This window comes from Amycolatopsis keratiniphila subsp. keratiniphila (assembly GCF_001620365.2).
In the GTDB taxonomy this organism is placed as follows: domain Bacteria; phylum Actinomycetota; class Actinomycetes; order Mycobacteriales; family Pseudonocardiaceae; genus Amycolatopsis; species Amycolatopsis keratiniphila.
The window spans coordinates 203,190-290,020 of record NZ_LQMT02000013.1 but is presented as its reverse complement, the minus strand read 5'-3'; the positions used below and the strand labels follow the sequence as shown (position 1 = coordinate 290,020).

Below are 86,831 nucleotides of genomic sequence, written 5' to 3'. Positions count from 1 at the left end.
CTGCCGGGTTGGGGCAGTTTCTGGCGGAGATCGAGAATCGGGGCGCCAAGGACTTGTATGGGCATGGCAGTACGGCGAGTTGGTTCGCGGAGATGGCCGGGTTGTCGCGCGGTGAAGCGGGCGCGGTGGTGAAACGGGCTCTCGCTCTGAACCCCACCCTCGCTCTGGATGGCACGGAGGTTCCGCCTGTTGCTCCCCGCACTGCTGCGGTTGCCGCTCAGGGGTTGGTCGGGGATGAGCGGATCGATCAGATCCTGGACATTTTGAAACGGCTCCCGGCCGACACCACCGCTGAGGATCGGGCGGTCGCGGAGAAGATCCTGGGTGAGCTTGCCCCGAACGCCGGTCCCCGCCAGCTCGTCGAGGCTGAGGCGAAACTGCTGGGCTGGCTCGACCCCGACGGCAACGAACCCAAAGACCCCGAACCCAAGGAACCACGCCGCGAGATCACGCTGGATCGCCGGAAAGACGGGTTCTGGAAGCTGACCGGCCTCCTCGACGATGAGACCGGGGCCCGGACCGCGGCCGCGTTGGAGGCGCATGCCCAGCCTCGCCCGGTGGACGAGTTCGGGCAGGCGGATCTGCGGATGAAGTGCGAACGCATGGGAGACGCCTGGGCCGAACTCCTCGACCTGGCGATCGCCTGCCCCGATCAGCCCGGCACCAGCGGCTACCGCACCTTGGTACACGTCACCATCGGACTCGAGGAGTTGAAGTCCGGTCTCGGGACCGCGTGCCTGGACTTCGTCGGGACGATGACCGCCCGCGAAGCCCGGCTCGCCGCCTGCGACTGCCTGATGGTGCCGGTCGTGATGGGCACCTCGGGTGAGCCGTTGGATATGGGGCGCCTGAGACGGTTCGTCACCCCGGGCCAAAGACGGGCGTTGAACATCCGCGACGGTGGTTGTGCGTTCCCGGGCTGTCATCGGAAACCGAAGAATTGCCACGCTCATCATATCGAGCACTGGGCAGACGGCGGTCCCACTGATCTCCGGAATCTCGTGCTGCTGTGCGGTTTTCATCACCGGCTGATCCACCACGGTGACTGGGAAGTACAGATGGCGGCCGATGGGTTACCGGAGTTCATCCCACCGCAGTACCGGGACCCGCTCCGAAAACCCCGGCGCAACACCCTGCACCACCGCTGAACCCGAGGAGCCCGCCAGCCACCCAGGCGACGGGCCCCTCGTCATGCCCAAAACTGTTCGGTACCGGCGAAAACTCGAAGATCGACTGCGCCATTCGGGCGTATTCACACGGAAGATCTCGTCCCTTCAGCGAGCCCAGAGCAAGATCGACCGCTCCGGACTTGGGAGGGGACGGAGCCATATGGGCCAGTTGCCACCGCGCGATGAAAAAGGTCGCTTTACCACCCGTGGCGACCTCGCGGCGGCGGCCACCGCGGGTGTCGTGGCGGTCGGCGGCGTAAGCGTCAGTGCAGGTGGAGGCGCCACCGCCTCCCTTGATTCCGCCGCGAGCCAAGCCCTCAAAGGCAAAAACTCCAGCAAGAAATCCGCGCAAAAGGGCCGCGATTCCGAAGCCTGGCAACGCCTGGGCTGGCGCCAAATCAAGAAGCAGGCCAAGCGGGAACTCGAATGCGGACCGCATTCCTTCGGCGAGGTCCAGCGTTTCTTCGTCCGCCACCCTTGCGTCGATCTCGACCGCATGCTCGTCACCGTCGACGACGGCACAGGGAACACCATCGACGTCTCCGTCGCGTGGGTGAAGATGCCAAAGGCGCGCGAAGCGAGCGATCTGAAACGGCTCATCGACAAGGACGGCACCGGTAACGTCCTCCTCATCGGCGAGACCCCGCCCGGTAGCCGCTTCACCGGCGAGAACTACGACTCGCGTCTGGCCAAGAAGGTCCTCGTAGTCGCCGAGTCCGCTCCCGCGGGCGGACGACCGAGCGAGACGGCGCTGGAGACCGCCGTCGAAGTCGCCGTCGAGTTCCCCGCGCCTTGAACCGCCACCGACGAACGGAACGCATGTGAACAGGAGCGCACACGCCAGAAGGCGACTCGAAACCCAGGCCCGGCAGCTGATCGAGAGAACCTTCCCCAGCCTGGACTCGCTACAACGCAATGTGCTCACCGCCTTGCTCAGCCGGACCGATGCCGGCTGGCGAATCCTGGCCAAAACGGCGCTTCCCGCGGAGGACAGCCGAAGCGCGGACGCGTTCCTGATCGGATACACCGGCGTTTTCGCTCTCCTGATCACAGACGACGGACCGGACAACGAGACCGCGAACCAGATCCTCCGTCATGCGAAAGAACGCTTCGCCGGTATTCCCGGACCGCAGGGCCGCTCCTTGGCCGAGAGCGCCATCCATCTCGCGGTGATCGGACGAGGCGCGGGGAGTGCTCGCCGGGACGGGGTCCACTGGTCGCTGACCGAGTCGAGCCTCGACCGGATCTTCCGGCGGGACGCTCTCCATCTCGACAAACGCTTGGTCGCCATCATCGCGGAGCAGGCGGAACGACGGCTACGCGGCTACCGTTCCCTGGCCCTCCAGCAGCCGGACCGCAGTCCGGGCACGGAGGGGCTGCTGGACGTCACCGAGCTGATCGAAGACCAGCTCGGCGCGGCTCAGCAACGGCCGTTCGATTCGTGGCTCACCTTTCTGCATCCCCAGCAGAACGCGATCGTCAAACGCGATTACTCCGGCCCCGCACGGATCAGCGGCCCGGCGGGGACCGGTAAAACCGTCGTCGCCCTCCACCGGCTCAGGCATCTGGCCCGGCTCAACACGGGGCCGCTGCTGTTCACGACGTACGTCCACTCGCTGCCCTCCGTGATCAAGACCGCCTTCGACCGGCTCGCCCCGGAGTTGAACGGCCGTGTCGAGTTCACGAATCTGCATGCCTGGGTCCGTCGTTTTCTCGCCGAGCGTGACGTGCCGGTGCGCGTGGACAGGAGCAAGATCGACACGGCATTCAGCTTCGCGTGGATGGCCACGCGAGAGAAGTTGCAAGTCATCGAACCCACCTTCGACTACTGGCGCACCGAAGTGGACCGGGTGATCAAGGGCAGGGGGATCACGACACTCGGCGACTATGTCGCGGTACCGCGGCGTGGCAGGCTTCTGCGGCTCGATGCGAACCAAAAGGCACTCGTCTGGGACCTCTACTCGCGCTATCAGCGAGAGCTGGCCGAAAGAGAGGTGCACGACTACAACGACCTGATCGAGCTCGGCCGCGCCGAACTCGCCGAACGGCCGCTCCAAACGCCGTACGCGGGTGTCGTCGTCGACGAGGTGCAGGACATCCCTCTGTGCGGCCTTCGCCTGCTGAAAGACTTGGCCGGTGACGGACCGAACAGACTGCTGTTGGTCGGGGACGGTCAGCAGCAGGTCTATCCCGGCGGCTGGCGATTGTCCGACGCCGGTATCCCGGTCCAGGGCCGCGGCGAAATCCTGAGGGTCAACTATCGCAACCGTGCGGGGGTCCTCGGCTTCGCACGCCGTTTCGACGCGACCAACCGGGTCGACGACCTCGACGGCGCCGACGGCGTCGCCCTTCGCGCGGCGGAGTCCGCCAGCGAAGGCGGCGCGACCGAGACTTGGCGCGGCACTTCCGGCGAGCTGTCCGATGCATTGGTGGAAGCGGTCCGGAAGCTACCGGTGCGCCGCGACCATTCGGCACTGATCGTCTTCCATCACAAGGATCTCCGCCGGTGCGCCGACATCTTGCGCCAGGCCGGGATCCCGACGCTGGCGCTGGAGCACTACGCCGGTGCGGCCGACGGCAAGCTCAAGATCGGCACAGTGCAACGGGCGAAGGGCCTCGACTTCGAAGCCGTCCTGGTGCTGGAGAACGCGCACGAGAGCGTGACCGGCGGCCAGGCCGAAGAGGAGCGCCGCGAGTTGCGCGGCAGGCAACATCTGGTCGCGGCGACCCGGGCCCGGGATTTCCTCTGGTGGGGCGTTCTCGACGACAGCACGCCCAAGCAGGCCGAGAAGCCCACGGAAGCCGAGGGCGACTGCATTCACGACATGCCCATTTCTTGGTGCTCGCTATGCCGTCGACCACCGCCGGGCGTTCTCTCCCACGGCTACCGGACCTCCGGAGGGAACGCGTACCACAACGACCCGGACTGCACCTGGCTACGAAAGGGTCAAGGACGCGCGCACCGGCAAGGTAAGAACGTCCACGACGTCACACGTCTCGCTTGGGGTTCCGTCACTCCGGGCGAGCTCGAGCCGTGCGAGTTCTGCTGCAGTCCAGAATGGATGAAACGCCACGGCCACTGACCGAAGAGGACCCATGGACGAACAGACCGACCTGCCGTCCGGCATCGGCAAACCGGCGACGCGCGCCTTCACGAACGCCGGCTACACCCGGCTGGAGCACTTCACCCGCGCCACCGATGCCGAGCTCGCGAGCCTGCACGGCGTCGGCCCCAAAGCGCTCCGCATCATCCGCGAAGCCCTGGAAACGCGAGGTCAGACGTTCAAACCCACCGACTAATTTTTTTGTCTTGACAACTTCACCCTTCGGACGGTTTGCTGAGCGCAGCACATCGACCGAAGGGATCCAAGTCATGGCCAAGTTCGCGAACGTCGACGACTACATCGCCGCGCTGCCCGAGAACCTGCGTGAAGTCGCCGTCGCGCTGCGCCCGATCGTCAACGCCGCCCTGCCCGGCTCCATCGAGGCGATGTACCACGCCTCCCCCACCTGGAGCGCCGGCGAAGCCGTCGGCAAGAACCTCGTCTGCCTGATGAAGGCGTACTCGTCGTACGTCACGTTCGCCCTCTGGAAGGGGCAGCACGTCGACGACGAGTCCGGCAGGCTGGAGCCGAGCGCGCGGGAGATGGCACACGTCAAGCTGCGCTCGGTCGAAGACATCGACGCCGGCCTGTTCACCGGGTGGCTCGAGCAGGCCCGAGACCTCGAAACCACCGCGACAGCGCGATGACACAATCGGCGGCGTGCCTGTGATCACCGACGATTCCCGTTGCCCCTGCGGTCTCGGCGAGCCCTACGGCGTCTGCTGCGGCCGCTTCCACCGGGGCGCCGCGACCGCGCCGACCGCCGAACTCCTGATGCGGTCGCGGTTCAGCGCGTTCGCCGTCGGCGACACCGCCTACCTCACGAAGACCTGGCATCCGGAGACGCGGCCGGCCGATCTCGAACTCGACCCGGGGCAGCGCTGGACGTTCCTGGAGATCCTCGGCAAGACCGGCGGCGGCCTGCTGGAGAACGAGGGCACCGTGGAGTTCCGGGCCCACTACCGCCAGGATCGCCGGGCGGACAGCATGTACGAGAACAGCCACTTCGTCCGCGTCGACGGGCAGTGGATCTACGTGGCACCCGTCGGCTGAGTCCGGCGCAAGGGTCTGTTCTCCGCGCCACGAGGCGGCTACTATCTCCCCCAACATTGTTAGGGAACTTTCTTAACGATTTCCGCCCAGGTCCGCCGCCGTGTGCCCGAGGAGGCGCGCTCGTGAGTTTTCGGCAGAAGAGAACCCGGATCCCGTTACTGGCCTTGACCGTCACCGCACTGGCCGCCGCGGTCTGCGGGGTGACCACCGCCCCCGCCGCCACCGGCGCGGAAGTGGCCGTCCCGCTTTCCACCGGCGCCACCCCGATCCCCGGCTTCGTGATCCAGTCTTCGGCACAGGTCAGCGATGATTCGGCGGTGTCGAAGCCGGGCTTCCCCACCGCGGGCTGGTACCCGGTGTCGGCGCGTTCGACGGTCTACGCCGGATTGCTGCAGAACGGCAAGTACGCCGACCCGTTCTATTCGACGAACATGAAGAACGTCCCGACCGCGCAGTTCTCGGTGCCGTGGTGGTACCGCACGGACCTGAACGTCGAGGACACCTCGAAGCGGACGTACCTCGACTTCAGCGGCGTGCTCTCCAAGGCCGACGTCTGGGTCAACGGCGTCCGGATCGCGACGAAGGACCAGGTCAACGGCGCCTACACCCGCCATGACCTGGACATCACCGAACACGTGCGCCAGGGCGTCAACAGCGTCGCGTTCAAGGTCTACCCCAACGACCCCAACAACGACCTCTCGATGGGCTGGATCGACTGGGCGCAGACCCCGCCGGACCAGAACATGGGCATCGTGCGTGACGTCCTCGTCCGGCGCGGCGGCCCGGTCGCGCTGCGCAGCGCCCACGTCGTCCAGAAGCTGAACTCCGCGCTCGACCACGCCGACCTCACGGTGAAGGCCGACGTCCGCAACGACTCGGCCGCCGCGGTGCAGGCCACCGTCGCCGGCACGGTCGCGGGCAAGCCGGTCAGCCAGACCGTCTCGCTGGCCGCGAAGGAGCGCAAGACGGTCACCTTCGGAGTCGTCGGCCTTGACAAGCCCAACCTGTGGTGGCCCGCCGGAATGGGCGGCCAGCACCGGTACGAACTCGACCTGACCGCGAGTGTCGGCGGCACGCCGTCGGACAGCTCGAAGTCGAAGTTCGGTGTCCGCGACGTCAAGGCGCCGCTGAACTCCAGCGGCGGGCGGCAGTACAGCGTCAACGGCAAGCCGCTGCTGATCCGCGGCGGCGGCTACACGCCGGACCTGTTCCTGCGCTGGAACGAGACCGCGGCGGCCGACAAGCTCAAGTACGTGCTGAACCTCGGGCTCAACACGGTCCGGCTGGAAGGCCACATCGAGCCGGACGAGTTCTTCGACCTCGCCGACGACCTCGGCGTGCTGACCATGCCCGGCTGGGAATGCTGTGACAAATGGGAAGGCCACGTCAACGGCGAGGAGAAGGGCGAGCCGTGGGTCGAGTCGGACTACCCGATCGCCAAGGCGTCGATGTTCTCCGAGGCCGAACGCCTGCGTGACCACCCGAGTGTCATCTCCTTCCACATCGGCAGCGACTTCGCGCCGGACCGGCGGATCGAGCAGGGCTACCTCGACGCGATGAAGGCCGCCGACTTCACCCTCCCGGTGATCCCGTCGGCGTCGAAGCGCCCGTCGCCGATCACGGGCGCGTCCGGGATGAAGATGAACGGCCCGTACGACTACGTCCCGCCCGTCTACTGGTACGACAAGTCGCAAAAGGACCGTGGCGGCGCGTGGAGCTTCAACTCCGAGACCAGCGCGGGTGTCGACATCCCGACGATGGACACGTTGAAGCGGATGATGTCGGCCAGTGAGCTGGAAACGATGTGGAAGGACCCGTCGGCGCCCCAGTACCACCGCTCTTCGTCGACGACGTTCGCGAACCTGAAGCTGTTCGCCAACGCGCTGACCAAGCGCTACGGCGCGCCCGCCGACCTGAATGACTTCGTGCGGAAGGCACAGCTCGCGCAGTACGAGAACGTCCGCGCCGAGTTCGAGTCGCACTCGCGCAACTACACCGACTCGACCAACCCGTCGACCGGGTTGATCTACTGGATGCTCAACAGCCCGTGGACCTCGCTGCACTGGCAGCTGTTCGACGCCTACATGGACCAGAACGGCGCCTACTACGGGGCGAAGAAGGCCAACGAGCCGCTGCACATCCAGTACTCGCACGACAACCGGTCGGTCGTGGTGATCAACCAGACGTCGAACGCGGTGAGCGGGCTGACGGCGACCACGAAGCTGTACAACCTCGACGGCACCGAGAAGTACAGCAACACCAAGACCGGGCTGTCGGTCGGCGCGCTGGGCGCCAAGGCCACCGCGGTCACCGTCCCGGCGGTGAGCGGGCTGTCGAGCACCTACCTGGCGAAGCTCGTGCTCACCGACTCGTCCGGCAAGGAGGTCAGCCGGAACGTGTACTGGCTCTCCACCAAGGCCGACACGCTGAACTGGGGCGGCAGCGACTGGTACTACACGCCGCAGTCGGGCTACGCCGATCTGACCGGGCTGAAGAACCTCGGCCAGTCCGCTGTCAGCGCGACGGCGAAGTCGGTGGCCGGCGCCGACGGCACCACCACGACCACCGTGACGCTGAAGAACACCTCGGGCGGCAAGCTCCCGGCGTTCTACGTCGATTCGAAGGTCGTGGACGCCGCGGGCAAGCCGGTGCTGCCGGTGGAGTGGAACGACAACGCGGTGAGCCTCTGGCCGGGTGAAACGACCACGCTGACCGCGAAGTACCGCACGGCCGATCTCAAGGGCTCCAAGCCTTCGGTACGGGTCTCGGGCTGGAACACCGGGACGCAGACCGTTCCGGCCGACGGCTCCGGCCCGAGCGACCCGGTCGACTACCAGGCGGAGGACGCCACGATCGACCAGGGCGCGGTGGAGTCCAACCACGCCGGGTTCACCGGCACCGGGTTCGTCAACTACGACAACGTGGCGGGCAGCTCGGTCGAGTGGACGGTGAACGTGCCAGCCGCGGGCACCTACGACGTCGTCGTCCGGTACGCCAACGGCACGACGTCGAACCGGCCGCTCGACTTCTCCGTCAACGGTTCGATCAGCGCGTCCGGCGTCGGCTTCGGCGGCACCGGCGCCTGGCCGAACTGGACGACGAGAACCGTCAGGGTGACGTTGGCGGCGGGGGTGAACAAGATCAAGGCCGTCGCCACCACGGCGAACGGCGGTCCCAACGTCGACAAGATCACGCTCTAGCCCGGGAGTCGCCTGAGAGGGCCCCCTTCGCCGCCCGGCGAAGGGGGCCTTTCGGCGTCCGGCGTGGGTTACGCTTTCCGGGTGACCGGCAAACCCGACCCGCGCCTGCGGGACCTCGCGATGCTGCGTCGCGTCCGCGACCGGATCGATCGCGACTACGCGCAGCCCCTGGACGTCGAAGCGCTGGCTCGCGGCGTGCACGTCTCCGCCGGGCATCTGAGCCGCGAGTTCCGGGCCGCGTACGGCGAGTCGCCCTACAGCTACCTGATGACCCGCCGGATCGAGCGGGCCATGATGCTGCTGCGGCGCGGGGACATGTCGGTCACCGAAGTCTGCTTCGACGTCGGTTTCTCGTCGCTGGGCACGTTCAGCACGCGGTTCTCCGAACTGGTCGGCGTCTCGCCGAGCGTGTACCGCAAGCAGGCCGCGGAAGACGGCCGGGGCATGCCCGGCTGCGTCGTCAAACAGGTCATGCGACCGATCAGGAATCGAGAAGCGACGCCGCCGCGCGCCGACCTACCTTGAGTCGTATGACCCTTTCGATTCAGGCGTCCTACCTTCCCGCGGACGATCTCGACGCCGCACTTTCCTTCTACCGCGACATCCTGGGCTTCGAAGTGCGTGACGAGGGCCCGCTCCACGCCACGGTCGGCCCGCCGGGGCAGCCCGGGACGTCGCTCCTGCTCCGCCCGCCCGCCGCCGATCCGGAGCTCACCGACGAGGAACGCACGACGATCGCCGAACTGATGGCCAAGGGTGTCCACGGGATCATCGTGCTGTCCACCCCGGACCTGATCGGCACCTTCGACCGGATCCAGGCGAAGGGCGCGGACGTCGTCCAAGAACCGATGAAGCAGTCCTGGGGCGCTTTCGACTGCTCTTTCCGCGATCCGGCGGGCAATCTGGTGCGTTTCGAAGAGCGGTAGCCGGGCCTCGGTGCGCGCGCCGTGACGCTCCCGGGTGATGATGAGCGGCGTGGAGATCGCGGTGGAACTCGTGGCACTGGTGGTGGCCGTCCTCCTGGTCACCGCCGCGGCGCGGAAACTCGACTGGTCGGCGCCGCTGTGCCTGATCGCGGTCGGGGTCGTCGCCTCGTACATCCCGGGTGTCCCGGAGTACGAACTGGACCCGGAGGTCGTACTGCTGGGGCTGTTGCCCCCGCTGCTGTACGCCACCGCGATCCGCACGTCGCTCATCGACTTCCGCCGTAATCGCGGGCCGATCCTGCTGTTGTCGGTGGGGCTCGTCATCTTCACCACGGCCGCGGTCGGAGTCGTGGCGTGGCTGGTGATCCCCGGTCTGCCGCTGGCCGCCGGGCTCGCGATCGGCGCGGTGGTCGCGCCGCCGGACGCGGTCGCGGCCACCGCCGTCGCCCGCAAGGTCGGGATGCCGCGCAAGCTGACCCGGCTGCTGGAGGGCGAAAGCCTGTTCAACGACGCGGCCGCGCTGGTCGCGTTGCGGACCGCCATCGCGGCCATCGCGGGTTCGGTGAGCCTGCTGCAGGTCGGCGGCGATTTCCTGCTGGCGGCCGGCGGCGGGCTGCTGATCGGGTTCGCCGTCGGCGCGCTCGCCGCGCTGATCCGCACCCGGCTGGAGGATCCGGTCACCGACACCGCGCTCTCGCTGGTGGTGCCGTTCGTCGCCTACCTCGCCGCCGAGGCGATCCACGGTTCCGGCGTGATCTCCGTGGTCGTGGCGGGGCTGATCCTCGGGCACAAGGCACCGAGCATGCTTTCGGGGCGCTCGCGGCTGGCCAGCAGGCTGAACTGGCAGACCATCCAGTTCCTGCTGGAGAATATCGTCTTCCTGCTGATCGGGCTGCAGGTCCGCCGGATCATGACCGAGGTCGGCGACAGCGGGCTCACCGCGATGGAACTGATCCTGATCTGCGCCGCCACGCTGGCCGCGACCATCGTCACCCGGATCGTCTGGATGGCGGGAATCGGCTTGGCGCGCCGCGTGTTCCGCCGTCACGCCTGGCCTTGGCGGTACTCGGCCGTGATCGCCTGGGCGGGGATGCGCGGCGTCGTCACGCTCGCGGCGGCGTTCGTGCTGCCCGCGGACACCCCGCAGCGGGCCGTGCTGGTGCTGGTCGCCTTCGTCGTGGTGGCGGGAACACTGCTGCTGCACGGGACGACCCTGCCGGTGCTGGTCCGCCGCCTGAAGCTGCCGCCGCCCGACCCGGCCGAGGACGCGCTGCAGGAGGCGGCGGTACTGCACGACATGACCAGGGCCGCGCTCGAAGAACTGGAGAAGATCCGGACCCCCGAAGACCCGGAAGACATCGTCGAGCGGCTGCGCAGCAGGCTCCAGCACCGGTCGGACTCGGCGTGGGAGGAACTCGGCAGGCAGAGCACGCTGACCGAAACCCCGAGCGACGCGTACCGGCGCCTTCGGTTGAGGCTGCTCGAAGTCGAACGGGAGAAGTTCCTGGAGGCGCGCGACTCCGGGATGGCCGATGATGATGTCCTGCGCCGGATCCTCGAACGCCTCGACATCGAGGAATCCATGCTGGACAGGGAGGAAGAGACCGTGCCGGATTCCGACCGGGAACTGCGCACCCCCGCCGCGACGGCGGGATCGTGCAAGCATCTGACCAAGAACTGGCCGTCGGTCGAGCCCAGCTCCCCGGACGTCTGCGCGGTCTGTGTCGAGAACGGGATGACCTGGGTGCACCTGCGCGAATGCGTCAAATGCGGGAACGTCGCCTGCTGCGACTCCTCACCGGGCAAGCACGCGACCGAGCACTTCCACGACACCCTGCACCCGGTGATGCGCAGCCACGAGCCCGGCGAGACCTGGCGCTGGTGTTTCGTGGACAAGCAGCTCGGTTAGCTCGGTAGGGTCCGGGGTATGAGCACCCCTGAGCAGGAAGTCGAATACCGCCAGCACCGGTTCTCACCTCCCCCGGGCGCGACCGAGATCTTCCTTGTCCGCCACGGTGAATCCGCCCCGGCAAAGGGCGACAACCCGTTCGACCTCGTCGACGGGCAGGCCGATCCGGATCTCGCGCCGGAGGGCAGGGACCACGCCGAGCGGGTGGGCCGCCGCCTGGCGGACGAGCGGATCTCCGCGCTGTACGTGACGACGCTGCGCCGGACGCCGCAGACCGCGGCACCGCTGGCGGCGAAGCTCGGGCTCACCCCGGAGGTCGAGCCGGACCTGCGGGAGATCCACCTCGGGGACTGGGAGAACGGCCTCTTCCGGCGCTACACCCACGAAGGTCACCCGATCGTCGAAGAGCTGTGGCGCGAACAGCGCTGGGACGTCATCCCCGGCGCGGAGACGATGGAGTCGTTCGGCGGGCGGATCAAGGCGGCCATCGGCAGGCTCGCCGCGGCCAACCCGGACCGGAGGATCGCCGTGTTCACCCACGGCGGCGTCATCGGCGAGGTCTTCGCCCAGGCGAGCGGCGCGACGAACCGGTTCGCCTTCCTCGGGGCGGACAACGGCTCGATCTCCCATCTGGTGGTGTCGGGCGAGACCTGGATGGTGCGGCGGTTCAACGACACGTCGCATCTTCAGTCGCCTTTCGGCTGATCCGGCCCGCCGCGACCAGGTGCACGACGACCAGGACCGCGACCGCCTCGGCGGCCAGCAGCCCGATCAGCACGAGCACCTGTGTCACCCCGGCCTGCACCGGCCCGGCGCCACCGAGGAGGACACCGACGTAGGCGCCGGGCAAGGTCACCAGGCCGACGGTCCGGGTCTGGTCGAGGGCGGGGATCAGCGCGTGTCCCGCCGAGGGGCGGCAGATCTCCAGCGCGGCCGGGCGGGGCAAGAAACCCAGTGCCAGCGCGGCTTCGTACTCGCCGTGCCGGGTCACGAGCTCGTCCAGGGCACGCCTCGCCGCCTGCGAGGTCGCGGACATCGCGCCGCCGATGACGATGCCGGCGATCGGCACGATCGCGATGGGCCGCCATGGGACCACCCCGGTCGCGAGCACGAGTGTCAGCACCGGCACCACGCCGGACGCGATGGCGAGCGCGACCCACGCGAGATCCTTCGCCACCCCGATCCGGCGCGCGGAGGTGACCGCCGCGATCGCGAACATCAGCAGCACGAAACCGCCGGTCAGCCAGCCCGATTTCAGGATCCCGACGATCACCAGCGACACGGCGGCGAGCTGGACGACGGCGCGCGCGGCCGCGAACAGCACCGCCTTGCCCTGGCCCAGCCGCCCGAATTGCACCACCGCCGCGCCGAAGATCGCCAGCACGGCCAAGACCACGGCGAGCACCGGGCCGAACGCGATCGCACCATCCGTCACCCGGATGATCCTGCCGCAGGGATCAGGACGTGCAGGTCACCGGCGCGCCAGGAGCGGGGGCGGTGCGGTCGCTGACGACCTCGCCGTCGACGACGATCCGGCACCGCAAGGCGCCGCCGCCCGAGCCCTGCGCGGAGAGGCTGTAGAACTCGTCGCGGCCTTCCTGGCTCTCGCGCTCGAAGGTGGTGCTCCACGGCGCCGTCACTTCGGTCTTCTGCAGGAGCTCGGAACCCTGCGCGACATAGGTGACGTTCTGGGCGCCCTTCGCGCCGGAAAGCTCGTAGACGACCGAATGGATCACCGTGCGCACGGCGGCCGCGGCCTGTTCGACCCGCGGCGCGGGCGGGCTCTGCACCGGCCGCGAGGCCTTCGGCAGCACGTAACTGGTGAGGGTGATGGCGACGGCCACCACACCCAGCACGACCACGACGGTCCCCAGCGGCTTCAGCCTGCCGGGGGCACCCTGCTCCGGCGCCGATGCCGGAGGGGTCGCGGTGGGAACACCCATGGAGAGGTCTTCTCTCGTCCGAGCGCACTTCCGTCGAGTGCGTCGACTACTTCTCGCTCGAAGGTGACTCCGCGTTAGCCGTTATCGGGAAGAAACCCGATATTCACCCTTTTGGGTGTCCCAGTGAGTGGGGAGCGCCTGGTCATGGGGCGATCGGCGTAAACACAGTGAGCCGAACAGCTCACTTTGAGTGACACCGCCTCAATCGACGAGACCCGTGTCGGCGAGCAGCCCGAGCACCCGCCTGCCCGCCGGCGGGCAGAGGTGGGCGTCGGCCGAGGACAGCCACGCGGACTCCGCGATCTCGCGTCCGGGCACGGGTTCCCCGCGATGCCCGGCGGTGTAACAGGTCATGCGTACGCGGCGGCCGTCCGCGTAACCGTCGGCCTGCTCGTTCAGCACCGCGAAGAAGCGGAAGCTCAGCGGGTCGAGCTCGATGCCGAGCTCCTCCCGGATCTCCCGGCACAGCCCGGCGACGTCGCCTTCTCCCGGCTCCCGCTTGCCTCCCGGCAAGTAGAACTTGGCCTTGCCCTCGGTCCGCACCGACAGGAGGCGGCGATCGCGGACGTGGATCCAGGCCAGTGAATCGATCTCTGCTTCGGACACGGCCTGATTCTGTCGTGCCCCGGGGGCATCATGGCAACCGTGTATCGGGAGACGACGGTGCCCGGCCTGGACGACGTGGTGCGCTGCCTGTGGGAGGAAGCGGGCGGAGCTCCGAAGCGGATCGTGCCCGACTGCTGTGTGGACCTCGTGGAATGCGGCGGCGAGGTCTTCGTCGCCGGGCCGGACACGGCGCCCTGGACCTGGGAAACCGGTGAACGGGCATGCGGCGTGCGGTTCGCCCCGGGCAGGGCGGGCGACGTCCTCGGGCTCGGCGCCGACGAGCTGCGTGATCAGCGCGTCCCCCTCGCCGACCTCTGGGGCAAGGACGGCGAACTGCTGGCCGAGCAGGTGCTCTCCGGCGCCGCTTCGCTGACCGACGTCGTCGCGCGGCGGCGGGCCGGACGGGCCGACCGGGAGGTTTCGGAGCTGATCGCCAGGCTGGACGGCGGGGCGCCCAGGGTTTCCGCCGCGCTGGAGCCGTTCACCACCGGGGAGCGGCAGCTGCGGCGGCGGTTCACCCTCGCGGTGGGCTACGGCCCGGCGACCTACCTGCGGGTCAGCCGGTTCCAGCGCGCCATCGGCCTCGCGGGATCGGCGCCGGATCTCGCCTCGCTGGCGTTCTCGGCGGGCTACGCCGATCAAGCTCACTTGAGCCGGGATTGCCGGGAGTTCTCCGGGCTGAAGGCGAGCGAGTTCTTCCGCGCCAGGAAGTGAGCGATGTCCACTGTGGACTCGTACAGCGCGCGATAGTGCGGATAGAACTCGTCGTAGACATCGGCGTCCGCGCCCGGACGGACGATTTCGGCGACGGGGTTCCAGGCTTCGACATCCGGCTCCCGCCCCAGTGCGACGGACGCGAGAACGGCGTTCCCGAACGCGGCACCGATGGTTTCCGCGGGGATCTCCTGGTCGATCCGCGCGACGTCGCTGACGATCCGCGTCCACACCCCGCCTCGCGTCCCACCGCCGACGGCGACGAACCGTCCCGTGCCGCCACCGGCCTCCCGCATGGCTTCCAGGTTGTGCCGCACCCCGTACGCCGTTCCTTCCAGCGCCGCGCGATACAGCTCGGCGCGACCGTGGGAGGTGGTGAGCCCGGCGACGACACCCCGCGCGTCCGGATCCGGCACCGGTGTCCGTTCCCCCGCGAAATACGGCAGCATCAGCAAGCCGCGGCTGCCCGCCGGGACCTCGCCCGCCGCCGCGGCCAGATCGCCGAACTCGCCGCCGACGAGCTCCCGCAGCCAGTCGGTGATCGCGCCGGAGGTCGCCATGCCCGCCGCGAGCGAATAAGTACCGGGAAAAGCGCCGCGGGTCGTCCACAGCCCCTGCCCGGGGCGGGGATCGGAGAGCATCTGGACCAGGAACATCGTGGTGCCGTACATGAGCATCGTGTCCCCGGGCGCGGTGACCCCGACACTGGTCGCCTCCGCCCACGCGTCCACCGTGCCCGCCGTCACCGGGATCCCTTGCGGCAGGCCGGTTTCCGCAGCGGCTTCGGCGGTGACCGAGCCGACCACCTCGGTCGGCCACGCGAGCCTGGGCAGTTCGACGCCGGGGGCGATCGCGGCGACCCGGTCAGCCGCCCAGCGGGCCTCGCGCAGGTCGTACATCGGATCGCATTGGCTCGCGGAATGATGGTCGAGGACGTACTGACCGGTCAGGCGCAGGACGAGGAACGAACTCGCCATCAAGAAGAGCTTCGCCCGGTCGAACACGTCCGGCTCGTTCTTGGCCAGCCAGCGCCATTTCGGCCCGACGGCCTGCGAGCCGAGCGCGCTCCCACCGCGTTCCACAATGGATTCTTCGCCGAATTCCCGATTCAATTCCCGGATTTCGTCGAATGCGCGGGTGTCGACGCCGTAAAGGATAGCCGGGCGCAACGGTTTCCCGGAAGCGTCGGCGGGCAACAGCACCGGCCCGATCCCGCTGACCGACACCCCGATGATGGGATGATCCTCCGCGCCCGCCGAAAGCTCTCTCGCCAGCAAGAGGAAGTCTTGCCACCACACGGTTTCCGCGTCGTGCTCGAACCAGCCGGGACGGGGCCGGGAAGTCTCGTGCGGGCGGGAGGCCCGCGCCACCACGGCACCCCGGGAATCGACGAGGACACCTTTGGAACTCGAAGTGCCGATGTCGATGCCGAGCACCAGGCCCGGTTCCCCCACGACCCCTCCGAACTCCTCCGCGCGAGTAGCGCGATCAGCGGATGGTAACGATTGTCGGTCAAGCTATTCTTCCCGTGCGAAGGTGTCAATACACCTGCAGAAGGGGAGGTCACGGTGGCCACCATCAACGACGTGGCGGCGAAGGCCGGGGTTTCGACGGCGACCGTGTCGAGGACGCTCAACGGGAAGTCCACTGTGGACCCGGTACTCGCGGCACGGGTGCAGGCCGCCGCCGCGGAATTGGGCTATCACCCGAACGGTCTCGCGAGGAATCTGCGCCGTCAGGAGACCGCGGTCCTCGCACTCATCATCTCCGACGTGGAGAACCCCTTCTTCACCGCGATCGCCCGCGGTGTGGAGGACATCGCGCAGACCGCGGGCTACTCGGTGGTGTTGTGCAACGCCGACGACAACGAGGAGAAGGAGCGGCGCTACATCGACGTCGCCCTCCAAGAGCGGGTCGCCGGCGTGGTGCTCTCCCCCACCGGCCGGGCCACCAACGTCGACCGGCTGACCGAACGCGGCACCCCCGTGGTCGCCGTCGACCGGCCGCTGCTGAAGAACACCGGCGACCAGGTGCTGGTGGACACCCGCCTCGCCGCCCGCGACGCGACCCGGCATCTGCTCGACGGCGGCTACCGGCGGGTCGCCTGTGTCAGCGGGCCGCCCGGGGTGCGCACCGCCGAAGACCGGCTGGCGGGCTACACCGACGCCGTCGGCGAGGCGAACGCGCTCACCAGGCGTGCCGAGTTCCGCGCCGAAGGCGGCAGGCTCGCCGCGCTCAGCCTGCTCGACGAGCCCGAACCGCCGGACGCACTGCTGATCGGCAACAGCACGATGGCGATCGGCGTCCTGGAGGCGCTGGCTTCACGCGGCCTGCGATCGGGGCAGGACGTGGGGATCGTGTCGTTCGACGACGCGCCGTGGACGACGCTGATCGACCCGCCGCTGACGGTGGTCGCGCAGCCGGCGAACGAGGTGGGCAGGGTCGCCGCCGAACTGCTGCTCGCCCGCATCGGCGACAGCACGCGCAAGGCCACGACGACCACGCTGCAGGCGAAGCTGATCGTGCGCCGGAGCTCACGTCGCGACTGACCCGGGTACACGACGTGCCTGGGCGACCGGTTCGCACCGGCCGCCCAGGAACGCCCCACCCCCTTGTTCCCCCAAGCCGGCCCCACACCAGCCGGGTTCTCCGAAGCGGTGGGAAGAAATCGTTTACCTTCCGGACGGTAAATTCCCGCTTACCACCTGTCAAGCCGAAGTCCTGGACAAGCTCGCCCGATGCGGGCACACTATGGCGATATTCCCTACTGCACGTGTTTGATTCCGTGCACTCTGTATTCGTCTCTGGTGAATTCACCCACGAAATCGAGATGAGACCGCACGAACCCGCACAGACGCGTTACCCTAGGCGCTATGTCGATAGCGCTCGAGAACGTTCTCGCCAAGGCGGGCCTGAAGGCCGACGCCAACGAGTTCCTGAACCTCGTCGAGGACGCGGCGCGGAGGCTGACCCCACCGAACCCCGACCCGTCGCACTACTTCTCGGCGGACCAGCGGGCCGCGCTCACCGACGTCGGCCTGGACCTCTCACCCCGCGGCGAGGACGAGCCGGACTTCCGTGCCCGCACGGTCGCCGCGCACGCCGTGCTCGCCGATTCCGCGCTCAGTGTGCTGGAAGCGGCGAAAACGCTGGGCGTGGACGACAGCCGTATCCGCCACCGCCTGAAGGAGGGCAGGCTCACCGGCTGGAAGGACCAGGGCTGGCGGTTGCCCGCCTGGCAGTTCGCCGGCTCCGGGGTGCTGCCCGGCCTGGAGGTCGTGCTGCGTGCCGTCCCCGAGGACCAGCCCGCGCTCGTCGTCGCCGCGTTCATGAGCACCCCGCAGGCCGATCTGGTGATCAACGATCACCCCGCGACCCCGCGCCAATGGCTCCTCTCCGGCGGCGATCCCGAGCACGTCGCGAGACTGGTGGCCACGCTGGGCTCGCCGTTCTGAGATCCTTGCCCGACGACGGAATTTCAGTCGGGGGTAGGCCGTAGGCTGACCCCATCGAGCAAGATCACCCGACAAGGACGGACGACTCCCGAGGTATGGCCCGGCTCCCCCTGCCGCCCGCACGCTCTGTCCTGGTCAAGGAGCTGCACCGCACCAACGACGTGGTGACGGTGCACCCCGGCACCAGGCTGGTCAGGATCTTCACCGCGCACGGCAACCACCCCCAGCAGTGGAATTCGTTCCGCTACAGCGGCCCGCTCCCGCACGGCCGTTTCGACCCGCAGACCCCCGGACGCGGCGGTCGCCCGGTCACCGACCCCGGCAACGGTGTCCTGTACTTCGGGCTCACCGTGCGCACCAGCATCGCGGAGGTCTTCCAGACCACGTCCACGGTCGACCGCAAATCCCGCGGCCCGCGGCTGGTGGTCGTCCGGCCGACCCGCACGCTGCGGCTGCTCGATCTCGCCGGCCTGTGGCCGACCCGCGTCGGCGCCTCGCAGGAGATCTCCAGCGGCCCGAAGAAGATCACCCAGGCCTGGGCGCGCGCCATCCGCGCCGCGTTCGGCGACCTCGACGGGGTCTGGTACCGGTCGTCCATGGACTCCGGCGGCCCCGCGCTCGCCCTGTGGGACCCGCCTGCCGGGAACTCGCTGCCGATCGCGCCCGACGTGCTGCTCCCCCTGGACCATCCGGGGCTCGACGTGCCGCTGGGCCGGGTCTGCGAAGAGCTGAACTACACGCTGCTGAGCTGAGCGAAGCGTCCGCGCTGGCTATTCTGGTCCCTGTCGGCGACGGGGAGGGGCGCTTCGTGAACGATCATGAACACACGGTCGGCAGCGGTCTGAGCGCGACGCTCGGCGGGATCGCGCGCACGCTGCAGGCCGAGCCGGACGTCGAATCCACCCTCGCGGCGATCGTGAAGGCGGCGTTCGATCACGTCCCGGGCGCGGAGTACGCCGGGATCTCCCTGATCGAGCCAGGGGGCCGGATCCGGACTGTCGCTCCGACCGCCGCCGTCGTCTCCACGATCGACGAACTGCAGTACGAAACCCAGCAGGGCCCGTGCCTCGACGCGATCGCAGAGCACCAGATCTTCCGGACCGGCGACCTGACCTCGGAGTCGCGCTGGCCGGAGTTCACGCCGAAGGCCGCCGAGACCGGCGTGCGGTCGATGCTGGTGTACCGGCTGTTCGTCACCGATCAGACCCTCGGCTCGCTGAACCTCTACGCCCGGGCACGCGACGCGTTCGGCGATCAGGCCGACGACGGGCGGCTGTTCGCGACCCACGCCGCCATCGCGCTCGCCGGCGCGCAGACCGAGGCCCGGTTGCACGTCGCGGTCGAGAACCGCGACGTGATCGGCATGGCGAAGGGCATCCTGATGCAACACCACGACATCGACGCCGTGGGGGCCTTCCGGTTGCTGGTCGAGTCGTCCCAGAACACCAACATCAAACTGCTCGACGTCGCGGCCTGGGTCGTCGAGCACCGCCGCGAGTTGTAGCCCGCGGCGGTGCCGTGATGACACTCAGAGGTGGCGGCCCCACCACTGAAGCACGGCGTCGAACCGCTGCACCCGGTGCCGGGGCAGCCCCGACCGCGTGAGTTCGTGCCCCTCGCCGGGGAACAGGAGGAACTCGGCCGCGACGCCGTTCTGCCGCAGTGCCACGTACATCCGCTGCGCCTGCTCCAGCGGGCATCGCCAGTCCTGCTCGGAGTGCACGACCATGAACGGGATGTCGATCTTCCCCGCGTAGGTCAACGGGCTGCGCTTGCGCTGCTCGTCGGGGTCGTCACCGACGTAACCCCCGGCGAAGAACCAGCCGATGTCGGAGCTGCCGACGAACGAGTCCCAGGCGTTGACCGCGCGCTCGCTCCACGCGGCGCGGAACCGGCCGCCGTGATGCGCGGCGAGCCAGCTGGTCATGAAGCCGCCGTACGAGCCGCCCATCACGCCGACGCGGTCACTGTCCAGGTTGGGCAGTTCGAGCGCTTTGTCCAGCAAGGCCAGCAGGTCGTCCGCGTCCACGGTGCCGAAACCGTGCACGATGCTCCGGCCGTGGCTTTCGCCGTAGCCCGCGGAACCGCGCGGGTTCCCCAGCACGACGGCGTACCCCGCGGCGGCGAGCACCTGCGCCTCGTCGAAGACCTTCCACTCGTACGGCGCGAACGGTCCACCGTGGACCATCAGGACCACGGGATGCGGCCCGTCGCCCTCGGGCCGGACGATCCAGCCGTGGACCGGATAACCGTCGGGAGCGGTCGTGTCCAGTTCCTCCAGCGGCAGGATCCCGGTGTCCCGCAACGCCTTCGAGTAATCGGTGAGCACGCGCGGTGCCCCGTCCGACAGCAGCGCGACGTCACCGGAACTCTCGGGCGTGCCGATCACCGCGACGATCCGTTCGCCGTCGACGGCGAACGTCTTCACCACGGTGCGCTCGCCTGCCAGGTGCCGCAACGTCTTCAGCTCGGCCAGGTCGGCGGAGAAGGGGACGGCGCGCAGCTCGGCGGCGCCGCGGGTGCGGACCACGACGAGGACCTCGTCACCGAGGACGACCGGCGGGCTCGCCGCGTTGTCGCAGTCGACCGTTTCGACGTCGGTCAGCCGCCGAGGGGACGACGGCTCGGCACCGGTGGGCCATGACGCTTGCCAGAGCCCGGTGTTGCGGGCGATCTCCTCCTGCCCGGAGAACTCGGTGCCGTAGAACAGGATCGAACCGTCCGGCGCGACGACCGGCCGGTCCGCGGTGCCCAGGGACCGGACCAGCAGCCGGGGTTCACCGCCGTCGGCGGGCACGGCGTAGACGTCCGAGCGGACGGTGTCTTCGGCGGCCCAGTCGCGCGGGGCGGTGATCAGGACGTGCTCGCCGTCGTCCGTCCACGAAGGATGATCGACGTCGGCCCGGTCGTCGGTCAGCGGCGTGAGCTCGGCGGGCTCATCGTCGTCGAGCGCGGCCGCGGTGTCCACGACGAACAGACGTTGTGGACGGTCGTTGAGGAAACCCGCGTCGTCGACGCGGTAGAAGAGGTTCTTGATGTGCCGCGGCGCTTCTTCAGCCGGCTCCGGCGTTTCGCCGTCCGCGTTCTCGGTGCCGTAGCGGCCCGGCTCCGGCACGCGGGCGACGAAGGCGACGCGGCGGGAGTCCGGTGCCCAGACCGGTGCGCCCGCGCCGAGGGGGAGATCGGTGATCCGCTTCGCGTCGCCGCCTGCCGCGGGCATCACGTGCACCTGCGGCTTGGCCACGCGCCCGGAGCCCTCCCCGGCCCGGAGGAACGCGACCCACCGGCCGTCCGGGGAGATGGCGGGGGCGGAGTCCTTGGCCCCGTGGGTCCAGGGACCTTCCCCGCCACCGCCGAGGTCGACCTTGCGCAGGCCGCCGCGGTAGCTGTTCGTCTTCAGATCAGGCCTGCTCACGGCGGTGAGCAGCAGGTCGCCGTGCAGCGCGAGGATGCCGGGGACCGTCAGGGCTTCGATGTCAACGGGACGCACGGCCCCGACGGTACCCGATCCTTAGCAGCTCTAACTACTGATCGAAGATTCCTGCTCAGCGGCTTCCAGCTTCTTCGCCTTCGCGAGGCTGGCCAGCGTCGTCACGGTCAGGACCACGACGATGACACCCAGGGAGACCCAGTTGTTGATGTCCAGCCAGTCCGGGACGACGTGGTACTCGTGCAGCGCGTGCAGGAACAGCTTGGCGCCGATGAAGGCGAGGATCACCGCGAGACCGTAGGACAGGTACACCAGCTTGGTGACCAGGCCACCGAGCAGGAAGTACAGCTGGCGCAGGCCCATCAGCGCGAACGCGTTGGCGGTGAAGACCAGGAAGGCCTCCTGCGTGATACCGAAGATCGCGGGGATCGAGTCGACGGCGAACAGCAGGTCCGCGCTGCCGATCGCGACGATCACCAGGAACATCGGGGTGATCCAGCGCTTGCCGTCCTTCTTCACGAAGGATTTGTGCCCGTGCCACTCCTCGGTGACCGGGAAGAGCTTGCGCACCCAGCGGGTGAGCGCGTTCTCCTCGTATTCCTCTTCTTCGTCCTTGTTGCGGACCATGCTGATCGCGGTCCAGATGAGGACGGCGCCGAAGAGGAAGAAGACCCAGACGAACTGCGCGATCAGCGCGGCGCCCACGGCGATGAACACGCTGCGCATGGCGAGCGCGAGCAGGATGCCGATCAGCAGCACGCGGTGCTGGTGGATCGCGGGCACCTTGAACGACGTCATGATGATCATGAAGATGAACAGGTTGTCGACGCTCAGCGAGTACTCGGTGATGTACCCGGTGAAGAACTGGACCCCCGGGTCGTGTCCGGCGAACACCCAGACACCGACGCCGAACGCGACGGCCACGGCGATGTAGAAGATGACCCACCGGGCGGCTTCGCCGGTGGTGACCTCATGCGGCTTGCGATCGACGATGACCAGGTCCAGCGCGATGAGCGCGAGCAGGCCACCGACCGTGGCGATCCATAGCCACAGGGGAACAGACATGTATCCAACCCTCCGGATAGTGCACAGCAGCAACTAACCGGAGGTCTCTTCCGCCGGTGCGAAACCGGCCGACGGTGCCGGGGGCCTGCGAAGGCCACCGTGCTGACGACACCGCCGCGAAGGAATACTCCCCTCACAGCTGGTCCAGTTTGACCTGTCTGTACGTCCGACGCCAGTTAAGGTTGCCCTTGTCACCAAGATGATGGCGTAACTCCCGTCACACCCACCTCTTTTCCTTCTTCGAGTACCCGTTCCGGTGGCGGTTGAACGTCACGCTTGTGTGGTCCCTGTGTGCTGGAGGAGCGACTCTCAGGTTCGGTGAAATACGGTCATTCCGTGCCCCGAATCCCGCTCCCTCGCACGCGAGGCGCGAAGCTCATCGCGCTCGCCGCGGTCGTGGTGGTCCTGGCCGCCGCGGCCGTCGTGTGGACGAACAGCGATCCCGCTCCGTCCGCGGTCGAAACCCAGGACGCGACCCTCGATCTGCCCGAAACGCCGGGCTCTTCCGAGGTCGTCAAGATCGACACGACCACGTACCTGCCCGAACAGACCCCGGCCCCGGCCGTGCTGCTCGCCCACGGTTTCGGCGGTGACAAGAACAGTGTCGCCACCGAAGCGCGCGAGCTCGCCGACAAGGGCTTCGTCGTGCTGACCTGGTCCGCACGCGGTTTCGGCCGCAGCACCGGGAAGATCGCGCTGAACGACCCCGACCGCGAAGTCGCCGACGCCCGGAAGCTGATCGACATCCTGGCCGCTCGGCCCGAGGTCCTCAGTGAGAACGGCGACCCGAAGGTGGCCGTGTCCGGCGCTTCGTACGGCGGTGCGCTTTCCCTGCTACTCGCGGGGACCGACAAGCGCGTCGACGCGATCGCGCCGGTGATCACCTACAACGATCTCGCCCAAGGTCTCTTCCCGAACGCCGCTTCTCCGGCCGCGCCGAACGCCACCACCCCGGCGGCGGGCGCGTTCACCGCGGACGGCGTCTTCAAGAAGTCGTGGGCGGGCATCTTCTTCTCCGCCGGTTCCGGCGCGGCGCAGACCGGCTCCCCCGCCAACGACGCCCCCGAAGCCGGGGACGAGACGAGCGAATCCGGTGCGGCACAGGGCACGGGCGCGGCGGCGGCCGCGGCGCAGTCGCTGCCGCTCGGTGGCCCGAATGGACAGCGCCCGCCGTCCGGCCCCGCCGACCCTTGTGGACGGTTCACCGCCGAGGTCTGCCAGGCCTACACCGAACTCGCCACCACCGGGAAGGCGAGCCAGAAGACCGTCGAGCTGCTCCGCCGGGTCTCCCCCGCGTCCGTGACGGACAAGATCACCGTGCCGACCCTGCTGGTGCAGGGCGAAAGCGACACGCTGTTCGGCTTGGACCAGTCCGACGCGACCGCCCGGCAGATCTCCGCCGCGGGCGGCAAGGTCCGCACGATCTGGTACACCGGCGGCCACGACGGCGGGAAGCCGGGACAGAAACTGCGCGCGCAGATCGCCGACTTCCTCAAGTTCTCCCTCACCGGACAGGGCACCGACCCCGGCACCGGGTTCAGCTACGACATCCAGGGCACGCTGCGGGCGAACGGCGCCCCTTCGGTCCGGACGGTCAGCGCCCCGGCGTACCCGGGAGCGACCGGCGACGCCACCGAGCGACGGCCGTTCACCTTGGCGGGCCCGGCTCAGCCCGTCGTCCGGCCCGCCGGCGGTAATCCCGCCGCGGTGAGCGGGATCCCCGGTTTGAACGGAGCGGTGGCCGGCTCGTCCCGGCTTTCCGGACTGTTCAGTCTCGACCCGCCGGGGCAGGCCGCGCAGTTCGCGACGCCGCCGCTCGACGCGCAGACGATCGCGGCCGGTTCCTCGACGGTCCGGCTGCAGGTCTCCGCGGATCCGTCCGCCGGGGTTCCGCAGAAGGAAGCCGTCCTGTTCGCGAAGCTCTACGACGTCAACTCCGAAGGCGTCCGGACGCTTCCGGCCAACGCCGTCGCGCCGTTCCGCGTTTCCGGTCTCCCCGCCGACGGCAGCCCGGTCGAGGTGACGGTGACCCTGCCGGGCATCGTGCGGCCGCTGGAGGCCGGGCATACGCTCCGGCTGGTCGTCGGCACGACGGACCAGGCGTTCGCGACACCGGTCGAGCCGGCGGTGTTCCGCATCGGGCTGGCGGATGGTGGGCGGCTCGCCGTCCCGGTCGTGCCCGGCAACTCCGTCGGTGCGGGTGCGCCCACCGCGCAGCTGCTCGGGATCGCCGGGACGCTGCTCGCGGGGATCGCGATCACGGTGATCGCCGCGTTCCGCCGCCGCCGCGCGCACGACGTCGACGAGAGCCTGGCGAAGACACCGCTGGTGATCGAAGGTCTGCGAAAGGCCTATGCGGGCGGTTTCGTCGCGGTGAAGGATCTGTCCTTCCGGGTCGAACCCGGCCAGGTGCTCGGCCTGCTCGGGCCGAACGGCGCGGGCAAGACGACGACCCTGCGCATGCTGATGGGGCTCATCACGCCGACCGCGGGCACCATCCGCGTGTTCGGCCATCTGATCGCGCCCGGCGCGCCGGTGCTTTCCCGGATCGGGTCCTTTGTGGAGGGTTCGGGCTTCCTGCCGCACCTGTCCGGCAAGGAGAACCTGGAGCTGTACTGGGCGAGCACGGGACGCCCGAAGGACAAGGCGCATTTCGCCGAAGCACTGGAGATCGCCGGGCTCGGCGACGCGGTGAACCGGCGGGTCCGCACCTACAGCCAGGGGATGCGGCAGCGGCTCGCGATCGCGCAGGCGATGCTCGGCCTGCCGGAGCTCATGGTGCTCGACGAACCGACCAACGGGCTCGACCCGCCACAGATCCACCAGATGCGCGAGGTGCTCCAGCGCTACGCGGCGACCGGGCGCACCGTGGTGGTTTCGAGCCACCTGCTGGCCGAGGTCGAGCAGACCTGCACGCACGTGGTCGTGATGCACCGCGGCATGCTGGTCGCCTCGGGTGAGGTCGGCGAACTGGCCGCGTCCAGCGGCGAGGCGACGTTCCGCGTCGACAAGCCCGTCGAAGCGGCCGAAGCGCTGCGAAAGGTCGGCGGTGTTTCCGGCGTCGACGTCGACGGGGAACTGGTCCACGCGGATCTCGACGGTCTCGCGCGCGCCGAGGCGGTCGCCGCCCTCGTGCGGGCCGGGGTCGCGGTCGAGCAGGCCGGGCCGCGGCGGCGGCTGGAAGACGCGTTCCTGCAGCTGGTCGGAGAGGACTCGAAGGGTGAGTAAGAGCAATGGTTCCGGCCCGGCGACCCGGGCGGATCACGGCGTGCACACCGATCCGGCGGCACTGCTGGAGCTGACCGAGGTCGCGTCGCACGAGCCGACCGAGGTCGGCCCGGACGGGGCGGTGGCGGGCTACCGCGCCGACCGGACGCTACGGCTCGGCGTCGAACTGAAGCGGCAGCTCAAACGGCGGCGGACCCAGCTGATGCTGGGGTTCGTCGCGCTGCTGCCGTTCATCCTGGTGATCGCGTTCGAGATCGGGCAGGCCAACCCGAACCGCCGCAGCGGCGGCTTCGTCGACCTCGCCACCGCGAGCGCGCCGAACTTCGTGGTGCTCGCGCTGTTCGTGTCCGGGACGTTCCTGCTCCCGATGATCGTGGCGTTGTTCTACGGCGACACGATCGCGAGCGAGGCGTCGTGGTCGAGCCTGAAATACCTGCTCGCGATGCCGGTCCCCCGGCATCGGGTGCTGCGGCAGAAGGCGATCGTCTCCGGCATCCTCTCCGCGGTCGCGTTGATCCTGCTGCCGCTGGTCTCGCTGGTGGTCGGCGTCATCTGGTACGGCGCGGGCGACGCGATCAGCCCGACCGGGGACGCGGTGTCGTTCGGCGACAGTCTCATCGCGATGGGGCTGGCGACGGTCTACATCATCCTGCAGCTGGCGTGGGTGGCCGGGCTGGCGATGCTGCTCTCGGTCGCCACCGACGCCCCGCTGGGCGCCGTCGGCGGCGCGGTGATCGTCGCGATCGTCTCGCAGATCCTCGACCAGATCACCGCGCTCGAAGGGCTGCGGGACTATCTGCCGACGCATTTCGCGTTCTCGTGGATGGATCTGATCTCGACCGACATCGACTGGACGAACATGGCCAACGGCATGTTGTCGGCGGCGTTGTACGGCACGGTGTTCTTCCTCCTCGCCGGCCGCCGGTTCGCGACGAAGGACATCACCAGCTGAGAGCGTTTTCGCACTGAACAAACGACCGGGGTCCACCGGGAAGACGAAATCCTCTTCCCTGGTGGGCCCCGGTTTTCACTGGCCGTGGCGACCTTCACCCATTAGCGCCGGTAACCGGTGTTTCATGCGCATGAGAACATCGGTTTTCCGATCATCGACTCATTGGGTGAAATGTTCCCATTCATCTTCGCCGGACCTCCGGGAAATCCTTATCTTCAGTGCGAAGGTGCCGACGCGAGAAGAAAGCGGGGACGTCACCATGACCCAGTCAGTCGAGACTCCGGTCCAAGAATTCTTTCTCGATTGGACCATGACCGCCGGCAAGGGCGGCCGGGTCGGATTCGCCGTCTCGGGCCAGGTGACGCTTCTCGACAACAATCGTTTCTACAAGATCGACGGGGTCCTCTACATCTCCGAGGGCAGCACCTACTGCCGTGAGATCGGCAACCCGCATCTGTTCGTCCGCCGCAACGGCGTCGAGGAGAGCGGCAGGCAGTGGGGCTGGGAGACCATCTGCAACCGCAAGTCGTGCAGCAGGCTGTGCTCGATGGACGCCTACTTCGTCCGCACCGGCTACTGGGCACCCGCCGACCGCGCCATCCAGCTCAGCATCGGCGCCGAGACCGGCTGGAACCGCAAACGGTCCTTCAGCCCGACGGTCACCGTGCGCCTCAAGGATTAGCGGTCCACTGTAGATCCTCGACGGCTCGGGTACGGTCGGCCCATGGCCACCTCCTCGATCCGCGTGGACGACGAAGGCGGGATAGCCGTCGTCACCCTGCAGCACGGCAAGGCGAACACCCTCGACACGGAGTTCTGCCAGGAACTGATCGTCCGGTTGGAAGACGTGCAGCTCGGCGGCCATCGCGGTGTCGTGCTGACCGGTACCGGCGGCATCTTCTCCGCGGGCGTCGACCTGCGCCGGGTGCACGACGGCGGCCCGGGATATCTCGAGGACTTCCTGCCCGCGCTGTCGGACGCCTTCCTCTCGGTGTTCGGTTTCCCCGGTCCGGTGGTCGCGGCCGTCAACGGTCACGCGATCGCCGGCGGGGCGGTGCTCGCCGCCGCGTGCGACCGCCGTGTCCTCGCCGACGGCCCCGGCCGGATCGGGATCACCGAACTGCTCGTCGGCGTGCCGTTCCCGTTGGCGGCGCTGGAGATCCTGCGCTCCGGATTCGGCGCCGACATCCTGGCCGAACTCGCGTTCCTCGGCGAGACCCACCTTCCGGCGGACGCGCTCCGGCTCGGCCTGGTGAACGAGGTGACCGCGCCCGGGAACGTGGTCGAGCGCGCGGTGGAGGTGGCCCGACAACTCGCCGAGATCCCGGCGGCCGCGTACGCGCACACGAAGGCGCAGCTCCACCGGCCGTTCCACGAGCGGATCGCCGAACACCGCACCGGCGACGACGCCCACGTCCTCGAACTGTGGAGCTCCCCCGAAGCCCGTGCGGCCATCAAGGCCTACGTCGACAAGGTGCTGCGCGGCTCGACCGGATAGGCGATTGCCCACCGGCGGTGACTCTGTGAGTATCCGACCGCTCAACAGGTCCCGATGGGGAGGGCATGGATGCGGAAGCTCACGGCCGCGTGGTCGGTTCTGGCGACCACCGTTCTCGCACTGGCCGGGCTGACCCCGGCCGCGCAGGCGGCACCCGACGACATCAAGGAGGCGCTCGGGCGGATCCCCGGGCTGACCGTCGTCTCGGAGAACCCGGCGCCGACCGGATACCGGTTCTTCAAACTCACCTACACCCAGCCCGTCGACCACCGCAGGCCCGGCGGCGGCACCTTCCAGCAGCGGTTCACGTTGCTGCACAAGGAATTCCGCTCGCCGACCGTGGTGTACACGAGCGGGTACAACGTCTCTCAATCGCCCAACCGCTCGGAGCCGACACAGATCGTCGACGGCAACCAGCTGTCGATGGAATACCGCTTCTTCACCCCCTCACGACCGGACCGGCCGAACTGGGGCAAGCAGCTGACGATCTGGCAGGCCGCCGCCGATCAGCACCGCGCCGTCGAGGCGTTCAAGCGGCTCTACCCAGGCAAGTGGCTCGCGACCGGCGGCAGCAAAGGCGGTATGACGGCGACCTACTTCCGTAGGTTTTTCCCGGACGACGTCGACGCGACGATCCCTTACGTCGCCCCCAACGACGTCATCAACTCGCACGATCGCTACAACGCCTTCCTGGCGAACGTCGGCAACGATCCGGCCTGCCGTTCGGCCCTGAAGGCGATCCAGCGTGACGTGCTGACCCGGCGCTCCGAGTTCGCGGCGCTCGCCGCCGCCGACGCGGCCAAGAACGGCTTCACGTTCAACACCGTCGGCTCGGCCGACGTGTCGCTGGAGATCTCGGTGATCGACTCGTACTTCGCCTTCTGGCAGTACCAGAGGCAGTCGGACTGCGCGACGATCCCGAAGGCGGGCGCCCCGGCGGCCGAGGTCTACGCCTGGTTCGAACGCGTCGAGAGCCTCAACACCTACTCCGACCAGAACCTCGAGGTCTACGTCCCGTACTACTTCCAGGCGGCCTACCAGCTCGGCGCCCCCGAGTCCTACGAGGGCTATCTCCGGGATCTGCTGCGCTACCCGGGCTCCAACGTGTCGCGGACCTTCGTGCCGAAGTCGGTCGACATCCCGCGATTCGACCACCTGGCGATGCCGGACATCGACTTCTGGGTGAAGTCGCGCGGGAAGCGGCTGATGTTCGTCAACGGCGAGAACGACCCGTGGAGTGCGGAGCCGTTCAAGCTCGGCTTCGGCACGAAGGACTCCTACAGCTACACGGTGCCAGGCGGGAACCACGGCGCCCGGATCTCGCAGCTTCCCGCCGAGCAGGCGGCCGAAGCGACGAACACCGTGCGGCGGTGGGCCGGTCTGCCTCCGGTCTCGCCGGGTGTCAGCACGCGTTCGGCGCCCGCCGGTTTCCCGGACTTCGACGCCGACCTGACCATGCTGGAACGCCGTCGCCTCTGATCCCCTCACGCGTTTCGTCCTCTGAATGCGGTACTTGCACACGCAAGGATCGCGTCCAGAGGACGAAACGCGGGGTCACTTGATGCCGGCCGCGTCCATTCCCCGGAGCTCCTTCTTGAGGTCCGCGACTTCGTCACGCAGCCGGGCCGCCAGCTCGAACTGCAGGTCGCGCGCGGCCTGCATCATCTGGTCGGTCATCTGCTGGATGAGGTCGGCCAGCTCGGCACGCGGCATCCCGGCGACGTCCTTGTCCGCGAGCATCCCGGAGCTGCGGACGCGGTCTCCCTGCTCGGGCTTCTTGCCGCGCGAGGAGTTCCGGCCCGAACCGCCGACGGCGACGGACTCCGTGTCCTCGGCCTCGCTGTACACGCGGTCCAGGATGTCGGCGATCTTCTTCCGCAGCGGCTGCGGATCGACACCCCGCTCCTCGTTGTAGGCGACCTGCTTGGCGCGGCGGCGATCGGTCTCGTCGATGGCGTGCTGCATCGAGTCCGTGATCTTGTCCGCGTACATGTGCACCTCGCCCGACACGTTTCGCGCCGCGCGGCCGATCGTCTGGATCAGCGACGTGCCACTGCGGAGGAAGCCCTCCTTGTCGGCGTCGAGGATCGCGACCAGCGACACCTCGGGCAGGTCGAGACCCTCACGGAGCAGGTTGATGCCGACCAGCACGTCGAAATCGCCCGCGCGCAGCTGCCGCAGCAGCTCGACCCGGCGCAGCGTGTCCACCTCGGAGTGCAGGTACCGCACCCGGATGCCCAGCTCCAGCAGGTAGTCGGTGAGGTCCTCGGCCATCTTCTTGGTGAGCGTGGTGACCAGGACGCGCTCGTCCTTCTCGGCCCGCTCGCGGATCTCGTGCACCAGGTCGTCGATCTGGCCCTCGGTGGGCTTCACGACGACCTTCGGGTCGACCAAGCCGGTGGGGCGGATGACCTGCTCGACGAACTCGCCGCCCGCCTGCCCCATCTCGTACGGCCCCGGCGTCGCCGACAGGTACACCGTCTGCCCGATCCGGTCGCTGAACTCCTCCCAGGTCAGCGGCCGGTTGTCGACCGCGCTGGGCAGCCGGAACCCGAAGTCGACCAGGTTCCGCTTCCGCGACATGTCACCCTCGAACATGCCGCCGATCTGCGGGACGGTCTGGTGCGACTCGTCGATGACCAGCAGGAAGTCGTCCGGGAAGTAGTCGATGAGCGTGGCGGGCGCCGACCCGGCGGCCCGGCCGTCGATATGCCGCGAGTAGTTCTCGATGCCGGAGCAGAACCCGACCTGGCGCATCATCTCGATGTCGTACGCGGTGCGCATCCGCAGCCGCTGCGCCTCGAGCAGCTTGCCCTGCTTCTCCAGCTCGGCCAGCCGCTCCTCCAGCTCGGCCTCGATGCCGCGGATGGCCTTCTCCATCCGCTCCGGGCCCGCGACGTAGTGCGTGGCCGGGAAGATGCGGACCTCGTCGACCTCTTTCACGATGTCGCCGGTGAGCGGGTGCAGGTAGTACAGCTTCTCGATCTCGTCGCCGAAGAACTCGACGCGGATCGCCAGCTCCTCGTACGCCGGGATGATCTCGACCGTGTCGCCGCGGGCGCGGAAGGTGCCGCGCGCGAAGGCGATGTCGTTGCGCGTGTACTGCACGTCCACCAGCGCGCGGAGGAAGACGTCGCGGTCGAGCTGCTCGCCGACCTTCAGCTTCGTCGACCGGTCGAGATACGACTGCGGCGTGCCGAGGCCGTAGATGCACGAGACACTCGCGACCACGATGACGTCCCGCCGGGACAGCAGGTTCATCGTCGCCGAGTGCCGCAGCCGCTCGACGTCGTCGTTGATCGACGAGTCCTTCTCGATGTAGGTGTCCGTCTGCGCGATGTACGCCTCGGGCTGGTAGTAGTCGTAGTAACTGACGAAGTATTCGACCGCGTTGTGCGGGAACAGCTCCCTCAGCTCGTTCGCCAGCTGCGCGGCGAGCGTCTTGTTCGGCGCCATGACCAGCGTCGGGCGCTGGACGCGCTCGATCAGCCAAGCCGTGGTCGCCGACTTGCCGGTACCCGTGGCACCGAGCAGCACGACGTCCTTCTCGCCCGCGTTGATCCGGCGTTCGAGCTCGTCGATGGCCGCCGGCTGGTCACCGGCGGGCTTGTACTCGCTGACCACCTCGAACCGGCCGCCGGTCCGGGGGATGTCCGTGACGGGGCGGAAGTCCGACTGGGCGAGCACGGGGTGTTCGGATGCGAAAGCCACGGGAACCAGAGTAGGCGCTGGGTCCGACAGTTTCCGTTTCGCCTGGTCGGATCAGCAGGAACAGTCACAACAGTTACAGCAGTCACAACCGTCGCAGTTGTTGCACGCCGCCTCGTGCGGCTTGCCGCTCCACGGCCCGGGGAACGGGTCGCGGCAGCAGAACTGACACGAACAGCACATGTAGGTGGCCACGGCGCAGCCGAAGAAGAAACCCCTCGGCTTCGGCGGGACCCGGAACTTCGGCGTCCAGCAGCAGCCACCCTGGCCGTCGGTCGGCGCGCCGCCGTGCTTCCGCTTCTTGTTCGGCGGCTCCTGCGGCGGGCCTCCGCCACCGGGTGCGCCCTGCGGCGGGACCGGCCCCGGTGGCGGCGCCTGGTGCCCACCCTGCGGGTAGGGCTGCTGGGGATAAGGCTGTTGCCGATACGGCTGATGGGGGTGCTGTTGCGGCCGGGGTCCGGGCCCGATCCAGCCCGGCGGCGGCTGCTGGGGGCCGTGCCCGTGACCGGTGAGGTTGTGCCCGAAGGAACGTCGCACCGCCTGGCGCAGTTCGTGCACCAGCAGCGCGTGGACGAGCTTCGGCTGGTCGAACTTCACTTCGCGAAGGGCGAGCTCGACACCGAGCACGGCGTCGTCGCACAGGCGTCGCGCCTCGGCGAGGCCGGTGCCGGTGGCCGTCAGCGGGTTCCACGCCCCGGCGGCCTCGTCCTCGGCGAGGTCCTCGACGGCGTCGAGCAGGTGGGCCGCCCTGCCGAACAGGCGCCCGGCCTCGGCCAGCGGCGCGGCGTTCTCCGGACGGCCCGCGATGACCGCGGTGTGCGCGAACGCGGCCGCCGTCGCCAGTTCGGCGGGTTCGGTGGCGAGCACGGCCGAATCACCCAGGTGGAGGGCGCGTTCGATCTCGCCCTGCCGGTCGACTGCCTCGGTCAGGACCGCCGTGTCGAAGCCGATCCGGGTGCCCGTGCGGCTCCCCTGGTCCGCCCAGCGCGTCGCGACCCGCCTCGCGGCGAGAGCGACGGAACGCCGCGCGAAAGCGCCGTCCCGGTCTTCGACGTGGTCGCTGATCTTGGCCGACGCCAGCACCAGGGAGACCGCCGCCGCGAGCTGGGCACCGCCGCCCTTCGCGACCGACGTTCCCTTCATCGCCCGAAGCGGGCAAGGGCCGGCGTCGCGCCGCCCCTCCGCACGCGGCGACTGGGCTTCGACGAGCGCCGAGATGATCAGGCCGTCGTAGTTCGTCACCATTCGGGCGAGATGTCCGTGTTCGTCGCGCAGTGCCAGGCAAAGACCGCAGAGATGGGCGAGCCAGTCCGCGTGCAGACCAGCGGAAAGCCGATGGCGGCACGGCCTGATGATCCCGAACATACGTCGACTCCCCACTCACCCCTATGGCGGAACCAGCGCACCTTATCCGGCCGGGCGGCGCCACTCCCACGGAACCGCGAAACCGTGATCGTCCACCCGGTTGGGCGGTGTTCGCGGGCGTCGGCTCCTTCCAAGATGGGCGCATGACCGCGCTGCATCCGCCGAAGGTCGAGTACTTCGACCCGGCCGCGAAGACCAACACCGACCCCAAGGGCGTCGTGAGGGACGTCGAGGAATACCGCGAAGAGCCCTTCGGCCTCTACATGGCGCGGCCGACGCCGGGGCGGGCGCAGTTCCACTATCTCGAGTCCTGGCTGCTGCCCGATCTCGGCCTGCGGATCACCGACTTCTGGTTCAACCCCGGCCACGAACGCGATCAGGACTTCTACCTCGACGTCGTCGACATCCGCCGCGACGACGGCGTCTGGGTGGCCACCGATCTCTATCTCGACCTGGTCCTCCGGGACAAGAAGTCCGTCCAGGTGATCGACACCGACGAACTCCTCGCCGCGGTCGTCGCCGGGCTGGTCTCCCCCGCCGACGGCGAACGCGCGCTCGAGGTCAGTCATGCGACCGTCGACGGGCTGGCCTCCCACGGCCACGACCTGCGCGGCTGGCTGTCCACAAAGGACATCACACTCGGCTGGCGACGGCACTGAGCCACCGGCATCCATCGTTCGGTTGATCTTCGCTCATCCTTTGGAAGAGACGGATTCCGACCGGCCGATGGATACCCGGCGGGGCTCCCCTGCGGGACTCTCGATCACGGAGTAACCGATCGAGAGGGGGCGGATACCCGTGGTCATCGAGGCCGAGGGGCTCCGGGAACGCGCGGAGGCCACACCGTTCGCGAGAGCACCGGTGCTGGCGATCGCCGGCGCGATGGGGGCGGTTCTCGCGGCGACGGCAGGGCGATACGGCTATTTCGGCGACGAGTTGTACTTCCTGGCGGCCGGTCGGCATCTGGACTGGGGGTATGCCGACCAGCCGCCGCTGTTGCCGCTCCTGGCCCGGCTGATGGACGGATTGGGCGCCGATTCGCCGTTCGTCCTGCGGATCCCGGCGATGCTGGCGATGGTCGCCGGCGTCGTGCTGACCGCGCTCATCACCAGGGAACTGGGCGGTGGCCGCAAAGCGCAGACGATCGCGGCGGCGGCGTTCGCGGTGTCCCTCCAGATGCTGGGCAGCGGGCACTACCTGGCGACCAGCACGATCGACCCGTTCCTGTGGACGCTGCTGATCTGGCTGTTCGTCCGGTGGACGCGGACCCGTGCGGACGGGCTGCTGGTCTGGAGCGGCGTGGTCACCGGATTCGCGCTGAACACGAAGTTCCTCATCGGGGGCTTCTGGCTCGTCGCGCTGATCGCAGCGGCGGTGTCCGGGCCCCGCGACCTCGTCCGCCGTCCGGCGCTGTGGTGCGGCGCGCTGATCGCCGCCGCGATGATCGCGCCCACGCTCGTCTGGCAGGCCGCGAACGGATGGCCGCAACTGACCATGGGCGCGGCGATCTCCCAAGAGGTCTCGGCAGGCTGGGGCGGGCGGGTCACGTTCGTCCCGACACTGGTGCTCAGCGCCGGGATTCCGGTGGGGATGGTCCTGGTCGGCTATGGGCTGTGGCGGCTGCTGCGGTCCGAACGCCTGCGGCCGTACCGTTTCCTCGGCTGGACCGCGCTCGGCGTCCTCGCCCTGTTCCTGCTGGCGAACGGGCGCTACTACTACGCGGCGGGGATGTTCGCCCCGCTGTTCGCGGCCGCGGCGGTGGAGATCGAAGCGGGTCAGGCGTCGAAGTACTGGCGCTGGGTCGCCACCTGGCCGGTGTACGTCGTGGCCGCGCTGGTCGCGATCCCGCAATCGCTCCCGGTCCTCCCGCGGGCGGCGCTGGCGAGTGCCCCGGAGTGGGCCCGGCCGGTGTTCGCCGTCGAGGAGATCGGCTGGCGGGAGATCACGGAGTCGGTGGCGCGGGCGTACCGGACCGCGCCCGATCCGGCCCGGACCGGGATCGTGGCGGCGAAATACTGGCAGGCGAGCGCGATCGACCATTACGGACCGGAGCTCGGGCTCCCGTCGCCGTCGAGCCCCAACCGCGGCTACGCGACGCTGCCGAGGCCGCCGGAATCGGCACGGGACGTCCTGTTCGTCGGGAACGACCCTTCGGGGCTTGTGCCGTACTTCACGCGGATCCAAGAGGTCGGTGCGCTCGACAACCGGGCCGGGATCACGAACACGAGTCAGGGCATGAAGATCTGGCTGGCCACCGGCAGGAACGGGCCTTGGGACACGGTATGGCCGAAGCTCACGGACTGGGGGTTCTGATGCTCCAGCGGTCCTCTCACGACCGACGCGCCACGCCGGTGGCACGTAAGGTGCGAGAGGACCGGCACCCGAGGGATCTGCGAGGAATGGATGGAAGCCGCCCCCGCGGCCGAAACACCGACCGTGTCCAGTGCGGCGTTCGCCCGGCTCCCGGTGGGGCTGCTCGCCGCCGCGGCCACGGCGGTCCTGCTGGCGACGGCGTGGCGCTACGGCTACTTCGGCGACGAGCTGTACTTCCTCTCCGCGGGCAAGCGGCTGGCCTGGGGTTACGCGGATCAGCCGCCGGTGCTCCCGTTCCTGGCGCTGGTGATGGACACGCTCGCGCCGGGCAACGTCTTCGTGTTCCGCCTGCCCGCCGTCCTCGCGACGGCAGCCGGTGTCGTGTTCACCGGGCTCATCGCCTACGAGATGGGCGGGGACCGCCGTGCGCAGACCCGTGCCGCCGCCGCGTACGCGATCTGCGGGCAGTTCCTCGGCAGCGGGCACTACCTTGCCACCTCGACGATCGATCCGGCACTGTGGACGCTCATCGCCTGGCTGCTCGTCCGGTGGATGCGGACGCGTGACGACAACCTGCTGCTGTGGCTGGGTGTGGCGACCGCCGTCGCGCTGAACGTCAAGCTCCTCATCGCGACGTTCTGGGTCGCGGCCGGGATCGCGATCGTGCTCTTCGGGCCCCGGGATCTGTTGCGCAGGCCCAAACTCTGGGCAGGCGCGGGGATCGCCGCGCTGTCGATGGTGCCGACGCTGTGGTGGCAGGCCGCGAACGGCTGGCCGCAGCTGGAGATGGGCGACGTCATCGCCCACGAGGCCACCGGCGGCTGGAGCGGGCGCGCCGGGTTCCTGCCCGCCCTCCTGACCGGGGCCGGGCTCGGCATCGGTGTCGTCGGTGTCCTCTATGGACTCTGGGTGTTGTCGTTCTCGGCCAGGCTGCGCGCGTACCGGTTCCTCGGCTGGACGACCGTCGGCGTGATCGCGCTGTTCATCCTGTCCAACGGCCGGTACTACTACGCAGCGGGCATGTTCGGCGTCCTGTGGGCGGGTGCGGCGGTCCACTTCGGACAGTTGAAGCCGTCACTGTGGTTCCGCTGGATCCCGACTTGGCCGGTGTTCCTGCTTTCCGCGCTGTACACCCTCCCGTACGCGCTGCCGGTGTGGCCGTCCGCCTGGCTCACCCAGGGCCGGGACGTACCGCGCCCGGCGTACGCGCTGGAAGAGATCGGCTGGCCGGACCTCGCCCGTTCGGTCGCCGACGCCTATCACCGGCTCCCGCCGGAACAGCGGGAGCGCACCACCCTCGTCACGGCGGGCTACTGGCAGGCCGGAGCGCTGGACCGGTACGGCGCCGACTACGGGCTGCCCGCCGTGTACAGCCCGAGCCGCGGGTTCTGGTACTTCGGGCATCCACCCGAGACCGCGGACAGCGTCCTGTTCGTCGGGCCGGATCCGGCGCGGCTGCTGCGTTCGTTCACCGAAGCCCGGATCGTCTCCCGCGTGGACAACGAGGCCGGTGTGCGCAATGTGAGCCGCGGAATGCCGATCTGGCTGCTCACCGGCCACACCGAAACCTGGGCGGCGGCGTGGCCCACGCTCCGGGAATTCCGGGTTTGACCTGCGCTTACGGGGTCCAGCCGGTCGATTCCGCCCAGGCGCCGGCACGGGTGAAGGCGGCGTCGACCCAGACCTGCTTCTCGTCGGTGTACTGCTCGACAGTCCCGTCGCCGGCGTGTTTCGCGGCCATGGCGGTCTTGACCGCCGCGTAGGCGTCGCGTTCGCCGGGGTTCTGCCGCAGCCATTCCGGGAACAGCAGCGCGAGCCGCCAGGCCGGGGTCTCCTGCGAGCGGACGTGCAGGTTGACCGGACGGCGAGGGTCGCCGCCGAAGTGGAACCGCTTGGGCCAGGTGCCGTCTTCGCCGTGCGCGTCGTCGTACCACTCCCCTTCCGCCCGCGGGAACCCCGCGTCGGAGAGCGCGTCCGCCAGCTCGTCGGCCTTGTCCAAAGTGGACACCGTCAGCTGGAGATCGAGGATGTCCTTGGCGGACAGCCCCGGCACGGACGTCGAGCCGATGTGATCGACCCGCACGGCGTTGTCGCCTGCCACCACGCGGATCCGCGCGAGCGCCCGCTCGGCCTGCACGGGCCACGTCTCGTCGTACGGGGCGATCTTCGGCGACATCGGCGCCCGCGGCTTGCGGAGCCGCACGTTCGCCTCGAACGGGGTCAGCCGGTCCGCCCACAGCGCGTCGACCTCGGCGAGCACGATGTCGGGCGCTCCGCTGTTATCGAACCACACGTCGGCCACCGCCCGGCGCTGATCGGTGGTGGCCTGTGCCTTGATCCTGGCGCGCGCGTCCGGTTCGGCCATGCCGCGGGCCTCGACCAGGCGGCGGACCCGGACCTCCTCCGGCGCGTCGACCATGACGACGAGGTGGTACATCGGTGCCAGCCCGCCCTCGACCAGCAGCGGGATGTCGTGGACGATGATCGCGTCCGGCGCGGCGGCCGCCATCAGTTCGGCGGTCCTGGCGCCGACCCTCGGATGGACGATCGAGTTCAGCCGCTTGCGCGAGTCCTCGTCGGCGAACGCCTTCGCGGCGAGCGCGGCCCGATCGAGGGTGCCTTCGGGGCCCAGGATGTCTTCCCCGAATGCCTCGACGAGCTCGGTGAGCCCCGGCGTCCCCGGCTCGACGACCTCCCTGGCGATCTTGTCGGAGTCGATGAGGACGGCGCCGTGCTCGGAAAGCCGGTTCGCCACCGTCGATTTTCCGGCGCCGATCCCGCCGGTCAGGCCCACACGCAGCATGTCGATCAGCCTAGTGGCGCGACCTGGGGTGACCGCGCAGGGTCACGAGATGTACGCAACCGGCACAGACGGATGCAAAAGGCAAGTTCATAGTGACGCGTTACACGACCTTTATGGGTGACACGCCGGGCGGTTACGCCGCATCAGGCGCCTGATTGCGTACCGTGCGCGGCGAAGGTAGCCCACACGGAGGAAAGATGGCAGACGGCAAGCACGTCGGAAGGCACCGGCTCGGAACGCCGGGCCTGGTGCACTGTGTCCTCCATCGTCCCGTGGCCGAGGCCCTCGCCGAATATCGGCGCACGTGGCTGAGCGCGCTCCTGGTCCCGGCCAAGCACAGCTTCGCCGGACTCCGCCGCAAGGCCCGCGCCGCGGCGCTCGAACGCGTCTGGGTGCCGGCCGTCCGGCCCGCCACCTCCTGACGCTCTTCCCTCCCCTACCGCATTCAGTCCTCTGGATGCGGTAGTTGCGCGTGCAAGGAACGCATTCAGAGGACTGAATGCGGGCAAAGACAGCGGCCCCGGTCCGTGTGGACCGGGGCCGCTGTCTGTCAGCTACTGGCTGAGCGCCTGGATCACGCGCCGCCCGACAGCTTCTCGCGGAGAGCCGCGAGCTGCTCGTCGCTGGCGAGCGTGCCACCGCTCTTGGCCTCGGCCGGAGCGGAGGTGTAGCTCTGCTCGCCCGAGTCGCCGGAGGTGACACCGGTCGCGGCGTCGGCCGCGGCTTCCGCGTCGGCCTCGGCGGCCTTGACGACCTGCTTCATGTGAGCCTCGTAGCGGGTGTGAGCCTCGGCGTACTGACGCTCCCACTCCTCACGCTGCTTGTCGAAGCCTTCCTGCCACTCCTGGGTGTCCGGGTCGAAGCCTTCGGGGTAGATGTAGTTGCCCTCGGCGTCGTACTCGGCGGCCATGCCGTACTGAGTCGGGTCGAACTCGGTCTCCGGCGTGACACCCTCGTTCGCCTGCTTCAGCGAGAGCGAGATGCGACGACGCTCGAGGTCGATGTCGATGACCTTGACCATCACGTCGCCGTTGACCTGGACGACCTGCTCCGGGATCTCCACGTGGCGCTCGGCCAGCTCGGAGATGTGCACCAGGCCCTCGATGCCCTCCTCGACGCGCACGAACGCACCGAACGGGACGAGCTTGGTGACCTTGCCCGGCACGATCTGGCCGATCGCGTGGGTGCGGGCGAACTGACGCCACGGGTCTTCCTGGGTCGCCTTCAGCGACAGCGAGACGCGCTCGCGGTCCATGTCGACGTCCAGAACCTCGACCGTGACCTCCTGGCCGACCTCGACGACCTCGGACGGGTGGTCGATGTGCTTCCAGGACAGCTCGGAGACGTGCACCAGGCCGTCGACGCCACCCAGGTCCACGAAGGCACCGAAGTTGACGATGGACGACACGACGCCCTTGCGGACCTGGCCCTTGGCGAGCGCGTTGAGGAACTCGCTGCGCACCTCGGACTGGGTCTGCTCCAGGTAGGCACGGCGGGACAGGACCACGTTGTTGCGGTTCTTGTCCAGCTCGATGATCTTCGCCTCGAGCTCGCGGCCGACGTACGGCTGCAGGTCGCGCACGCGGCGCATCTCGACCAGCGACGCGGGCAGGAAGCCGCGGAGGCCGATGTCCAGGATGAGGCCGCCCTTGACGACCTCGATGACGGTGCCCTTGACGGGCTCGTCCTTCTCCTTGAGCTCCTCGATCGTGCCCCAGGCGCGCTCGTACTGCGCACGCTTCTTGGACAGGATCAGACGGCCTTCCTTGTCCTCCTTCTGGAGAACGAGGGCTTCGACCTCATCGCCGACGGTGACAACCTCAGCCGGGTCGACATCGTGCTTGATGGAGAGCTCGCGCGAGGGGATGACACCCTCGGTCTTGTAGCCGATGTCGAGCAAGACCTCATCGCGATCGACCTTGACGATGGTTCCTTCGACGATGTCGCCATCGTTGAAGTACTTGATCGTCTTGTCGATCGCAGCGAGGAAGTCTTCCTCCGACCCGATGTCGTTGATAGCGACCTGCTGGGGCCCGGCGGGGGCGGTCGGGGCGGTGGCGGTGTCGGTCGTCATTAGGCGGGTTGCTCCGGTGGATGGGAAGTAGTGGGTTTGCAGTTAGGGCACCATGGGCTCTTCCGACATGAGGCGACCGCATAAGCAAACGTCCACAGGGAACGACCGCGAGCATCACCGCATCCGGTACGCGACCCCCTGACCCGGACGCTGAGCGAACCGGGGGAAAGAGTAGCGCGAACCCACTGCGCTAACAGATATCCTACGCGGCCCCCTGTACACGGCACAATCAGGGTCGCCCCCACGATCACGGCGGGCGGATAAGCTGTGCCGCGAAGCCCTGACCTGGGGAAAGGATATCGGTTTTGAGCCAGCAGTCCGTCGCCGAGCCCGATCGGCACGCACAGGCCGAGGAGCGGCTCGGCACCGCGGGGGTCGCCTACCGGGCGGTCTCGGCGCCGGAAGCGACCGCCGCGAACCTGGCGTGGTGGGACGCCGACGCCGACGACTACCAGGCGACCCACGGCGGATTCCTCGGCGACGCGGACTTCGTCTGGTGCCCGGAGGGCGTCCGCGAGGCCGATGTCGCGCTTCTGGGTGAGGTCGCCGGCAAGCGGATCCTCGAGGTCGGCTGCGGACAGGCGGCCTGCTCGCGCTGGCTCGCCGCACAGGGCGCCGAGGCCGTGGCGACCGATCTGTCGGCGGGCATGCTGCGGCACGCGAGGGAGGGCAACGACCGGACCGGCACCCCCGTCCCGCTCGTGCAGGCGACGGCGGAGTCGCTCCCGTTCGCCGACGCGAGCTTCGACGCGGCCTGCTCGGCTTTCGGCGCAGTGCCGTTCGTGGCGTCGGTGGACGTCGTGTTCGCCGAAGTGCGCCGGGTGCTCCGGCCGGGTGCCCGCTGGGTGTTCTCGGTGACCCACCCGATGCGCTGGATCTTCCCCGACGATCCCGGACCACAGGGCCTCACCGTCACCCAGCCGTACTTCGACCGCACGCCGTACGTCGAGGTCGACGAAGAGGGCGTCGCGACGTACGTCGAGTATCACCGCACCCTCGGCGACTACGTCCGCGCGCTCTCCGACGCGGGCTTCGCGCTCACGGATCTCATCGAGCCCGCTTGGCCGGAGGGTCACACCCGCACCTGGGGACAGTGGAGCCCGTTGCGCGGCAAGCTCTTCCCCGGCACCGCGATCTTCTGCACCCAGCGGGGATGACCCCGGCGGAGGAACGGCAGCGGGCGCGGTTCGCCGCGCTCGACCCGTTGCTTCCGCCGCCACCCCCGCTCCCGCCGGGCGATCCCCTCGAAGCGGGCGGCGCGACAGGGACGATCACGCATGTGCGGTTCGCGGCGGGTTCCTGGCAGCGGCTCTGGAGCCCCGCGCATCTGCAGATCCTGTCCGCCGTCCTCCCCCTCGACGCCGTCGCGGGCATGAGCGCGTTGCTTTCCGCCTGGCGCGAGCGAATCGCGCTCGCCGACACCGGACCGGATTCGTCGTGCACGGTCACCTGGCCCAGCCGTGACGCCGCGGTCTCGCGGGCCCTGCTCGACCACGGGCTCGCGCCGCAACTGGCGCTGGCCGTCCGCGCGCCCGCGGCGGGGGAGGCGCATTCCGTACCCGGCGTGACCATCCGCGAGTCGACGCGGGGCGACCTGGAGGAGATCGTCGACCTCCGGTTCGAGGAACTCCGCTACACCTCGCTCGTCGGTCACGGTGTCGTCCGGCCCGGCGCCAAGGCCTTGCTGGCGGAAGAGGTCCGGCGGGGCCTGCAGTTCGGCGGCCGAATTTGGATCGCCGAAGAGGAAGGGCTCACGGTCGGGATGGTGACCGGTGGAAAGCGCTCCCCGATCCCCGGTGACGCGCTCGCCGGACGCCTGCCGCCGGGTGAATGGGGCTACGTCGGAACCCTCTCGATCACCGCGGCCGCACGGGGACGCGGGATCGGGCGCGCGCTGACCGCCGCCGTGCACGACGAGCTGTTCTCGCCGTCGCTGCGCGGTACCTTCGTCTCGTACAATCCGGCGAATCCGCTGTCCCCGGTGTTCTGGCACCGGCAGGGTTATCGTCCTCTGTGGACGACGTGGGCGGCCGCCCCGGCCGCGGCCCTTCGGTAGCGGTGCCCGGCGCGGTCGACCCTGGGGACGGGATGGAAATCGAGAAGACCTTGTTCGACGCGCACCGCGCCCGGTTCGCGTCGATCGACAGGCTCCTGCCCGAGGCGGCGCCGCCCCCGGTCGCCGGCGAACGCGTGGACGCGGCCACCGCGGCGGGCGTCCAGGTCACCGGAGTGGTGCAGCGTCAGCTGCACGGCCCGGACGACGTCCCCCTGCTGTGGTCGGCCGCCGACGTGCGCCAGCTCTTCCCGTTCACCGGGGACACCGGCACCGAGGGCATGGACGTGCTGCTGCGCGCGTGGCGGACGTGGATGGACGCCGAATCCCCCGGCGAGGACTCGTCCTGCGTGGTCAACTGGCCGAGCCGGGACGCCGAGGCGATCCGCGCCTTCCTCGACCACGGGCTGGTGCCGATGTCCGCGCTCGCCGTGCGCACCGGGAGCCACCGGGATTCCCCTGCCACCGAAGGCGTGGCCGTCCGCAGGGCGCGGCGTGAAGACTTCGACACCGTGCTCGCGATGGCCGTGTCGACCCACGACTACATCGGCCAGGTCGCCACCCGGCATCGTCCGAACGCCGCCGAACTGCTCGCACCGGCACTGGAACGCGCGCTCGACAAGGACGTCCCGCTGCTGTGGCTGGCCGAACGGGACGCCCGCATCGCGGCGTTCGCGCACGGCGCGTGGATCACCTCGTCGCCGGGGTCGGCCGAGGCCGAACTGCTCCCCCACGGCCGCTGGGGCTACGTCAACAACGTCGTCACCGTGCCCGGCCTGCGCGGGAGCGGACTCGGCCGCACACTGATGTCGGTGGTGCACAAGGAGTTCACCGCCGACGGCGCGGACGGCACCTATCTCTACTACAACCCGACCAACCCGCTCTCCTCGGTGTTCTGGCACCGGCAGGGTTATCGTCCACTGTGGACGTCCTGGGAGGTCCATCCGGCTTCGGCCCTGCGCTAGTCGTCCGGTTTGCGGGGGTTTCGTCACTCTTGTGTGTGACGTGAGCCCCCCAAGGTTGTGCGCCTCCCAGGTCAGGGCTAACTTTTGAACTGACCAGTCAGTTCAAAAGTTCCACGAGTCACCGACCTGGGAGTTCTTCGTGCGGGTTCAAGCCGACAGGGTGTCCGTGACCGGACCTCACGGCACGTTGCTGTCGCCTACTTCGCTCACCGTCTCGGGCGGTGAGCTGGCGCTCGTGCACGGCGAGCCGGGGGTCGGCGTCACCGCCTTCGGGCTGGCGCTGGCAGGCAGGCTGAAGCCCGCCACCGGGACGGTGACCGTCGAGGGCGGTGACCCGCACAAGGTCGTCGCGATCGTCGACTCCCCCGGCGTGAGCGAGCCGGACGGCGCGTTGTCGCTGCAGGTCGTCGTCGGGGAGGAACTCGAACTGGCGAAGCGCCCGGCGAACAAGGCCGCCGTCGCGAGCTGGCTGGCCGAGCACGACGCCGCCGCCTTCGCCACCACCCGCTTCGAGAACATCGACCCGGTGACGCGCACCCGGCTGCTCACCGCGCTCGCCGCGGGCCGCGAGGGCGTCGGCGTCCTCGTGCTCGACACCCCGGACAGGCACACCAGCGACGTCGACAGCTGGGCGCGGCTCGCCCGCGAGCACGCCGAGCGCGGCCTCGCCGTGATCGTGCTGACCGCCACCACCCCGGTTTCGGCCCTGCCGGAGAAGCCCGCCCGCTGCGGTGCCCTCGAGCAGCCCGACCCCGTGCGCTGCGCGCCGGTCGAGACCGCTGAGATCGAAGAGACTTCAGGAGACCAGGAATGAATCCCGTCCGGATCGCCGCCAACGAGCTGCGCCGGCTGAGCAGTGGCACCCTGCCGAAGCTCGCCATGGCCGCGCTCGTCCTGGTGCCGCTGCTCTACGCGTCCTTCTACCTCTACGCGAACTACGACCCGTACTCGCGCCTGGACAAGCTGCCCGCCGCCGTCTTCACCTCCGACACCGGCGCGAAGGACTCGGCCGGCGTGGAACGCAACGTCGGCCGTGAGGTCACCGACGAACTGGTCAAGTCCGGCACGTTCCAGTGGCACGAGGTGTCCCAGGACGAAGCCGCGAAGGGCGTCCGCGACGACAAGTACTCGTTCGCGATCGGCATCCCGCGCGACTTCTCCACGGCGCTGCTGTCCTCGGGCAACTTCCAGCCCCAGCAGGCGACGATCACGCTGACCACCAACGACGCGAACAACTATCTGTCCGGGACCATCGCGAAACAGGTGGCCGAGCAGGTGCGCAAGACGATCGCGGAGAAGGTCGGCAGCGAGGCGGCGGACAAGTTCCTGGTCGGCTTCTCCACGATCTACGGCAAGATCCAGGAGGCCTCGACGGGTGCTTCGCAGCTCGCCGACGGCGTGGGGAAGCTCAAGACCGGACAGCAGCAGCTGGCCGACGGCGCCAATCAGCTCGCCTCCGGCAGCTCGCAGCTGGCGACCGGGCTCGGCACGCTGAAATCCAGTACCGCCCAGCTCCCCGCGCAGACCCAGAAACTCGCCGACGGCGCCGGTCAGGTCGCCGACGGGAACCAAAAGGTCGCCGACGCCGCCTCGCTCGCGGCGACGGCCTCCGGGGACATCCAGGCCAAGCTCGACGGCTACCGCACCCAGCTCGCGCAGGATCTGCGTGCCGCCGAAGTCCCCGAGGCGAAGGTGCAGGAGATCCTGAGCCGCCTCGACACCCTCCGGTCGCCGGTCGACCAGGCGAACACGAAGATCCAGGGCGCGAACAGTCAGCTGATCCAGCTCGCGTCCGGTGCCCGGCAGGTGTCCGACGGCGCGCACCAGCTGGCCTCGGCCACCCCGCAGCTCACCAGCGGTATCGCGCAGGCGGCCGACGCCTCCGCGCAGATCCGCGACGGCGCCGCGAAGCTGAACGACGGCGAGAAGACCGCGGTCAACGGCACGAACCAGCTCGCCGACGGCGCGGTGCAGCTGCGCGACGGGCTCGCGGCCGGGCTCAAGGAGATCCCGAACCCGGACGACCCCACCCGGGCGGCGACCGCCAACACCATCGCGGACCCGGTGGCGGTCAACTCCTCCGGCGTCGCCTCGGCCGGGACGTACGGCGCGGGTCTGGCCCCGTTCTTCATCTCGCTCGCGACCTGGATCGGCGCGTTCGTGCTGTTCCTGTTGCTGCGCCCGCTCTCGACCCGCGCGCTGACCGCCGGCGCGTCGCCGTTCAAAGTCGCGCTCGGCGGCTGGCTGTCCTCGGCGCTGCTCGGGATCGCGCAGGTGATCGTGCTGTTCGGCGCGGTGACCTGGCTGGTCGGCATCGACGTCGCGCATCCGTCCGGCGCGATCGGGTTCGCGGTGCTGGTGTCGCTGACGTTCACGTCGGTGGTGCACGCGCTCAACGCGTTCTTCGGCGCCGTCGGTAAGTTCCTCGGCCTGGTCCTGCTGGTGCTCCAGCTGGTGAGCGCGGGCGGCACGTTCCCGTGGCAGACCATCCCGGACGCGTTGTACCCGTTGCACATCGTGCTGCCGATGGGTTACGCGATCGACGGGTTCCGGCACCTGCTCTACAGTGGCGCCTCGATGGAGATCCTCGGTGACATCGGTGTCCTTCTCGCCTATCTCGTCGGCGGGATCCTGGTCTCGACGCTGGCCGCGCGGAAACGGCGCACCTGGACGGTTTCGGCGCTGAAACCCGAGCTGGCGTTGTGAGCCCCCGGGGCGAGGCGACGAAGCAGAAGCTGTTCGAAGCGACGCTGCGGCTGTCCGCCAGCCGCGGCCTCGTGGGGCTGACGGTGGACGACATCGCGGCCGAGGCGAAGGTCGCGAAGGGCACCGTCTACTACAACTTCGGCAGCAAGGACGGTCTTGTCGACGCACTGCTGCGCTACGGCGTCGGTGTGCTCGCGGACCGGCTGCGCACGGCGACCGGCGACGGCGACCCGATGGACGTGATCGAGTCGCAAGTGGACGGTGCGCTGGAGTTCATCGCCGAATACCCCGGTTTCTCGCAGATCCTGGTGAGCGAGATGTGGCGCACGCCCGGCACCTGGCACGAGACGCTGACGCTGCTGCGCGAGGAGATCATTTCGATCGTGCGCGAACAACTCCACCGGCTGGACGCCGCCGGGCGGCTGCCCGACGGCGTCCAGATCCAGACCGCCGCGGCGGGGTTGTTCGGCACGATGCTGGTGGTCGCGCTCGACTGGCAGGTCTTCCAGCCGAAACGGACCAGGGCCGACGTGCGGGAATCGGTGATGGTGCTGATCCGCGGCCTCGGGCGCTGACCCGTATCTCGCGTGATTGGGGGCGGATCTCGCGTGATTGGGAGCGGATCTCGCGTGACGGAGCGTGTTCCGGCTTCAATCACGCGAGTTCCGGCTTGGATCACGCGTCTTCGGTCTCCCGGGCCCACTTCAGCTTGACCTCGAAGTTCCCCTCCAGGCCCGTTTTCGCGATGACGGCACCGGCCTGCGCGGTCAGCTTGACGCCGAACTTGAGTTCGACCTCGTCCGGTCCCCTCGGCATCGACCGGAAGGCGTCCAGTGCCGCCGTGGCCGCGTCCTTCACGTTCGCGAGCGCCGCTTCGAAGGACCCCTTGGTGTCTTCGATCAGGTCGTCGCGCCGGGAGACCCGGGCGGTGCCGGGGACCGGGTCGATCTCGACGACCACCGAACCGCCGCCTTCGAGCGGGAACCGTGCCAGGTCGTTCACCGATGCTCCTCACTGTCCACAGGGGATTTTCAACCATTCGCCGGGTTGGATGCTCTTCTGGACGTCGTCGAGTTGTTTCAGCAGGATGTCCAGCCGGTCCCGGTTGCTCAGGTACTCCAGGACGGCGCGCTGGAAGGCGCCGGTCATCGTCGCGGGCATCAGGTCGGACGCGTCGAAGCACAGCGCGGACGCCGAAGTGATCGTGTCCGCGACCCTCCGGCTCACCTGGTCCGGATAGACGTCGAGACCGAGCTTCCGGTTGGCGGAAAACGCGTTCGCGCGCGGGATCGACGGCCAGATCCGCTGTGCCTTCTCCGAAGCGAGGAACTCCATCAGCTTTCGCGCCTGCGGGGTGTCCTGGAACATCCCGGCGAGGTCGGCCGCGACCTCGGAGACGTCGCGCCCCGGGAAGGAGAGGAAGTCGAAATCGGTACCCGGCTTGGGAAAGGTCCCGTCGGGACGCTTGAAGTTCTGGTAGCGGCTCATGATGAACGACGCCTGGTGTTCGAGCGCGCAGCCAGGCGGGTCGGTGAACATCGGCTTGCCGGCATCGCCGAAATCGGTCAGCAGCGCGGCCGCGGTGCCGCCGCGGATCGCGGCGGGTTCGAGCACGGAACCCCAGTCCAGCCAGGCCTGTTTGACCTCGGGCGAGCTCCACGCCAGCCCGCCGGACGCCCACTGCCAGTACTTCTCCGGCCCCGCCGCGTGCAGCAGGATGTCTTCGATCCAGTCGGTCCCCGGCCAGCCCGAGGTGGGCGGGGCGCCCATCCCGACACACCAGGGTGTGCCGCCCGCCGCCGTCAGCCCGGCGGAGTATTCGCGGAGCGCGGCGAACGTCGTCGGGCGGACCCCGGTCATCCGCGCCGGGTCGTACCAGATCAGGCTCTTGAGATCGGCCTTCACCGCGACCGCGTACAGCTGCTCCGTGCCGATCTTCTGCAGGGTGACCCACGGCGAACTGAAGGACCGCGTCACGGCGGCGGAAAGATCTTCGCCGAGCGGCAGCAGGTCGCCCGACTTCCGGTATTTCGCCAGCACCCCGGCGTTCGGCAGGACGGCCACATCCGGCGGTGTGCCGCGCTGGACGTCCGAAGCGAGCACCTGGTCGACGGCCCGGGTGCCTTCGTAGAGGTAACCGATCCCGGTCTCGGCCGTGAACGCGTCCAGCACCTGGCGGAAGGCCGTTTCCTCGCCGTCGGTCCAGGACGCGAGGACGACGACCGGTTCGTCCTCCGCCGACGCCGAACAGCCTGCCGCGACCAGCGACAGCGCCGTCAGCACGGAGATCAGGCGCTTCATGGTCGATACCGGTATTCGTCGATCCGGGCGTGCAGCCCGAGCAGGACGAGTCCGCCCGCGAGCAGGGTGCCCGCCGGGATCAGGAACTCGCGTCCGCCGGATTCGGCCGCGGCGGAGGCGTCGGCCGCCACCGCCTTCGCGCCGGCGGTGGCCACCCGGGTGTTGTCCGTCGCCAATGTCGTGGTCCGTAGCGCCCGCGCCCGGAACTCGTCGACGGTCACCCCGCATCCTTGCTCCTCGTCGCAGTACCCGGTCAGCAGCTCGGCGAGCTGTCGCTGACCGGCATCGTCGGCCGCCCGGATCTGCTGCGATCGCGCGGCGGCGACACCGTCGAGCCGCTCCCCGACCGAATCCAGCCGCTCGCGGCTGATCAGGGTGAGCACCAGGGCGACCCCGATGGCGGCGATCAGCACGGTCGCCACGAGCAGCGGGACGTTCGCCACGCGCCGGAAACGCTTCCGCAGGTACAGCTGGGTGAAAACGAGCAGCACCAGCAGGGCCAGCACCGGCAGCAGCCACAGCGGGAGCATCGCGAGACTCATCCCGGTGTCCGACAGCTGCCGGTTCAGCGCGTCACGTTGCCTGCCCTGCAATATTTCCAGCTCTTCCAGGACCCCGCCCGAAGCGTGCAGCAGCCGTGAGGCGTGCCAGAGATCGACCGCGCCCAGGACGGCGGCGTCCGGCTGACGGAAGTGCACGTCGGCCTGTCCGATGGAGCCCGAGTAGGCCGCGACCTGGCTTTCGATCACCTGAAGCGCGTTACCGCCCACCTCACCCGCCTGGTTGAACTCCGCGACCCGCGCGAGGCTCTGGCTCGCCAGCGCCAGCTGATTCGTGTACTCCTGCCCCGGCCCGGCGAGTTTCGCCTCACCGGAGGCGAAACTCGCGATCGCGGCGGCGTCGGCGGCCACCAGCGCCGCCCGCGCGGCGGTCACTTCGAGCACCGCCTGCGCGGTGCGGTCGCGGACGGTCTCCGCCGTGTTCTGGACGTTCTGGAACGCCCACAGCGAGACCACCAGTACCGCGAGGGTGAGTGCCAGCAGGGCGGTGCGGAGCCGGACCAGCCGCACCCGCGTGGCCGTCACGAAACCGCCTCGCCGAACGGTCTTCCGCAACCCACGCAGAAGTTCGCCCCGGCGGGCGAAAGCGCGGGACAGGCGGTGCAGGCGACCGGTGTTCCTTCGGGCATCGGCCGATCTTCCTGCGGAAGAGCGATTTCCGAAACCCTCGACGGGATGACGACGTGCAACGCGTGGCTGCGGGTCGCGTCCGGTCGCAGCCGCACCAGGCCTTTCTCCGCGTCGAGGATCTCCACGACCCCCGAAAGGCGGCCGAGGGTCTCTTCGTCGCCCGCGGCGGTGGCCAGGGCGACCGCGCGTCCCCAGTCCCGTTCGGCCCCGGCCCGGTCACCTCCCGCGTAGGCGTCACCGCCGGAGGTCAGCGCCTCGCCGAGATCGGCCTGCGCGGCGTACTTCGAGACCATCGGGTGAATCAGCGTCGGCGGGATCGGATCGCGTGTCCACCGCCCCGCGATGGCCAGCGCGTCCTCCTCGACCGCGGCTCCCGGCACCGGGACGAGTTCCGTCCACGCCAGCTGGCGGTCCTGTCCGTGGCTGGGTTCCAGGTCCGGGTCGAGATCCAGGATCAGCTGGTAGTCCCGCGTCTCGTCGCTCGCGAACGAACCGAGCGACAGCTCCTGCTCGCGGAGGCCGACCTCCCGGCATCGGTCGGTGAGGTCGTACTCGTCGGGGAACACCTGCTTGATCGACCGCAGCCTGCTGAACGGCATGGTGCCGATCCGCAGCCGGACCTCGGGCAGCACCTTCGTCATCGCGCTCTCGACCAGCTGCCGGAAATCGACGGCGAGCTTGTCGTCCTCGACGACGGAATCGACGTTCCCGCGCAGAACCCGGCCGATCAGGGTGAGTTCGGCGGGCTCCCAGCCGTCGCCGATCCCCCTGGCGTCGCAGACGAACCGGCCTTCACAGCTGTTCAGCACGGTCATCAGCTCGGCCCTGGTCTGCGAGTCGTTGCGGCCGTCGGTGAGGAGGATCGCGTGGCGGACGGCGTCGGGCACGCCGTCGAAGAGGTCGCGGGCCTTGGCGAGCCAGGCACCCATCGCGGTGCCGCCGACGGCCGCGAGATGCTCGACGGCGGCGCGTGCCTCCGCCCTGGTCCGGTCGGAAGCGGTCACCAGACCGTCCTCGGCCGGGTAGATCATCTTCGCGCGGTCGGTGCCCTGGATGACGGCGAACCGCACGCCGTCGGGGAGGACGTCGATGGCCGCCGCGGCCGCGCGCCGGGCCTCGCCGATCTTGGTGCTGGGGAAGCGCATCGAACTGGAACAGTCGATCATCAGGACTTCGGCGGCCGTCCTGGACACGGCCGCCTCGCCGCCGCGGGAGACGACCCGGACGATCGCGGTCATCGTCCGGTCCCCCTCGGCCAGGAACTTGTTCTGGTGCACTTCGAGGCCCAGACCCGGCTCCCCGCTCATCGCTCCCCTTTCACACCAGCGTCACCGGTCTCACCGAGTTCGCGAGATCGATCAGCACGTCGTGCGCTTCCGGCGAGGGCGCGTGATGGGCGAGCCGCCGGTACGACTTGTCCAGCACGGTGCGGGCACCCGTCTCGTCCGCGCGCAGGATCTTCCCGTCGGTGATCCCGTCCTGCCCGAGCAGCACCCCCGCCAGCCCGGTCTCGCGCACCGCCGTCACGAGCCGGTCGAAGGCGTCGCCGTCGAGGTCCAACGCGGTCAGGCGGACCACGGCGTCGTCGAGTTCCGCCGACGCCGGGAGGTCACCCGTCCCAGGCATCGGCGCGGACAGCACCCGCACGCCGGCGATCCGCGCCGCCTCGTCGTAGCGCGAGAATTCCGGGACCTGGTCGAGGATCTCGACGGCGGCCGCACGGTCGCCCCTGGACAGGCGGACCCGCGCGAGCCCGAACGCCGCGCTCACCTGCGCCCGGTCCCGCACCCACAAGGCGTCGTAGTACCGCTCGGCGGCGGCCGCGCCGTTGAGGTGCTCCTCGCAGAGCCCCAGCGCGAGTTTCGGCGGCTCCTCGCCGGGGATGTCGCGGTACACGGCGGTGAACTTCTCCTTGGCCGCGGCGAAGTCGCCCTCGCCGAGCGCGAGCAGGCCCCGGTGCCACGCCACCCGCCAGTCGTGGGCGGCGCGTTCCCCGAGCAGCCGCTCGGCCTCCGCCACCGCCAGCGTGCCTTCGATGACTGCACCGAGTTCCAAATGCGCCCGGCACCGGCGGAAGCCGACCTCCGGCGAACCGGGCACCTTGTCGAGCTTCTTCAGCAACCGCGCAGCGTCGGGTGCGCGGACGGCGCGGAGGAAGTTCGCCTGTGCGTCGTCCGGATCCTCCCGCGGCACCGGCAGCCCGAGGGCGATCTCCTCGGCGGACGGCCGCGCGCCGAGCGAGACGGCCGTGCCCCGCGTCCAGTGCTCGAGCGGCGGTGCCTGGCCGAGTCCCGCGTCGAGCAGCACCGCCCCTTCGGCGAACAACGTCGACGCGCCGGGCCGGGACTGCTTGTCCCGCAAGGAAAGGATCTCGCCGAGCACGCCATCGAGCTGCACCAGCATTTCGCGTGCGGTCGCGAACCGCTGTTCGAACGGCGCGGTCGCCCGGTCGAGGACGCGGAGGAACGATTCGATGCCGAACCGCACGCCGCGCGCGTCGGTGGTGACCGACCAGCCGTCGCTGGCCTGGAAGAGTTCCCGCAAGGTCACGCCGACGGTGTGGATGTCGGAGCGGACGGTGAGGCCGTGGGTCGCCCGTTCCCGCGGGGTCACCTGATAGTGCTCGGTGCCGACGATCGGGCTTTCGTCGTCGTCGATCTTGCGGATGGCGCCGAAATCGATGAGCTTGATCCGCTTCTCGCCGTGGATCACGTTGTCCGGCTTCATGTCGCAGTACAGCAGGCCCTCGCCGTGCAGGTAGTCGAGCGCGGTCAGGATCTCGCGCCCGTACGCCACCACGTGCTCGACCAGCAGCCGTCCCTCGCTGGAGTCCAGCCCGGCCCGGCCGCGGTTCTTGACCTCCCGCAGGGAAAGGCCGTCGACGAATTCCATCACGATGTACCGGAAGTCGTCGTGCTCCACCACGTCGAGGATCCGCACGATGTTCGGATGATCCAGCGCGGTGAGCACCTGGCTCTCGGTCTCGGCGATCCGGACGGCGGCGGTGTTGTTCGTGTTGATCAGGCCCTTGAGCGCGACGTACCGGTCGCCGAGCCCGGAATCCGTTGCCAGATAGACGAACCCGAGCCCGCCGCGCGCGACACAGCCGAGCACGTGGTAGCGGCCGTCGACCACGTCGCCCGCCGCGAGCTTGGGTGAGAAGGAGAACGGCGTCCGGCAGACCGGGCAGAACCCCTCGGCGGGCGCGGGCCCGCCACCGATCGAGCGGCCGACCGGGGTGGCCGTGCACCCGTGCTTGCCGCAGAACCGTTCCTCCTCCGGGACATGCGGCTCGGTGAGCAGGCGGCCCGCGACGTCCGGGAGTTCGACGACCGGCAGCGGGACCCGGTCGTCCGTGCCGGTGTGGCCCGCGAGCTGCTGGGAACGGGTGACCATCGTGCTGGTGATCCTGGTCGGCAGCTCACCGGGGCCGGGGATCACCAGGGTGGGTTTCTCCCGCGGCACTTCCGGTGTCCCGGGCGGCAATCCGCAGATCCTGCAGAAGCCGGTCTTGCCGAGCACACCGGGGCAGCCGTCCTGTCCGCAGGCCGTCATCCGTCGATCCGTTTCCGTACGGTGTCCGCGTACCGCTCGACGGCGGCCGCCGCGGCCGTCAGGTCGCACGGTCCTTCGAAGAGCATCCGCCAGGCGGGGGCGTAGGCGGCATCCAGTTCGACGTCTTCGACGAGCCCGCTGTTACGGGCCATTTCCCCGTACGCGTCGAGCCGGGCGCGCAGTTCCGCGCGCCGGGCGAGGTTCTCGTCGAGAAGACGGCGAAGGTCGCGAGCGCGATCGAGGGTTTTGGCCACGGCGCGCTCACAGACCGGAAGCTGTCGTTTCACCCAATCCGTGTCTTCGCCCCGCTCCGCCGAACGCAGTTGCGTCAACGCGCCCCGCAGCCGCCGCTCCTTCGGATGAACGTGCGGGACGTCGGAGAAGCGGGGTGAGTCGCTCGCGTTGTTCTTCTCCAGCTTGGCGAGTTCACCCAACCGGGTTTCCAGGAGGGCGAACCGGCCCTCGATGTCGTCCTCGTCCGCGGGCAGCACGTCCGTACTCGACCTGACCACGCTCACCCCCGGTGAGGTCGCCTCGCGGAACGCCAGCGCGAGCCGCAGCCCGAGTTCGTGCGCGCGCTGGGCCAGCGGCACGAGCACGTCGCCGACGAGTTCGTCGGGTTCGGCAGCTTCGTCGATCCCGTAGACGACCACGGTGCGGCCGGAGCCGTGACGGCCGGCGGGCGAATCCGCGGCGACGTCGAGCCGGTCGGAGATACGGCGGCGTACCTCGTCGGCGGTCTTGCCGATCGCGTCCACGGCGAGCGCGACACTGCCCACCGGCGGCACCGTCGGCCCCGTGTCGGTCCGGCCCGCGCCGCGTTCGCGGTCGGCGAGGACGACGGCGCGCCGCAACGAGCCGGCGACGGCGGAATCGTCCTGCCCCATGATGATCACCCGGACGTCGGCCCGGCCGTGCCCGCCGAGCCATCGGGCGAATTCGCGCGCGAACCGCGGATCGAGCGCGGGCGGCTCCGGGTACCGCACGAAACTCGGGTCGATCGCGGGGCTGCCTTCGGCCCAGCGGCGCAGTTCCGGCAGGTAGCCGAGCATGGTCTCGACGGGAATCATCCAGGAGACGCGGGCGGCCTCGGTCGCGTACCGGGTCGCGACCATGCCGACGACGTGGCCGGTCTTGTCCGCGATCACCGCGGATCCGCTGAAGCCGTGGGTGATCGGCTCGGCGTCGGGATCGCGGTGCAACTGGACGCGTTCGAGTCCGTGCCCGCCGTCGCCGACGACGGTCGCGAGCGACCACATGCCGTCCGAACCGCACGGGAAGCCGTAGGCCCGGACACGCTGGTCGTCTTCGAGGGCGGTCCGGTGAAGCGGGGCGCCGACGATCTGTTCCTCGGGGTCACGCAACCGGAGCAGCGCGATGTCCCCGCCGTCGTCGCCGATGGGCGCCGCCTGCGCGACGATCGTGGCGATTCCGGGCTCCACACCGGGAAGCGCCACGAAATCCACCGTGACACCGTCTTGGTCTTCGATCACGTGAGCGCAGGTGAGGAGATGTTCGCTGTCGAGCATGGTCCCGGCGCCCAGGATCCGCCCACGATGATCGCGCAGCCGCACCCGCCAGCGTCTGCGCTCGGAAGTCACGCGGAAGACCCTACCGATCGTGAGTGGTAATGACGGTCAGAACCGTCATTACCACTCACGAGGCCTAATGCGCGGCGTCGTTCCAAGACCGTCCGTATCCCACGGAGACCTCAAGCGGGACGGCCAGCTCGTACGCCGACCCCATTCCCTGACGCACCAACGCTTCCAGCTGCTCGCGCTCGCCATCGGCGACCTCGAGGACGAGCTCGTCGTGGACCTGCAGCAGCACGCGGCTCTTCAGCTTCGCCTCGGTCAGCGCCTTGTGCACGTTGAGCATGGCGACCTTGATGATGTCGGCCGCGCTGCCCTGGATGGGCGCGTTGAGCGCCATCCGCTCGGCCATTTCGCGGCGCTGCCGGTTGTCGCTGTTGAGATCGGGCAGATAACGGCGGCGGCCGAAGATCGTCTCGGTGTAGCCGACCTTCGCCGCGTCGCCCACGACCGAATGGAGGTAATCGCGCACGCCGCCGAACCGGGAGAAGTACGCCTCCATCTGTTCCTTGGCCTCTTCGGTCGAGATCCGCAGCTGCTGCGAAAGGCCGTACGCCGAAAGCCCGTACGCCAGGCCGTACGACATCGCCTTGACCCGGAACCGCAGCTCCGGCGTGATCTCCTCCGGCGGCAGCGAGAACGCGCGCGACGCCACGAAAGTGTGCAGATCCTCGCCGCTGTTGAAGGCCTGGATCAGGCCCTCGTCCTGCGAAAGGTGCGCCATGATCCGCATTTCGATCTGGCTGTAGTCCGCCGTCATCAGCTCGGCGTACCCGTCGCCGACGACGAACGCGTCGCGGATGCGGCGGCCCTCTTCGGTGCGGATCGGGATGTTCTGGAGGTTCGGGTCGACCGACGAGAGCCGTCCGGTGGCGGCGATCGTCTGCAGCAGCGTGGTGTGGATGCGGCCGTCGTCGGCGACCGACTTGATCAGGCCCTCGACCGTGGTGCGCAGACGGGTCGCGTCCCGGTGCTCCAGCAGATGCTGCAGGAACGGGTGCTCGGTCTTCTCGAACAGGCTCTGCAGCGCCTCGGCGTCGGTGGTGTAGCCGGTCTTGGTGCGCTTGGTCTTAGGCATGCCGAGCTCGTCGAACAGGATGACCTGCAGTTGCTTCGGCGAACCGAGGTTGACCTGCTTGCCGATGACCGCGTACGCCTCCTCCGCGGCCTGCGTCACCCGGCTGAGGTAATGCGCTTCCAGATCGGTCAGGTGCTCGATGTCGACCGCGATACCCGCCGCTTCGAGCCCGGTGATCACCTGCAGCAGCGGCAGTTCGAGCTCGGCGAGCAGCTGCGCGCCGCCCAGTTCTTCGAGCTCCTTGGTCAGCGCGCCGGCGAGCTCGGCGACCGCGCGGGCCTTGACAAGCTCGGCCTGGATCTCCTTCTGCTCCATGTCCTCGGCGCCGCCGTCGAGCAGCGAAAGCTGCCCGTCCCCGGTGTCGGCCTCGGACCGCAGCTCACGGTGCAGGTACCGCAGGACGAGATCGTCGAGCTCGAAGGTGCGCTGGCCAGGACGGACCAGGTACGCCGCGAGCGCGGTGTCCATGACGAGCCCGGCGAACGTCCAGCCGCGGGCCTTGACGGCGTGCAGGGGGACCTTGAGCTCGTGGCCGATCTTCTGGATCTTCTCGTCGGCGAGCCAGGCCGTGAGCGCCTTGTCGTCCTCGGCGTCCATCGTGGTGACGTCGACGTACGCGCCTTCGCCGTCCGCGGCCGCGAAGGTGATGGCCTTCAGGTCCGAGCGGACCGACGCACCGGTGGTGCGGAACGCCAGGCCGACCGGTTTGTCCGTGCCGGTGTGCGCGGACAGCCATTCCGGGAGGGCACCCGGCGCGAGCTTCGACCCGCTGACCTCGAAACCCTCCTCGGCCTCGGGCTCGGCGCTTTGCAAGGTGGCGAAGAGCCGGTCCCGCAGAACGCGGAACTCCAGCTCGTCGAACAACGCGTGCACGGCCTCGCGGTCCCACGGGCGCAGCTCGAGCATGGTCGGGCCGAGCTCCAGCTCGACGTCACGGATCAGCTCGGTGAGCTGCCTGTTCAGCATCACCGCGCCGAGGTGCTCGCGCAGCGCGTCGCCGACCTTGCCCTTGACCTCGTCGACCCGGTCGACCAGCTCGTTGAACGAGCCGAACTGCCTGATCCACTTCGCGGCCGTCTTCTCCCCCACGCCGGGGATGCTCGGCAGGTTGTCCGAAGGGTCGCCACGCAACGCGGCGAAGTCCGGGTACTGCGCCGGCGTGAGGCCGTACTTCTCCTCGACCGCCTCCGGGGTGAACCTGGTCATCTCGGACACGCCGCGCTTCGGGTACAGCACGGTGACCTGGTCGGTCACCAGCTGGAGCGCGTCACGGTCGCCCGTACAGATCAGGACGTCGAAACCTTCGGCGGTCGCCTGTGTCGTGAGCGTGGCGATGATGTCGTCGGCTTCGTAGTTCTCCTTGGTCAGCGCCGGGATGCCGAGGACCTTGAGCACGTCCTCGACCAGCCCGACCTGGCCCTTGAACTCGTCCGGGGTGCTGCTGCGGTTGGCCTTGTACTCCGCGTACGTCTCCGACCGGAACGTCTTGCGCGAAAGGTCGAACGCCACCGCGAGATGGGTCGGTGCCTCGTCGCGCAGCAGGTTGATGAGCATCGAGGTGAACCCGAAGACGGCGTTCGTCGTCTGCCCGGTCTTCGTCTTGAAGTTCTCCGCGGGCAGCGCGAAGAAGGCGCGATACGCCATCGAATGGCCGTCGATCAGCAGCAGTTTGGGCCGCTCGGCCTGTGCGGTGGCGGGTGTGGCGTTGGCAACGGTCGTGTTCTCACTCGGGCTCACGGGAGCGAGTCTAGGGTGAGGGTCTGACAGTCCTACCTGTCGTGTCGTTTGCGGCCTGTCGGCGGAGCTGCTCAGACCCCCTTGGCGCAGGAACCCGCCTGGCCGGAGGCCCCGCGATCGCGGCGGCAGGGCGCCCCTGGGCAGGACGTGAGTAAAACTCGATAACGTGCGCCCTGGCGACGCGATCGTGGTCGCGGGTTCACGAATGTTTAAGGAGCTCTGCGTGACCGAACAAGCCCTCGAATCCTTCGCCGGGATCGACCCGGCCTTCGCCGGACAGCAGCTCAACGACAAGCTCGGGCTCGAGATCAGCGAATTCGGTCCCGAACGCGTCGTGGGCAGCATCCCGGTAGAGGGCAACCTCCAGCCCTACGGCCTCCTCCACGGCGGCGCGAACGCCGTCGTCGCGGAGGCGCTCGGTTCGATGGTCTGCGCGCTCAACGCCGGCACCGACAAGGCGACGATGGGGCTCGAGCTTTCGTGCACGCACCACCGGGCGGTCCGGTCGGGGCGGGTGACCGGTGTCGCGACGCCGGTGCACGTCGGACGCGGGACCGTGACCGCCGAGATCGTGCTGACCGACGACCAGGGGCGCCGGTCGTGCACCGCACGGCTGACCTGCGTGGTGCGGGAGCGGCCGCCGGGCGCCTGAGCCGTCCGGCCCTCCGAAGTGTCATGAAAGGGTCGTTCAGGACGTTTTTCGTCCTGAACGACCCTTTCATGACATAGGCGACCGCCGCGGGTGGGCGCCGGAGGTCCGTGAAGGCCTCCTTCACTACCTTGAGGGTAGGCAAGGAGGCCTTCACGTACTTTGAGCGACGTGGATCTCGACACTGCCCAGGTGCGCGCGTTCGTCGCCACCGCCGACCACGGCCATTTCGGTCGCGCGGCAGAATCCCTGTTCCTCACCCAGCAAGCGCTGTCGAAGCGGATCCGGAAGCTCGAGGACGCCCTCTCCGTTCAGCTCTTCCGCCGCACCAACAGGTCCGTCGAGCTGACCGCCGACGGCGACCGCTTCCTCCCGCACGCGCGCGAGCTGATCCGCGCGGCCGACGCCGCCGTCGCCGCGATGGGCCTGCAAGACCGCCCACCCCGCCTCGACATCATCGACCCGCGCCTCTCCCCCATGTACATGCTGCGGCGCATCGCCCAGCGGGACCCGGCGCTGGCGGTCGAGCGCGTCGCCGGTCGCGGGCTGGCCAACGCACTCGACCCACTGGTCCGCGGCGAGATCGACCTCGCTTTCGGCCGGGTCGCGGACCTCGGCCGCGAGGTGCCCGCCGAACTCGAACATCGGCTCGTCCGGCTGGAGCCACTGGTCGCCCTTCTCGCGCCGGAACACCCGCTCGCAGGCGGCGATGCCCCTGATGTCCTGAAATTGTCCGATCTCCGGCACGAAGGCATCTGGATTCCGCAATTGGGCGGGCCGATCGAATGGCTTTCTTATTTGCAACGCCTATGCAAAGAATTCGACGTCCCGATCGACGACTCCGGGGTCAGCTACGACCTCCGGCACACATTGGAACAGACGCGCTACGGAAAGCAGCGGGTCACGCTCGCCGGCGCCGACATGGACCTCGCTTCCGACCTCAATCTGCGAGTCCTGCCGTTCGAGCCGTCGCCGCTGTTCCCGTGGTCGGTGGTGTGGCGCCGCGGCGAAGGCCCGGCCCTGCGGCGCCTGCTAGCGCTCGCGGGCCGGACCAGCCACGAAGAAGGTTGGTGCGCCTACGATCCCGACCGGTCCTGGCTGCCGGACGACGACCTCAGACAGCTAGGTGCCGGGCGAACCAGCGCGTGAGCTCGGCGTCGACCAGCTTCGCGTGTTCGGTCTGCGGAGCGGGTTCGAGGCCGGGCGCCTCGGCGAATTCGTGCGCCATCCCCGGGATGGTGACGAGTTCGGATCCCCGCTCCCCCAGCGCTTTGTGCAGCGCTGCGGCCGGTTCGGTGATGGAGACGTCGTCCTCCTCGCCGATGACGAGCAGGACCGGCGCGGTCAGTTCGTCCGCCCGCCGCACGTAGTCGTATTCGTCCGCGACCGCGCGGGAGCGGTCCGACCAGGGGTAGGTGACGTCGTAGACCCGCTCGTTCGCCGCGATCACCGGCGCCAGCTGGGTCACCGGGTTCACCAGTGCGGCGGCCGCCACCTCGATCTCGGGGTGGGTCAGCATCTGCAGCGCGACCCCGCCGCCCTGCGAACCGCCGACCAGCCCGACCGGACCGTCCTCAATGGACAGCCGGGAGCGCAGTTCCGCCACCGCCGCCGGGAACTCCGCCTCGACCTGCTTGGTGAGCGGCTCGACCACGTTGAGCACGTTGTCCTCGCTCGCGAGGCGGAAGAAGCCCTCGAAACCGCCTTCGGGGAAACGTTTCCCGGTCAGCGGCAACCCGAGGTGCACCCGCCACGCGTGCAGTTCCCGCATCGGCAGCGCCGCCGCCATGGCCGCCTCGGAAAACGGCGCGCCCAGCAGATGCCAGGTCAGCACCAGTGGCGCCGGGCGCTTACCGTCCGACGGCGGCAACGCCACGAACGGAACCCCTGCCGCCACGCCTTCGATCGCTTCGGTACTCATCGTCATGGGAACAGCTAATCGCGAGGTCAGGGCCGAGATCCAACAGCCGTTCGGACCGCGACGACAACCATCGGTTGTCATGGCGCCGAGGAAGTGGGGGCACCGTTGGCGCCCTTTGGGGCAGCATTGCTACGACGAACGGCCGCCCACGAAGGAGCTGAAAAACCGCAAGATACGCGGCCGAAACATGATCATTACCCACGAGCATGATCGACGTGGTAGCGGTGAATCCCCAGCGTGACCAGCGAAGACCTGTCAACCGGCAACATTCGCCTTTTCGTGCAATTCGTTCTGGTTTCGACCGTCACGATGTGGACACAGAGTGATGGGCGTCTGTCCAGATCATGGCGGAGGGGGATATCTTCCTGCCCTAACCTAGCCCCTGTGTCGGGGGCAACGCCTACCGGCGGCTGGTTGGTCATGGGAGGTAGTCGGTGTCAGGAGTGCGTTTTGGACGGGTTTTCGCCGTCGCGGCGGCTGCGTCGCTGGCGCTGGCGGGCTGTGCAGGCGGCAGCAGCTCGTCCGGCAGCGGTGACAGCAGCACGCTGAAGATCGGGTTCATGGGTGACCTCACCGGTGAGAACTCCGGGATCGTGATCCCACCCCGTAACGGCGCCAAGCTCGCTATCGACGAGTACAACAAGACGAACCCGGCGATCAAGCTGGAGCTCAAGGAATACGACAGCCAGGGCAAGCCCGAGCAGGCGACGTCGCTGATCGCGACGGCCGTCGGCCAGGACAAGATCACCGCGCTGATCGGCCCGGCGTTCTCCGGTGAGTCGAAGGCCATCGGCGGTCAGCTGGAGCAGAACAAGATCCCGAGTGTCTCGCCCTCGGCCACCAACGCGGGCCTCTCCTCGAACGGATGGAAGTACTGGCACCGCGTCGTCGCGAGCGACGCCAGCCAGGGACCGGCGATCGCCAACTTCCTCGTCACGGCGAAGTCGCCCAAGAAGGCCTACATCATCTCGGACGACCAGGAATACAGCGTCGGCCTGGCCGACAACTTCGAGAAGACCTTGAAGGAGAAGAACGTCCCGACCGAGCGCGACAAGTTCGCCAAGGACGCGTCGGACTACTCCTCGACCGTCCAGAAGGTCAAGGCCGCGAACCCGGACATCATCCTCTTCGGTGGCTACTACGCCCAGGGTGGCCGTCTGCTCAAGCAGCTGCGTGACGGCGGCGTGACCGCCACCTTCGCGACCGGTGACGGTTCGCTCGACGCCCAGCTGATCAGCGGTGCCGGTGCCGCGGCCGCCGAGAAGGCCGTCGTCGGCTGCCCGTGCAACATCCCGGACGCCGGCTCCACCGACGAGTTCAGCACCAAGTACAAGGCCGCGTTCAACGTCGACCCGGCGATCTACTCGAGCGAGGGTTACGACGCCGCGACCGCCATCATCAACGCGGTCAAGTCCGGCGCCAACACCTCGGAGAAGATCAACGAGGCCCTCAAGACGATCGACTTCAAGGGTGCCTCGAAGCAGATCAAGTTCAAGGAGAACGGCGAGCCGTCGACGGACGCGATCAACATCTACCAGGTCACCGGTGGTGTCCTGAAGAACCTCGGCGTCTCGACCGAAGCCAAGCTCAACGGCTGACGGAGCAGATAGGAACACCTAACGGAAGCGGGGGCGCTGTGCGATCACAGCACCCCCGCTTCCCGCAAATGTGGCGAAAGAAATCCTCGCCCCGTCCCGTAAGGCATCCACGTCATGCTTCAAGACCTGCAAGCCCAGTTCCTCGGTAGCACCATCGGCGGACTGGTCGCCGGAAGCATCTACGCCCTCATCGCCCTCGGCTACACAATGGTCTACGGCGTGCTCCGGCTCATCAACTTCGCGCATTCCGAAATCTTCATGATCGGGACGGTCACGTCCCTGTTCGTCCTGATCACCATCGCGGGTGGCACCGCCCCGATCACGCTCGGCGTGTTCGGGATGATCGCCGTACTGCTGTTGATCATCATCGCTTCGGCCGCCGTATCCGGTGGTGCGGCGGTCCTTCTGGAGCAAGTGGCCTACCGGCCGCTCCGCAAGAAGGGCGCGACCCGGCTCGCCGCCCTGATCTCCGCCATCGGCGCCTCGCTGTTCCTCCAGGAACTGTTCGGCCTCGAGATCATCGAATGGATCACCGACAAATCCGGCCGCGTGCAACAGAACGCGCCACGCTTCATCCCGCACGAACCGCTGTTCCACATCGGCAACGGCGTGGTCCGCACGGACCACGTGTTCGTCGTCGTCGGTGCCGTGATCATGATGGTCGTGCTCGACCAGCTGGTCAGCCGCACCCGCATCGGCCGAGGTATCCGCGCCACGGCGCAGGATCCCGAAGCCGCCGTGCTGATGGGCGTCAGCATCGACAAGATCGTGCGCCTCACCTTCCTGCTCGGCGGCGCGATGGCCGGTGTCGCCGCCGCGCTGTACGTGATGGAGTACGAGAACACCGACTACCGCATCGGGTTCCTCCTCGGCATCAAGGCGTTCACCGCGGCCGTGCTGGGAGGTATCGGCAACCTGCGCGGCGCCCTGCTGGGTGGCATCGTGCTCGGTTTGGTGGAGAACTGGAGTTCCATCTTCTTCGGTTCGGCTTGGAAGGACGTCACCGCCTTCGTGGTACTGGTGCTCGTCCTGATGTTCCGTCCCACCGGCATCCTCGGTGAATCGCTGCAGCGGGCACGCGCATGAAGGGCAACGAAGAAGTGGCTGAAAAGTCCCCAGAGAACGGAAAGCCGACGCGCGCCGGCTTCCACCCCGTGGACGGTATGCGGGATTGGTGGGCACGCGCTCCGCATTGGCAACGCTATGGCGTGTACATCGCCCTGATCATCGGCGCGCTGATCCTGCCCGCGCCCGCGATCGGGTCGTTCATGTCGCCGGAATCGGACTGGACCACGGTCCTGATCTTCCCGGTCGGGGTGTACATCCTGCTGGCGATCGGCCTGAACATCGTGGTCGGCCACGCGGGCATGCTGGACCTCGGGTTCGTCGCGTTCTTCGCGATCGGCGCGTACACGCTCGCCGTGATGGGCACCCTGCACGGCTGGGGATTCTGGGGCACGCTCGTGCTCGGTATCTTCCTGGCGGCGATGTCAGGGGTGATCCTCGGTGCTCCGACGCTCCGGTTGCGCGGTGACTATCTGGCCATCGTGACCCTCGGCTTCGGTGAGATCGTCCGGATCACCGCGACGAACACCGACGGCATCGGCGGCGCCCGCGGTATCACCAACATCCCGCACCCGGAGCCCATCTTCGGGACCGAGTTCCTGCTCGACCCGGCGCCGTACTACTACCTGATCCTCGCGGCGATCGTGATCGCGATCATCTTCTCGGTGCGGCTGCACAAGAGCCGGGTCGGGCGGGCGTGGGCGGCCATCCGCGAGGACGAGGACGCCGCCGAGCTGATGGGTGTCCCGACGTTCAAGTTCAAGCTGCTGGCGTTCGCCATCGGCGCCATGCTCGGCGGTATGGCCGGTGTGGTCTACGCCAGTAAGGCCGTCTTCATCGAGCCGAACAACTTCCCGTTCATCCTGTCCGCGACCATCCTCGCGGCCGTGGTGCTCGGCGGTGCGGGCAACCTGCCCGGCGTCATGCTCGGTGCCTTCCTGGTCGCCTGGCTTCCGGAGCGGTTCCGGTTCCTGTCCGAGTACCGCATCCTGATCTTCGGTGGCGTGCTGGTGCTGATGATGGCGCTGCGGCCGGAGGGTCTGCTGCCGTCGCGGCAGCGCAAGGCGGAACTACACGAGGGAACGGGCGGGATGGGTGCCATGGGCGCCGAAGTCGCGGGTCCGGATTCCGAGGCTTCGGCGGAGGTGACGAAATGAGCGCGCTGCTCGAATTCGACAACGTGACGATGCGCTTCGGCGGTGTCACGGCGTTGAAGGAAGTCGACCTCAGCATCAACCAGGGTGAGATCTTCGCCCTGATCGGCCCGAACGGCGCGGGGAAGACCACGGTCTTCAACGTGATCACCGGCGTCTACCGGCCGACCGAAGGCCAGGTGCGCTTCGGCGACACCCGGATCGACGGGATGAAGCGGTTCAAGGTCAACCAGGCCGGGATCGCCCGCACGTTCCAGAACATCCGGCTGTTCCACAACATGTCGGCGCTCGAGAACGTCATGGTCGGTGCGGACTCGCACCACAAGACCGGCGCGATCTCGGCGACGCTGGGCCTGCCCATCCACCGCAAGGAGGAGAAGCGGGGCCGCGAACTGGCCAGGGAGCTGCTGGACTTCGTCGGCATCGGCCGGGTCGAGCACAACACCGCGAAGAACCTCTCCTACGGCGATCAGCGCCGTCTGGAGATCGCGCGTGCGCTCGCCACCGACCCGAAGCTGCTGCTGCTCGACGAGCCGGCCGCCGGCATGAACCCGGCGGAGAAGAACTCGCTGCAGCAACTGATCCGCAAGATCCGTGACGACGGCCGTACCGTCCTGCTCATCGAGCACGACATGGGCCTGGTCATGCAGATCGCCGACCGGCTGGCCGTGCTCGACTTCGGCCAGAAGATCGCAGAAGGGCTCCCCCACGAGGTGCAGAACAACCAGAAGGTGATCGAGGCTTACCTGGGGGTGGCGGAAGATGCTTCTTGAGGTTCAGGACATCAACGTCCACTACGGGAAGATCGCCGCGCTCAAGGGAATGAGCATCGAGGTCGGCGAGGGCGAGATCGTTTCGCTCATCGGGGCCAACGGCGCCGGCAAGACCACGACGCTGAAGACGATCTCGGGCCTGCGTCCGCTGACCAGCGGCCGGATCCTCTTCGACGGCAAGGACATCTCGAAGACGCCCGGCCACAAGCGGGTCGAGCTCGGGATCGGCCAGTCACCGGAAGGCCGGGGTGTGTTCCCCGGTATGACGGTGCAGGAGAACCTCCTGATGGGTGCCTACACCCGCAAGGACGACCTGAAGGCCGACCTCGACGAGGTCTACGAGCTGTTCCCGCGGCTGAACGAGCGCAAGACCCAGTTCGGCGGCACGATGTCCGGTGGCGAGCAGCAGATGATCGCCATCGGCCGCGCGCTGATGACCAAGCCCAAGGTGCTGCTGCTCGACGAGCCGTCCATGGGCCTGGCGCCGATGCTGATCGCGCAGATCTTCGACATCATCCGCGAGATCAACAAGCGCGGGACCACGGTCCTGCTGGTGGAGCAGAACGCGCAGCAGGCGCTGAAGCTCTCCGACCGCGCGTACGTGCTGGAGACCGGTGAAGTGGTCAAGAGCGCCCGCGGTGCCGAGCTGCTGGACGACCCGCAGGTGCGGGCCGCCTACCTCGGTGGCGATCTGGGCGTCTGACGCCTTCCGGGAAGGGCCCCGTCGCTTCCGCGGCGGGGCCCTTTCTCATGCCAGCTTGATGTCGGTTCCGGTGAGGTTCTTCATGTCGGTCAGCGTCGGACCGCCGAAAGCCCGCAGCACCACGGGTTTCGCCTCCTTGGGCAGGTCGAAGTAGAGGTCGAACTCGACCCGCACACCGCGCCCCAGCTCGAACTTGTCCGGCTGCCGTTTGATCGTCATCGCCTGGTTGTCGACCGCGATCACCGCGCCGGAATCGGTGACCAGCTGCTGGCGCCGGGTGTCGAAGAGGATGCCGGACACGCCCTTGCCCGTGACCACAAGCCGGAGCCGGACGAACCCTCCCTTCGCCTCGAACTCGGTGTGGCTGCCGGTGAGGCTGGGCAGGCCGGCGGCCAGCCCGATGAGGGAGAACTCGGTCTCCCCGTTGAGCGCGGGCGGCAGGTGCAGTGCGGTCTCGTCCGGGCGTACCTCACGTGCGGGGAGGTCGTAGACAGGTTTGGCGGGCGGCGGTTCCTGCCCGGCGGAGCAGCCGGTGAGCAGGACGAGGACCGAAACCGCCGCTGTCAGGCACTTTCTCATCGGACGACCTCCACGCTCAGGCACGGCCAGCCGTCGACTTCCGGCAGTCGTAGCGGGCCGATCTCCTCCCCTGGCCGGAAACGCACCGTCGTGCCGGTCGTCCCGTCGTCGGCGATCGGCGACAGGTCGGTGACCGGGACACCACGTTCGTAACGCTGGGTCCAGGAACCGTCGCGACGCCGGTTGGTGTGCACGAGCCAGTCGCTCAGCGCGGCCACCACCGACACACCGCGGCGCGGATGACCGTCCGGCAGCTTCTGCGCCTCGGGGGAATCGAAGAAACGCAGATCCTTGGTCGACATGACCGGCTTCTTCACGAACCCGCCATGCCCGTCGGCGCGGGTAGCGGTGCCCCGCCCGTCGTCCGACACCGAGATCGAGCCGTCGGGGTGGGCCGTGACGACGGCATGCCCGTCGCCGGTGCTTTCGGCCTCCTCCGCCGCGTAGGCGAGCACCTCGAGGACGAGGTGCGCGACCCCGCCGGGGGCGAACTCCCCGGGGCTCCGGCGGATACGCGCCAGATGGTCGAGGTCCACGGAACCGGCCCAGTCGTGCGTGGTGTTGCGCCATTCACTCACCCCGTCGATTCTGCCCGGTCCGCGGCACGGGTGGCGGGCAACGAGGTTCCGGCGGCTAGCAGTCGTCGAGATGCGCGGATTCGACGCAGGCGGCGGGTTCGGCATGGCCTGCCGCCTGGTACAGCAGGGTGTACAGCGTCTCGCGCTGATCCTTGTCGAGCGCGCCGAGCACCTCGTCTTCGACCGCCGCGAGGGCGAACTCGGCCTTGACGAGTTGCTTCAGGCCGACGTCGGTCAGTTCGACGATGTGGCGGCGCCGGTCCGCCGGTGACCGCCGTCGTTCGATGAGGTTCGCGGACTCGAGGTCGTTCAGCAGCCCGACGACATTCGTGCTGTCCATCTCCAGCGTCTTCGCGAGGTCCTGCTGCGAACAGCCGCCGAGGTCGCGCAGCACGGTCAGCGCGACGAGATGCCGGGGGCGCAGGCCGAGCGGGGCCAGGACGGACTCGCTGCGCAGCCGGATGCGGCGGGTGACGTGGTCGAGCAGCGCGCCGCAGCGGTGCGGGGGCTGGTTCACGACCGGGAGTTCGGACACTCGTCAAGTGTACGTTCCCACATGATGACCGCCACAGCATCAATGGTTTGCGTTACACAAACTATCTATGCAAGATAGTACTCATGACGAACCTGCTGCACATCGACTCCAGCATCACGGGCGAGCACTCGACCAGCCGCCGCCTCACCGCGCGGGCGGCCGCGGCCTGGCGTGCGGCGCATCCGGAAGGCACCGTCACCTATCGCGACCTTGGCGCCGACCCGCTGCCGCATCTGGACGCGGTCACCAACGTCGCCAGGACGGTCCCGCCGGAACAGCACACCCCGGAGCAGGCGGCCGCCTGGCGGCTGATCAAGGAGCTCGTCGACGAGGTCAAAGCGGCCGACACGATCGTGCTGGGCCTGCCGCTGTACAACTTCGGCCCGCCGAGCACGGTCAAGGCCTGGGTCGACCATCTGATCGCGCCCGGGCTGTCGATCGACATGGAGACCAGGGAAGGCGTCCTGGGCGGCCGCGATTTCATCGTCCTCGCCGCCCGCGGCGGCGGATACGGCGCGGGCACGCCGCGCGAGGGCTGGGACCACGCGCAGTCCTGGATCCCCCACGGTCTCTCGCTGACCGGCCTCGAGCCGCGGTTCGTCACCGCCGAGCTGACCATGGCGAAGACCAACCCGGCGATGGCGGACCTCATCCCGCTGGCGGACGAGAGCCAGGCCGAGGCGGAACGCGCCATCGACGCCTTGTGGACTCCCGTGGCCGCCTGACTCGTGAGTGGCAAGGACGGTTCTAACCGTCCTTGCCACTCACGAGGACTCAGCCGATGCCCGCCGCGAACACGTGCATCGCGCTGTTCGACGGCAAGGTGACCGCGACGACCTCCTTGCCCGCGGTCAGCGGGACGGAGTTCGCGAACACCCGGTACGGCGTGGTCGGATACGCGGCCCCGGCGCGGGTGTGCTTACCCAGCACGGTCGCCACCGTGGTCGCGCCGTACTGGGCGGGATCGGCGCAGCACCAGTTGGGGAAGCCGAGTTCGGCCTGACTCGTGCTGCCGTCGGCATAGCGGACGACGACGGTGCCCTTCGCCGTACCGGTACCGGTTCCGGCCAGCACGAGCTTCGCGCCGGTACCGCGCACCGCGATGGTCTGGCCGGCCGCGAGGACGTTGTCCTTCTGCCCGGAACCGGTCTGCGGCCACGTCAGCTGCGCACCGAGGGCGGAGAAGCCCGCGCCCGGTTTGAGCCCCGCCTCGGCGAGGCCTTCCGCCCGGAAACTGCTGCCGCCACCGTCGATGTCCCCCACCGCGACGTGGGCCGCGTCGGTGACGCCGACGTTCCCATAAGCCGCGGCCAGCGAACCGTGCGGGACGGTGACCGTCACCGAGTCGGTGACCCGGTTCTCCCCCAGCCGCGCTTTGTACGACGCCGACGCGGTGAGCTGGTAGTCATCCGGTTTGATGCCCGCGTCCGGCGTCACCTTCACCGGGACACGCACGGTCGCGCCGGGCATCACCAGCCGCGGACCGGCGGGCACCTCGGCACGGAAGCCGTTGGCCGGCAGGGAGAACGAGACGTCCCGGACCGGAAGCGGCGTGCCGTTGGTGAAGCTCAGCGTGCCCGTCGCGGTCTGTCCGGGACCGGCGACAGCCGGGACGGACAGGGTGACCGAGCCGTTGCGGTCCTCGGGGAAGATCCCGCCGACGGCGCTCGTGCCGAACAGCCGGATGTCCTGCCGGTCACCGGCGCCGATCTTGCCGGTCTTGACCCGTGCGACCCCGCCGGTGGCCGGATCGAACCACCAGCCCGACGGCGCCGCGTCCAGTTCGGCCTTGCTGCCGTACTGCCGCAGGACCGAGTTCCCGGCCAGTACGGTCGCGGGCTTGCTTCCCGTGTGGACGGTCAACTGGTAGTTCCGCGACGCGGGCTTTCCGGCGTAGGAACCGGAACTGGCGCCGATCCCGACGGTCACCGTGCCCAGCCCGGACGTCGGCGCGTCCACGGTGAACGTCTGCTTCGCCTGGTCACCGTTCTTGTACGCCCTGGTCACGCCGTCGTCCTCGGTGAGCGTGAACGAACCCTTGCCCTGCGGGTAGACGTCGAGATCGAGCACGCCCTTGTCCCGCGTCTGCCACGACTTCGTGCCCTCGGCCCACATCGGCACCACGGCACCGGCGCGGACGAACAACGGCAGCGTGTCGAGCGGCGCGTCGTAACCGTCCACAGTGGTCGGACCGGTGTAGGTCTTGCCGCTCCAGTAGTCGACCCAGGTGCCCTTCGGCAGGTAGATGCCGTTGCGGACGGTGGAGTTCTCGTACACCGGCGCGACGAGGAAGTCCTTTCCGGACAGGAACTCGTACTTCGCCTTCTCGCCCCACACGTTCGGGTCGTCGGGGTATTCGAGCGCCAGCGGGCGGACCTGGCCGACGCCGGACTTGTGCGCCTCCACCGAATGGCTGTAGGTGTAGGGCAGCAGCCGCTCCTTGAGCAGCAGGTACTTGCGGTTGATCGAGGTGTACGGCTCGCCGTAGCGCCACGGCTGCTTGTCCGACGCGGCCCAGCCGTCCATCGTCATCGAGACCGGCAGGAAGGCCTTCCACTGCAGGTCGCGGACATACGTCTGCGGGCTGCCGCCGAAGATGCCGTCGATGTCGCCGGTGTTGTACGCGATCCCCGACGTCGTGGCGCCGGCGTAGGTCGGGATCTGCCATTTGATGTAGTCGTAGGAACCGGCCTGGTCACCGCTCCACAGGACGCCGCAACGCTGCGCGCCCGCCCAGCTGACCGGTGTCCACACGAAACCGCGTGCGTCGCTGTTGTCCTCGATGCCCTTGTGCGCGGTGTCGCAGGCGTCGAGCGCGAACTGGTAACCCGGGCCGACCCACGCGACGTCGAGCTTGCGGACGCGGACCCCGGCCTTGACCTCCTCGACCTGGTTCGGCACGCCGTTCTCGGTCCACAGGCCCAGCTGCATGTTGTTCTTACGCAGGCCTTCGCCCGTCTGCTGGAGATTCTCGTACCCGCAGCCGTAGCCGTCGTTGACGAGCATCCAGCCGTTGGGCATCCCGTGCTCGGTGTAGCCCTCCGCGATCTTCACCGCGTCCAGCGTGTGGCGCTCGCCGCGGTTGGCGTTGTGCAGGTAACAGTCGGCGTCACCGTGTTCGAGCCCGTAGAGCGGTGGCAGGAAAGGCTTCCCGACCAGATCGGTGTAGCCGGTGATGACGTCCTTGAGCCCTTCGCCGACGACGTATGTCGCGTCGAAGCGGCGTTCGTCGTGCGTGGTGCGCACCGGCTCGGTGAAGGCGTAGGTGCCTTGCGCGAAGGTGTTGCGCAGCACGCCGTATCCCGCCGTGGAGGCGTAGAACGGCTGCGAATTCGGGGCCCCGCCGTCGTTCCAGTTGTAGTCGGCGAAGATCCGGATCGTCTGGTCGCGGTGGCTGAAGCGGCCGTTCTGCTCGCCGCCGCCGACGAACTGCTCGGTCGCCGTCCGCGCCAGGGTCTGCGTGGTCTGTTTGTCGGTCCAGGACAGCGGCGCCGACTCCTCCCAGAGCCGCTTGCGGTCCGCGCCGTCGTACAACGCGAGCCGCAGCGGATGCTTGTACGCCCGCAACGTCGCCTTGGCCGTGGAAACCGCCCAGTAGTCCCCTTTGTCGGCCGTCTTGGGGGTCACCGGGGCGCCGGTGCGCGGCAGCACGATCTTGCTCCCGGCCGGATCGGTGAACGTGCCGTCCGGCGCCAGCCAGACCCGGACGGCGCCTTCGGCCGGGAAGCCGACGCGCACGGCGGCACTTCCCGATTTCAGCGTCACCGTGGGGCCTTCGGCGGAGATGCCGGTCAGATCGCCCAGTTTGCCCGCCGCCGCCGCGGCCGGGTCGGCGTGGGCGGCCACCGGGGAAAGCCCGAGAAGGGCCACTGCGGCCAAACAACTCAGGGATTGCGCAACTCTGCTCATTCAAGACACCTTTCGCGCATGAATACGCAATAGGGTCTCTGTATAGCGCACGGTTCGCGCAAAGTCATCCGCCGAAGCGGTGCTGCCGACTTTCGTCGGGTCTCGCGAAGATCCTTATGGGGCAACGGGTGTGCCCAAAAGACGTGAAGGTCCCACTTTCCTGCCCTCAGGGCCAGGGCCCCGACAAAGTCAGAGCCGCCGGTCTCCGCCCCCGCCGACGGGGCTCGTACGAGCGGGCTCAGGCAAGAGATCTGGATCCCGACTGTCCATAAGGGACTCGAATCGAGGCCGCGGTGCCCGATTCGGGCGATTTGCTCGTCTTCACGAGGGGGTCGTGAGTGTTTTGGGTCGTTCTAACCCTCTTTGCCACTCACGACCCTCCCGCTGAACCGGACATACGTGCCTCAATGGACATTCAGTCGGCAAGAAGTATCCCTTGTGGACACTCGCTGCAGTTGCCCGCTCAGAACCAGATCTGCGCTATCGCGACAAGAAAAAGGGGCCTTCACGGACTTGGTCAGACGGCTTGGACCTCGACACCCGCGGCCTCGAAGGCCCGCAGCACCTTCGGATCGGCGTTCGAATCGGTGACCAAAGCGTGCACCTGCGGCGTCGCGCAGATCCGCGCGAACGCCCGGCGGCCCAGCTTCGAACCGTCGGCGACCGCGACGACGCGTTCCGCCCGCTCGACCATCAGCCGGTTGATACTCGCCTCACCCTCGTGGTGGGCGAAAGCGCCGGCGTCGGCGTCGAACGCGTCGACCCCGAGGAACAGCAGGTCGATCGTCAGTTCGCTGAGCACGCGCGTGGCGAGCGGTCCACTGAGCTCGAACGACTGCGGACGCGCGACACCACCGGTGACGACGATCTTCACATGCGGCCGGACCGCGAGTTCGTGCGCGATGTTCAGCGCGTTGGTGACCACGGTCAGCCCCGGCGAATCACCGCGTCCGGCCAGATCGGACCGGGTGGCCAGCGAGCGCGCGACCCCGGCCGTCGTCGTCCCGCCGTTGAGGCCGACCACCATGCCCTGCGCGACGAGCGCCGCCGCGGCGACGCTGATCCGCTGCTTCTCGGGTACGTGCCGCGCGGTCTTGTAGCGCAACGGCAGGTCGTAGGCGAGGTCGTTGGCCACCGCGCCACCTCGGGTGCGGGTGAGCAACTGCTGCTCCGCCAGATGATCGAGGTCGCGCCGGATCGTGGCGGCGGAGACGTTCAGTTCCTCCGCCACGTCCTCGACGTCGATCTTCTCCCGCTGCCCCAGCAGGTCCAGCAGGGTGCTCAGCCGTTCGTGCCGGGCCATCGGCGCCACTCCTAGCTCGCTGCGGCCTATCGCGCATACCGGTGCGCTGTTGGCCACTGTTTCGAGCAGTATGCTGCATCGCGGTTGTCCGCCGCGAGCGGCACGCCGGTCGAGTGGCCCGGCCGGTCACTTCATCCGGAAGTCGTGCTGTTCCGGCAGCGGTTCATTGGAAACCGCCGCCCAGGTGTCGGACAAGGACGTTTCCCCTTCCCTGATGTTCGCGACCTCGAAACCGCTGTCGTACACGGCCTTGGCCCCGGCGGTGTCGCCGAGGGCGAGCCGGGTCCTGGCGGTCAGGAGGGCGATCCGCCCTTCCACGGGCAGCCCCTCCAGCAGCACGCTCGCTTCGTCCGGAAGCCCGGCGGCCAGTTGCGCCGCGATGGCCTCGACGACCAGCGGACGCAGTGACGGCGCCAGCGCGACCGCCCGCCGGTACAGCCACGCGGCCTCGTGCCCGGCCGTCGCGATCGCGAGATTCCGCAGGGCCCAAGGATTTTCGGACGCCGACACGGATTCGCGCCAGGCACGGACCGCGTCCGACTGTCGTCCGGCCGCCCAGTGCGCGACGCCGCGGTGATACCAGGTCAGCCAGTTCTTCGGGGCGTATTCCATGAGATCCGCCCAGTACCGGTTCACCAGGGTCGCCGGCGGGACGGCGAGCGGATCGCCGTCCGGCGGAGTCCCGTCGAGCAACGCGAGCCACGGCTCCTGGTCCGGCCCGAGTGACTCGTCCGGGAACGGCGTGCCCGGGAGACACATCGGCGCGCGCCGGTTCTCCAGCGCACCCCAGCCGGAACCGGTGGCCAGGAAGGATTCCGGGGTGACGTCGGCGATCTTCCGCCACGCGTCGCGCAGTTCGTCCATGGTCTCCGCCGACGGCAGACCGGCGGCGACGGCTTCGCGAGCCGCCGTCCAGTCTTCGCCGTGTACCGCGGCCGGATCGACGGCGACCGGACCATAGGCCTCCAGCCAGTCCCAGCTCTCCCCCGGCGGCAAGCGCAGGTGCTCCAGCTGGGTGCGGGCCAGCCCGGCCTGGATCTCCAGATAGCCACCGGCGCCCGGAGCCAGCCACTCCTGCCAGCGACGGCCGCCCGCGGATTCGCCCCACAGGAACAGTTTCCGGCCGCGCAACCGGCCGGTGGACAGCTGAGCGAGCCCCGTCCCGTCCTGCTCGACGGCCGCGACCCACGGCCGCCCGGTCACCTCGAAAAAGTAGTCCGCCGCGGCCTCCGCGCGGGCCGGATACGTCAGCTCGCCGGGCACGTCGACCAGGTCGAGCCGTCCCGAATAGCCGTAGTGCCAAGCCTGCGTCGCGGGCGCCAGCACGCGGGTGCCTTCGTTCTGCGGCACCGCGATGTTCGACCACCAGTACACCGGGACGTCGTAGGGATGCGGGTTTCGCACCCGCACCGCCACGAGCAGCTGCTCCGACCCTTCCGGCAGCCAGAAATCGACCTGATACGGCAGGTCGCGGGTGCGTTCCCACTCCCACAGACGCAGCACCGGCGTGCCGTCCGGCCCCTCGATCTCCGCGGCGAACATCGGCTCGCAGGTCAGCGTCGTATGCCCGGTGCTGCCGAGGTTCCACTCGACACCACCGGCGAACCACGCGTCCCGCAGGGCGAGGTTCGCGGGCTGGAAGACCGGGTTGCGGTAGAGCAGTTCGCGTCCGGACGGCTTGTGGACCAGCGAGTACAGCCGCCCGCCCAGCGACGGCAGCACGGTGGCCCGGAGCTTGTCGTTCTCCAGTACCACAGCCGGGAGTTCACGGTCGGTGCGCTCACGGGTGTAGCCGTCCTGCAAGAGACACGGCAGCGTGGTGTCCAGACGACCGTAGCCGACGTTCTCCGCCAGATCCGGCGGCAGCTCGTCCACATTGGACACCCTGACCACCGCCTCGGGTTTCCGGAGCGGCGGCAACGGGTTCTCCGGGCCCAGGTCGGCGGCCGGGAGAACCAGCCCGGTGCGGTACAAGCTGGTCATGCGTCCGGGAGCCTGTCACCGGTGGCGGCGTCGAACAGGTGCACCGCACCCGGTTGCGGGGTCAGGGAGATCGGCTCGCCGCGCTGCCACGGGGCCATCCCCGGGGTTCGGACCGTCAGCACGCGGTCGCCGTCACGACAGTAGAGGTACTGGTCGCTGCCCAGTTCCTCGACGACCTCGACGACGGCCTCGAAACCGCCGTCGCCGATCGTCCAGCCCTCGGGCCGGACGCCGACGACGATACCGGGCCCGGTCAGCGCCGAACGTTGCGCCGGGGTCAACGGAAGCCGCGTTCCACCGGCGACGGCACCGTCGCTGTCCACAGTGGTCTCCAGCAGGTTCATCGCGGGCGAGCCGATGAACCCGGCGACGAACACGTTGAGCGGCTTGGCGAACAGCCCGACCGGCGTGTCGCACTGCTGAAGGATCCCGTCCTTCAGCACGGCCACCCGGTCTCCCATGGTCATCGCCTCGACCTGGTCATGCGTGACGTAGAGCGTGGTGATGCCCAGCCGCCGCTGCAGCGAGGCGATCTGGGTGCGGGTCTGCACCCGGAGCTTGGCGTCCAGATTGGACAGTGGTTCGTCCATCAGGAACACACTGGGCTCGCGCACGATCGCCCGCCCCATCGCGACGCGCTGCCGCTGGCCACCGGACAGCTTCGCGGGTTTGCGGTCCAGGTACTCGGTCAGGTCGAGCACGGCCGCTGCCTCGCGCACCTTGCGGTCGCGTTCGGCCTTGGGAATCTTGGCCAGCTTCAGGTGGAAGCCGATGTTCTCCCCCACCGTCATATGCGGGTAGAGCGCGTAGTTCTGGAACACCATGGCGATGTCCCGGTCCTTCGGCGGTAGTTCGGTGACGTCGCGGTCGCCGATGTGGATGGAGCCGTCGTCGACGCCTTCCAGCCCGGCGAGCATCCGCAGCGTGGTCGACTTCCCGCAGCCGGACGGGCCGACCAGCACCAGGAACTCGCCGTCGGCGACCTCGAGGTCGAGGCCGTCGACCGCGGGACGGTCCACCCCGGCGTAGAACCGGGTGGTGTCGGAGAAGGTCACGGTGGCCATCAGGTCCTACTTTCCGGCGCCGAGGGTCAGGCCGGTGATGATCCGGCGGGCGAGCACGAGGTAGAGCACGAGCATCGGGAGCACCACGATCGCCACACCGGCGATCAGTCCGCCGTACTCCGACTGGTAGCTCGCGGCCCCGTAGAAGGTGAAGAGCGCGCGCGACAGCGTGAAATGCGCCTGGTCCTTGAGGAACACGATCGCCAGCAGCGTCTCGTTCCACAGCCCGATGGCGTTCAGCGTCAGCGCGGTGATCATGCCGCCCCGGGTCAGCGGCAGCATGACCGAGAAGAACGTGCGCGTCGGCGACGCGCCGTCGAGCGCGGCCGCCTCCTCCAGTTCGTCGGGCAGCGACCGGAAGAACCCGGTCATCAGGAACACCGTGAACGGGATCGACAGCGCCACGTACAGCACGAACAGGCCGTATTCGTTGTCCAGGTGCACTTTGCTGAGCACCACGAACAGCGGGATGATCACGGTCTGGAACGGCACGCCCATACCGATCGCGACGACGTTCGTCATCGGCCCCGCGCCGCGGACGCCGAGCCTGGTCAGGGCGTACGCGCAGGGCGCCGAGACGGCGACCGTGACGACCGTCGCCAGTCCGACCAGGACCACCGTGGTCAGCACGGCCTCGCCGAAACCGGCGTTGTTCCAGGCGTAGATGAAGTTCCGGAACGGCTTGCCGACCTTGAACCACTGGTACGGCAGGTCGAACGGCTTGGTGAAGATCTCCACCGGCGTCTTGAACGAAGCCGTGAGCAGCCAGTACAGCACCAGGATGTTGCCTGCGGTGAACAGCCACACGATCGTGGAACCCAGGACGCGCAACGGGCTGAACCGTTTCGCGCCGGGCGCCGGACGTGGTTTGCGTGGCGGCTTGCGCACCGGTTTCGCCGCTCGCCGCGCGGGCGCCTCGACGTCGGTGACGGACATTTCGTCTCCCTCAGAACTGGATCGCGTCACGGCGCATCAACCGGCGGAGCAGGACGACGAGCACGGACACCAGCACGATCATCGCCACCGCGCAGGCACAGGCGGCGCCGAAGTCCGGGGTGCCGTTCGAGCCGAAGGTCCGGTCGAACACGTAGATCCCCAGCGTCCACGCCTCGTTGGGCGGGGCGTAGGTGCCCGGCCCGGCCAGCACGAACACCAGCTCGAAGATCTTGAGCGCGTTGATCGTCCACAGCACCCCCGCGACGCCGACGACGTCCCAGGTCATCGGCAGCGTGATGTTCTTGAACTTCTGCCACGGCGACGCGCCGCCCAGCTCCGCGTCCTCGTACAGGTACGGCGGGATGCGGTCGACCGCGGCCATCAGGATGGTGATGTAGAAACCCGAGCTGGCCCAGATCAGCGAAGCCGTCACCACACCGGTCACATTGGACGGTGCCAGGAACTTCGCCGCGTCCGCGCCGAGGCTTTCCAGCACGTAGTTCGCCAGCCCCTGTTTCCCCGGCTGGTACTTGAAGACGAAGCCGAGGAACATGCCGAGCGCCACCGGCGCCACGATGTTCGGGAAGAACAGGATGGCGCGGACGATCTTGCCGCCCTTCATGTCCCTCAGCACCATGGTGAACAGGAACGCCAGCGCGAACGTGCCGATCCCGCCGAGGAACACGTAGATCAGCGTGTTGCGGAAGGCGTACTGGAACGAGTCGCTCGCCCACATCTGCGTGTAGTTGGTGACGCCGTTGGGTTCCGGCGTGTCCCCCGCTCCGGCCCAGCTGGTGAAGCTCAGCACGACGGTCGCGATCGTCGGCAGGACCAGGAAGGCCAGGTACAGCACCAGCGCCGGCGCGGCGAACGGCCAGAACAGCCGTTTCTTGCGGCTCAGGTGCGCGCCGGCCTTCACGGCCCGCGCCGGCGGTGTCGTGACCGTCATCAGCCCTGGTTCTTCCAGAATTCGGCGCCCTTGGTGGCGAGCTGGTCCACGAACTGCTGCGGGGTGATCTGGCCCTTCAGCAGCGCGATGTCGGCGGGGTCGAAGACGTCGGTCTGCCATTTGCCGCCGGCGATACCGTCGATCCCGTCGTACTGCAGGACGTGCTCCTTCTTCGGGTCGTCCAGCGCGGCCTTGACCTGCTTCAGGTCGTCCGGCACGGCGAGGTCCGCGCGCGGCACGAGGTTGTCGGCCACGATCGGGATCCCGGCGAGCAGGTCCTTGTTGAGGAAGTAGGCGATGAACGCCTTGGCCGCCTCGGCGTGCTTGGCCTTCTTGGTCACCGAGAAGCCGATCGACATCTGCTCGACGGTGTCGTGCGTGGCGCCTTCGGGCATCGGGAACTGGAAGGAGCCGTAGTTGATCTTCGTCCCGGCGCCCTGCTTGTCCAGGTACTCGCGGGTCTCGCTCGGCGCCCAGCTGCCGACGTAGAGGAACCGGGAGTCACCGTCGGCCCAGCGCTGCTGCACCTGCGGGAACTTCGCCGCGTCCCAGCCGTCGATGAAGTACTTGGGCAGCTTCGCGGTTTCGGTGGCGGCCTTGAGGAAACCGGGGTCGGTCTTCCACGCCTGACCGGTCTTGTCGGTCGCGGCCTTGTACAGCCCGCCCGCGCCGACGTAACGCTCGGCGAGCTGGGTGTAGAAGTACATGTTGTAGAACGGGATGTCGCCGTCGAGGCTGATCGCGGCCTTGCCGTCGGCCTTCGCCTTGTCGAACAGGGCGATCAGCTCGTCCATCGTCTTCGGCTGCTGGATGTCGCCGGCGGTGTCCTTGTTGAACCACCAGGCGCTCGACTGGATCGTGTACGGGACCATGAAGTTGTGGCCCTCACGGTCCTTGTTCTGCGGGAAGTCGTACGAGCTGGGCGAAAGCACGTCCTTGACGGTCTTGTCGCCCTCGCCGACCTTCATCGCGAACACGTCGTCGACGCTCTGCGTGCCGCCCGGCGTCATGACCGCCGCGCCGACCTTGCTGACGTCCTGATCGAACAGGTCCGGCACGGCGTCGGTGTTCAGCGCGGGCACCAGGTTCTGGGTGTAGGCCTTGCGGCCCAGCCACTGCACGTCGACCTTGACGCCGGTCTTCTCCTGGAAGCATTTGAAGGCCTTCTGGAGGACCTTGCCCTGCGGCTCGTCGGCCGTCCACATGGACCAGTACGTGAATTCCTTGTCCGTCGCGGGTTTCACCCCCGCCTCCGGACAGGGCGCGTTGAGGAACTGATCGACGCCCGGGAGGGCGTTCTCGCCGGTGCCACCGGCCGTGTCCCCGCCGCCGCATCCCGCGAGCAGGAGCGCCGCCCCTGCCGCCAATACCGTGAGCCTGCCTACCCGCATCCGCCACCACCTGGATCGAAGATCACACAAGTTCTGCTTGTTCTTGCGCAGTTTTGTGAGGTTTCACGCACATGTCAACACTCAATCGCGCAAAGTCTGCTCAATCGTCACCTTGACCGGTTCAACATGATCAAGCTTGAGCACTCCCAGCAGCCGTCGCACCTCGACGGCGACCGCGTCGCGCCCGGCACCGAGGTACTTCCGCGGGTCGACGCGCTCCGGATGCGCATGCCAATCCTCCGCCGCGGCCGCGGTGAACACCTTGTTGAGCTGGGTGGCGATATTGATCTTCGTCATCCCGGCTCGTACGGCTTCGGCCAGCCCGTCGTCGGGCACGCCGGACGATCCGTGCAGCACCAGCGGCACCGGCACACGCTCCCGCAGCCGCGCGATCAGTCCGAAGTCCAGCGCGGCGTCCCGGGTGAGCATGGCGTGCGAACTGCCCACCGCCACCGCCAGCGCGTCGATCCCGGTGGACGCGACGAACTCCGCCGCCTCCTTGGGATCGGTGCGCGCGCCGGGTGCGTGGACGCCGTCCTTGCCCCCGACCTCGCCGAGTTCGGCCTCCACCCATACGCCGTGGTCGTGGCAGTACGCGGCGACTTCCCGCGTGGCGCGCACGTTGTCGGTGTAGTCCAGTTTGGACGCGTCGAACATGACTGAGCCGAAGCCGAGCGCGACCGCCTCGCGGACCAGGTCGGCCGATTCCGCGTGGTCGAGGTGTACCGCGACCGGCGTCGGGGCCTCTCTGGCCGCCGCGAGAGCGGCTGTACCGACCGGCGCCAGTGAGCCGTGGTACTTCACGGCGTTCTGGCTCAGCTGCACGATCACCGGCGCTTCCGCCGCGGCGGCGCCGTCGATGATCGCGGTGATGTGTTCGAGCTGGATCGCGTTGAACGCGCCGCAGCCGTGCCGGGCCGCCGCGGCGGCGCCGACGATCTCCCCGGTTCCCACCAGAGGCATGACTTGTTCTCCTAGTCCGGGCGGGCGCGCACGGCGACCAGCCCCTGTTCGGCTCGGTAGTGCTCGAGGTCGACGTCCCCGGCGAGCGGGCCGAGCACGGCCGCCCCGGACAACGCGACGGCGCGGCGCAGGATGTCCGGCCAGGATTCGGCGCGGCTCAGCCCCAGCGCCAGCGCGGCGACGACGGCGTCACCCGCGCCGGTCGTGTTGCCACTGAGCACAGTGGACGGTGCCGCGTGCCAGGTGCCGGAGCCGGTCACCGCCAGCAGCCCTTCGGCACCCAGCGAGACGACGACGGCGCCGGCCCCGGCCTTGCGCAGTTCGGTCGCGGCGGCCACCGGATCCCGGAGGCCGGTGACCTCGCGCAGTTCGTCGGCGTTCGGTTTGACGACGGACGGCTTCCCGGCCAGTCCGGCGAGCAGCGCCTCGCCGGAAGTGTCCAAGATGGACGGTGCGCCGCCGAACAACCCGGCGTATCCCCCGGCTCCCGGCGGAAGGCTGCCCGAGCAGACGAGCACGTCGGGCTGGCGGGCTTGGACGGCTGTCGCAAACGCTTGCCACTCGTTTCCGGCGAGCCGTGGCCCTGGCTCGTTCAGCAGCGTGACCGATCCGTCGTCCGCGAGAACCGTGATGGTGCGCCGGGTCTCGCCGCCGATCGGAACGGCGGTGGCCGGGATGCCCGCCGCCGCGAGATCGCCCACGACGGTGGCACCCGTCGCACCGCCCGCAGTGAAGATCGCGCGGACGTCTGCGCCGAGCGTGTGCAGCACACGGGCGACGTTGACGCCCTTGCCGCCCGCCCGGTGCCGCACCTCCCGCAGCCGGTGCACGTCACCCGGCCGGAGACCGTCCACTGTGTACGTGACGTCCAGCGCGGTGTTCGGCGTGACGGTGACGATCATGATGATCTCAGGTCAGGACGACGGAACGGGTGAGACTGCGGGGGTTGTCCGGGTCGAGGCCCTTGCGGGCGGCGATGGCCCCGGCGACACGCTGCGCGCGGACCAGATCCGCCAGCGGGTCCAGGCCGCTCTCGACGAACAGCCCGCCCGCGCGGGCGACGTCTTCGGCCAGCCCCTCCGGCGCCTTCCCGAACATCCAGGTCACGCGGCCGGGTTCGCTGATGCTGATCGGCCCGTGGCGGTAGTCCCACGCCGGATACGACTCGGTCCACAGCAGGCACGCCTCCCGGAACTTGAGCGCGGCCTCGTTCGCGATGCCGACGGACCAGCCGGTGCCGAGGAAGCTGAACTGCCCGGCGCCGACGAGTTCGTCGGGCAACGGTTCGGCGAGCACGCGCTCGGCCTGGTCGGCGACCGCGGTCAGATCCTCGCCGAGGTGCGCACGCAGCATTGCCAGCGCCGTCGTGGCGAAGCGGGTCTGCACGACCGAGCGTTCGTCGACGACGGACAGGTCGACGATCGTGTCCGCGGCGGCCTCGATCTCGCGGGGCACGCCGGTGATCGCGATGGTCGGCGTCTTGCCCCGCAGCTTCGCCAGCAGGGCGTGGACCTCGGTCGTGGTGCCCGACCTGGTCAGCGCCACGACGTGGTCGTAGCCGCGCCCCTCCGGGAACTCCGACGCGGCGAAGGCGTCGGTCTCGCCGAGCCCGGCGGACTCGCGAAGGACGGCGTACGCCTGGCCGATGAACCACGACGTGCCGCAGCCGACGATCGCGACCCGCGCGCCCGGCGGCGGCAGCAGCTCACTGTTCGCCGAGGCCAGCGCCGCCGCTTCCCGCCAGCGGCCGGGCTGGCTCGCGATCTCCGCCGCCATGAAGGTCCCGCTCATGAACTCCCCATCCGTGCCAGTTGTGCGCAATAGCTGTCACGTTAGGTGCAGTTTTGTGCAACGTCAATGCTCTGTTAGCGCACTTTCACGCATTTGATGCGTTCGGATGTGCGTGATGGACACGGCCTCGACATGCGTGACCGGCGTCACTCCGAAAGCTGTCACAACCTCTCCGCCCGGCTCGTCATGTAGGCAGCAATCGACCGAGAGGGAAGATCATGGAACCGCGAGTCAACCTGTTCGAGAACGAAGTCATCCTCAAGTACGTCAAGCGTCTCGGCGCCGCGAACCGCCCGATCGAGGAATCCTCGCTGCCGCACGCGACCCAGGACCTGGTGAAGCTGCGCGCCAGCCAGATCAACGGCTGCGGCTTCTGCACCGACATGCACAGCAAGGACGCCGCGAAGGCGGGCGAGACCTCGGTGCGGCTCAACCTGGTCGCCGCCTGGCGGGAGGCGAACGTGTTCACCGAGGCCGAGCGTGCGGCCTTGGCGCTCGCCGAGGAGGGCACCCGGATCGCCGACGCGCACCACGGCGTCAGCGACGACACCTGGGCGCAGGTGCGCGAGCACTACGACGACGAGCAGATCGGCGCCCTGATCGCGTTGATCGCCGCGATCAACGCGTACAACCGGCTCAACGTCATCGCCCGGACGCCGGCGGGCGACTACCAGCCCGGCATGTTCGACTGATCCTCGCGTTCATCGACAACAGGATCGCTTCGCCGGACAACGATCGAGGTGCGACGGGCTGCTAAACCTGCGGATACCAGCGATCCGGAGGTTCAGCCCGTGCAACTCGACGTCCGCTTCTTCCCCGTGACCGGGACCCATCGGCTCAGCACCGACCTCGTCGGGCTCCGCGCGAACTTCCACTACGGCTCGGGAAACGTGCTGGAGCAGCATTACGCGGACAGGACGACGATGATCTGGACCGGCGTGTCCGGCGATTTCGCCGGTGTCCGCCAGAAGGAATCGACGCTGTGTGTCTTCGAAACCGGTCCGGCTCAGTATTTCGTGACCTGGTACGAATCCGGGACCGTCGCGACGGCGGCGCACGGTGAGATCTTCGACGGCGGCTATCCCATCGCGGTGATGGCCGATTTCGGCAAGTCGGTGGCCACGGCCGCTTATACGAACCCACGCGAGGACGGCGGCCAGTATTTCCTGGTCGACCAGGCGACGATCGAGATTCTGGACAAGCCGCACGGATGGCCTTCTTTTCCCGCGCCGCGGGAGTCTTGAAGGCACACGGCGAAGTTGACCCCGGGCGCGCGCGGGGTATCCGAAGGTCATGAGCCGATCGACAGTCGAGCACCGGTCGAACACCCGGCATTTGACCGTGCCGCAGGGCGTCGCGCTATACGTCGGCGCCGTCCTCGGCACCGGTCTGCTGGTACTGCCGTCGCTGGCGGCCAAAGCGGCGGGTCCGGCGTCCCTGATCGCCTTCCTGGTCCTGGTTCTGGTCTCCGCCCCGGTCGCGGCGACCTTCGGCGCGCTGGCGGGACGGCATCCGGATGCCGGCGGGCCGGCGACGTTCGCCCTGCGGGCGTTCGGGCCGAAGACCTCGGCCGTGACCGGATGGTGGTTCTATTTCGGCACCCTGGCGGGAATGCCCGCCGCCAGCGCTTTCGGCGCGGCCTACATCACCGAACTGGTCGGTGGCGGCCAGACGATGACGATGTTCCTGGCCGCCGTGCTGGTGCTCATCGCCATCGGGGTGAACCTTTTCGGCGTGCACCTGTCCGGCCGTGTACAACTGGTGCTCACCGGTTTTCTGGCACTTCTCCTGGTCGGCGCCGTGGTGCTCGCGGCGCCGAAAGCGGACACGGCCAACCTTCAGCCGTTCGCGCCGCACGGGGTCGCCGGTATCGCGACCGCGATCAGCCTGCTGATGTGGGCCTTCATCGGCTGGGAGACCGTGACTCATCTGGCCCCCGATTTCCGGAATCCGCGGCGGGATCTGCCGTTGGCCACGGGAATCTCCATCGTCGTCATCGGTGTGCTCTATCTCGCCGTCGGCGGGATGACGATTCTCGTGCTCGGCCCGCGAGCCGGGGAAACCGAAGCACCACTGGCCGCGTTGCTCGGCGAAGGGCTCGATACCTCCGTTCGCGTGGTCGCCGCGGTGATCGCCGTCGTGGTCACGCTCGGGGTCCTCAACGTGTTCGTGGCGAGTATGGCGAAACTCGGCGCAGCGCTGGGCCGTGATGGAGCCCTGCCGCGTTGGCTGGCCAAGGGCAGCCGATCGGGTGACGTTCCGAGGCGCAGTCTGCTCGTGGTGACCGCCGGGACCGCGATCAGCTTCCTCGTCGCGATCCTCACCGGATTCGAACTGGAACAGGCGTTGCTCGCGGAGAACGCCTGCCTGATCGCGATCTACCTGGTGGCGATGGCCGCCGGGGTCCGACTTCTGCCGTCCGGCGGCAAACAACGGTGGTTCGCGATGATCGCGACGGTCCTGGTGTTCGGCGTGCTCCTGTTGGCGGGCTGGTACCTGTTGTTCGCGGTGGCGCTCGCGATGGGGGCACTGCTCTACCTGAAGTTCTCCGGAAGGTCCGGATGAATACTCGCGCGTGCTCTGAACGCGTCGATCCCGGTCGACCGGCCTCGAACGCGGACACCCACTCTGAGCACTCAGCGCCGGCGAACAAGCACCGCGCGCGCAAAGGCAAAGCCCCAGCCCGCCTCCGCTCCCATACTGGCCGTCCAGCCGAGACGAGGAGCACCGAATGAGCCGTGACGACACGTCGCTCGCCAAGAACGTCCTGGGCGTGCCGGGCATCGTCTTCCTCGTACTCGCCGCGGTCGCGCCGCTGACCGGGATGATCGTGATCGCGGCCATCGGCATCGCGGTCGGCAACGGCGGCGGCATGGTCGCGGCGTTCCTGCTGGCGACGGTCGTCCTGCTGCTGTTCGCGGTCGGGTACGCGCAGATGTCGCGCGTCCTCACCAGCGCGGGTGGCTTCTACGCCTTCGTGGTCAAGGGCCTGGGCAGGACGCCGGGTCTCGTCGCCGGTTTCGTCGCGATGCTCGGCTACAACTGTTTCGTCGCCGGAGCGATCGGCACGAGCGGGTTCTTCACCTCCACGGCGATCGACGACGTCTTCGGCCTGAAACTCGATTGGCTGTTCTGGAGCGCGCTTTCGGTCGCGCTGGTCCTCCTGCTCAGCCGTCGCGGGATCGCGGTCAGCGCGAAGGTACTGGGTGTCTCGCTGATCCTCGAAGTGTCGATTCTGCTGATCATGGACTTCAGCGTGCTGTTCCGGCACGGTTTCTCGTTCGCCGCGTTCAGCCCGTCCGTGATGTTCCAAGGTGCCGGCGGACTCGCGTTGTTGTTCGCCGCCAACGCTTTCATCGGTTTCGAGGCGACGGCGCTGTTCGGCGAGGAGGCCAAGGATCCCCAGCGGACGATCCCGCGGGCCACCTACATCGCGATCGGGTTCATCGGGGTGTTCGCCGCGTTCACGACCTGGGCCGTGGTCAGCGCGATCGGCGCCGAGCAGGCGCAGGACGTGGCCGCCGCACATCTGTCGAGCGGGGATCTCGTGCTTTCGGTCGCCCAGGAGTACCTCGGCGGCCCGTTGACCAAGCTGATGTTGCTGCTCCTGGTGGTCAGCCTGTTCGCGGCGCTGCTGGCGCTGCACAATTCGGCCACCCGCTACCTGTACGCGCTGGGCCGGGTCGGTGTGCTGCCGCGTCTGCTCGGCAAGACCAGCCCGCGCAACGGCGCGCCGCGTTACGCCTCGATCGTCCAGCTGGTCTTCGGTTCGGTGGTGGCGCTGGCGTTCCGGCTCGCCGGGCTCGACCCGGTCGCCGACCTCACCGCGAGCATGACCGGCTTCGGCACGCTCGGGATCCTCACCCTGCAGTTGTTCGCGGCCGTGGCGATCCTGGTCTACTTCCGCCGGACACGGGACCGCCGGGTCGTGAAGACGCTGATCGCCCCCGGCCTGGGCGCGGTGGGGCTCGGGCTCATCGTGACGCTGGCGATCCTCAATTTCCCGACGCTCGCCGGATCGAGCAACGGCGTCGTACCGCACCTGCCGTGGCTGCTCCTGGTGGTCGCGCTGGCCGGGCTCGCGCTCGCCGTCTGGCTGCGCCGGTTCCGTCCTTCGGTGTACGAGGCGCTGGAGACCGACCTGGAACGCGAACCGTCAGACGTTGTTGGTCAGTGAGAGGTTGAACGAGTACCGCGAGGCCCGGTAGACGTGCCACCCGTATTCCACGACCTTGCCGGACTCGTCGTAGGTGGTGCGGCGCATGGTGAGCAGCGCCGCGCCCGGCTTCTCGTCGAGCAGTTCGGCGTCCTCCTCGGTCGCCTGCCGGGCGCCGACGTTCTGCTGGGCGGCGTGCAGACGGACACCCGCCGAGCGCAGTAACTGGTAGAGCCCCTTGTCCCGCAGTTCGTCGTCGGCCGGATCGATGAGGCCGTCGGGCAGGTAGTTGTTCATGATCGCCAGCGGCTCGCCGCCGGTCGAGCGCACCCGCTTCAACCGCCGGACGTGGGTCAAGCCCGGCGTCTCGAGATGCTCGATCGCCTCGTCACCCGCGGGCTCGACGCGGTTCACGAGGACGACGGATTCCGGCTTGTCCCCGAGTTCGCTGAGGTCGTCGAAGAGGCTGCTCAACCGCAGCGGCCGGGCGACCTTGGTGCGGACGACCTGCGTGCCGACACCCCGTTTACGGACGAGCAATCCCTGGTTGACCAGCGACTGGATCGCCTGCCGGATGGTCGGCCGCGACAGGTGCAACCGCGCCGCCAGATCCAGCTCGTTGTCCAGCCGGGCACCGTTGGGCAGCCTGCCGTCTTCGATGGCGGCGCCGATCTGCCGGGCGACCTGGGAGTACAGCGGTTCCGGGCCGTTCGGATCCACCACGATCTCGCCGGGTGCCCAGGGTTTCATGCGCGGAGCCTACCGCGCTCGACCACTATGACCTTATGTCCATATGTCTTGACAAAGTCTCCGAGCGCTTGCGATGGTCGAAGGACCACGCGAGCCGGGAGGTACGAACGTGTCGGACACAGTGCGCCGGATAGTCGCCGCGCGAGTGCGGGATCCGGGGGCCGTCGCGGTCGCCGCCGCCACCAGGGTCCGCGCGAAGTCGCCGTTCAACGACAAGGGCCGCACGATGATCATCGCCGCGGACCATCCGGCCCGCGGCGCCAACGGCGTCGGCTCCGACCCGCTCGCGATGGCCGACCGCGGCGAACTGCTCGACCGCCTCGGCCTGGCACTGGAACGCCCCGGGGTCACCGGCGTGCTGGCGACGCCGGACATCATCGACGACCTGC

The 86,831-nt window shown here is 68.7% G+C and carries 76 protein-coding genes (1 of these 76 only partly in view); 44 read left to right on the top strand and 32 right to left on the bottom strand.

Annotated elements, in window-relative coordinates; all coding sequences use genetic code 11:
• The 11 genes from AVR91_RS15135 to AVR91_RS15085 all read left to right on the top strand — a co-directional run.
• Nucleotides 1–1,148: HNH endonuclease signature motif containing protein (locus AVR91_RS15135; RefSeq protein ID WP_076857343.1), on the top strand; the 1,148-nt coding region annotated here is incomplete at its 5' end.
• A 181-nt stretch (nucleotides 1,149–1,329) separates the two neighbouring features.
• Nucleotides 1,330–1,965, top strand: coding sequence for a hypothetical protein (locus AVR91_RS15130; RefSeq protein ID WP_063823076.1), 636 nt, complete (start codon nucleotides 1,330–1,332; stop codon nucleotides 1,963–1,965).
• Between the two features lie 25 nt (nucleotides 1,966–1,990).
• On the top strand, nucleotides 1,991–4,252 hold the full coding sequence (locus AVR91_RS15125) for a UvrD-helicase domain-containing protein (protein WP_228709209.1): 2,262 nt from the start codon (nucleotides 1,991–1,993) through the stop codon (nucleotides 4,250–4,252).
• Nucleotides 4,253–4,265: 13 nt separating this feature from the next.
• Nucleotides 4,266–4,469 (top strand): helix-hairpin-helix domain-containing protein, encoded by a 204-nt coding sequence (locus tag AVR91_RS15120; protein WP_063271001.1) that lies wholly within the window; start codon nucleotides 4,266–4,268, stop codon nucleotides 4,467–4,469.
• Between the two features lie 73 nt (nucleotides 4,470–4,542).
• Entirely contained in the window at nucleotides 4,543–4,920 is a 378-nt protein-coding gene (locus AVR91_RS15115) for a DUF1801 domain-containing protein (protein WP_063271002.1), read from the top strand.
• Nucleotides 4,921–4,939: 19 nt separating this feature from the next.
• Nucleotides 4,940–5,326: a YchJ family protein gene (locus AVR91_RS15110; RefSeq protein ID WP_063271003.1), complete on the top strand. Its 387-nt coding sequence runs from the start codon at nucleotides 4,940–4,942 to the stop codon at nucleotides 5,324–5,326.
• 122 nt (nucleotides 5,327–5,448) lie between these two features.
• Nucleotides 5,449–8,526 carry a glycosyl hydrolase 2 galactose-binding domain-containing protein gene (locus AVR91_RS15105; protein ID WP_063271004.1) on the top strand — a complete coding sequence of 1,026 codons (3,078 nt, stop codon included), beginning with the start codon at nucleotides 5,449–5,451 and terminating at the stop codon, nucleotides 8,524–8,526.
• 120 nt (nucleotides 8,527–8,646) lie between these two features.
• Nucleotides 8,647–9,051, top strand: a complete 405-nt coding sequence (locus tag AVR91_RS15100) for a helix-turn-helix transcriptional regulator (protein WP_199749084.1) — start codon at nucleotides 8,647–8,649, stop codon at nucleotides 9,049–9,051.
• Between the two features lie 5 nt (nucleotides 9,052–9,056).
• The gene (locus AVR91_RS15095; protein WP_063271005.1) at nucleotides 9,057–9,452 is read left to right on the top strand and encodes a VOC family protein; all 396 of its coding nucleotides are present in this window, start codon (nucleotides 9,057–9,059) and stop codon (nucleotides 9,450–9,452) included.
• A gap of 40 nt (nucleotides 9,453–9,492) precedes the next feature.
• Nucleotides 9,493–11,361 (top strand): Na+/H+ antiporter, encoded by a 1,869-nt coding sequence (locus AVR91_RS15090; protein ID WP_197684794.1) that lies wholly within the window; start codon nucleotides 9,493–9,495, stop codon nucleotides 11,359–11,361.
• Between the two features lie 18 nt (nucleotides 11,362–11,379).
• Nucleotides 11,380–12,066, top strand: a complete 687-nt coding sequence (locus AVR91_RS15085) for a histidine phosphatase family protein (protein WP_063271007.1) — start codon at nucleotides 11,380–11,382, stop codon at nucleotides 12,064–12,066.
• On the opposite strand, the gene AVR91_RS15080 is transcribed toward AVR91_RS15085, so the two are convergent.
• The 3 genes from AVR91_RS15080 to AVR91_RS15070 form a co-directional block, all read right to left on the bottom strand.
• Nucleotides 12,029–12,796, bottom strand: a complete 768-nt coding sequence (locus tag AVR91_RS15080; protein ID WP_063271008.1) for an ABC transporter permease — start codon at nucleotides 12,794–12,796, stop codon at nucleotides 12,029–12,031. The genes AVR91_RS15085 and AVR91_RS15080 overlap by 38 nt on opposite strands.
• Nucleotides 12,797–12,818: 22 nt before the next feature.
• Nucleotides 12,819–13,304 carry an MmpS family transport accessory protein gene (locus tag AVR91_RS15075; protein WP_063271009.1) on the bottom strand — a complete coding sequence of 162 codons (486 nt, stop codon included), beginning with the start codon at nucleotides 13,302–13,304 and terminating at the stop codon, nucleotides 12,819–12,821.
• A gap of 201 nt (nucleotides 13,305–13,505) precedes the next feature.
• Entirely contained in the window at nucleotides 13,506–13,910 is a 405-nt protein-coding gene (locus AVR91_RS15070) for an NUDIX hydrolase (RefSeq protein WP_016335457.1), read from the bottom strand.
• 30 nt (nucleotides 13,911–13,940) lie between these two features.
• Between AVR91_RS15070 and AVR91_RS15065 the strand changes: the two genes are divergently transcribed.
• A complete protein-coding gene (locus tag AVR91_RS15065; protein ID WP_063823077.1) occupies nucleotides 13,941–14,624 on the top strand; it encodes a helix-turn-helix domain-containing protein in 684 nt (227 codons plus the stop codon).
• On the opposite strand, the gene AVR91_RS15060 is transcribed toward AVR91_RS15065, so the two are convergent.
• Entirely contained in the window at nucleotides 14,555–16,078 is a 1,524-nt protein-coding gene (locus tag AVR91_RS15060) for an FGGY-family carbohydrate kinase (protein WP_063271011.1), read from the bottom strand. The genes AVR91_RS15065 and AVR91_RS15060 overlap by 70 nt on opposite strands.
• Nucleotides 16,079–16,192: 114 nt before the next feature.
• On the opposite strand from AVR91_RS15060, the gene AVR91_RS15055 reads away from it, so the two are divergent.
• From AVR91_RS15055 to AVR91_RS15040, 4 genes are all read left to right on the top strand, one after another.
• Nucleotides 16,193–17,173, top strand: coding sequence for a LacI family DNA-binding transcriptional regulator (locus AVR91_RS15055; RefSeq protein WP_063271012.1), 981 nt, complete (start codon nucleotides 16,193–16,195; stop codon nucleotides 17,171–17,173).
• Nucleotides 17,174–17,497: 324 nt separating this feature from the next.
• The gene (locus tag AVR91_RS15050; protein WP_063271013.1) at nucleotides 17,498–18,079 is read left to right on the top strand and encodes a hypothetical protein; all 582 of its coding nucleotides are present in this window, start codon (nucleotides 17,498–17,500) and stop codon (nucleotides 18,077–18,079) included.
• Between the two features lie 95 nt (nucleotides 18,080–18,174).
• Nucleotides 18,175–18,831: an RES family NAD+ phosphorylase gene (locus AVR91_RS15045; RefSeq protein ID WP_016335461.1), complete on the top strand. Its 657-nt coding sequence runs from the start codon at nucleotides 18,175–18,177 to the stop codon at nucleotides 18,829–18,831.
• Nucleotides 18,832–18,887: 56 nt separating this feature from the next.
• Nucleotides 18,888–19,583 (top strand): GAF and ANTAR domain-containing protein, encoded by a 696-nt coding sequence (locus tag AVR91_RS15040; RefSeq protein WP_063271014.1) that lies wholly within the window; start codon nucleotides 18,888–18,890, stop codon nucleotides 19,581–19,583.
• A gap of 24 nt (nucleotides 19,584–19,607) precedes the next feature.
• On the opposite strand, the gene AVR91_RS15035 is transcribed toward AVR91_RS15040, so the two are convergent.
• Both AVR91_RS15035 and AVR91_RS15030 read right to left on the bottom strand, forming a co-directional pair.
• The gene (locus AVR91_RS15035; RefSeq protein WP_063271015.1) at nucleotides 19,608–21,569 is read right to left on the bottom strand and encodes a S9 family peptidase; all 1,962 of its coding nucleotides are present in this window, start codon (nucleotides 21,567–21,569) and stop codon (nucleotides 19,608–19,610) included.
• 30 nt (nucleotides 21,570–21,599) lie between these two features.
• Nucleotides 21,600–22,574 carry a TerC family protein gene (locus tag AVR91_RS15030; RefSeq protein WP_063271016.1) on the bottom strand — a complete coding sequence of 325 codons (975 nt, stop codon included), beginning with the start codon at nucleotides 22,572–22,574 and terminating at the stop codon, nucleotides 21,600–21,602.
• 318 nt (nucleotides 22,575–22,892) lie between these two features.
• On the opposite strand from AVR91_RS15030, the gene AVR91_RS15025 reads away from it, so the two are divergent.
• The 5 genes from AVR91_RS15025 (at nucleotide 22,893) to AVR91_RS15005 (ending at nucleotide 29,731) form a co-directional block, all read left to right on the top strand.
• On the top strand, nucleotides 22,893–25,802 hold the full coding sequence (locus AVR91_RS15025) for an alpha/beta fold hydrolase (protein ID WP_083737568.1): 2,910 nt from the start codon (nucleotides 22,893–22,895) through the stop codon (nucleotides 25,800–25,802).
• On the top strand, nucleotides 25,795–26,754 hold the full coding sequence (locus AVR91_RS15020; protein WP_063271017.1) for an ABC transporter permease: 960 nt from the start codon (nucleotides 25,795–25,797) through the stop codon (nucleotides 26,752–26,754). The genes AVR91_RS15025 and AVR91_RS15020 overlap by 8 nt, the downstream gene beginning before the upstream one ends.
• 259 nt (nucleotides 26,755–27,013) lie before the next feature.
• On the top strand, nucleotides 27,014–27,436 hold the full coding sequence (locus tag AVR91_RS15015) for a hypothetical protein (RefSeq protein WP_063271227.1): 423 nt from the start codon (nucleotides 27,014–27,016) through the stop codon (nucleotides 27,434–27,436).
• A 42-nt stretch (nucleotides 27,437–27,478) separates the two neighbouring features.
• Nucleotides 27,479–28,252, top strand: a complete 774-nt coding sequence (locus AVR91_RS15010) for an enoyl-CoA hydratase/isomerase family protein (RefSeq protein WP_063271018.1) — start codon at nucleotides 27,479–27,481, stop codon at nucleotides 28,250–28,252.
• 69 nt (nucleotides 28,253–28,321) lie between these two features.
• Entirely contained in the window at nucleotides 28,322–29,731 is a 1,410-nt protein-coding gene (locus AVR91_RS15005; protein ID WP_063271019.1) for a S28 family serine protease, read from the top strand.
• Between the two features lie 75 nt (nucleotides 29,732–29,806).
• On the opposite strand, the gene uvrB is transcribed toward AVR91_RS15005, so the two are convergent.
• Nucleotides 29,807–31,963, bottom strand: a complete 2,157-nt coding sequence (uvrB, locus tag AVR91_RS15000; protein ID WP_016335470.1) for an excinuclease ABC subunit UvrB — start codon at nucleotides 31,961–31,963, stop codon at nucleotides 29,807–29,809.
• Between the two features lie 51 nt (nucleotides 31,964–32,014).
• Entirely contained in the window at nucleotides 32,015–33,325 is a 1,311-nt protein-coding gene (locus AVR91_RS14995) for a DUF5685 family protein (RefSeq protein WP_063271020.1), read from the bottom strand.
• Between the two features lie 143 nt (nucleotides 33,326–33,468).
• Between AVR91_RS14995 and AVR91_RS14990 the strand changes: the two genes are divergently transcribed.
• From AVR91_RS14990 to AVR91_RS14980, 3 genes are all read left to right on the top strand, one after another.
• Complete coding sequence (locus AVR91_RS14990) at nucleotides 33,469–33,984, top strand: DUF402 domain-containing protein (protein ID WP_063271228.1); 516 nt, start codon at nucleotides 33,469–33,471, stop codon at nucleotides 33,982–33,984.
• A gap of 139 nt (nucleotides 33,985–34,123) precedes the next feature.
• Entirely contained in the window at nucleotides 34,124–35,638 is a 1,515-nt protein-coding gene (locus AVR91_RS14985) for an ArnT family glycosyltransferase (RefSeq protein WP_063271021.1), read from the top strand.
• A 90-nt stretch (nucleotides 35,639–35,728) separates the two neighbouring features.
• Entirely contained in the window at nucleotides 35,729–37,249 is a 1,521-nt protein-coding gene (locus AVR91_RS14980; protein ID WP_063271022.1) for a glycosyltransferase family 39 protein, read from the top strand.
• 7 nt (nucleotides 37,250–37,256) lie between these two features.
• Here the strand turns inward: AVR91_RS14980 and coaE are convergent, their stop codons facing one another.
• A complete protein-coding gene (gene coaE / locus AVR91_RS14975; protein WP_063271023.1) occupies nucleotides 37,257–38,441 on the bottom strand; it encodes a dephospho-CoA kinase in 1,185 nt (394 codons plus the stop codon).
• 197 nt (nucleotides 38,442–38,638) lie between these two features.
• Between coaE and AVR91_RS14970 the strand changes: the two genes are divergently transcribed.
• The gene (locus tag AVR91_RS14970) at nucleotides 38,639–38,863 is read left to right on the top strand and encodes a hypothetical protein (protein ID WP_016335476.1); all 225 of its coding nucleotides are present in this window, start codon (nucleotides 38,639–38,641) and stop codon (nucleotides 38,861–38,863) included.
• A gap of 152 nt (nucleotides 38,864–39,015) precedes the next feature.
• On the opposite strand, the gene rpsA is transcribed toward AVR91_RS14970, so the two are convergent.
• Nucleotides 39,016–40,515: a 30S ribosomal protein S1 gene (rpsA, locus tag AVR91_RS14965; RefSeq protein WP_005159322.1), complete on the bottom strand. Its 1,500-nt coding sequence runs from the start codon at nucleotides 40,513–40,515 to the stop codon at nucleotides 39,016–39,018.
• Nucleotides 40,516–40,820: 305 nt separating this feature from the next.
• Between rpsA and AVR91_RS14960 the strand changes: the two genes are divergently transcribed.
• The 6 genes from AVR91_RS14960 to AVR91_RS14935 all read left to right on the top strand — a co-directional run bounded on the left by AVR91_RS14960 (nucleotide 40,821) and on the right by AVR91_RS14935 (nucleotide 46,814).
• A complete protein-coding gene (locus AVR91_RS14960; RefSeq protein ID WP_063271024.1) occupies nucleotides 40,821–41,672 on the top strand; it encodes a class I SAM-dependent methyltransferase in 852 nt (283 codons plus the stop codon).
• Entirely contained in the window at nucleotides 41,669–42,571 is a 903-nt protein-coding gene (locus AVR91_RS14955) for a GNAT family N-acetyltransferase (RefSeq protein WP_063271025.1), read from the top strand. The genes AVR91_RS14960 and AVR91_RS14955 overlap by 4 nt, the downstream gene beginning before the upstream one ends.
• Before the next feature lie 32 nt (nucleotides 42,572–42,603).
• Nucleotides 42,604–43,533, top strand: a complete 930-nt coding sequence (locus tag AVR91_RS14950) for a GNAT family N-acetyltransferase (protein ID WP_063271229.1) — start codon at nucleotides 42,604–42,606, stop codon at nucleotides 43,531–43,533.
• Between the two features lie 139 nt (nucleotides 43,534–43,672).
• Nucleotides 43,673–44,347 carry an ATP-binding cassette domain-containing protein gene (locus tag AVR91_RS14945; RefSeq protein ID WP_063271026.1) on the top strand — a complete coding sequence of 225 codons (675 nt, stop codon included), beginning with the start codon at nucleotides 43,673–43,675 and terminating at the stop codon, nucleotides 44,345–44,347.
• Nucleotides 44,344–46,239, top strand: a complete 1,896-nt coding sequence (locus AVR91_RS14940; RefSeq protein WP_063271027.1) for a YhgE/Pip domain-containing protein — start codon at nucleotides 44,344–44,346, stop codon at nucleotides 46,237–46,239. Before AVR91_RS14945 ends, AVR91_RS14940 begins: the two co-directional genes overlap by 4 nt.
• A complete protein-coding gene (locus AVR91_RS14935; RefSeq protein WP_016335482.1) occupies nucleotides 46,236–46,814 on the top strand; it encodes a TetR/AcrR family transcriptional regulator in 579 nt (192 codons plus the stop codon). Before AVR91_RS14940 ends, AVR91_RS14935 begins: the two co-directional genes overlap by 4 nt.
• Before the next feature lie 100 nt (nucleotides 46,815–46,914).
• Here the strand turns inward: AVR91_RS14935 and AVR91_RS14930 are convergent, their stop codons facing one another.
• From AVR91_RS14930 to polA, 7 genes are all read right to left on the bottom strand, one after another.
• Nucleotides 46,915–47,241: a CU044_2847 family protein gene (locus AVR91_RS14930; RefSeq protein ID WP_063271028.1), complete on the bottom strand. Its 327-nt coding sequence runs from the start codon at nucleotides 47,239–47,241 to the stop codon at nucleotides 46,915–46,917.
• A gap of 9 nt (nucleotides 47,242–47,250) precedes the next feature.
• Complete coding sequence (locus AVR91_RS14925) at nucleotides 47,251–48,540, bottom strand: ABC transporter substrate-binding protein (protein ID WP_063271029.1); 1,290 nt, start codon at nucleotides 48,538–48,540, stop codon at nucleotides 47,251–47,253.
• Nucleotides 48,537–49,625, bottom strand: a complete 1,089-nt coding sequence (locus tag AVR91_RS14920; RefSeq protein ID WP_063271030.1) for a hypothetical protein — start codon at nucleotides 49,623–49,625, stop codon at nucleotides 48,537–48,539. The genes AVR91_RS14925 and AVR91_RS14920 overlap by 4 nt, the downstream gene beginning before the upstream one ends.
• A complete protein-coding gene (locus tag AVR91_RS14915; protein ID WP_063271031.1) occupies nucleotides 49,622–51,037 on the bottom strand; it encodes a VWA domain-containing protein in 1,416 nt (471 codons plus the stop codon). The genes AVR91_RS14920 and AVR91_RS14915 overlap by 4 nt, the downstream gene beginning before the upstream one ends.
• A gap of 10 nt (nucleotides 51,038–51,047) precedes the next feature.
• Complete coding sequence (locus tag AVR91_RS14910) at nucleotides 51,048–53,285, bottom strand: serine/threonine-protein kinase (RefSeq protein ID WP_063271032.1); 2,238 nt, start codon at nucleotides 53,283–53,285, stop codon at nucleotides 51,048–51,050.
• Nucleotides 53,282–54,886 carry a S1 family peptidase gene (locus AVR91_RS14905; protein ID WP_063823078.1) on the bottom strand — a complete coding sequence of 535 codons (1,605 nt, stop codon included), beginning with the start codon at nucleotides 54,884–54,886 and terminating at the stop codon, nucleotides 53,282–53,284. Before AVR91_RS14905 ends, AVR91_RS14910 begins: the two co-directional genes overlap by 4 nt.
• 64 nt (nucleotides 54,887–54,950) lie before the next feature.
• On the bottom strand, nucleotides 54,951–57,692 hold the full coding sequence (gene polA, locus AVR91_RS14900; RefSeq protein ID WP_063271033.1) for a DNA polymerase I: 2,742 nt from the start codon (nucleotides 57,690–57,692) through the stop codon (nucleotides 54,951–54,953).
• Nucleotides 57,693–57,915: 223 nt separating this feature from the next.
• Between polA and AVR91_RS14895 the strand changes: the two genes are divergently transcribed.
• A complete protein-coding gene (locus AVR91_RS14895) occupies nucleotides 57,916–58,344 on the top strand; it encodes a PaaI family thioesterase (protein ID WP_038511292.1) in 429 nt (142 codons plus the stop codon).
• Nucleotides 58,345–58,512: 168 nt separating this feature from the next.
• Nucleotides 58,513–59,490, top strand: coding sequence for a LysR family transcriptional regulator (locus tag AVR91_RS14890; RefSeq protein ID WP_063271034.1), 978 nt, complete (start codon nucleotides 58,513–58,515; stop codon nucleotides 59,488–59,490).
• Here the strand turns inward: AVR91_RS14890 and AVR91_RS14885 are convergent.
• The gene (locus AVR91_RS14885; protein WP_063271035.1) at nucleotides 59,456–60,268 is read right to left on the bottom strand and encodes an alpha/beta fold hydrolase; all 813 of its coding nucleotides are present in this window, start codon (nucleotides 60,266–60,268) and stop codon (nucleotides 59,456–59,458) included. The genes AVR91_RS14890 and AVR91_RS14885 overlap by 35 nt on opposite strands.
• Nucleotides 60,269–60,705: 437 nt before the next feature.
• Here AVR91_RS14885 and AVR91_RS14880 point away from each other — a divergent pair, with 437 nt between their 5' ends.
• From AVR91_RS14880 to AVR91_RS14860, 5 genes are all read left to right on the top strand, one after another.
• Nucleotides 60,706–61,860: a branched-chain amino acid ABC transporter substrate-binding protein gene (locus tag AVR91_RS14880; RefSeq protein WP_063271036.1), complete on the top strand. Its 1,155-nt coding sequence runs from the start codon at nucleotides 60,706–60,708 to the stop codon at nucleotides 61,858–61,860.
• A gap of 114 nt (nucleotides 61,861–61,974) precedes the next feature.
• Nucleotides 61,975–62,946 carry a branched-chain amino acid ABC transporter permease gene (locus AVR91_RS14875; protein WP_037345462.1) on the top strand — a complete coding sequence of 324 codons (972 nt, stop codon included), beginning with the start codon at nucleotides 61,975–61,977 and terminating at the stop codon, nucleotides 62,944–62,946.
• Nucleotides 62,943–64,082: a branched-chain amino acid ABC transporter permease gene (locus tag AVR91_RS14870; RefSeq protein ID WP_063271037.1), complete on the top strand. Its 1,140-nt coding sequence runs from the start codon at nucleotides 62,943–62,945 to the stop codon at nucleotides 64,080–64,082. The genes AVR91_RS14875 and AVR91_RS14870 overlap by 4 nt, the downstream gene beginning before the upstream one ends.
• On the top strand, nucleotides 64,079–64,852 hold the full coding sequence (locus tag AVR91_RS14865) for an ABC transporter ATP-binding protein (RefSeq protein ID WP_063271038.1): 774 nt from the start codon (nucleotides 64,079–64,081) through the stop codon (nucleotides 64,850–64,852). Before AVR91_RS14870 ends, AVR91_RS14865 begins: the two co-directional genes overlap by 4 nt.
• Nucleotides 64,842–65,555, top strand: coding sequence for an ABC transporter ATP-binding protein (locus AVR91_RS14860; RefSeq protein ID WP_016335497.1), 714 nt, complete (start codon nucleotides 64,842–64,844; stop codon nucleotides 65,553–65,555). Before AVR91_RS14865 ends, AVR91_RS14860 begins: the two co-directional genes overlap by 11 nt.
• A 45-nt stretch (nucleotides 65,556–65,600) precedes the next feature.
• Here AVR91_RS14860 and AVR91_RS14855 read toward each other — a convergent pair whose 3' ends face one another.
• The 3 genes from AVR91_RS14855 to AVR91_RS14845 are packed head-to-tail and all read right to left on the bottom strand — an operon-like array spanning nucleotide 65,601 to nucleotide 67,247.
• On the bottom strand, nucleotides 65,601–66,134 hold the full coding sequence (locus AVR91_RS14855) for a hypothetical protein (protein WP_063271039.1): 534 nt from the start codon (nucleotides 66,132–66,134) through the stop codon (nucleotides 65,601–65,603).
• Nucleotides 66,131–66,712: an ATP-binding protein gene (locus AVR91_RS14850; protein ID WP_228708217.1), complete on the bottom strand. Its 582-nt coding sequence runs from the start codon at nucleotides 66,710–66,712 to the stop codon at nucleotides 66,131–66,133. Before AVR91_RS14850 ends, AVR91_RS14855 begins: the two co-directional genes overlap by 4 nt.
• 55 nt (nucleotides 66,713–66,767) lie before the next feature.
• Nucleotides 66,768–67,247 (bottom strand): MarR family winged helix-turn-helix transcriptional regulator, encoded by a 480-nt coding sequence (locus tag AVR91_RS14845; protein ID WP_063271040.1) that lies wholly within the window; start codon nucleotides 67,245–67,247, stop codon nucleotides 66,768–66,770.
• 83 nt (nucleotides 67,248–67,330) lie between these two features.
• Between AVR91_RS14845 and AVR91_RS14840 the strand changes: the two genes are divergently transcribed.
• On the top strand, nucleotides 67,331–67,972 hold the full coding sequence (locus tag AVR91_RS14840) for an FMN-dependent NADH-azoreductase (RefSeq protein ID WP_063271041.1): 642 nt from the start codon (nucleotides 67,331–67,333) through the stop codon (nucleotides 67,970–67,972).
• Between the two features lie 49 nt (nucleotides 67,973–68,021).
• Here the strand turns inward: AVR91_RS14840 and AVR91_RS14835 are convergent, their stop codons facing one another.
• The 10 genes from AVR91_RS14835 to AVR91_RS14790 all read right to left on the bottom strand — a co-directional run bounded on the left by AVR91_RS14835 (nucleotide 68,022) and on the right by AVR91_RS14790 (nucleotide 81,536).
• Nucleotides 68,022–71,156 (bottom strand): TIM-barrel domain-containing protein, encoded by a 3,135-nt coding sequence (locus AVR91_RS14835; protein WP_228709206.1) that lies wholly within the window; start codon nucleotides 71,154–71,156, stop codon nucleotides 68,022–68,024.
• Nucleotides 71,157–71,673: 517 nt separating this feature from the next.
• On the bottom strand, nucleotides 71,674–72,459 hold the full coding sequence (locus tag AVR91_RS14830; RefSeq protein WP_016335505.1) for a DeoR/GlpR family DNA-binding transcription regulator: 786 nt from the start codon (nucleotides 72,457–72,459) through the stop codon (nucleotides 71,674–71,676).
• Between the two features lie 126 nt (nucleotides 72,460–72,585).
• On the bottom strand, nucleotides 72,586–74,442 hold the full coding sequence (locus tag AVR91_RS14825; protein ID WP_063271043.1) for a DUF5107 domain-containing protein: 1,857 nt from the start codon (nucleotides 74,440–74,442) through the stop codon (nucleotides 72,586–72,588).
• Nucleotides 74,439–75,506 carry an ABC transporter ATP-binding protein gene (locus AVR91_RS14820; protein WP_063271044.1) on the bottom strand — a complete coding sequence of 356 codons (1,068 nt, stop codon included), beginning with the start codon at nucleotides 75,504–75,506 and terminating at the stop codon, nucleotides 74,439–74,441. Before AVR91_RS14820 ends, AVR91_RS14825 begins: the two co-directional genes overlap by 4 nt.
• 6 nt (nucleotides 75,507–75,512) lie before the next feature.
• Nucleotides 75,513–76,442: a carbohydrate ABC transporter permease gene (locus AVR91_RS14815; RefSeq protein WP_063271045.1), complete on the bottom strand. Its 930-nt coding sequence runs from the start codon at nucleotides 76,440–76,442 to the stop codon at nucleotides 75,513–75,515.
• Nucleotides 76,443–76,452: 10 nt separating this feature from the next.
• Nucleotides 76,453–77,391 carry a carbohydrate ABC transporter permease gene (locus AVR91_RS14810; protein WP_016335509.1) on the bottom strand — a complete coding sequence of 313 codons (939 nt, stop codon included), beginning with the start codon at nucleotides 77,389–77,391 and terminating at the stop codon, nucleotides 76,453–76,455.
• Nucleotides 77,391–78,782: an ABC transporter substrate-binding protein gene (locus tag AVR91_RS14805; protein WP_063271046.1), complete on the bottom strand. Its 1,392-nt coding sequence runs from the start codon at nucleotides 78,780–78,782 to the stop codon at nucleotides 77,391–77,393. The genes AVR91_RS14810 and AVR91_RS14805 overlap by 1 nt, the downstream gene beginning before the upstream one ends.
• Nucleotides 78,783–78,863: 81 nt before the next feature.
• Nucleotides 78,864–79,745 carry a class II fructose-bisphosphate aldolase gene (locus AVR91_RS14800; protein ID WP_063271047.1) on the bottom strand — a complete coding sequence of 294 codons (882 nt, stop codon included), beginning with the start codon at nucleotides 79,743–79,745 and terminating at the stop codon, nucleotides 78,864–78,866.
• 11 nt (nucleotides 79,746–79,756) lie between these two features.
• Nucleotides 79,757–80,647, bottom strand: coding sequence for a 1-phosphofructokinase family hexose kinase (locus AVR91_RS14795; RefSeq protein ID WP_063271048.1), 891 nt, complete (start codon nucleotides 80,645–80,647; stop codon nucleotides 79,757–79,759).
• 7 nt (nucleotides 80,648–80,654) lie between these two features.
• Complete coding sequence (locus AVR91_RS14790; protein ID WP_063271049.1) at nucleotides 80,655–81,536, bottom strand: SIS domain-containing protein; 882 nt, start codon at nucleotides 81,534–81,536, stop codon at nucleotides 80,655–80,657.
• A 218-nt stretch (nucleotides 81,537–81,754) separates the two neighbouring features.
• Here AVR91_RS14790 and AVR91_RS14785 point away from each other — a divergent pair, with 218 nt between their 5' ends.
• The 4 genes from AVR91_RS14785 to AVR91_RS14770 all read left to right on the top strand — a co-directional run bounded on the left by AVR91_RS14785 (nucleotide 81,755) and on the right by AVR91_RS14770 (nucleotide 85,713).
• Nucleotides 81,755–82,228: a carboxymuconolactone decarboxylase family protein gene (locus AVR91_RS14785; protein WP_063271050.1), complete on the top strand. Its 474-nt coding sequence runs from the start codon at nucleotides 81,755–81,757 to the stop codon at nucleotides 82,226–82,228.
• 99 nt (nucleotides 82,229–82,327) lie between these two features.
• Nucleotides 82,328–82,780 (top strand): MoaF C-terminal domain-containing protein, encoded by a 453-nt coding sequence (locus AVR91_RS14780; protein WP_063271051.1) that lies wholly within the window; start codon nucleotides 82,328–82,330, stop codon nucleotides 82,778–82,780.
• A 49-nt stretch (nucleotides 82,781–82,829) separates the two neighbouring features.
• Nucleotides 82,830–84,101, top strand: a complete 1,272-nt coding sequence (locus AVR91_RS14775) for an APC family permease (protein ID WP_063271052.1) — start codon at nucleotides 82,830–82,832, stop codon at nucleotides 84,099–84,101.
• A gap of 166 nt (nucleotides 84,102–84,267) precedes the next feature.
• The gene (locus AVR91_RS14770) at nucleotides 84,268–85,713 is read left to right on the top strand and encodes an APC family permease (protein WP_063271053.1); all 1,446 of its coding nucleotides are present in this window, start codon (nucleotides 84,268–84,270) and stop codon (nucleotides 85,711–85,713) included.
• Here AVR91_RS14770 and AVR91_RS14765 read toward each other — a convergent pair.
• Nucleotides 85,693–86,442: a GntR family transcriptional regulator gene (locus AVR91_RS14765; RefSeq protein WP_063271054.1), complete on the bottom strand. Its 750-nt coding sequence runs from the start codon at nucleotides 86,440–86,442 to the stop codon at nucleotides 85,693–85,695. The genes AVR91_RS14770 and AVR91_RS14765 overlap by 21 nt on opposite strands.
• Before the next feature lie 109 nt (nucleotides 86,443–86,551).
• On the opposite strand from AVR91_RS14765, the gene AVR91_RS14760 reads away from it, so the two are divergent.
• Nucleotides 86,552–86,831, top strand: partial view of a Cgl0159 family (beta/alpha)8-fold protein gene (locus AVR91_RS14760; protein ID WP_083737566.1) — the start only. It continues 590 nt past the right edge of the window; 280 of the gene's 870 nt are visible here — the first part of the coding sequence; its start codon is at nucleotides 86,552–86,554; its stop codon lies off the right edge, out of view.

Coding starts and splice junctions, on each gene's coding strand:
- AVR91_RS14815 (WP_063271045.1), bottom strand. CDS start 76,442: ATGTCCGTCACCGACGTCGAGGCGCCCGCGCGGCGAGCGGCGAAACCG.
- AVR91_RS14990 (WP_063271228.1), top strand. CDS start 33,469: ATGACCGCGCTGCATCCGCCGAAGGTCGAGTACTTCGACCCGGCCGCG.
- AVR91_RS15120 (WP_063271001.1), top strand. CDS start 4,266: ATGGACGAACAGACCGACCTGCCGTCCGGCATCGGCAAACCGGCGACG.
- AVR91_RS14915 (WP_063271031.1), bottom strand. CDS start 51,037: ATGAGCGGGGAGCCGGGTCTGGGCCTCGAAGTGCACCAGAACAAGTTC.
- AVR91_RS15090 (WP_197684794.1), top strand. CDS start 9,493: ATGAGCGGCGTGGAGATCGCGGTGGAACTCGTGGCACTGGTGGTGGCC.
- AVR91_RS14790 (WP_063271049.1), bottom strand. CDS start 81,536: ATGAGCGGGACCTTCATGGCGGCGGAGATCGCGAGCCAGCCCGGCCGC.
- AVR91_RS14870 (WP_063271037.1), top strand. CDS start 62,943: ATGAAGGGCAACGAAGAAGTGGCTGAAAAGTCCCCAGAGAACGGAAAG.
- AVR91_RS14955 (WP_063271025.1), top strand. CDS start 41,669: ATGACCCCGGCGGAGGAACGGCAGCGGGCGCGGTTCGCCGCGCTCGAC.
- AVR91_RS14835 (WP_228709206.1), bottom strand. CDS start 71,156: ATGAGCAGAGTTGCGCAATCCCTGAGTTGTTTGGCCGCAGTGGCCCTT.
- AVR91_RS14925 (WP_063271029.1), bottom strand. CDS start 48,540: ATGAAGCGCCTGATCTCCGTGCTGACGGCGCTGTCGCTGGTCGCGGCA.
- AVR91_RS14910 (WP_063271032.1), bottom strand. CDS start 53,285: ATGACGGCCTGCGGACAGGACGGCTGCCCCGGTGTGCTCGGCAAGACC.
- AVR91_RS15010 (WP_063271018.1), top strand. CDS start 27,479: ATGGCCACCTCCTCGATCCGCGTGGACGACGAAGGCGGGATAGCCGTC.
- AVR91_RS14980 (WP_063271022.1), top strand. CDS start 35,729: ATGGAAGCCGCCCCCGCGGCCGAAACACCGACCGTGTCCAGTGCGGCG.
- rpsA (WP_005159322.1), bottom strand. CDS start 40,515: ATGACGACCGACACCGCCACCGCCCCGACCGCCCCCGCCGGGCCCCAG.
- AVR91_RS14865 (WP_063271038.1), top strand. CDS start 64,079: ATGAGCGCGCTGCTCGAATTCGACAACGTGACGATGCGCTTCGGCGGT.
- AVR91_RS15095 (WP_063271005.1), top strand. CDS start 9,057: ATGACCCTTTCGATTCAGGCGTCCTACCTTCCCGCGGACGATCTCGAC.
- AVR91_RS14995 (WP_063271020.1), bottom strand. CDS start 33,325: ATGTTCGGGATCATCAGGCCGTGCCGCCATCGGCTTTCCGCTGGTCTG.
- AVR91_RS15085 (WP_063271007.1), top strand. CDS start 11,380: ATGAGCACCCCTGAGCAGGAAGTCGAATACCGCCAGCACCGGTTCTCA.
- AVR91_RS14770 (WP_063271053.1), top strand. CDS start 84,268: ATGAGCCGTGACGACACGTCGCTCGCCAAGAACGTCCTGGGCGTGCCG.
- AVR91_RS14860 (WP_016335497.1), top strand. CDS start 64,842: ATGCTTCTTGAGGTTCAGGACATCAACGTCCACTACGGGAAGATCGCC.
- AVR91_RS14940 (WP_063271027.1), top strand. CDS start 44,344: ATGAATCCCGTCCGGATCGCCGCCAACGAGCTGCGCCGGCTGAGCAGT.
- AVR91_RS14800 (WP_063271047.1), bottom strand. CDS start 79,745: ATGCCTCTGGTGGGAACCGGGGAGATCGTCGGCGCCGCCGCGGCGGCC.
- AVR91_RS14785 (WP_063271050.1), top strand. CDS start 81,755: ATGGAACCGCGAGTCAACCTGTTCGAGAACGAAGTCATCCTCAAGTAC.
- AVR91_RS15045 (WP_016335461.1), top strand. CDS start 18,175: ATGGCCCGGCTCCCCCTGCCGCCCGCACGCTCTGTCCTGGTCAAGGAG.
- AVR91_RS15030 (WP_063271016.1), bottom strand. CDS start 22,574: ATGTCTGTTCCCCTGTGGCTATGGATCGCCACGGTCGGTGGCCTGCTC.
- AVR91_RS14840 (WP_063271041.1), top strand. CDS start 67,331: ATGACGAACCTGCTGCACATCGACTCCAGCATCACGGGCGAGCACTCG.
- AVR91_RS14795 (WP_063271048.1), bottom strand. CDS start 80,647: ATGATCGTCACCGTCACGCCGAACACCGCGCTGGACGTCACGTACACA.
- AVR91_RS14970 (WP_016335476.1), top strand. CDS start 38,639: ATGGCAGACGGCAAGCACGTCGGAAGGCACCGGCTCGGAACGCCGGGC.
- AVR91_RS14805 (WP_063271046.1), bottom strand. CDS start 78,782: ATGCGGGTAGGCAGGCTCACGGTATTGGCGGCAGGGGCGGCGCTCCTG.
- AVR91_RS15100 (WP_199749084.1), top strand. CDS start 8,647: ATGCTGCGTCGCGTCCGCGACCGGATCGATCGCGACTACGCGCAGCCC.
- AVR91_RS15065 (WP_063823077.1), top strand. CDS start 13,941: ATGGCAACCGTGTATCGGGAGACGACGGTGCCCGGCCTGGACGACGTG.
- AVR91_RS14855 (WP_063271039.1), bottom strand. CDS start 66,134: ATGAGAAAGTGCCTGACAGCGGCGGTTTCGGTCCTCGTCCTGCTCACC.
- AVR91_RS14820 (WP_063271044.1), bottom strand. CDS start 75,506: ATGGCCACCGTGACCTTCTCCGACACCACCCGGTTCTACGCCGGGGTG.
- AVR91_RS14810 (WP_016335509.1), bottom strand. CDS start 77,391: ATGACGGTCACGACACCGCCGGCGCGGGCCGTGAAGGCCGGCGCGCAC.
- AVR91_RS14765 (WP_063271054.1), bottom strand. CDS start 86,442: ATGAAACCCTGGGCACCCGGCGAGATCGTGGTGGATCCGAACGGCCCG.
- AVR91_RS15115 (WP_063271002.1), top strand. CDS start 4,543: ATGGCCAAGTTCGCGAACGTCGACGACTACATCGCCGCGCTGCCCGAG.
- AVR91_RS14875 (WP_037345462.1), top strand. CDS start 61,975: ATGCTTCAAGACCTGCAAGCCCAGTTCCTCGGTAGCACCATCGGCGGA.
- coaE (WP_063271023.1), bottom strand. CDS start 38,441: ATGCTGCGTGTGGGCCTGACCGGCGGGATCGGCGCCGGAAAATCGACG.
- AVR91_RS14825 (WP_063271043.1), bottom strand. CDS start 74,442: ATGACCAGCTTGTACCGCACCGGGCTGGTTCTCCCGGCCGCCGACCTG.
- AVR91_RS14885 (WP_063271035.1), bottom strand. CDS start 60,268: ATGACGATGAGTACCGAAGCGATCGAAGGCGTGGCGGCAGGGGTTCCG.
- AVR91_RS14775 (WP_063271052.1), top strand. CDS start 82,830: ATGAGCCGATCGACAGTCGAGCACCGGTCGAACACCCGGCATTTGACC.
- AVR91_RS15075 (WP_063271009.1), bottom strand. CDS start 13,304: ATGGGTGTTCCCACCGCGACCCCTCCGGCATCGGCGCCGGAGCAGGGT.
- AVR91_RS15050 (WP_063271013.1), top strand. CDS start 17,498: ATGTCGATAGCGCTCGAGAACGTTCTCGCCAAGGCGGGCCTGAAGGCC.
- AVR91_RS15005 (WP_063271019.1), top strand. CDS start 28,322: ATGCGGAAGCTCACGGCCGCGTGGTCGGTTCTGGCGACCACCGTTCTC.
- AVR91_RS14830 (WP_016335505.1), bottom strand. CDS start 72,459: ATGGCCCGGCACGAACGGCTGAGCACCCTGCTGGACCTGCTGGGGCAG.
- AVR91_RS15130 (WP_063823076.1), top strand. CDS start 1,330: ATGGGCCAGTTGCCACCGCGCGATGAAAAAGGTCGCTTTACCACCCGT.
- AVR91_RS14950 (WP_063271229.1), top strand. CDS start 42,604: ATGGAAATCGAGAAGACCTTGTTCGACGCGCACCGCGCCCGGTTCGCG.
- AVR91_RS15015 (WP_063271227.1), top strand. CDS start 27,014: ATGACCCAGTCAGTCGAGACTCCGGTCCAAGAATTCTTTCTCGATTGG.